The organism is Cellvibrio sp. ARAG 10.3 (assembly GCF_051846955.1).
Classification (GTDB): domain Bacteria; phylum Pseudomonadota; class Gammaproteobacteria; order Pseudomonadales; family Cellvibrionaceae; genus Cellvibrio.
The window spans coordinates 230,686-333,530 of the sequence record NZ_JBPYCU010000005.1 but is presented as its reverse complement, the minus strand read 5'-3'; the positions used below and the strand labels follow the sequence as shown (position 1 = coordinate 333,530).

General features: G+C 52.1%; 91 protein-coding genes and 2 tRNA genes (1 of these 93 running past the window's edge). 52 read left to right on the top strand and 41 right to left on the bottom strand.

Annotated features, from left to right (window positions below; translation table 11 throughout):
• Window positions 1-141: 141 nt before the first annotated feature.
• The 12 genes from treF to ACSV5M_RS09320 all read right to left on the bottom strand — a co-directional run bounded on the left by treF (window position 142) and on the right by ACSV5M_RS09320 (window position 13,981).
• Entirely contained in the window at window positions 142-1,746 is a 1,605-nt protein-coding gene (gene treF / locus ACSV5M_RS09375; RefSeq protein WP_439175746.1) for an alpha,alpha-trehalase TreF, read from the bottom strand.
• Between the two features lie 72 nt (window positions 1,747-1,818).
• Complete coding sequence (locus ACSV5M_RS09370; protein WP_439175745.1) at window positions 1,819-4,134, bottom strand: TonB-dependent receptor; 2,316 nt, start codon at window positions 4,132-4,134, stop codon at window positions 1,819-1,821.
• Between the two features lie 317 nt (window positions 4,135-4,451).
• Window positions 4,452-5,036 carry an aminoacyl-tRNA hydrolase gene (gene pth / locus ACSV5M_RS09365; RefSeq protein ID WP_439175744.1) on the bottom strand — a complete coding sequence of 195 codons (585 nt, stop codon included), beginning with the start codon at window positions 5,034-5,036 and terminating at the stop codon, window positions 4,452-4,454.
• Window positions 5,037-5,056: 20 nt separating this feature from the next.
• Window positions 5,057-5,680: a 50S ribosomal protein L25/general stress protein Ctc gene (locus ACSV5M_RS09360; RefSeq protein WP_439175742.1), complete on the bottom strand. Its 624-nt coding sequence runs from the start codon at window positions 5,678-5,680 to the stop codon at window positions 5,057-5,059.
• Between the two features lie 106 nt (window positions 5,681-5,786).
• Complete coding sequence (locus ACSV5M_RS09355; RefSeq protein WP_439175761.1) at window positions 5,787-6,716, bottom strand: ribose-phosphate pyrophosphokinase; 930 nt, start codon at window positions 6,714-6,716, stop codon at window positions 5,787-5,789.
• A gap of 217 nt (window positions 6,717-6,933) precedes the next feature.
• Window positions 6,934-7,008 (bottom strand) — tRNA-Gln (locus ACSV5M_RS09350).
• Between the two features lie 20 nt (window positions 7,009-7,028).
• Window positions 7,029-7,886 carry a 4-(cytidine 5'-diphospho)-2-C-methyl-D-erythritol kinase gene (gene ispE, locus ACSV5M_RS09345; RefSeq protein ID WP_439175740.1) on the bottom strand — a complete coding sequence of 286 codons (858 nt, stop codon included), beginning with the start codon at window positions 7,884-7,886 and terminating at the stop codon, window positions 7,029-7,031.
• Window positions 7,887-7,899: 13 nt separating this feature from the next.
• The gene (lolB, locus tag ACSV5M_RS09340; RefSeq protein WP_439175739.1) at window positions 7,900-8,532 is read right to left on the bottom strand and encodes a lipoprotein insertase outer membrane protein LolB; all 633 of its coding nucleotides are present in this window, start codon (window positions 8,530-8,532) and stop codon (window positions 7,900-7,902) included.
• A complete protein-coding gene (locus ACSV5M_RS09335; protein ID WP_439175738.1) occupies window positions 8,529-10,268 on the bottom strand; it encodes a tetratricopeptide repeat protein in 1,740 nt (579 codons plus the stop codon). The genes lolB and ACSV5M_RS09335 overlap by 4 nt, the downstream gene beginning before the upstream one ends.
• A 117-nt stretch (window positions 10,269-10,385) precedes the next feature.
• Window positions 10,386-12,830 carry a choice-of-anchor B family protein gene (locus ACSV5M_RS09330; RefSeq protein ID WP_439175737.1) on the bottom strand — a complete coding sequence of 815 codons (2,445 nt, stop codon included), beginning with the start codon at window positions 12,828-12,830 and terminating at the stop codon, window positions 10,386-10,388.
• 134 nt (window positions 12,831-12,964) lie between these two features.
• Window positions 12,965-13,561 carry an AAA family ATPase gene (locus ACSV5M_RS09325; RefSeq protein ID WP_439175735.1) on the bottom strand — a complete coding sequence of 199 codons (597 nt, stop codon included), beginning with the start codon at window positions 13,559-13,561 and terminating at the stop codon, window positions 12,965-12,967.
• A 15-nt stretch (window positions 13,562-13,576) separates the two neighbouring features.
• A complete protein-coding gene (locus tag ACSV5M_RS09320) occupies window positions 13,577-13,981 on the bottom strand; it encodes a TA system antitoxin ParD family protein (RefSeq protein WP_439175733.1) in 405 nt (134 codons plus the stop codon).
• Window positions 13,982-14,157: 176 nt separating this feature from the next.
• On the opposite strand from ACSV5M_RS09320, the gene hemA reads away from it, so the two are divergent.
• The 4 genes from hemA to ACSV5M_RS09300 are packed head-to-tail and all read left to right on the top strand — an operon-like array spanning window position 14,158 to window position 18,123.
• Window positions 14,158-15,435, top strand: a complete 1,278-nt coding sequence (gene hemA / locus ACSV5M_RS09315; protein WP_439175732.1) for a glutamyl-tRNA reductase — start codon at window positions 14,158-14,160, stop codon at window positions 15,433-15,435.
• Window positions 15,432-16,514, top strand: a complete 1,083-nt coding sequence (gene prfA / locus ACSV5M_RS09310; protein ID WP_439175730.1) for a peptide chain release factor 1 — start codon at window positions 15,432-15,434, stop codon at window positions 16,512-16,514. Before hemA ends, prfA begins: the two co-directional genes overlap by 4 nt.
• 6 nt (window positions 16,515-16,520) lie before the next feature.
• The gene (gene prmC, locus ACSV5M_RS09305) at window positions 16,521-17,378 is read left to right on the top strand and encodes a peptide chain release factor N(5)-glutamine methyltransferase (protein WP_439175729.1); all 858 of its coding nucleotides are present in this window, start codon (window positions 16,521-16,523) and stop codon (window positions 17,376-17,378) included.
• Between the two features lie 7 nt (window positions 17,379-17,385).
• Window positions 17,386-18,123 carry a HesA/MoeB/ThiF family protein gene (locus ACSV5M_RS09300; RefSeq protein ID WP_439175760.1) on the top strand — a complete coding sequence of 246 codons (738 nt, stop codon included), beginning with the start codon at window positions 17,386-17,388 and terminating at the stop codon, window positions 18,121-18,123.
• 127 nt (window positions 18,124-18,250) lie between these two features.
• On the opposite strand, the gene ACSV5M_RS09295 is transcribed toward ACSV5M_RS09300, so the two are convergent.
• Complete coding sequence (locus tag ACSV5M_RS09295) at window positions 18,251-19,246, bottom strand: adenosine kinase (protein WP_439175727.1); 996 nt, start codon at window positions 19,244-19,246, stop codon at window positions 18,251-18,253.
• A 138-nt stretch (window positions 19,247-19,384) separates the two neighbouring features.
• Here ACSV5M_RS09295 and mrcB point away from each other — a divergent pair, with 138 nt between their 5' ends.
• Both mrcB and ACSV5M_RS09285 read left to right on the top strand, forming a co-directional pair.
• A complete protein-coding gene (mrcB, locus tag ACSV5M_RS09290; RefSeq protein WP_439175725.1) occupies window positions 19,385-21,727 on the top strand; it encodes a penicillin-binding protein 1B in 2,343 nt (780 codons plus the stop codon).
• Between the two features lie 120 nt (window positions 21,728-21,847).
• Complete coding sequence (locus tag ACSV5M_RS09285; RefSeq protein WP_439175723.1) at window positions 21,848-22,348, top strand: tetratricopeptide repeat protein; 501 nt, start codon at window positions 21,848-21,850, stop codon at window positions 22,346-22,348.
• 89 nt (window positions 22,349-22,437) lie between these two features.
• On the opposite strand, the gene ACSV5M_RS09280 is transcribed toward ACSV5M_RS09285, so the two are convergent.
• Together ACSV5M_RS09280 and ACSV5M_RS09275 are read right to left on the bottom strand one after the other, a co-directional pair.
• Entirely contained in the window at window positions 22,438-23,556 is a 1,119-nt protein-coding gene (locus tag ACSV5M_RS09280) for a LacI family DNA-binding transcriptional regulator (RefSeq protein WP_439175721.1), read from the bottom strand.
• A 9-nt stretch (window positions 23,557-23,565) separates the two neighbouring features.
• The gene (locus tag ACSV5M_RS09275; RefSeq protein WP_439175719.1) at window positions 23,566-24,192 is read right to left on the bottom strand and encodes a LysE family translocator; all 627 of its coding nucleotides are present in this window, start codon (window positions 24,190-24,192) and stop codon (window positions 23,566-23,568) included.
• A gap of 134 nt (window positions 24,193-24,326) precedes the next feature.
• Between ACSV5M_RS09275 and ACSV5M_RS09270 the strand changes: the two genes are divergently transcribed.
• The 4 genes from ACSV5M_RS09270 (at window position 24,327) to ACSV5M_RS09255 (ending at window position 26,284) form a co-directional block, all read left to right on the top strand.
• Complete coding sequence (locus tag ACSV5M_RS09270; protein ID WP_439175717.1) at window positions 24,327-24,656, top strand: hypothetical protein; 330 nt, start codon at window positions 24,327-24,329, stop codon at window positions 24,654-24,656.
• A gap of 405 nt (window positions 24,657-25,061) precedes the next feature.
• Window positions 25,062-25,138, top strand: a tRNA-Pro gene (locus ACSV5M_RS09265).
• A 182-nt stretch (window positions 25,139-25,320) separates the two neighbouring features.
• Window positions 25,321-25,869, top strand: a complete 549-nt coding sequence (locus ACSV5M_RS09260; RefSeq protein WP_439175715.1) for a DUF2726 domain-containing protein — start codon at window positions 25,321-25,323, stop codon at window positions 25,867-25,869.
• 31 nt (window positions 25,870-25,900) lie between these two features.
• Complete coding sequence (locus ACSV5M_RS09255) at window positions 25,901-26,284, top strand: hypothetical protein (protein WP_439175714.1); 384 nt, start codon at window positions 25,901-25,903, stop codon at window positions 26,282-26,284.
• 178 nt (window positions 26,285-26,462) lie between these two features.
• On the opposite strand, the gene ACSV5M_RS09250 is transcribed toward ACSV5M_RS09255, so the two are convergent.
• The 3 genes from ACSV5M_RS09250 to ACSV5M_RS09240 form a co-directional block, all read right to left on the bottom strand.
• On the bottom strand, window positions 26,463-28,442 hold the full coding sequence (locus tag ACSV5M_RS09250; RefSeq protein ID WP_439175713.1) for an ATP-binding protein: 1,980 nt from the start codon (window positions 28,440-28,442) through the stop codon (window positions 26,463-26,465).
• A 229-nt stretch (window positions 28,443-28,671) separates the two neighbouring features.
• Window positions 28,672-28,815, bottom strand: coding sequence for a hypothetical protein (locus tag ACSV5M_RS09245; RefSeq protein ID WP_439175712.1), 144 nt, complete (start codon window positions 28,813-28,815; stop codon window positions 28,672-28,674).
• Between the two features lie 397 nt (window positions 28,816-29,212).
• Window positions 29,213-29,827, bottom strand: a complete 615-nt coding sequence (locus ACSV5M_RS09240) for a PEP-CTERM sorting domain-containing protein (protein ID WP_439175710.1) — start codon at window positions 29,825-29,827, stop codon at window positions 29,213-29,215.
• A 381-nt stretch (window positions 29,828-30,208) separates the two neighbouring features.
• Between ACSV5M_RS09240 and ACSV5M_RS09235 the strand changes: the two genes are divergently transcribed.
• Entirely contained in the window at window positions 30,209-30,370 is a 162-nt protein-coding gene (locus ACSV5M_RS09235; protein ID WP_439175709.1) for a hypothetical protein, read from the top strand.
• Between the two features lie 108 nt (window positions 30,371-30,478).
• On the opposite strand, the gene ACSV5M_RS09230 is transcribed toward ACSV5M_RS09235, so the two are convergent.
• Genes ACSV5M_RS09230 through ACSV5M_RS09220 form a run of 3 tightly spaced genes read right to left on the bottom strand, consistent with a single transcriptional unit; the run spans window position 30,479 to window position 31,926 of the window.
• Window positions 30,479-30,973 (bottom strand): hypothetical protein, encoded by a 495-nt coding sequence (locus ACSV5M_RS09230; protein ID WP_439175707.1) that lies wholly within the window; start codon window positions 30,971-30,973, stop codon window positions 30,479-30,481.
• A gap of 33 nt (window positions 30,974-31,006) precedes the next feature.
• Window positions 31,007-31,630: a matrixin family metalloprotease gene (locus ACSV5M_RS09225; protein ID WP_439175706.1), complete on the bottom strand. Its 624-nt coding sequence runs from the start codon at window positions 31,628-31,630 to the stop codon at window positions 31,007-31,009.
• 35 nt (window positions 31,631-31,665) lie between these two features.
• Window positions 31,666-31,926: a hypothetical protein gene (locus ACSV5M_RS09220; protein WP_439175705.1), complete on the bottom strand. Its 261-nt coding sequence runs from the start codon at window positions 31,924-31,926 to the stop codon at window positions 31,666-31,668.
• A 250-nt stretch (window positions 31,927-32,176) separates the two neighbouring features.
• Between ACSV5M_RS09220 and ACSV5M_RS09215 the strand changes: the two genes are divergently transcribed.
• From ACSV5M_RS09215 to ACSV5M_RS09200, 4 genes are all read left to right on the top strand, one after another.
• Window positions 32,177-32,443 carry a PepSY domain-containing protein gene (locus ACSV5M_RS09215; RefSeq protein ID WP_439175703.1) on the top strand — a complete coding sequence of 89 codons (267 nt, stop codon included), beginning with the start codon at window positions 32,177-32,179 and terminating at the stop codon, window positions 32,441-32,443.
• Window positions 32,443-32,973, top strand: a complete 531-nt coding sequence (locus ACSV5M_RS09210) for a cytochrome b/b6 domain-containing protein (protein WP_439175702.1) — start codon at window positions 32,443-32,445, stop codon at window positions 32,971-32,973. The genes ACSV5M_RS09215 and ACSV5M_RS09210 overlap by 1 nt, the downstream gene beginning before the upstream one ends.
• 163 nt (window positions 32,974-33,136) lie before the next feature.
• Window positions 33,137-33,604 (top strand): nuclear transport factor 2 family protein, encoded by a 468-nt coding sequence (locus tag ACSV5M_RS09205; protein WP_439175701.1) that lies wholly within the window; start codon window positions 33,137-33,139, stop codon window positions 33,602-33,604.
• A gap of 1 nt (window position 33,605) precedes the next feature.
• Window positions 33,606-34,604, top strand: coding sequence for a Gfo/Idh/MocA family protein (locus ACSV5M_RS09200; RefSeq protein WP_439175699.1), 999 nt, complete (start codon window positions 33,606-33,608; stop codon window positions 34,602-34,604).
• A gap of 120 nt (window positions 34,605-34,724) precedes the next feature.
• Here ACSV5M_RS09200 and pelA read toward each other — a convergent pair whose 3' ends face one another.
• Window positions 34,725-35,915 carry a pectate lyase gene (pelA, locus tag ACSV5M_RS09195; RefSeq protein WP_439175698.1) on the bottom strand — a complete coding sequence of 397 codons (1,191 nt, stop codon included), beginning with the start codon at window positions 35,913-35,915 and terminating at the stop codon, window positions 34,725-34,727.
• 252 nt (window positions 35,916-36,167) lie between these two features.
• Here pelA and ACSV5M_RS09190 point away from each other — a divergent pair, with 252 nt between their 5' ends.
• A complete protein-coding gene (locus tag ACSV5M_RS09190) occupies window positions 36,168-37,595 on the top strand; it encodes a hypothetical protein (RefSeq protein ID WP_439175697.1) in 1,428 nt (475 codons plus the stop codon).
• 108 nt (window positions 37,596-37,703) lie between these two features.
• On the opposite strand, the gene ACSV5M_RS09185 is transcribed toward ACSV5M_RS09190, so the two are convergent.
• Window positions 37,704-39,140: a rhomboid family intramembrane serine protease gene (locus ACSV5M_RS09185; protein ID WP_439175695.1), complete on the bottom strand. Its 1,437-nt coding sequence runs from the start codon at window positions 39,138-39,140 to the stop codon at window positions 37,704-37,706.
• A 301-nt stretch (window positions 39,141-39,441) separates the two neighbouring features.
• Between ACSV5M_RS09185 and ACSV5M_RS09180 the strand changes: the two genes are divergently transcribed.
• The 17 genes from ACSV5M_RS09180 to ACSV5M_RS09100 all read left to right on the top strand — a co-directional run bounded on the left by ACSV5M_RS09180 (window position 39,442) and on the right by ACSV5M_RS09100 (window position 58,483).
• Window positions 39,442-40,296 carry a lysostaphin resistance A-like protein gene (locus ACSV5M_RS09180; protein ID WP_439175693.1) on the top strand — a complete coding sequence of 285 codons (855 nt, stop codon included), beginning with the start codon at window positions 39,442-39,444 and terminating at the stop codon, window positions 40,294-40,296.
• Window positions 40,297-40,490: 194 nt separating this feature from the next.
• Window positions 40,491-43,106, top strand: coding sequence for a phosphoenolpyruvate carboxylase (ppc, locus tag ACSV5M_RS09175; RefSeq protein WP_439175692.1), 2,616 nt, complete (start codon window positions 40,491-40,493; stop codon window positions 43,104-43,106).
• Between the two features lie 207 nt (window positions 43,107-43,313).
• Window positions 43,314-44,555 (top strand): methyl-accepting chemotaxis protein, encoded by a 1,242-nt coding sequence (locus ACSV5M_RS09170; RefSeq protein ID WP_439175691.1) that lies wholly within the window; start codon window positions 43,314-43,316, stop codon window positions 44,553-44,555.
• 9 nt (window positions 44,556-44,564) lie between these two features.
• Window positions 44,565-44,927 (top strand): response regulator, encoded by a 363-nt coding sequence (locus ACSV5M_RS09165; protein WP_439175689.1) that lies wholly within the window; start codon window positions 44,565-44,567, stop codon window positions 44,925-44,927.
• Window positions 44,928-44,929: 2 nt separating this feature from the next.
• Window positions 44,930-45,235: an STAS domain-containing protein gene (locus ACSV5M_RS09160; protein WP_439175688.1), complete on the top strand. Its 306-nt coding sequence runs from the start codon at window positions 44,930-44,932 to the stop codon at window positions 45,233-45,235.
• Window positions 45,236-45,271: 36 nt separating this feature from the next.
• Entirely contained in the window at window positions 45,272-47,458 is a 2,187-nt protein-coding gene (locus ACSV5M_RS09155; protein WP_439175687.1) for a chemotaxis protein CheA, read from the top strand.
• A gap of 79 nt (window positions 47,459-47,537) precedes the next feature.
• The gene (locus tag ACSV5M_RS09150) at window positions 47,538-48,005 is read left to right on the top strand and encodes a chemotaxis protein CheW (protein ID WP_439175686.1); all 468 of its coding nucleotides are present in this window, start codon (window positions 47,538-47,540) and stop codon (window positions 48,003-48,005) included.
• Window positions 48,006-48,027: 22 nt separating this feature from the next.
• Window positions 48,028-49,698 (top strand): methyl-accepting chemotaxis protein, encoded by a 1,671-nt coding sequence (locus tag ACSV5M_RS09145; protein ID WP_439175685.1) that lies wholly within the window; start codon window positions 48,028-48,030, stop codon window positions 49,696-49,698.
• Between the two features lie 21 nt (window positions 49,699-49,719).
• Window positions 49,720-50,523, top strand: coding sequence for a CheR family methyltransferase (locus ACSV5M_RS09140; RefSeq protein ID WP_439175684.1), 804 nt, complete (start codon window positions 49,720-49,722; stop codon window positions 50,521-50,523).
• 74 nt (window positions 50,524-50,597) lie between these two features.
• Complete coding sequence (locus ACSV5M_RS09135) at window positions 50,598-51,080, top strand: chemotaxis protein CheD (protein WP_439175683.1); 483 nt, start codon at window positions 50,598-50,600, stop codon at window positions 51,078-51,080.
• Window positions 51,081-51,125: 45 nt separating this feature from the next.
• Window positions 51,126-52,157, top strand: a complete 1,032-nt coding sequence (locus tag ACSV5M_RS09130) for a protein-glutamate methylesterase/protein-glutamine glutaminase (protein ID WP_439175681.1) — start codon at window positions 51,126-51,128, stop codon at window positions 52,155-52,157.
• Window positions 52,157-53,380, top strand: a complete 1,224-nt coding sequence (locus ACSV5M_RS09125) for an EAL domain-containing response regulator (protein ID WP_439175679.1) — start codon at window positions 52,157-52,159, stop codon at window positions 53,378-53,380. The genes ACSV5M_RS09130 and ACSV5M_RS09125 overlap by 1 nt, the downstream gene beginning before the upstream one ends.
• A 90-nt stretch (window positions 53,381-53,470) precedes the next feature.
• On the top strand, window positions 53,471-56,083 hold the full coding sequence (locus tag ACSV5M_RS09120; RefSeq protein ID WP_439175759.1) for an intermembrane phospholipid transport protein YdbH family protein: 2,613 nt from the start codon (window positions 53,471-53,473) through the stop codon (window positions 56,081-56,083).
• A gap of 27 nt (window positions 56,084-56,110) precedes the next feature.
• A complete protein-coding gene (locus tag ACSV5M_RS09115) occupies window positions 56,111-56,299 on the top strand; it encodes a YnbE family lipoprotein (protein WP_439175677.1) in 189 nt (62 codons plus the stop codon).
• Window positions 56,300-56,327: 28 nt separating this feature from the next.
• Entirely contained in the window at window positions 56,328-56,681 is a 354-nt protein-coding gene (locus ACSV5M_RS09110) for a YdbL family protein (RefSeq protein WP_439175676.1), read from the top strand.
• An 83-nt stretch (window positions 56,682-56,764) separates the two neighbouring features.
• A complete protein-coding gene (locus ACSV5M_RS09105) occupies window positions 56,765-57,262 on the top strand; it encodes an acyl-CoA thioesterase (protein ID WP_439175675.1) in 498 nt (165 codons plus the stop codon).
• Window positions 57,263-57,424: 162 nt separating this feature from the next.
• The gene (locus tag ACSV5M_RS09100) at window positions 57,425-58,483 is read left to right on the top strand and encodes a GDSL-type esterase/lipase family protein (RefSeq protein ID WP_439175674.1); all 1,059 of its coding nucleotides are present in this window, start codon (window positions 57,425-57,427) and stop codon (window positions 58,481-58,483) included.
• Window positions 58,484-58,601: 118 nt separating this feature from the next.
• On the opposite strand, the gene ACSV5M_RS09095 is transcribed toward ACSV5M_RS09100, so the two are convergent.
• The 4 genes from ACSV5M_RS09095 to ACSV5M_RS09080 all read right to left on the bottom strand — a co-directional run bounded on the left by ACSV5M_RS09095 (window position 58,602) and on the right by ACSV5M_RS09080 (window position 62,959).
• Complete coding sequence (locus ACSV5M_RS09095) at window positions 58,602-60,080, bottom strand: sodium:solute symporter family protein (RefSeq protein ID WP_439175673.1); 1,479 nt, start codon at window positions 60,078-60,080, stop codon at window positions 58,602-58,604.
• A gap of 74 nt (window positions 60,081-60,154) precedes the next feature.
• Window positions 60,155-60,547 carry a RidA family protein gene (locus ACSV5M_RS09090; protein WP_439175672.1) on the bottom strand — a complete coding sequence of 131 codons (393 nt, stop codon included), beginning with the start codon at window positions 60,545-60,547 and terminating at the stop codon, window positions 60,155-60,157.
• Complete coding sequence (locus ACSV5M_RS09085; RefSeq protein ID WP_439175671.1) at window positions 60,544-62,022, bottom strand: N-acyl-D-amino-acid deacylase family protein; 1,479 nt, start codon at window positions 62,020-62,022, stop codon at window positions 60,544-60,546. Before ACSV5M_RS09085 ends, ACSV5M_RS09090 begins: the two co-directional genes overlap by 4 nt.
• Window positions 62,023-62,092: 70 nt before the next feature.
• Entirely contained in the window at window positions 62,093-62,959 is an 867-nt protein-coding gene (locus ACSV5M_RS09080; protein ID WP_087468076.1) for a MurR/RpiR family transcriptional regulator, read from the bottom strand.
• Window positions 62,960-63,149: 190 nt separating this feature from the next.
• On the opposite strand from ACSV5M_RS09080, the gene ACSV5M_RS09075 reads away from it, so the two are divergent.
• The 4 genes from ACSV5M_RS09075 (at window position 63,150) to ACSV5M_RS09060 (ending at window position 68,617) form a co-directional block, all read left to right on the top strand.
• Window positions 63,150-64,424 carry an amino acid deaminase gene (locus ACSV5M_RS09075; RefSeq protein ID WP_439175669.1) on the top strand — a complete coding sequence of 425 codons (1,275 nt, stop codon included), beginning with the start codon at window positions 63,150-63,152 and terminating at the stop codon, window positions 64,422-64,424.
• 90 nt (window positions 64,425-64,514) lie between these two features.
• Window positions 64,515-66,938, top strand: coding sequence for a beta-N-acetylhexosaminidase (locus ACSV5M_RS09070; protein ID WP_439175668.1), 2,424 nt, complete (start codon window positions 64,515-64,517; stop codon window positions 66,936-66,938).
• Window positions 66,939-67,081: 143 nt separating this feature from the next.
• Entirely contained in the window at window positions 67,082-67,474 is a 393-nt protein-coding gene (gloA2, locus tag ACSV5M_RS09065; RefSeq protein ID WP_439175666.1) for an SMU1112c/YaeR family gloxylase I-like metalloprotein, read from the top strand.
• A 216-nt stretch (window positions 67,475-67,690) separates the two neighbouring features.
• Entirely contained in the window at window positions 67,691-68,617 is a 927-nt protein-coding gene (locus ACSV5M_RS09060) for a hypothetical protein (protein ID WP_439175664.1), read from the top strand.
• A gap of 45 nt (window positions 68,618-68,662) precedes the next feature.
• Here the strand turns inward: ACSV5M_RS09060 and ACSV5M_RS09055 are convergent, their stop codons facing one another.
• From ACSV5M_RS09055 to ACSV5M_RS09045, 3 genes are all read right to left on the bottom strand, one after another.
• Window positions 68,663-69,511 carry an ABC transporter ATP-binding protein gene (locus ACSV5M_RS09055; RefSeq protein WP_439175663.1) on the bottom strand — a complete coding sequence of 283 codons (849 nt, stop codon included), beginning with the start codon at window positions 69,509-69,511 and terminating at the stop codon, window positions 68,663-68,665.
• Between the two features lie 12 nt (window positions 69,512-69,523).
• Window positions 69,524-70,510, bottom strand: coding sequence for an ABC transporter permease (locus ACSV5M_RS09050; protein WP_439175661.1), 987 nt, complete (start codon window positions 70,508-70,510; stop codon window positions 69,524-69,526).
• A 96-nt stretch (window positions 70,511-70,606) separates the two neighbouring features.
• Entirely contained in the window at window positions 70,607-72,031 is a 1,425-nt protein-coding gene (locus ACSV5M_RS09045; protein WP_439175660.1) for a CmpA/NrtA family ABC transporter substrate-binding protein, read from the bottom strand.
• Between the two features lie 445 nt (window positions 72,032-72,476).
• Here ACSV5M_RS09045 and ACSV5M_RS09040 point away from each other — a divergent pair, with 445 nt between their 5' ends.
• The 8 genes from ACSV5M_RS09040 (at window position 72,477) to ACSV5M_RS09005 (ending at window position 82,891) form a co-directional block, all read left to right on the top strand.
• Complete coding sequence (locus tag ACSV5M_RS09040) at window positions 72,477-73,619, top strand: hypothetical protein (RefSeq protein ID WP_439175659.1); 1,143 nt, start codon at window positions 72,477-72,479, stop codon at window positions 73,617-73,619.
• 80 nt (window positions 73,620-73,699) lie between these two features.
• The gene (locus ACSV5M_RS09035) at window positions 73,700-74,299 is read left to right on the top strand and encodes an RNA polymerase sigma factor (RefSeq protein ID WP_439175658.1); all 600 of its coding nucleotides are present in this window, start codon (window positions 73,700-73,702) and stop codon (window positions 74,297-74,299) included.
• Window positions 74,292-75,302, top strand: coding sequence for a FecR family protein (locus ACSV5M_RS09030; RefSeq protein ID WP_439175656.1), 1,011 nt, complete (start codon window positions 74,292-74,294; stop codon window positions 75,300-75,302). Before ACSV5M_RS09035 ends, ACSV5M_RS09030 begins: the two co-directional genes overlap by 8 nt.
• A 105-nt stretch (window positions 75,303-75,407) precedes the next feature.
• Entirely contained in the window at window positions 75,408-78,674 is a 3,267-nt protein-coding gene (locus ACSV5M_RS09025) for a TonB-dependent receptor (protein ID WP_439175655.1), read from the top strand.
• A gap of 179 nt (window positions 78,675-78,853) precedes the next feature.
• The gene (locus ACSV5M_RS09020; protein WP_439175654.1) at window positions 78,854-80,407 is read left to right on the top strand and encodes a tryptophan halogenase family protein; all 1,554 of its coding nucleotides are present in this window, start codon (window positions 78,854-78,856) and stop codon (window positions 80,405-80,407) included.
• 18 nt (window positions 80,408-80,425) lie between these two features.
• Complete coding sequence (locus ACSV5M_RS09015; protein WP_439175653.1) at window positions 80,426-81,136, top strand: SapC family protein; 711 nt, start codon at window positions 80,426-80,428, stop codon at window positions 81,134-81,136.
• Window positions 81,111-81,836, top strand: coding sequence for a DUF6445 family protein (locus ACSV5M_RS09010; protein ID WP_439175652.1), 726 nt, complete (start codon window positions 81,111-81,113; stop codon window positions 81,834-81,836). The genes ACSV5M_RS09015 and ACSV5M_RS09010 overlap by 26 nt, the downstream gene beginning before the upstream one ends.
• Window positions 81,837-81,961: 125 nt before the next feature.
• On the top strand, window positions 81,962-82,891 hold the full coding sequence (locus ACSV5M_RS09005; protein ID WP_439175651.1) for a DUF808 domain-containing protein: 930 nt from the start codon (window positions 81,962-81,964) through the stop codon (window positions 82,889-82,891).
• Between the two features lie 200 nt (window positions 82,892-83,091).
• Here the strand turns inward: ACSV5M_RS09005 and purK are convergent, their stop codons facing one another.
• The 7 genes from purK to ACSV5M_RS08970 form a co-directional block, all read right to left on the bottom strand.
• Window positions 83,092-84,162: a 5-(carboxyamino)imidazole ribonucleotide synthase gene (gene purK / locus ACSV5M_RS09000; RefSeq protein WP_439175650.1), complete on the bottom strand. Its 1,071-nt coding sequence runs from the start codon at window positions 84,160-84,162 to the stop codon at window positions 83,092-83,094.
• The gene (purE, locus tag ACSV5M_RS08995) at window positions 84,162-84,653 is read right to left on the bottom strand and encodes a 5-(carboxyamino)imidazole ribonucleotide mutase (RefSeq protein WP_439175648.1); all 492 of its coding nucleotides are present in this window, start codon (window positions 84,651-84,653) and stop codon (window positions 84,162-84,164) included. The genes purK and purE overlap by 1 nt, the downstream gene beginning before the upstream one ends.
• Before the next feature lie 156 nt (window positions 84,654-84,809).
• Window positions 84,810-85,097, bottom strand: a complete 288-nt coding sequence (locus ACSV5M_RS08990) for a hypothetical protein (RefSeq protein ID WP_439175647.1) — start codon at window positions 85,095-85,097, stop codon at window positions 84,810-84,812.
• 245 nt (window positions 85,098-85,342) lie between these two features.
• Window positions 85,343-85,642 (bottom strand): hypothetical protein, encoded by a 300-nt coding sequence (locus ACSV5M_RS08985; RefSeq protein ID WP_439175646.1) that lies wholly within the window; start codon window positions 85,640-85,642, stop codon window positions 85,343-85,345.
• A 162-nt stretch (window positions 85,643-85,804) separates the two neighbouring features.
• Window positions 85,805-86,722 (bottom strand): recombination-associated protein RdgC, encoded by a 918-nt coding sequence (gene rdgC / locus ACSV5M_RS08980; RefSeq protein ID WP_439175644.1) that lies wholly within the window; start codon window positions 86,720-86,722, stop codon window positions 85,805-85,807.
• Window positions 86,723-86,829: 107 nt separating this feature from the next.
• Window positions 86,830-87,450, bottom strand: a complete 621-nt coding sequence (locus tag ACSV5M_RS08975) for an FKBP-type peptidyl-prolyl cis-trans isomerase (RefSeq protein WP_439175642.1) — start codon at window positions 87,448-87,450, stop codon at window positions 86,830-86,832.
• Window positions 87,451-87,521: 71 nt separating this feature from the next.
• The gene (locus ACSV5M_RS08970) at window positions 87,522-88,616 is read right to left on the bottom strand and encodes an AI-2E family transporter (RefSeq protein WP_439175641.1); all 1,095 of its coding nucleotides are present in this window, start codon (window positions 88,614-88,616) and stop codon (window positions 87,522-87,524) included.
• Window positions 88,617-88,756: 140 nt separating this feature from the next.
• On the opposite strand from ACSV5M_RS08970, the gene ACSV5M_RS08965 reads away from it, so the two are divergent.
• The gene (locus ACSV5M_RS08965) at window positions 88,757-89,644 is read left to right on the top strand and encodes a hypothetical protein (RefSeq protein ID WP_439175640.1); all 888 of its coding nucleotides are present in this window, start codon (window positions 88,757-88,759) and stop codon (window positions 89,642-89,644) included.
• On the opposite strand, the gene ACSV5M_RS08960 is transcribed toward ACSV5M_RS08965, so the two are convergent.
• From ACSV5M_RS08960 to ACSV5M_RS08950, 3 genes are read right to left on the bottom strand one after another with little or no spacing between them, the layout of a single operon-like run.
• Window positions 89,617-89,817, bottom strand: a complete 201-nt coding sequence (locus ACSV5M_RS08960) for a FeoB-associated Cys-rich membrane protein (RefSeq protein WP_439175639.1) — start codon at window positions 89,815-89,817, stop codon at window positions 89,617-89,619. The two genes, ACSV5M_RS08965 and ACSV5M_RS08960, sit on opposite strands and share 28 nt — an antisense overlap.
• 21 nt (window positions 89,818-89,838) lie before the next feature.
• Window positions 89,839-91,683 carry a ferrous iron transporter B gene (gene feoB, locus ACSV5M_RS08955; protein WP_439175638.1) on the bottom strand — a complete coding sequence of 615 codons (1,845 nt, stop codon included), beginning with the start codon at window positions 91,681-91,683 and terminating at the stop codon, window positions 89,839-89,841.
• Window positions 91,683-91,997 carry a FeoA family protein gene (locus tag ACSV5M_RS08950; protein WP_439175636.1) on the bottom strand — a complete coding sequence of 105 codons (315 nt, stop codon included), beginning with the start codon at window positions 91,995-91,997 and terminating at the stop codon, window positions 91,683-91,685. Before ACSV5M_RS08950 ends, feoB begins: the two co-directional genes overlap by 1 nt.
• 313 nt (window positions 91,998-92,310) lie before the next feature.
• On the opposite strand from ACSV5M_RS08950, the gene ACSV5M_RS08945 reads away from it, so the two are divergent.
• The 6 genes from ACSV5M_RS08945 (at window position 92,311) to ACSV5M_RS08920 (ending at window position 102,075) form a co-directional block, all read left to right on the top strand.
• The gene (locus tag ACSV5M_RS08945; protein ID WP_439175635.1) at window positions 92,311-93,135 is read left to right on the top strand and encodes a DUF3014 domain-containing protein; all 825 of its coding nucleotides are present in this window, start codon (window positions 92,311-92,313) and stop codon (window positions 93,133-93,135) included.
• 298 nt (window positions 93,136-93,433) lie between these two features.
• Entirely contained in the window at window positions 93,434-96,208 is a 2,775-nt protein-coding gene (locus ACSV5M_RS08940; protein ID WP_439175634.1) for a TonB-dependent receptor, read from the top strand.
• A 108-nt stretch (window positions 96,209-96,316) separates the two neighbouring features.
• Entirely contained in the window at window positions 96,317-97,864 is a 1,548-nt protein-coding gene (locus tag ACSV5M_RS08935) for a tryptophan halogenase family protein (protein ID WP_439175633.1), read from the top strand.
• A 456-nt stretch (window positions 97,865-98,320) separates the two neighbouring features.
• The gene (nagK, locus tag ACSV5M_RS08930; protein WP_439175632.1) at window positions 98,321-99,235 is read left to right on the top strand and encodes an N-acetylglucosamine kinase; all 915 of its coding nucleotides are present in this window, start codon (window positions 98,321-98,323) and stop codon (window positions 99,233-99,235) included.
• Window positions 99,236-99,560: 325 nt separating this feature from the next.
• Window positions 99,561-100,862, top strand: a complete 1,302-nt coding sequence (nagP, locus tag ACSV5M_RS08925) for an N-acetylglucosamine MFS transporter NagP (RefSeq protein ID WP_439175630.1) — start codon at window positions 99,561-99,563, stop codon at window positions 100,860-100,862.
• 130 nt (window positions 100,863-100,992) lie between these two features.
• On the top strand, window positions 100,993-102,075 hold the full coding sequence (locus tag ACSV5M_RS08920; RefSeq protein ID WP_439175628.1) for an acyltransferase family protein: 1,083 nt from the start codon (window positions 100,993-100,995) through the stop codon (window positions 102,073-102,075).
• 156 nt (window positions 102,076-102,231) lie between these two features.
• Here ACSV5M_RS08920 and nagA read toward each other — a convergent pair whose 3' ends face one another.
• Window positions 102,232-102,845: the 3' portion of an N-acetylglucosamine-6-phosphate deacetylase gene (nagA, locus tag ACSV5M_RS08915; RefSeq protein WP_439175626.1), read on the bottom strand. It continues 529 nt past the right edge of the window; the window shows 614 of its 1,143 coding nt (coding positions 530-1,143); its start codon lies off the right edge, out of view; the stop codon is at window positions 102,232-102,234.

Below are 102,845 nucleotides of genomic sequence, written 5' to 3'. Positions count from 1 at the left end.
ATACGCATTCACCCGGCTCGGGTGTTGAAGTTGGTAGCTAATCAACTTCTTCAGAGAGATACAAGGTCGGATTAGGCGCGTAGCGCCGTAATCCGACGTTTTCTCTGGCACAGCTGTCGGATTACGCTACGCTAATCCGACCTACGGGGTTTTATGAGGGGTTGTCATGGTTTCGTTTAATAGCTTTAACAATACGCCGTTGGTCCAGCCGAAGCCATCCTGCACAGGGTATTCACCGCCGCCGCCTTCCAGGCCGGGCTCGTAGACGTTGTATTTCTCCACCATCTTGCCGGTGCGTTGGTAGACGTCGGTGTTCAGGGTGATCCAGCGCTGGGTAATGGTGTCGGCCAATGGGTGCTGTTGGTACTGACGCAGGCCCTGAATGGTGATCCATTGCAAGGGTGCCCAGCCGTTGGGTGCATCCCATTGCTGGCCGGTATCTTTCAAGGTGGTGGTAACGCCGCCCGCTTGCAGGAAATCCTGCTCAATATGTTGTGCTACCCGACGGGCTTGTTCCGGCTCCACCATGTTGAAGAACAGCGGAAACATGGCTGCCAGTGAACGAACAAGTGTTTGCTGTTGGGCAACCGCATCGTAGTCGTAGAAAAAGCCGTCCTGCGCATTCCAGGTGTAACGCAACAGCGCATCTTTGCGTTGTTGTGCCAGAGCACGGAATCTTTGCGCTTGTGTTTTATCACCGGTTTCTGCAAAGGTCTCGGCCAATACCTGTTCCAGGTGGTACAGCAACGCATTCAGGTCGACCGGCACAATATCGGTGGTGTGAATGGAATCCATGGTGGTGCCGTCTTTGAACCAGCGGCTGCTGAAGTCCCAGCCGGATTCCGCCGCCGCGCGGATATGGCGATAGGTTTCAGGGTTGTCAGAGTGGACCAACTCCACATCTTCTTTATACGACTCCGGGCGCGGTGTGGCAGCGCTGTCCCAATAGCGATTCACGATGCTGCCATCAGCCAAGATAACAACTCGCCGCACCCGCGGGTTGGATGCCGACAAGGTCTCTTTGCCGCTCATCCAGAATTGATATTCCTTTAATAAATACGGACGGTAGCGCGTCAGTGTGCCTTTGCCATTTTTCTCGGCCAGCAGTTTAACCATCAATGCATAAAATGGTGGTTGTGAGCGGGTTTGATAATAGGTGCGGTTACCGTTGGGAATAAAGCCCATGGTGTCGATCAGGTGCGAAAAATTATCCACCATATCCTCAATCAAATCCCAGCGGTTGGACTCGCGTAAGCCCAGCATGGTGAAGTAACTGTCCCAATAATAAATTTCCCGAAAACGTCCGCCGGGCACCACATACTGATGCGGTAATGGAATTAATGAGCCATCAGAGCGCGTATCCGGCTCGCGCGTCAGCACGGGCCAGAGTGATTCAATATGTGCGGCCACAGGTTGGCTTTTATCGCTTTGAAAATCCGAAGCGACTGAAGGTGGAAGATAAAAATTTTCTTCAACAAATATCCGCAGGTTAAAGTCGGGCCGCTCTCGTTGTGCACGATATTTTTGCAGGATATTTTCAGCCGCTATCTTGGGGGTACTGTCCACAAACGTCTTGGAGTCGCTGAAGATGCCCGATAACTGGACCTTCTCAAACAACTCGCCGAAACGTTCATCGGGGCTTAGCTGACTGGTGGAATCTTGCCATTGTGTGGCGGGATCAGTGGCACATGAAAAACACATCAGCGGAAAGCTGAGGATAAAAAAGACTTTGGCAGTAGCGTTCATAAGACCGATTCTTTTATAAGTAGGTTGGTCGCGGTGGGCAACCGCTGAACGCATTGCCCACCTTGGATAAGATTAAAAGTGATAACCCAGGGTCAGTTTCACACTGCGTGGCAGAATATAACGACCGTTGGCTGAGGCACCGACAGCGCGTGGGTCACTTTCGGTCAGCGCTAATTCATCGGTGAGATTGTCGACCGACAGTTGCACGCTCAGATCGCTGATATTCACCAACATGCCCACATCGAATTTGTCATAACCGTCGAGCTCATTGGTGTTGGCATTATCGCCGTACCGATCACTCACCAGGGTCCAGGTACCGTAAATCGAGGCGCTGACGCCATTGGCAAATTCCAGCAAGTAGCTGGGCGTGAGTCGCAACTGATGCGTCGGCTGGCGTTGCACCTGATTACCATCGTCGGGCCCGGCGCTGGTAATTTCTGGTTCCTGAATGGTGGCGTTGAGGTCCAGCGTTAAATTGCCTAACAATAAATTGCCGTCGATCTCTATACCAATCGCTTCGGTCTCCAAACGTTCACAGGTTGCCCCGCCTACATCGCAGAAAGGTTGTCCCTTGGTTTCATTGGCAAAGCCGGTGGCGTAAAGCGAATAAAAATCTCGTGCCAATTTATAACCCAATTCATACTGGGTAACGTCGATGATTAAATCGGAACCCAGATTGAAGTCCCCACGAAAATCGCGGTAAGCATCAAAGTCGGGATATTTATGACCATCGTTGATGCGCACAAAGACGCCCATGTCATCGGTAAAATTCCAGTTGGCCGCCGCGGTGTAGGAAACCTTGTCCTCATCGGTTTCGACAAAAAAATCATCGCGGCCATCGCGCAGTCCGTCGTCTACGGAGTAATTGGTTTCGCGGTTGACGATACGCACGCCGGCATCCAGGGTCAGAGCACCGATGTAAGTTTCGCCAGCGATATAAAACGCATTTTCGCGCGCATCACCCAATGCCCGCACATCGTATTTAAATCCACAGGTAGGCTCACCCGCGTCCTGACAATCATCTGTAATACTGTCAGCGGTAAGTTGCTCGCCGTTATGACCCAGTACATACCATTTCTGGTTACCGATGGACCACCACTCATCCACTTCCCAGGACGAGGAGTAATAACCGAGGGTCACTTTAAAATCCTGCCAACGTTTGCTTAAACTCAAATCGTTGTTGAAGGTTTTAATATCCTTGTGCACCACCCAGGGACCAAACATCTGCACCAGATCGTTAGCCGCAACGTCGGTACCAGAAACTGTTTCACCCGCGACACCACCATTCAAACTGCCGAGCGTAACCGCCGCACCCTGCGGAACAAAACCGTGGGTGTTAGCCGCGCCTTTGGTCAAACTAAAACGATCGATAAAGGTCCAGTCGTTGCCTAGATCCAGCTCAATGGCACCGCCGGTGACACTGCCGTCCCAGCCGCGCCCTTTACCCATATCAAATTCTTCCCAGCTAATGGCAGAGCCTCCCATGCCGTCGGGGCCGCTGACAGGAACCAGCGCATGGCGGTTGCGTGGGCCCACCTGGGTGTACTCCGCATCCAGCCCGGTATCTATACCATTCACATCCAGTGCTACGGGCAAATACCAGGTGCCGTGATCATCGGTCAGACGATGAAAAATATTGGCTTTACCGTTATCGAGTATCTTGGTGATATTGACGGTGAATTGATGGCCCTCTTCGGCATTAAAACCGGCATCGCGTACACCGGGCGATGAGCTGACATAGCCACCGATCATGTAATAAAGATCGTCATCCAGCTTGCCACTGGCTACACCGTCTATCCGTTGCAGATCGTAATCCGATGTAGAGTATTTAATGGAGCCGGTTGTATCCTCGCCGCCTTCTTTAAGAATAAAGTTGGTGGTTAAACCCACCTGACCGTTGGCGTACACAGGGTTTGGGCCGCCGCGCAAACCTTCCATGCGCGCAATGGTTTCATCAATACGAAAAAGCGTTGAATTTTCCATAAACGATAAGGTGGGTGCGGGATAAACCGGCAAGCCATTGATTGCCACCGTTACAAAATCTGCATCTCCACCACTGGGAAAGCCGCGCACAAAAATATTGGCTCCGGAGATACCGCCGGAGCTCTCCACCCAAACGCCCGGTATGGTTTTAAGTAAGTCTGCCGTGCTGGCAGGGGCGACCTGATTAATTTCTTCTTCACTCACTGTCGAAATGGCGAAGCTTGCATCAAACTTGCGTAACGACGCGCCACCCGGCGTACCGGTCACAATCATCTCTTCAATGGCGGGTAACGGCGGTTCCTGTGCGTATGCAGACGGCATTAGCGCAGTTACCAGTGGTGTTAATAAAAAAATAAAACAGGTAGCGGGATTAACGTGATTAGCAATGTGTGTATTTTTATTCATGATGGTTCTCCATCCCGTTGGGGATTTGGTGGTTTCCGTCTTTAAAATTGACGATGAACATGCATGACAAAAACAGGCAGGAATTTATTGCTCTAAAAGCCTAGTAAATGGAATTTTTAAAAGCAATTTAAACGTGGGAAATAAGACAATTTTTAACAGTATTGGATGATGCAGGTGCCAGCCTGCAAAACAAATGATAGTTTTTATCGGCGCCGCTGCTCACGCAAGCGTGAGATTTACGTGTGGCTATTAAGAAAAGAATTAAGAAAATATTTTTTGAGAAGATATGAAGAAGAATGCGAAAGATAGCGGCAAATTTATTTTGTCGTATGCAGATTTTGCATCGCTACTCCCCAATTGCCTTTTGCTGCATCAGGCAAAGCGCGAATGGCGCGATCAATTGCATCATCAATCAATGTTTGTTCACTTGCCGGCGCTTTCTTTAAAACAAAGCCCACCACTTGTGCGGCAGAGCCGGGATGCCCGATGCCGAGACGCAAGCGATTAAAGTTTTGATTGTTGCCCAAGGCGCTGATGGTATCGCGCAAACCATTGTGGCCGCCGTGTCCGCCGCCGTGCTTAAAGCGCGCAACGCCGGGAGCAAGATCCAGTTCATCGTGAGCAACGAGGATGGCTTCGGGAGGGATTTTGTAGAACTGCGCGAGAGCGTTAATGGCTTGTCCGCTGCGGTTCATAAATGTGGTGGGAATCAACAGACGCAGATCGCGGCCGCGAAAATGAATACGCGCGGTCAGCCCGTAGAATTTATTCTCTGGAACCAGGCTGGCGCCCTCGCGGCGCGCCAGCTCGGCAACGAAATCGGCACCGGCATTGTGACGAGTCCTGTCATATTCAGCGCCCGGATTGCCCAGGCCCACGATTAACTGCAGGGGAGTGTCCATCACAATACCGTCTGATCCGATTAAGCAGTAGCACCGCCTTCGGCTTCTTCGTCGCTGCCGCCTTTCGGCTTCAGCATAGTCACAACAGCCAGATCGTGGTCAGCACCGTGGCTCAATGCAACAGAGGTAACGCCTTTGGGCAGCTTGAGGTCAGAGATGTGCAGGATCTGGCCCACTTCCATCTCTGCCAGGTCAACTTCGATGAACTCCGGCAGGTTGGCTGGCAGACAGCTGACTTCCAGTTGCACCAGATTGTGTACCACTTTACCGCCTTGCAGTTTCACACCTTTGGAGCTGGCTTCGTTGATGAAGTGCAAAGGTACGCTGGTGTGCAGCTTGGTGGACTTGGACACGCGCAGGAAGTCGGCGTGCAGAACCTGGGCTTTGGACGGGTGACGCTGCAGATCTTTCAGGATCACATCTTCGGCTTTACCGGCAATGTTCAGGCTGATGATGTGCGAGTAAAACGCTTCGTTTTCCAGGTGCTTGACCAGATCTTTATGGTTGATGCTGATATTGACCGGATTTTTGCTTCCGCCATACACGATGCCGGGAACAAGGCCTTCCAGACGACGCAGGCGGCGGCTCGCACCTTTCCCCAAATCGTCACGGGCTTGGGCATCTAATACAAAGTCTTCAGACATTTTTCAGTACTCATGTTTGACTGCAAGGGTCCGCGACCAGAACCGTTTGCAGAGTTAAAAAAACCAATGCTGTGGCATTGGTGGTGATCCGAGCGCGCTGTTCAGATTAGCGGAACATCGCACTCAGGGATTCTTCATTGCTCAGGCGGCGCATAGCCTCGGCGAGCATCTTCGACAGGGTGAGCTGACGAATGCGTGGGCAATCCTTGGCTTCCTGACGCAAGGGGATGGAGTCGGTCACAACCAACTCATCCAATACAGAATTATTCAGGTTTTGTATCGCATTGCCGGACAGGACCGGGTGCGTACAGTAAGCAATAACGCGCTTGGCGCCGTGTTCTTTCAACGCCTTGGCAGCATTGCATAGGGTGCCGGCGGTATCTACCATGTCGTCGACCAGCAGACAGGTGCGGTCATTCACATCGCCGATGATGTTCATCACTTCTGCCACGCCTGCCTGGGGGCGACGTTTGTCGATAATGGCCAGGTCAATACCCAGTTGCTTGGCAACAGCGCGGGCGCGAACCACACCGCCGATATCCGGGGACACGACAATCAGATCCTGGAAATTTTGTCGTTCGATATCTTCCAGCAGCACCGGCGAACCATAGACATTGTCAACCGGTACATCGAAAAAGCCCTGGATCTGTTCCGCGTGAAGGTCGACGGTCAGAACCCGGTCAACGCCGACGCCGACCATCATGTCTGCCACAACCTTGGCGGTAATTGGTACCCGCGCAGAACGTACGCGTCGGTCCTGCCGCGCATAACCGAAGTAAGGCACTACGGCGGTGATACGGCCAGCAGAGGCACGCCGCAGTGCATCTACCATCACGATCAATTCAATCAGGTTATCGTTGGTGGGGGCGCAGGTGGGTTGCACCACAAAGACATCGCGACCGCGCACGTTGGTCAGTAATTCAACCGCTACTTCACCATCAGAGAATTGCGAGACTGATACTTCACCCAATTGCATGCCGAGTTGATCGACAATTTTTTGTGCAAGTTCCGGGTTGGCGTTGCCGGTAAAGACCATCAAGTCAGTCACGTCATGTACCTTTAAATAAAGCCGATAGATATAAAACTGATAAATTGTCGATTTACTGCCGATGCTGCTACGTCTAAAACTGCAGGTTTTTACCCTATGCCATTTACAGGCCCTCCGCAGGAGGGGGCGCTAATTTCAGACCGTATTGATCCGCATTGGGGAAGGTGCGGTCACTGTCGGGTGAGATCACAATGACGCGAGAAAATGGCAGGGGCGGAAGGACTCGAACCTACGAATGGCGGGATCAAAACCCGCTGCCTTACCACTTGGCGACGCCCCTGGAGAAGTAATTCTTGCGCCTTAGCGCGTGACGGGAAGCAGGTTATAAAGTGGCGAACGATTGATGCCTTGTGCGATAAATCCCGGCAGATTTTTTGGCGCTTGGGCCAGCACATGTTGTGCGTCTTCTGCGGAATCAAACGCGGCAAATACGCACGCTCCTGTTCCAGTCATTCGAGCATTTCTAGTGTGTTGGCTTAGCCAATTCAGCGCTTCATCCACGGGGGGATAAAGCCTTCGCACCAGCGCCTGGCAGTCGTTTCGACCACCCTGCTCAAGAAAGGCCGCTACTGTAATGTTCGGCGTGTCTCTTGTCAAATCTTTGTGGGAAAAAATTTCAGCGGTAGAAACATGGCAATCCGGATGCAAAACCACGAACCATTTTTGAGGTAATTCAATCGGTTGCAAGCGCTCGCCGACACCTTCTGCCCACGCGGTTTGGGCGCCGATAAAGACCGGAACATCCGCGCCCAGTTTTAATCCCAGTGCGTGCAATTCCAGCATCGTTAAATCGCATTCCCATAGATAATTCAGAGCAACCAGTGTGGTCGCCGCGTTGCTGCTGCCGCCACCAATTCCACCGCCCATGGGCAAGCGTTTTTCCAGTTGGATATCCACCCCCACGTCGGTGCTGCAATAGGATTGCAAGAGGCGCGCAGCGCGCACAATCAGGTTGTCGTAAAAGGGGACTTCGGGCATGGCCGGCGTGAGGGTGATTTCCTGATCGTCTCGCCGTTCAAAGGTAAGGGTGTCGCCATAGTTGAGCAACTGAAACAGCGTTTGCAAATTATGATAGCCATCGGCCCGGCGGCCGGTGATGTGTAGAAACAGGTTGAGCTTGGCGGGAGAAAGCAGGGTAATGGAATCAGGTGTAGTCATGGGTGAACCCTTATCAATCCAGTTGCCATTGGCGGATGATCAACGTGAGGCGCACATCACCGTAGCTGGCCGTGATACGACCGGGTAGTTGGAGATGCGAGATGCCGCTGGGGACTGACTGGTAGTCCTGATATTGAATGAGCCAGCCCGCTTGCTCCAACTGTGCCAGCAGGCCGGATTCATCCTGTTCCATACGAACCACGGGTTGATGCGGTGCCGGCACACCGCGCACCCAATAGGCGAGCTGCATGACGGGCAAGGTCCAGCCGGTGGTCTGGTAAATCAGTGCTTCGGCGGAGTCGGCCATCAAGGGCGCCTCACCGGGTTGCTGCAGGGTGACGCGACCGGGCTTGCCGCTTATCAGTAAGCGGCCTTGACCGAAGGGTCCGCTGAGGTCCAGGGAATAATGACGCTTGTCGTATCGCCAGCGCAGGTTGGCACTGCCGTTGTCACCGGGAATGCGCACGCCCAGCTTGCCGGTGATTTGCCAGTGGGATATTTTCTGCACCCGTGCTTCATGGCTTGACCAGTCATCAATGGGCTGGGGGAGACGATGGGCGCAGCCGCCCAGCAATGTCAACAAGGCCAACAACACAATCGCCAGGGAATAAGCAGGAGCGAATTTGTGTTGAGAGGAAAGCGTCATTCCCGGGGTGCCTTGAGCCGTTGCATGGTGGAGGTTATGACTTCGCTGCCCGGGCTAAGTTTTAGTGCATCCTCCCAGATTTGACGTGCTTCATCTTTTTCACCAATCACCCATAGCACTTCACCCAGATGCGCGGCAATTTCTGCGTCCTGATAAGCGGCATAGGCGCGCCGCAGATAAATCAATGCTTCAGGATAATTGCCGGTGCGATAGTGTAACCAGCCGACGCTGTCGATGATGGCCGGATCATCGGGGTTAAGGGTGTAGGCCTTAACCAGCAGTTCGCGGGCTTCCTCAAAACGTGTGGTTTTATCCGTCAGGATATAGCCCAGGGCATTGAGTGCGGCCGCGTTATCCGGTTCTCTAGCCAGGACGGTGCGCAGGTCTTCCTCTGCGGCGGCGAGGTGGTTGCGCTGGTCGTGAAGCATGGCGCGGGTAAACAGCAGGTTGCTCTGTTCTTCAGCCGGAGTGGTTTTCAGGGCGCGATTGAGCACAGCTTCACCGGCATCCAGATAGTTGTGTTTGATCAGGGTTTGCGCGTGGATCAGGTTGAGGCCGCCCGCCTGATCAGGAAAACGGTGCAGTATGCGCTTCATATGTTCTGTGGCGCTCAGCAGGTCACCGCTGCTGATCATGATGTTCAACAGATTGATAGTAGCTGGCAGAAAATCATTGCCGGGTTCCACTTGCAGGTAATGAATCAGCGCTGTTTCGGTATCCTTGCGGTCCTCAGCCAAACGGCCCAGGTAATAATGGGCGGTAGACACATGCTGGTCGCGGTCCAGCAGCTTTTCAAACGCTATGACGGCGGTTTCAGTGTCCTTGCGCTCCAGGGCGATGATGCCGAGTGACAAGAGCAGGTCGCCATCGTTGGGTGACTGCTCTGCCAGAATTTCGAACTGCTCCTGTGCCAGCCCCAGATCGTGGTGGGTGAGGATACGGGCATACTGCAGGCGCAGGCGGATATTGTCCGGATACTGTTCCAGCAGGGCGGTCATCCGGGCAATGGCTTCTTCATCGCGTTGCAGTTGATGCAGCAGGTTGGCTTCCAGGATGGCGGCGGGAATGCTGTTGGGTTTTTGCGTTAAGGCCGCCTGGGCGTAGCCTAATGCTTCGTCGAGTTTTTCCTGTTGCTGCAACAAAATGCCTGCCCCCACCAGGAGCTGTTCATCTTTGGGGTGGGTAACCAATTGGTCCAGGTACTTCTGCAATAAGACGGCTCGCTCGTCATCTGTCAGATTGGTGGCATTGGCTGCGATATTTTGGAACAGGGTTTCTTCGCCTTTATCCAGCAGGTGGCGCGACATCTCGAAGGCTTCCAGGTGACGCCCGTTTTGCATCAGTGTCATGGACGCATTGGCGAGCGCTTCGCTGCTGTCCGGCGCCGCCTCGGCCCAGATCACTGCCGACTCCATAGCAATTTCATCTTCCCGTAAAAAGCGCGCAATCATGGTTGCCCGTTCAGCAACCTGCGGGTCGCGGGTTTCCTTGGCCTGTTGAGCGTAGTTGCTCAGGGCAATATCAAATTGTTGACGGCTGCCCGCAATTTCGGCGACCAGCAAGGAATACAGCGTTTCGCGGGGGAAGTGACGTTCGGGTGGCTGGGGGGCAGGCGCAGGCTCCTCAACCACAATGGGTGCTGGTTTGGGAGCTTGGTCGGTGGCTTGCAAGGCGCAACCGCAGACGAGCCAGCAGCTTATCAGGCTGGCTGGTAAAAACAGGGAACCTACTTTCATGCTTCAGACAAATCCGGAATCAGGAGCTGGCGACGCGGCCAGCCATCATAAACATAGTGGCACTTTATCTCTATAGACGCTTGGGAATAAGCGGGTAAAAAACTGTGCATAGGGTTATTAGCGGCGTTGGGTTGGATGGAATGCATATGCCCTTACCAGTTTGCGCCACAACAAGCCTGCAAGTAGCATTACTAAGGCCAGACCCAGTGCGCCGCCACCTCCGCCACCGCTGGCATTGCGGGTAGGTTCATCGGTGCTTCCTCCTTCCAGGAGAATGCTGACTTGGGGAGTGGTTCCTAAATGATCGCCTGCCAAGCTCAAAGTGGCGTTCTGAATGCCGCTGGTTGTGGCGCGCCGGGTCAGGGTCACCGCTTTGTTGCCACTCTCCTGGTCCGCCCAGCTCAGGGTGCCGGGTTCAAGGGTGATGGCTTGGCTGGCAGCGTCATTTAATACCAGATCCACAGACACACTACCCGCCTTACCGCCGGCGCGCTTGAGGACGAGTACGCCTTGAGGGGCATCCCCGGTCAGCGTAATGCTGGAGCGGGTAAAGCTTATATTGCCGGCACTGGCGGTTCCATTGATGGTGACGGTTGCCATGCTGGGGCTGCCAAGCGTGGCACCGCCCTGGGGGTCAAACAGACGTACAAAAAACTGCTCGGCCAATTCGTTATCCAGTGCATCACCGGGGATAGAAACAGAAAACTGTTTGCTGTCCGCCTCCCCTTCTGCCCACTCCAGCCTTCCCGAAGTCGCCCCAAAGTCGGCAGCGTCTGCGGAGCCTGTGCGAGTTTCGTAACCCACGCTGATGGCGCCGGTGGTGCCTTGGGTACGTGTGACGCTCACATTGAGGGTGCTGCCTTCATCCACAGCGTATTCCTGCGTGCTGAAGGACAAGGTGCCTTGCGTAACGGTAAGGGTATTGTCGCGCACCACATACAATCCGCTGTTGATGTCGCTGACCAGCAACAGGCCGCTGGGCAGGAAGGGGTAGGTGCCCCAGGCGCCATTAAACGAGGGCAAATTACTTACCGGGTAGGTATCAAAAAAACCCGCGTCCACCGGGTTGGCCGGGTTACTGATGTCCAGCACCGTCAGGCCACGCTCGTAGTTGGACATGTAATAGCGGTTGCCGCGCACGAAACCATTGTGGTCGATGGCGCGGGTCGGGCCGGTATAGGTGCTCAACAATACTGGCCGAGTAAGGTCGGAGATATCAAAAAAACGCAGGGTCGTGTTGATGCCATAGGTCTGCTCGTCCAGCTCGTCATGCACGGACATGACCAGCTTGTCTTCGCTCCACCAGCCAGAGTGCACATAGCTGGCTTGAGGATAACTGGTGCGCGATAACTCTACCGGGGTGCTACGGTTGGTCTTGTCCCACAAGCGCACATCGTTTTCATTGAAGTCGAAGAGGACATCACAATAGTCGCTGGCGTTGACGCACTGGGAATCCTTGCGCTCATCGAAGACGGTCATGGAAGCAACGTCGTGGCTGTAATTAGCCCGCGCGTTACTGGCGTTGCGGTAAACCGGCTCCGGATCGATGGGGTTGGTCAACTCAAAAGTATTAAAGGCGCCGCCGTTATTGTTGCTGCCGGCCAGGTGGAGGAAAGGTTGCAGGCCGGGGAGTGGGACGCCGGTGCTGTAGTCCACGTTGCTCAGGTAGATGTTGTGGGCACTGATATCCGTCATATCGGTGTTGGCCAGGGTCGCACGCACCGGTAATTCGTTGAGGTCAATAATCTGCAAACCGACCGAGGCATTATCGGCAGTGACATAGGCATAGGATTTCCAGGTGCCCTCACTGGCAGAAAATTGCTGCAGTACCTTGATGTCGCGCCAGGTGGTGTCCTGGCCGGGGATGCGGGAGATGACTTGAGGATCATCGGGGTTAGAGACATCCACCACAGCCGTGCCGTTGCGCAATCCCATCAAGGCATATTCGCGTCCATCATTTAAATCATAGTGGCCCCAGATATCGTTCCCCTGGGTATTGCCGCCCAGTTCACTCAGGGGAATATGGGCAACGAGGTCGATATTGCTGCACGCAAACTGGCCGGCCCGGCCGTTGGTGCAGGCCACATTCAATTGCTTGCGGCGCATTTCCTCAACCGCGTCCATCTTGTCGGACAGTTGCATACTGGTGGCATCATCCATGCCTTTACGGTCCACGATGATGGTAAAACCTTTCTCCGCCAGTTCATCCACATACTCCGGCGGCACCCCTACCAAACGGGTGGGGTGTTGGCTGACATCACGCTTGTAGTGTTTGGTGGAATAGCCACCTTTAACGGGCACCACATCGCTGATCAGGTAGAAGAGCGTATTAACGTCCTCTATGTCGTAGTTGCCCGCCGCCACCAGGATGTTGTCACCCTTACTTGCTTGCTGCGCCGCGTAACCGATGGTTTTACAGGGGGAGGAAGGTGTATCGCAACGACCCTTGTCTTCACCGTCCGCAGCCACATAACGCGGCTTGTCATGCTCAGCGTGGGCGCAAGCCCATTGGGGCAGGGCTGTCAGGCAGAGGGATAGGACCAGGTAGAAAGTGGTTTTCATGATCTTGTATACGTCCCGAGTTGGCAGATGAACAACCGAAAATGCCGTCTAGCATACGCGTTTGGCGCCTGAGGCGTTGTGATCCAGTGTGGAGCTTGTGCTTTTACAACCGTGTTCTTTTACAACGTGTGCACTTACAAATAATCCCGCAACAATTCCCGCGCCCACGCCGGCAGGCTATCCGCATAAACCACCGGTGTACCCGCTTTTAAGGCCGCAATCCGCCGCAACGGCATATCCCAGCGGCTGTTATCCAGCAAATACACCTCATCCGCCAGGGGTAGGGCCGTCTTGATATGGTTCAGCGTTCGGGGAATCCGGCTTTCGATCTTCTCTTCCGGCACATTATGGCCGCCCTCGCTGACCCGTTGGGCCACACGCGCCTTGTTCAGATCGCTGTTATCAAGATGGATAAAGACCAATATGACTTCATACCCCAAAGCCTTGGCCTGGGCGATAAAGTCGATCTTCGAGGGATGGGAAAACACGGTTTCAAAACAAAAGCTCACGCCTTTGTTTAGCAGGTCGTAGCGCAGGTGTTCGGCCAGTTGGGCGGCAGCGTAGCTGGCCTCTTCGGTACTGTCCGGAGCCATATCGCGGGCGATATTATCGGCATTCACCAAGGCCATGCCGCGCGGTTGCAGGGCGGTGCGATAAAAGGTGCTTTTGCCGGCACCATTGCCGCCAGCTAATAGCCAGAGTTGTTTGCGAGGGGGAAGCGTGGTTGGCACGAAAGGGGAAATCCTTTACCCGATTTGCGGAATAAATTGACCATTGCGAAATTGGCCCACCACCACGCGTCCGTCGGGATGAATTTGTTCAAGTAAGCCCGGCACAGCCTGGCTGGCCTGGTAGCGCAGTTTGGCAGCACTGATGTGTTGGCTGAGTAAGCCACTGTCGCGCGCGACATCCAGCCCCGCAAAGACATCATCTGCAGCCAGAGGCACTGACTGGATGGGCTCCACGCGCAGTTGAGCTAAACCTTCACGCAGGGCAATCACCGTTTCGGCATCCAGTTCGCGCTCTACCGCGCGGCCTAATTCGGCCCAATATTCAATTTGGCGGGGAGTGGTGCGTTTAAAGAGGTGGGCCATTGCCGCAGCGGCTTCCACCAGTTTGTGATCGAGCCTTAAGGGAGATGAAACAGCCATGGGAGCCTCCACAGGGAATCCGAGTTAGCTGATATTGAGTAGCAGGACGAATCAAATGTAGCACTACGCTACACCCTTGTCGAGCAGGCTTTTGCGGTGAAACCAATCTCCCCCTTGTCAGCGGACCCCGCTGGCCGGACAATGACGCCCTTTCATTTGTGACCGCCCGGTTCTGCATGACCCTATTGGCCTTCGGTATCAACCACAATTCTGCGCCTCTCGCGATTCGCGAGCGGGTAGCTTTTGCGCCGGAGCAGGTGGCGGATGCTCTGCACAAGGCCCGTGCCCAAGCGGGGCTGACGGAAGTGACGATTCTCTCCACCTGTAATCGCACCGAGATCTACGCCAGCAGCCAGGGAGAGCCCCAGGCGCTGTTTGACTGGCTGGTGGAGCACACTGCCATCAGTGCGGCGGACCTGGAGCAGTGTTTTTATTGCCATCGTGATGAAGACGCCGTGCGTCATATGATGAAGGTGGCGGGCGGGCTGGATTCTCTGGTGTTGGGCGAACCGCAAATCCTCGGACAAATGAAGTCGGCCTTTGCGGTGGCGCGCGATGCAGGCACCATCGGCGGCGAATTGCACGGCACGTTCCAGCAGGTGTTCAGCATTGCCAAACGGGTGCGCACGGAAACTGCCATCGGTGAAAATCCGGTGTCTGTGGCCTATGCGGCGGTGAGCCTGGCACAGCAGATTTTCTCCAATTTAAAGCAGGACACAGCGCTGCTGATCGGCGCCGGGGAAACCATCGAACTGGTGGCGCGCCATCTGGCGGAGCAGGGCATCAAGAAGATGATCGTGGCTAACCGCACGCTGGATCGCGCCCAGCGACTCGCGCGGGAGTTTCTCGGCGAGGCGATACTTTTGTCGGATATTCCTGAGTATCTTCACCGCGCTGATATTGTGATTTCTTCCACCGCCAGCCAGCTGCCGCTATTGGGTAAAGGCGCGGTGGAATCCGCACTGAAAAAGCGCAAACACAAACCCATGTTTATGCTCGATATTGCGGTGCCGCGCGATATCGAAGAGCAAGTCGGCGAGTTGGACGATGTGTACCTTTACACCGTGGACGACTTGCACGCGGTAATTGATGAAAATAAAAAATCCCGCGTGGCGGCGGCAGACAAAGCCGAAGATATTATCGATGAAGGCGTTGAACAATATCGCCGGCACGCGCGGGCACTGAATGCTGTCGCCACCATCAAAGCCTATCGGCGCAAAGCAGAAAGCCTGCGCGATAACGAATTACTGAAAGCGCAGCGCCTGCTGGAAAGCGGCGCCGATGCAGAGCAAGTGCTGCAACAATTTGCGCGCAACCTGACCAATAAATTAATCCATACGCCGACAGCTGTCCTGAAAGATGCCACCGCCGGTGGGCGCACTGAGATGATCCAGATAGCGCAGGAATTATTTGATTTATCTACTGACGATATCGAAAAAAGCGAGTCTGAATGAAAGCATCGATCCTGGAAAAACTGCAACGCCTGAGCGAACGCTACGAAGAGGTCAGCGCGCTGTTGTCTGAAGCAGATATCATCAATAACCAGAATAAATTTCGCGAGTTATCGAAAGAATACGCTGAGCTGGAGCCTATCGTTCAGGGTTATCAGCGTTATCAACAATTGCTCGACAACATGGCTGAAGCCAAACAATGGCTGACGGGTAATGACCCTGATATGAAAGCCATGGCAGAAGAAGAGTTAGCAGCCTGTGAAGAACAATTGGAGCCGATGACACTGGAGCTGCAACGCCTGTTGTTGCCTAAAGACCCCAACGACGAAAAGAACTGTTACCTCGAAATCCGCGCCGGTACCGGTGGCGACGAGGCGGCAATTTTTTCCGGCGATTTGTTCCGCATGTATTCCCGGTATGCCGAGCGTCAGGGTTGGCGTGTTGAAGTGTTGAGCGAGAGCGAAGGCGAACATGGCGGCTACAAGGAAATTATTACCTTGGTAACCGGTCAGGGTGTGTATTCGAAGATGAAATTCGAATCCGGTGCACACCGCGTGCAGCGCGTGCCGGAGACGGAATCCCAGGGGCGCATTCATACATCAGCGTGTACCGTGGCGGTGATGCCGGAAGCGGACGAGCTGGAAGAGGTGAATATCAATAAAGCTGATCTGCGCGTTGATACCTACCGTTCCTCCGGTGCGGGTGGTCAGCACGTTAACAAAACCGATTCTGCTATTCGTATTACCCACATTCCTACCGGCATTGTGGTGGAGTGTCAGGACGAGCGCTCGCAACACAAAAACCGCGCGCGTGCCATGTCGTTATTGGCCACCAAATTAAAAACCATGCAGGAAGAAGCCGCGCATAAATCCATGTCCGATGAGCGTCGCAACCTGGTGGGTACTGGTGATCGTTCCGAGCGTATCCGCACCTACAATTATCCCCAGGGGCGCGTAACAGATCACCGTATTAACCTCACGCTTTATTCATTGGATGCGGTGATGGAGGGTGACCTGGACAGCGTGATCCAGCCGCTGGTAAATGAATATCAGGCGGACCAGCTGGCTGCCCTGGCGGAGTAACCTCGCATGAGTGAAGCCTTCACCGTCGCCAGTTGTATACGCATGGCGAACCAGCTGGCCAAGGTAAGTGATTCACCCCGCCTGGATGTGGAAATATTACTGGCACATGTCCTGCAAAAGGATCGCACCTTTTTATTTACCTGGCCGGAAACCGAACTAACGGTGGACCAGGAAGATACCTTTGTTGCGCTGTTTGATCGGCGTTTACGCGGTGAACCGGTCGCACATATTATCGGCCAGCGCGAATTCTGGTCGCTGCCCTTGTTTGTCAATAACACCACCTTGATTCCGCGCCCCGATACTGAATTGGTAGTGGAAACTGTGCTGAATTTATTTGCGTCGGATATGCACAACCAACCGCGCCATGTGTTGGACTTGGGTACGGGTACCGGCGCGATTGTGTTGGCCCTGGCGCACGAAAAAAAATATTGGCACTGCGTCGGCGTGGATAATCAACCGGAAGCGGTGTTGCTGGCGCAAAAAAATTGCCAGCATCTACAACTACAAAATGTGGCGATCAAACAAAGCGATTGGTTTTCGGCAGTAGAAGAAACTGACTTTGATGTTATTGTCAGCAATCCACCATATATCGCCGCCGATGATCCGCACCTGCAACAGGGTGATGTGCGCTTTGAGCCCTTGAGTGCGCTGGTTGCCGATAATCAGGGGCTGCGCGATATTGAAAACATCGTGCAGGAATCGCGCAATTATTTACGGTCTAATGGTTGGTTGTTGATCGAACATGGCTATCAGCAAGGTCAGGCAGTGCGCCAACTGTTTGAACAATCCGGTTATGTTGCGATAACCACGCTGCGCGACCTGGGTGACAATGAGCGCGTTACCATGGGTAAGAAAACGGGCTAAACCGATGATGAACGATCAGCAATTACTGCGCTACTCACGCCAGATCATGCTCGAGGATATTGATATCGAGGGGCAGGAAAAACTATTGGCGGCGCGGGTGTTGATCGTTGGCTTGGGCGGCTTGGGTTCACCTGTCGCTATGTACCTTGCTGCGGCTGGCGTTGGTCATCTGGTACTGGCGGATTTTGATGAAGTAGACCTGTCCAATTTGCAACGGCAAATCGTGCATACCCAGGCGCGTATCGGCGTGAATAAAGCGGTTTCTGCAGCACAAACTCTGCGCGAATTAAATCCGGATATACACATCACCTGCATTGAAAAACCACTCGACCTTGAGACGCTGGACAACCAGGTTAAGCAAGTCGATGTGGTAGTAGATTGCACCGATAACTTTGCCACGCGCTTTGCAATAAACGCTGCGTGTGTCAAAGTGAAAGTCCCACTGGTGTCCGGTGCGGCGATTCGTTTGGAAGGTCAGGTCGCGGTCTTCGATGCGCGCGATGAAGCCAGCCCCTGCTATCGCTGTTTATACGAAGAAAATGAAGAAGATCTAACCTGCGCTGCTAACGGCGTACTGGCGCCCCTGGTGGGGGTGATCGGCTCGCTGCAAGCGTTGGAAACCATCAAGCTTATTGTTGGTATCGGCACAACGCTCAAGGGCAGCCTCCAACTGTTCGACGCCCGCCACGCACAATGGCGCACTATCAAATTACCCAAAGATCCGCAGTGCCCCGTCTGCTCCTGACCGCTACCAATCCCCTCGTAGGTCGGATTAGCGCAGCGTAATCCGACAAACAAATACAAAAGTGATACAGTTTTTGTCGGATTACGAGCCGAGCGGTGCTCGTCTCTAATTCGACCTACACGTCCAGTTATTTAAAAAACGCGTCTTTCAACTCACGATGCTGCGCCGCTTTCAAGCGCGGTCCAAATTGGGCAACGACTTTGGCGGAAGCAAAGTTGGCGAAGTCGCCTGCAGTTTTGTAATCGTAACCGTGCGTCAGTGCATATAAAAAAGCCCCCGCAAACATATCGCCGGCACCATTGGTGTCGATGGCTTTGGTGGGATAGGCTTTGGTTTGCAGCAGTGTATTACCGTCAAACACCAATGCGCCTTCGGCACCACAAGTGATCGCAAAGGTTTTGCAATATTGCTTTAACACTTCCACCGCCCGCTCCAGGGAATGGGTTTGGGTAAAGCCCAGGGCTTCGTCGCGATTGCAAAATAATAGATCCACGCCGTCGCCGATCATCTCCATCAATCCATCGCGGAAAAATTGCACCATGGCCGGGTCAGACAGACTGAGCGATGTGCGCGTGTTGTGAGCCTCTGCCAATTTGCGCAGTTCAATCGCGGCGGCGCGTCCGGTGATGGAAGACACCAGATAGCCTTCAATATAGACATACTCTGCCGCTGCAATGGCATCGCGCTGCAATTCGTTAACCGACACAGTTTCGCTGATGCCGAGGAAGGTATTCATACTGCGTTCAGCGTCGGGGGTTATCATCACCAGGCATTTGCCGGTGATGCCTTCGGTAGCGGGCAAATGGCTCGGATAAGCTACGCCGGCGTCTTTAATATCCTGCAAATAAAATCGGCCATTGTCGTCGTCGGCAACTTTGCAAGAATAAAAGTTGTCGCAGCCAAAGTAGTTGGCGGCGATGATGGTGTTGGCGCCGGAGCCGCCACTGGCCTTTTGAGCGATCTGGTGCTCGGATAAGTAGTTGATCAGTTGAGTCTGGCGCGGTTCATCTACCAATGTCATAACGCCTTTGGCTACCGCCATGGCGGTCAGATCGCTATCACTGACGGTAATTTCGGTATCGACCAGTGCGGCGCCTATGCCGTAGATGTGGTAGTGAGTCATGCGTGCCTCGTTTGATATTGCGAAGAAATGGTTGCGCATTATGCAAAAGGCAGGTGACAGATGCAAAACCGGTGATTGTGTACGGTATTCGGCGTAAACTAGCGCCCTGTTTTTTAACCTGTAATCTAAGATCTGCTGATGACCAAACGCCGTTCCATTTCCCGCACTAAAAAATCACCGCCACCCAGCAAACCTCCACGCCATGGTTGGGCGCTGTTTCGTCTCTGGTTGTTTTACAGTGTTATTGCCATTCTGGTGTTGCTTGCTATCTGGACCTTATATCTCGATGTGGTGGTGCGCGCGAAGTTCGATGGTAAAAAGTGGGCGTTGCCGGCCCGGGTATATTCCCGTCCACTGGAATTGTATGAAGGTCTGGCGCTGACGCCGCCATTGTTTGAGCAGGAATTGCAGGCCTTGGGTTACCGTGCGGTCGGTAATCTGAGTGCACCGGGCCAATACGTGAAACGGCCAGTCAGCAGTGGGCAGGTCAGTTACCAGGTGCACAGTCGCGGCTTTGATTTCTGGGACAAACGCGAAGAGGCGCGGCGCTTCAGTATCACGGTTGCGAATGGTCATGTCATGCACTTGCGCGATCTGGCCGGTGCCGATATGCCGCTGATGCGGCTGGAGCCGGAAGAAATCGGTGGCATTTACCCCGCCGAAGCAGAAGACCGGTTGCTCGTGCGCTTGTCCGATTTGCCGCCGCTGCTGGGTGAAACCTTGCTGGCGGTGGAAGACCAGCACTTCCTCGATCACCACGGGGTGTCGCCTTTGGCCATCTTGCGCGCGGCCATGGTTAATGTCCGTGAAGGCGAAGTGGTGCAGGGTGGCAGTACTCTGACCCAGCAGCTGGTGAAGAATTTTTACCTGACCCGCGAGCGTCACCTGCGGCGCAAGGTGCAGGAAGCCATCATGGCGGTGTTACTGGAGATCCACTACACCAAGTCTGAAATCCTCGAAACCTATATCAACGAGGTCTTCCTCGGTCAAAGCGGCCCGCGTGCGATCCACGGGTTTGCGCTGGCATCGCAGCATTATTACCGTCAGCCGCTGGCGGAGCTGGATACTGAGCAACTGGCATTACTGGTTGGCCTGGTAAAAGGTGCCTCCTATTACAACCCCTGGCGTAATCCCGAGCGCGCTAAAAAGCGGCGTAACCTGGTGTTGACGGTTATGCATCAGCAGGGGCTGATTGACGATAAGGAATTAAAGCGTGCACAAGCAGCGCCGCTGGGTGTGGTGGAGCAGGGCGATACCAGCATGGTGACTTACCCGGCGTTTGTGGCCCTGGTGAAGCGTCAATTGCAGGAAGATTATCAGGAAGAAGACCTGCGCAGCGAAGGCTTGCGCATCTTCACCAGCCTGTCGCCGATGGTGCAGCGCCAGGCTGAGGCGGCGCTAAATCAACGGCTGCGCCAACTGGAACAGCGTCACAATGTGAAAGACCTGCAAGGCAGCATGGTGGTGACCTCGGTGGGCGGCGGTGAAGTGCTGGCGTTGATCGGCGATAAAAACCCGCGCTTTGAAGGCTTCAACCGGGCGCTGGATGCGCGGCGGCCTATCGGCTCGTTGATGAAACCATTTGTCTACCTCACCGCCCTCGAGCAGCCGAATTCCTACCACCTCGGCACCCGTATCAGCGATGATCCGGTGACTATCAAAGGTGATAATGGCAAGTTGTGGGAGCCCAAAAATGTCGATTCGGTCAGTCATGGCGACGTGCCCATGTACTTGGCCTTGACTCACTCCTATAACCAGGCCACCGCTCGTCTGGGCATGCAGCTAGGCCTCGAGAATGTGTATGACACCGTGAAGGCGGCGGGCTTTGAAGGGCGCATCCCCGGTGTGCCGTCCATGTTGCTCGGCTCTGTGGATATGTCGGCATTTGAAGTGGCAGGCATCTACCACACGCTGGCCGCGGAAGGTGTCTACACACCCTTGCGCTCGATCCGCGAAGTGCTGACGGCCGATGGTCAGCCGTTGCGGCGCTATCCGCTGGAACTGGAACAGCGGTTCTCGCTCGAATGCACTTTCCAACTGCAATACGCTATGCAGATGGTGTTGCGCGAAGGTACCGGGCGCAGTGTATACAACCAGTTCCCCGAATCCCTGCCATTGGCAGGCAAGACCGGCACCACCAACGATCAGCGCGATAGCTGGTTTGCGGGCTTCAGCGGCGAGCATCTGGCCGTGGTCTGGCTGGGGCGCGACGATAACAGTGCAACACCACTCACCGGTTCGGGTGGGGCCTTGCAGGTCTGGGCGGATCTGATGCGTCAGCTACCCACTCAAGGCGTGAATCTGCAACCACCGGAAGGCGTCAGCTTTGACTGGATCGACGCGGCAACCGGTATGCTCAGTGCCGAGCATTGCGAGGGTGCCGTCTGGCTGCCTCTGCGCGACAGCCAGCGCCCCGAGCAACAAAGCGATTGCCGCCTGAAAGAAGGCGGCCGCAACTGGTGGCAGCGCCTGTGGAATTAACGCCCGGAATTAATAAGAACCCCGTAGGTCGGATTAGCGCAGCGTAATCCGACAACGCACCCCGACCCGGGAAACTGAACTGCCTGACTGATAATGGCCCGAATCTGCAAGGAGCCCTCCATGAACAAACCGCTCTCCATAAACAAGTCTTTTTCACTTGTGCTGATTGCAGGCCTGCTGAGCCTGATGATCGGCTGTGCCAGCACCACCTACGACTTACCACCGGTCACGGACAGCGATACCTCCACCGGGCCTCAACCCGCACAAACCTACCCGGCCGGGGAACCAGCGCCGTCCATCGACAGTGAAGAAACAGATTTACAGGCGCCAGAGCCTGTCCTGCCATCAACCAACCCCGCCGTCACCAGCCTCACTAACCAGGCGCGCGCGCAATACAACACCCGTGACTACCAGACCGCTATCGCCACTGCCGAGCGCGGCTTGCGGATTGACCGTCGTTCGCCCGAGCTTTACCTGATCATCGCGCAAAGCTATGTGCAGTTGGCGATGCCCCAACGGGCCGAGCAGTTTGTGCAACAGGGGTTGCGTTATAGCCCGTCTGGCTCGGCGGTTGCCGAGGCGTTATTGCGGGTAAAAGAGGCGGTGTCTTCGGGGTTCTGATGGCCGCACAGATCGCAGCGCGATCGACGACATTCACCGTCAGAAGCAGATGAACAAAAAGAGGAAATAGCGCGGCAGGATTAGCTGAATCAGGTACTTGCGCGTTCGAGGATATTGAAGCCAACATCGATAATGCGTGATGAGTTGCCATCGGACGGGGTGGATTCGTCCATCTTGGCGATCAGGGCTTCTGCCGCAAGCCGCCCGATCTCCGCACCTTTGATGCCTACGGTGGTAATTGCCGGGTAGGTATAGGCTGAAAAATCCAGGTTGCCAAAGCCGACAACCGCAAGGTCTTCGGGGATGCGGATGTGGCGGTGCAAGGCTTCAGCAATAACGCCGTGGGCCAGGGTATCCGAACTGCAATAGACCGCATCAAACACCTCGCCGCTATCCAGCAGGGCGGCCAGGTTTTCCCGCCCCTGGCGGAAACGGGCCGGCGTGGGAACGGTGCGGCTGGCCAGGTGTTCAATTCCGGCGTCGCGCAGGGCGGCAGCAAAGCCAGCAAAACGGCGCACCGCCCGTTGATCGTTGGCAGACACCGAGGCAAAGCGGCGGTAGCCTTTGGCAAGTAAGTATTCACCTACTGCCTTGCCCACTTCTGTATGGGAGAACCCGACCAGTGTATCGATGGGATTAGGGGCGAGGTCCCAGGTTTCTACCACGGGAATGCGGGTATTGAGCAGGCGTTGATGCGTGCCTTCCGCATGGAAAGTACCGGTCAGGATAATGCCGTCCGGCCGATTGCCGAGGATGGCTTTAAGCAGCTCTTCTTCCTGATGCTTGTCGTACGCCGACAGCCCCAACAGTGTTTGATAACCCGCCTGCGCCAGGGTATCGGTAATGGCTTGCACGGTATCGGCAAAGATGGAGTTGGCAATGGTCGGCACAATCAGGGCCACCAGCCGGCTGCTGCGGGTGGCCAGGCTGCCGGCCAGCATATTGGGGACATAACCGGTGCGGGTAATCGCATCGCGCACCTTCTGTTGAATCTCTTCTGACACCAGCTCCGGTTGGTTCAGCGTGCGCGATACACTGATAGGCGAAACCCCGGCCACCTTGGCGACATCGATCAGGGTGGGCGCTTTCTTGTGAGCTTTTTGAGGATTGCGTGACTGTTTGGGCTTTTTATCTTTCATGGTGTCTTTTGCAGGATGATTGCGTGCATCATAGCCCAAAGTGCCGGCTTTGTCCGTTCGGATGCCCACAGGGGGAAGTCAGTTTTGGCTATCGGTCAGCGTCAATAACACCCCGGTCATTATCAATGCGCCGCCGGATAATCGATTGAACCAGTGATGGTGGTGCGGCGTCTTCAGCCAGCGAAGGATGTAACGGCCACCGGCGGCGTAGATCAGCATCCACACCAGATCCATCGCTAGAAAAATAACGGTCAGCAACAAAAACTGCGCTAGCAAAGGCCGATCTGGCGTAATGAACTGTGGAAAGAGCGCGCCGAAATAAATCACCCCTTTAGGATTACTTACAGCAATCCCTACAGACTGGAAAAACAATACCCAGGCCGAGGTAGTAAACCGTGTATGCGGGTCAAGCGAAGCCGGTACCGGCTTAACCATCAACTGCCAGCCGAGATACACCAGATAAGCCGCCCCGATCCACTTGACCAGATCAAACAACCATTCCGCCCGGTTCAGCACCAGGCCCAGCCCCACCACCGACAGCAACATCAACAGCAAATTGCCCAGGCTCGCGCCCGCCATGCCATATAAGGACTTGCGCACACCATACTGTCCGCCGTTCGCAAGACACGACAACATCACCGGCCCGGGGCTGGCAGAGACAAACAGCGTTACAGTGAGAAACAGCAGAAGTTGATCAAGTGGCATGATAGACGTGGTGATAACAGGGCGCGCTAGTGTAGCCCAGGGTCGTAGCGCGAGGGTATTTTTCTGGCCCGTGGAAAGTCTTCTATACTCAATTCAAACCCCTCGCACAGCATCCCACACCCACAGGTATTGGTATGAGCCACAGCAGTATTGCCGAAGCAGTCAAAGTTCTGGAGGAATTATTGGTCGGGCTGGACGAAGCCTACTGGGAATCCGCCACCATCGAACACAAAGATTTCTTCTACGACATTATCAGCGCCACCCACAGTGAGCTTTCGGAATTAGCCAAGCTCAGCGTGCAAGACCACCACCTCGATTACGAACCCATCACCACCGAATTCCGCACCGCGCGCATCAAGCTTGGCAAGTTGCGCAAACTACTCGACGACTACGTGCTCCGCTCGCGCACGGCATCCCGCCTGGAGTCCTTGATCGGCGACACCGTCTTCCTGTCTTCGCGCTAAAACACCAGTCGCTGGCTTGTTTGAGATTGCGCCATCATGAGCGAATTTGCGCTGCATCACCGCAAAAACGTGCCAAACGGCACAGAAGTGATCAACATATAGCCGAAGCTCATCACCCCATCTGGCTTATTGCCAATCAATTTAACTGCAGGCTTCCAAAAACTGGCGGAATGCGCTTACCGGACAATACTTAGAGTAACTGGTGATCGCATCCAACGATGCGCAGTTGGCACCGGTTGGAATGATTTAAGCCAGTTGGAACTCCCTTTATTTGTACTCTAGTATGGTCTTCTCCGGCGCTACTGATAGCGCCGGTTTTTTTATGCCCGAAATATTTATGCCCCAAGGCATTTACAGCGCAGCCGCGATCATTATAATTTCGCGCTGGCCCCGCAAGGCCAATGTCGGAGCGTAGCGCAGTCCGGTAGCGCACCTCGTTCGGGACGAGGGGGTCGGAGGTTCGAATCCTCTCGCTCCGACCAGAATCCCGCAAAAGCCCCTGATTGTCCGTTGGATGGTCAGGGGCTTTTTGCTTTTCGGGTCTTTTAAAAGGCGCTATCTTTTTGATCTTTGGGTGGCGCTTAACTATAGTTATTGGGTTTTGCGAGGCTATGTAACGCATGATGTTACCAAGCAAGGTTGCCTGAACGTCGAAGAAGGAAGCATGATGGACTTGATATACGTAATATTTTTCGTCGCCATATTGAGTTTGTTTGCAGGCGCTATCAAAAGTGGCGGAAAAAGGCGGTTTAAATATAATCCTCACGAAGAATGGCCTTTCGAAAAACAAAAGCTAATGAGCCATCCAGAACAAGTTATGTATTTTCGACTTCGCGAAGCCCTGCCAGATTATTGTATTTTCTCCCAAGTCCAGCTTTCCCAATTAGTCCGCGTCAAAAAAGGCCATGACTTTAAGCAATGGTTTAATCGCATTAACAGAATGAGTGCGGATTTTGTCGTAACAGACAAAAGCATGAGCACGATAGCTGTTATAGAAGTAGATGATAAAACCCACCAAAGAGCGGATCGAATCGAACAAGATAAGAAAAAAGACAAAGCTTTGAAATCAGCAGGAATAGAAGTAATTCGCTGGCCAGCAAAGCCACTTCCAACAGTAGAAGCCATACGAAGTAGATTCTGGAAGCCCACAGAAGAAACTTTCAAGCCGGCAGTAGCTGATCAGCCGGACTTAGATATATTAAAGGAAGCCTGATTTAAGGCTTAAAAAAATGGAGGAAAGGGCAATGGGAAAGAAAACAATAATAGCAGGGATTCTGTTCTTGACGGCAACCTGCAATAGCCAAGCGGAAGAATCGGAAAAAGCCAAAACCAATCCAGACGCAATACCACCTGTAATTACGCCAGAAGATACAGATTTAGATCTGACAGCAGAACAACAAATCATGTTGCTCAACCGCAAAAAAGCGGACTGGTTGTTAAAAGATATGAAAGTAGGTGGAAAACCAATACCAAGCTCTTACGATAAAAAAATAGAACAATTGCAACGCGAAAAATTCGATGCAAGCCCCCGCCAAACAATTCCCTTAAAAGACTGCATCAAGCCGAATAACGTTATTGATAATGATGTGCAGGAGTGCATGAATGGTCGAATTAGAAAAACGTGGTGAACATACGCCGAATAGAAATTACCGTAAAAACGACGGGAAAAACTAAAACTAGCATAATTTTACCCGACGAGATAGATATAGATCGCGATGAGCTAGAATATTAGCAAAACGAACTTGCTTAGTAAGAATAAGAGCGGGAGGTGGTATTCCCTCCCCATCATAACAGACCAAAAAAGTGTTAAAAATCTTGAGTAAAAAGTTCTTCAGAGTAGGCCTCCCTCTGGAATTTCTGGGAACCATCGACATCATTTAGATACTCAACAAGCTCTTTCAACACTATCACATGAAATTTTGAAGTGTGGGAATCCAAAACATGAGTAAGGCCGTGGTAGTCTCGTTGATGGAGATTATCAAGATCCAAAAAGGAAGTTATCGTATATTTTTTCTTCCATTCAGATCCCATCTCCCATGCAACCGCGAGATGGATGTCTTTTTCGGTTTTAGTCTCAGACTCAAATTCTTGAATTAATGCATCAAGGTTATACTTATACTCCAATATTTTGGGGGGGCTTACGATTTCACCAATATGGTGTAGTTCCGCAACACCAAGAGGGTTTTCGCTTTTGTCAAATACATGATTAGTTATAGGCTCTCTAACCACATACTTGAATACAGCGTCATATTGCATTACCTGGCTTGTTGCTAGTAACTTGAGCCCTCTTATAACCCCTCCAGCCAATAACTGATTAAACAAAACTATAACGTCCTGCTCAGATTGCGGTTCGGAAGTAATCGAAATTTCATTTACAGGAGCAAAAAATGATTTATTCTTAATTACCAATGGAAAATCTTTTTCATGTAGAACTTGATTGTTCACCCATTCGAAAAGCTCAAGCTCTTTGGTGATTACCGGTTTTGCTCCACTGTCAGATTTTAAAAGTGATTTCCATCGTTTAAATCGATTAACGATAGATACAGATATCTGCTCTGCAACTTCTTTTAGTTCTGGCTGAAATCCCTTCCTTCCTAAATCAGGATCAGCATTGCTGAAATGAACAATTATATGGCACTGGTTTTGATAACCGATATTAGATGTCAAAGGAATGGCAACGAGCTCACCCTGAGTCATCTTGTTGTTAGCCATCTGTAATCCGCCCTTAAGAACCCTAAATCCCTTGCGCAATTTAGCTAGAGTATCGTTGAACTGATCCCAGACAGCAGTTGAGTATGTAAAATAGCCATAAGCCTCGACATTGTACTGATTTATCAAATGTGAAAATTCAGAATCGTTAGGTCGAAGAGCTAAAAGTTCTTCTGTAGAGAAAAATTCGTATATACCGTTTGCTTTTAAAAACCTTTTTGGGATATTAGAGGCATCATTGCCTGCTGCAATTAGTCGCTGCTGTGATTGTAATACTTCTTTTAAATTAACACTTCCGTTTATCTTCGAGTGAGGAAATATGTATTTCGCATCTTGATCAGTTAGGATTTCAAATTCACCACTCTTTTTTATCACCTTAAGGTCGAACTTAATCTGTTTAGCTGGGCCGCCAAGATAATCTATAGAACCTAATGGCGTTTTTAAGAGCAACAAATATAGCCACTGTTCAGGTTTAGTTGCTGTATACCAAGACAGATCTTTTGGTCGCGTATGCTCTCCACCAAAACGTAGCTTAAAAGTAGAGCCTCTATCGATCTGTGAAAATTCCGGAGAGGCGCAAGGAGCTGCAACAACAGTAGGGCGTGTTACGATACCCTTGTAGTCTTCTACCCAACTTCTGCCACTTTTAAGCTCTCCTGAAAATACATGACCATTACCTTTAGTGGCAAATTGGAGGTAGTCAAACCCATATCCAATGTAAGTGGCGCCAACTCCTTTGTTACCTCTTGTTTTCCCATCGTCCTTGAAGGAGATATTTGGGGCAAGAAAAGTTTCAAGCTCCTTTTGATTAAACCCTATACCGTTATCCGTTATTGAAAAAGAATTGTCGGCTAGGTCTACAGTTAGCCAAAGTTTTCTTGTGTAATCTTCCATGTTCTCAATAGAGGCTCGTTTATCTACTGCGTCCATCGCATTTTGTATTAATTCACAAAAAGAATCATACATTCCTACATATGACTTAAGAATATTTTTTATTTCTCTTTTTTGCGCTGCTGCAAAAATTTCTGCATCAGTTGACTGGCTTATTGTAAGTGGATCCCAAGAGTGAATGCTCATTTTTTTCTCATTTTAAGAAATGGTATTAAAAGAGGAAGTAAAAACATTGATACGAAAAACTATCTAAATAATATTAGATAAAATCTTTCTAAAAACAGATGAATTGAATCACTACTCAAAGTACATAAATGCTATAGCCATAAACGTGTTATCCGAACGCTCTTATTTTAGCTAACAAACTTTTAATTATTATTTTTGCCATACGCTTCAGCTAATTTCAGAGCGCTTTTTATAACAAGGCCTGTTTGTATAATAACTCTCCACATTTCTTACTGTCTCCAGAGCGGGATGCAGAAGAAGCCTCTTTTTGTAGATAATCAATTTCGCCTTTAAGTTTTTCAATTAAAAACTCAGTTAATTCATTAGCAGTCATTACCAACTCCTTTTTTAGATTACGCGATGTATGCAATAGTAGTTAACTGATAGCCTCAGAGACTATTTTGATTAAGGCCATGCAGTATAGCTTCTAATTATTGAAAACATTAGGATTAAAGGCTGAATCAGTCAATAACGGAACATTACTCCGGTAGGGTGTATTCTGAAAAGAATGTTCAGCTCACGTATCAGAGATGTCCCAACGAGGCCCCGAGTAAAGTGGGGCACCGGGGGATAACGTAAGGCTGATTTTTGTAAGGTGCTGATTCTATAGAATATTTTATGATTTGTGGGTAAAGAAGGCATGCAAAATATCCAGAATCCTCTAACCCAAAAAGCAAAAGCCCCTGATATTCACCAAAACATCAGGGGCTGGAGAGGCCTAGAAATGAATTCTAAGATGTTTGGCGGCGGCGAAGAACCGCCAGACTTACTAAAGAAATGAAGAGCAATCCTAACGTACCAGGAGCCGGAACAGGAGTGGCCCTCACAAGCAGCGAATGATTTTTTGCGGTCCAACTCCATGCCCTGTCCAGATCTATGTTAACAAATGAATCAACATGCACGGCACGCAACATAATGCCTCGCGCATATTCTGACTGATCTTCACTTAATATAAATGCATGCATATATGACACAACTGAATCTACTGCATACTCTGCCCCCATAATTCTTATTAATTGATCAATCAAACGGAGTTGTTCAGCACACCGAAAGCCAAGGCAAAGGCTCGGATTAATACCATTGTTCTGCAACAAGCCTTCAAACTCCCCTACCGTGGCAAATCTAAAACCCTCTAGAGCACCGCCAGAAGCGAGCAGATCTTCCATCTCGTTGTAACTGTGGCGCCCCGATTGGTCTAAGTCCAACCACTCCAGACCAGATACATCATCAAGAATAATGCCGTTATCACCTTCAGTTTTCCAATCGTATTGAATAAGGGCTGCGGAAGCGTTGAGGGATAGCGCAGTAAGCACCAAGAAGCAGAATGCGGATAGTAATTTGTACATTTCGATATTCCTTTGAGTCGTCCATTAATTCGCGCCTAAGCCTACGCCTTGGCTGCTGGCGCGGAAGTATATATGTCACATTGTTACCAAAAAAGGTTTAGCCCCGAAAAAGTGTCGAAAAAATGTCGAAATCAATGCGATTCATAGCGGCTTAATAGCGTGTGGTGAGGGCAAGAAGCCCCATATTTCGGGCTTTTGCGGGGTATAGTGGTTTACTGAGATAGGCCAGAAAGGGGTTCGAATCTCTCACGCCGACCAGAATCCCGCAAAAGCCCCTGATTGTCTGGTCAGGGGCTTTTGGTATTTTTCCATTGAAAACTTATGAGTTTTGCTCAACAGTATGCGTTTCTAACCGTATTTTACGTCGATTGAGAAGGCATCATGAAAAAGCCAAAGAAACCAAAAACGCTGGCTGATATTCAGCTGGATCAGTTTTTACGTGAATTGGACACAGAAAAAGGACGCAAGCGGATTGGTGAAGATGCTTATAAAGAGGCCAAGGCGGCCGAGAGAAGAAAAACTATTCAACCCGCACCTAATTAAATTGAAACATGATATGAATTTTTCGTACCAGTATTTCAATTTGTGCTAATTACCGGATCAGAAGGGGTTAAATAAAATTATATTTTTGCGATTCCATTGGTTACCCTCCTACTTTACAGCATCCTGCCACTCATCCTCTCTAATGGCCTCGCAACCAATCCCCTCATACTGAAGCGATTTGTAATCAATTTTTACGTCGTTACAACGCTCGACAAAACGTTGAGCATCTGATCCATCCAGCATGGAGTCATATTTGATGCTCCAGTATTTGCCTGAGGCAGTTAAAACCAATGCGTCAAATAAATAGGAATCTACCGGTATACGAACAGATCCGTATCTGAAAGGCGTTTGAGTACCGATAGCACTTTTAACGCAGGCGCGGGAATCTGCGATGGTCATGTGGCTATTGACTGGGTCGTTCACATCAAGATGGTTATGTATGCCGCAATTTAATGATCCTTCGCCCGCCAGACGATTTACTTCCCCTGCCATGCCGCGATAACCAAAAGCATCCCATGGCGAGGTGTCAGGCTCTTTTACTGCGGTTGTCGAGCAGGCTGTGAGTAGTGCAATAGAAATTGCTATGTGCGGTATTGCATTCATATATATTCCTATAACCAGAGATGGCATGGATACCTATTTGTACAGATATATAATCCGCTGGCGATCACTAGCAGTAAGCTTTCGCCGATCCCTCTTTCCTGGCTTTGGTGGGTAATCCATAATTCCTAAATCTGAACGATGTTTTAGTCCCAGTTTATGTCCAAATTCATGTGCATCGGTTAGCTTCCAAGTGCTCCGAGGGGGTGTGGAGCCGAGCAGCAAGGCATTGCCCCATTTGTAATGGGTTGGCGCTGGTGCCCAGCCGCCTATGTACAGTCCCGCCTCACATGAGCATAGCTTCAAACCTTGGACTATTTCTACCAGCGTGGCGCCATGAATTCTGATATCAAATTTTGAAGCATTGGGAGCGAAGTTAATTGTTATGCCAGCCTTTGCGTAGACCTCTTTAATATTTTTTAGTCCAATCTCTGCTCGGTAGATATTGCCAGTGAGAATGTAGGCTAGGTTTATCGTCAATTTGCCGTTCGAAAAAACGACCTTATTCTTAAAGGCAGGGTTGGCTGTATCTGGTTTTGTGGTGCCTGCGGGCTTGCCAACCAGATTTTCAAGTTGGGCTACGGTTAGGCCGCAATTGGAAATTGTTTCAGTTTTGCAGGTTTTCAGATCCTGTCGATGAGCGCGGGACATAGAGTTCATATCATCATCCATTGAGTGACTTTTATAGATTTACCTTACCGCACAATAAATCTAAAAGTTAAATCTGCTTCACATAGTCCGATTCCTGCCGCTCTTCTGATATGCAATGTGTTCCAGTAACCTGACGCACGGAGGCCACCGATGATATCTTTTGTGGTGTTGCGCACAAATAAAAAGAGTTTGGTGGTATGTTCAGCCTGTAGTTCTGGATTTTTTGTGTTGTTGTAATCTACCAGTCCTTTCAATAGTGCAGCGGCGTCTTCGGGGGATGGAGTTGTGGTAAGTTCAATGTCCATTTGGGTTGCTCTTGAGGAATTTCGGGGGTTGTTAGTCGGGACTATACCCACATGCACATACCCTGTCAGCTCCTGATGTTAACGACGTGACTCATTATCAGTAAAAACACCAACAGGCCAGAGTGTGCAGGAGTCACCAAAATGCGCACCATTTAATTTTCTTAACCCTCCCCACCTTGTATATTTCGCACGATTAATTTTTAATCACCCCTCGGACACTAATAACTTATTACTTTTAATGGAGGTTTGTATGCGTAAGTTGCTGTTAACGGCTTTGGTTGCCCTGAGTCCTATGGCGTTTGCTGGTCCTGAGTGTACGACTGCCGATAAGGCGGAGTGGCAGGATAAGGATCAGTTCCAGGAGAATCTCAAGGCTCAAGGTTATGAGATCAAGAAGTTCAAGGTTACCTCAGGTAACTGTTACGAGATTTACGGCTGGAACAAGGACAAGCAAAAGGTTGAGATTTATTACAACCCGGTAACCGGTGCCGTGGTTAAAGAGGAAATCGAAGACTGATGAACGCAGCAACCGAAAAACTCTGGGACCCGGTGGTCCGTTTATTTCACTGGTCATTGGTCTTTATCTTTTTTGCCAATTATTTCTTTAATGAAGAGGGTGATGATTGGCATCAGTGGCTGGGGTATGCGGCGGTCGTCTGGTTGGTGGTGCGGTTTGTCTGGGGCTTTTTCGGGCGCGGCGCGGCGCGTTGGGCGGATTTTTTTCCGACGCCCGCGCGTCTTTCAACCCATATTCGCGCGCTGGTGCGCGGCGAAGCTTACCATCGCATGGGGCATTCGCCCTTGGGTGGGTTGGTGATGATCCTGATGATGTTGTGCGTCCTTGCGTTGGGTATCACCGGTTATATGATGCAGGAAATTGATTATTTCTGGGGTGAGGATTGGGTTGAGGATTTGCACGGGTGGATCGCCAATAGCTTGCTTGCCCTGGTGATCATCCATGTGTGTGCATCCTTATTTGAAAGTTATCGCCTGAAAGAAAATTTGCCCTTGTCCATGGTGACTGGTAATCGCCGTAAGCTGGATTAATCGCAGGCTATAACTGATGCTTTCGGTTATAGCCGCTCTGCTTGTTCTTACAACTCTTCACTTCGTGCTTTTCCCTTTTCGGCTTATAATCACGCCACATTAAAAATAACCGCATACTGGTTTATCAAAAGACACGGGTGCGGACCTTGTGGAGAGTGAGAATATGTTGTTACGTCTGTGTTTATTGCTGTGCGTTTTTTTTCCTATCAATCTGTTGGCTGCCGAGTGTTTGCAGCCGTCTCGCTTGAAAGCCCTGGATGCGCAATACGAAGAGGCCTTGCGTGTGGGGGATGTCAAATTCCTGCATACTTTACTGGCTGATGATTTTGTGTGGGTGCATAACCTGGAGGCGGATATTGAAAACAAATCCGGGTTGCTCAAACGATTGAAAGCCGACCAGGAAATCGCCAAGGCGCGCAACAGCCATGATATTACCCTGCATGCTTTGGGCAACACGGTGGTATTGAGTGGCCTGAGTTCCGTTGATAAATACAATACCGATGGTAAAACTTTTCGCACGTCGCGCTATCGTTTTATGCGCACCTATGTTGCCGTTAAGGATCAGTGCAAATTGTTGTCGGTGCAGACGATGAAAGTCTGGAGCAGCGAGAGCGCGAGCGAGGTTGAATAAGATGCGCTACATCATTGTGGGTACCGGTAACATCAGCAATACCTATGTGGCCGCGCTGCAAAAATTATCAGGGAGTGAATTGGTCGGTGCCGTCTCCCGCGCCGGGCGACCTTTGCGCATGGCACCGGCGTTGCCCGTGTGGAGCGACTTGGCGGAGGTGGATCGGGAATTTGATGCAGTGATTCTTGCTACACCCAATGGATTGCATCACGAAGGTGCTGTGCAGGCGGCGGCGTTGGGCAAGCATGTGTTGACGGAAAAACCATTGGATATTTCGCGCGCAGCCATGGATAACATGATCGCGGCCTGTGCGTCGGCGAAGGTGGTATTGGCCGTGTGTTACCAGCGGCGCACCAGCCCGGATAATCAATCGATAAAAAAATTGTTGCAGCAGCAGGCTTTCGGGAAAATTTTTGCCGCTGATTTGTCGGCAAAGTTTTATCGCGATCAAGCGTATTACGATAGCGGTGTTTATCGCGGTACCTGGGCCATCGATGGCGGCGGTCCGTTTATGCAACAGGCGTGTCATAACATTGATATCTACACCTGGTTTTTTGGTTTGCCGAAAAAGGTTACCAGTTTGCTCGGGCGTTTTGCGCATGAGATGGAGGCGGAAGATCACGGCGCGGCCCTCTTGCAATACGCTAACGGTATGATCGGTACCCTTGTCGCATCTACAGCAGCACGCCCCGGTTTTGCAGCGCACCTGGAAGTCCATACTGAAAAAGGCAGTTTTACCTTAACGGATGATCGCATTACGTTTTGGGATATCGCCGGCATCAGTAATCCCGCCGACACACAATTCAATTACACGCACGACGGTGCAACCAGTGCGGCGGTGACGGATACCACCGCGCACGAAACCATCATCCGGGATTTTGAAGCTGCGGTGCGCACGGGCAGTGAGCCTTTGGCCAGCGCCGAATCCGCACGCTTAACCACCGAACTAATCTTGCAAATCTACGCCAACGACATCGCCCAAACCGTCCACGCTCCGTAGGTCGGATTAGCCAAAGGCGTAATCCGACAATGCAATCGCAAGAATGGAAAATCTGTGCATTTATAAAACGTGGTGTCGGATTACGCCTTGCGGCTAATCCGACCTACGGGTTCGGGTTGTTTATTGGCGGGGATATTTTTTGGCCCACTTCGCGTATTTTTTTAATACTTTATTGGGCGCGGTGCTGAACCAGGCGTAGCCGTCGAGGCGTTCTTGCGAGACCTGGCCGATGTCGTAGTACACCGAACCATCGCGATCACCGAACACCGGGCGATTGGTTTTCAGATCGACAAAGCGTGACCACATGGGTTCGGCATCGGCATCTGCCGTCAGCGCGCTATCGCCGCGCTTCCAGGTGTAGCCGAGGATTTTATTGGCTTCATACCAGGCTGCGGCGGCGTGAATAGCGTTTATCAATTCGGGCGAGGGATTGGGCCGCGTCATTAAAAACTCAAGAATAAATACACTCTCCGTGGTGGCGAGCGAGGGCATTTCGTAAGCGCGAGCCTGAGCCGGCGCCAGGGTGACTGCATCGTGTTGCGCGCCCCAGATACTCAGTTGATCGCCTTGGTGCACTTGTGTTTTCAACACACAGTCAATCGCCTTGTCGAGCGCCGCTGTGGTTTGTGCTTTCACATCGGAGGACACAAACGCAAAGGCGCCATCGCCCTTGCTGACATTGTCCAGCAACACCATGATGTCGCGCATCAAGGCATCGTTGTAAGTAATGTGATCGTGATAGCTGCCCACCAACGGATAATTTTGCGGCCAGCCACCGTTAGGGTATTGCGCATCCAGTATCAGGTTAATGCCTTTATAAAATGCATCGGCATAAATTGCTTTACCGGTCGCGGTGTAAGCCTTGGCCAATAAATCCAGTTGCGTACTGGTGGCCGCATTATCAAAGGTGGGGATGTAATGTTCCTCCACGCCGAAGGCTTCGCCAGGCTGGCGCGGTTGCTGGCTCATATCGGTGCGCTTGGACCATCCGCCCGAGGGCGTCTGGAAAGACACCAGGATGTTCGCAATGCGCTGGCCTTCGGCCGTCTTGAACCACTCAACCGACTGCTTCGGATCAAAACCAAATTCTTTGGTGTAAGCCGGTTTTTTGGGTTCTTTCAGTCCCAGGGTTGCCAGTTCGGCCCGGATAAAATCCGTATCGATTTTTTTCCAGTGCTCGGAGCGCGCGCGGTAGGCGGCCATATCGCGCTGGGTGCTGGCGGTGTCCGACGTGGATTGGGTGGGTGATGTGCAGGCATAAAGACCGGCAAGGCTGAGCAGCCCGGCCAGTAACAACGGGAGTTTTTTCATGGATGTGTACCTTTGGTTTTTTTTACCGCCTCGGTGGCGCAAGGCCCAGCCGATGGTTGATATTATGGCGGCTTGTTTTATAGGCGCGCGACCAGGTCGAACGCCAGTTCTCTCGTCGCCTCGAGTGGCGACCCATGCAGTGTAGCAGCCAATGGTCCGCCATGCAGACGTGGCTGGTGTCGCACCAATCATTGGGGCAGAATGCGCTATCTCCCGAACGATAACACTCACAGGCCCTAGCAAGGAGCCCCCATGGCAAAGCTGTCCTGCAATTATTTTCCCGACCTGCCGGCCAATTGGCTGTGCAATCACTGCCACGCGCAATACAGCGAGCGTTGCATACCCGCTGGTCATAGCGCTCATTGGGGGCGGCGCGGGCCGCGTTGCATCCTGTGTAATACCGAGTTGCGTTATCTGGGCAGCGCGACCGGCGCCAAGCCTTTCTGGCAAATGTTGCCGCACTTCTTTCACTACCCCTTGCATATCAATAGCCTGATCGTGATTGTCGGCCTGGCCTTGGGTAGCTTATTGCTGGGCGGGGGATTGTTTACGTTATTCCTTGTGCTGTTTGGGTTGGCGGTGATGATCAAATACAGCTTTGCCATCATCGAACAGCGCGGCAGCGGCGCCACTACACCGCCGGGACTGGGTGAAGTCCTGAGCAGCGACCAGGATCACCTGTTTCTAAAACAGATCGCCGTGCTGTTTCTGATGGGTGTGATCGTCGGGTTGGCCTACCAGGTCGGCGAATTGGTAGGCGTGTTGGTGGGCGGTTTTATTACGCTGGCCATGCCGGCCAGCACCATGTTGCTGGCAGTGGAAAAATCGGTGGGCCGCGCATTAAATCCGCTTGCGCAATTGTCTTTGATGACGGCGGTGGGCTGGCCCTATGTGTTGTTATGGTTTTGTGTGCAGATTATTTCTGCCGGGCCCTATTACGGTTTCGAATTACTCGGTGGCACGCTGCCCGATATTTTATTGATGCCGCTACTGGTGGCAATCAGCGTGTACTTCACCTTTGTGCTCTACACCATGCTGGGTTACGTGTTGTTTGAATACCAGCATGAACTGGGTTTTGAATCCGCGGTGGATGAAGATCCGCTGACCCCTGAAGAGTTTGAAAAAGCCAAGGCGTTGGGCGAAGTGGCCGTGTTGATCAAAGAGGGCGATTACATTCGCGCGCGCACCAGCCTGCGCAAAGCCCTGGATGCGGTGCGCGATGATATGGAGCTGCACCAGAGCTACCACAAATTATTGATGTTGCTGGATGACGACAGCGCGTTAACCAACCACGCGCAGTTTTTTATTGAGCTGTCGCAGCGGAAAAATATGCTGGGCAAGGCGGTGCCGGTGGTGCTGGATGTGCAAACCCGCGTGCCGGGTTTTCAACTGGACAATACCAAGCTCGCGCTGGACCTGGCGCGCTTGCTGCAACAGCAAGGCAAACACCGCGCGGTGGTGCGCCTGTTTCATAACCTGCATAAAACCAAAGGTGACGACCCGCATCTGCCGGCGGCGTATTTGGTGGTGGCGAAGATCTTTCACGAATACTTAAATGATGATGCCAAGGCGAAAGCCTTGGTGGAGTTTGTGTTAAAGAAATATCCCCACGCGGCGCAGAAGGCACAGTTGTTACAGATTCTTGAATCGATTGATAAGACGGCGAAAACACTTCCGTAGGTCGGATTAGCGCCAGCGTAATCCGACAAACCCGTTCAATCAAAGGCAATCATCATAAACCGTACATCGGATGCCGACCTGCATATGGACAGTCGGATTACGCTGGCGCTAATCCGACCTACGGGACAGACCGGCGAAGGTTTTGGCTTTTTCCAATTGCTGGTTTTGTTGGTAATACTGGGCCATCTGCGCGCAAAGTTTTCCCATCGCCGGGTTGTTTACACCTTGCTGCTGCGCGCGCAGCAAAAAGGTTTCTGCGGGTTTGATGGCGTTGGCCTGCCAATATTTATAAGCCAATGCCAGGGAAATATTGCCGGTTAGTGCCGGTGTGTGCGGATGGAGCTGACGGTATTGTTGCAGTATGTCCTCAATGCCGGGCTTCCAGGTGACATAGGGCGTTTCCCTGGCAACAAATTGTTTCAACACGGCAAAGACCGTTTCATGGAATTCCTTGCTTTGCGGCTGGCTTTTTGCCAGGTCGTAACGCAGCCGCCAGGGGCGCGGGTCCAGGGGTTGTTGTTCGCAGGCTTGTCTGGCGAGCATCTTTGCCTTGGGAAAGTCCAGCGCGGTCATGGCTTGCTGAATGCGTTTTAGTTTTTGTTCATTCACATCATCCTGGATTTTTTCTTCCTGCACCTCAGAAAATTCCTGCTGCGTTTTCCGGGCCAGTAACATCATGCCCGCGCCAGCCAGCAGGCCGCCGATGTGCGCCCAGTAAGCGATATTGGTTTCGGTAAAGAAATGGCCATACAGCTCTTTGGCCAACCACAGCGGCAGGATAAATAAAGCCGGCGCGCGGAACTCGCCAAAGTAAACAAACACCGTATAAAAAAAGCGAATCTTGCGCAGGCGGTAAAGCGCAAGGTACATGCCCATCAAACCGGAAATTGCGCCGGATGCGCCGACCACCGGCACATAGGAATCGTGATTAAACGCGAGATGTAACACATTGGCGGCCAAGCCGGAAGCGAGGTACATGCCCAAATACACATGGGGCCGCAACACTCTTTCCAGCGTAAAGCCGAACAAAAATAAAAACACCATGTTGCCGAACAAATGATCCCAACCGCCATGCAAAAACTGGCTGGAGATAAAGGTAAAGGGCTTGGCCTCGGCCGGTGTCATGCCGCCTTCAATACTGCTGAGCCGGTTGCGCTGTTCTTCAAAGGCTCGCCGGTGTTCCGGCCAGTCGGCGTGCGCTTCCGGAATGGTGATACGAAAATTTTGCCAACCGTCTTGCAGGTAACGGTCAAAACCGCGATCAACAAAAATGCCCCGCATCACATAAGCATCGCGTTCTGCCTTGCTCAGATTCGTGAGTTCATCCTGCAATTCAGGGTGAGCGGTTCGGCTGTAATCGAGAAAGTGTTCGCGCTCCAGTTCCAGCAATTGATGCTGTTGATAGATACGCGCAGCGTCCTGGGCAATAGCCGAGTCGTTGCCTTGATAGAGCAAAAAAATCAGCAGGTTTGCCAGGATAAGACCGATAGTAATGACGGGCGGCCGGGACCATTCCGGCTTGTTCTCGATGGGAATAATCAACATAACGTGCGCGATCCACTGCGATAGGGTTCAGGGAGCCAACTATCGCCAGCGGGTCGGCATTTTTCAAGCGAAATTTCCTACCCTCTCCGGGCATTGGCCCGGCAGTATGAAAAAATTGACTGTCCATCAAATAAACACCTGACGCCAACCCGCACCAGTACTCACTGTGATGCAGTTACCAAAAGTTCATGCACAAGTTTATTCACAGCTTCTGTGGATAATCGTTGTTGACGACTTGATCAACAGCGACCTTTACTTGATCATTCCGCCGACTTTCTGCACACCGACAAGGATTCCCGGCATGTCTGTTTGGTTCACCTATCTCACCTGTGTTGCCATGGCGTTTGCGTTTATCGCCGTGTGGCTACCCTGGCGGTTTTATCGCCAGCCGCTGTGGTTCTGGTTGTTGCTGACGGCTGTCATTCTGGCGTTGCCCGCGCATCTATTAACACCACTGGCATTACTGTGGATAAGCATAGCGTTGGTGGCTTGTTATCTTGTCCAGCGTAGGGCGCACACGCCGGTGTGGATGCTGTTGCTCCTGGCCGTCTATTTATTTGCGTTGGGCCTGGGTGTGCTGCCGGGGTTCGCGCGCATCACCTTGATCGAACCGGCGCTGATCGGCGACGGCGTCACGCCTTACGGTTTGCGGGTAAGCCTGGCAAAACCGATAGCGGGTTTGCTGGTGCTGGCCTGGCTCGCGCCCCGGTGCCGGTCGTGGCGCGAAGTGGGCCGGTTAGCGCTGTGCTGGCCACGCTGGTTGTTGCCTGCACTGGCGGTGTTGTTGTTTGCCGGCCTGCTGGGTGTTGCGGTGGATGTGAAATGGCTCTGGTGGACGCCGCTGTTTATTCTGCTGAACACCTTGTTCACGGTGATACCGGAGGAAGCGTTTTTCCGCACCTTTTTCCAGCACCCGCTAGAGCAGCGATGGGGTAACGCCGGGTGGATTTTATGGGTTGTGGGTGCGCTGTTTGCCTTGGCCCATGTGGTGCCGATCCACGCGGACCTGTGGCGACCCTTTGCGGTTATTTTAGCGGCGGGCGTCGCTTATGCCTGGGCATATCGACAAAGCGGCCGCATTGAGACGGCGGTGCTGGCGCATATGGCGGTGAACAGTTTGCATTTTGTGTTGTTGGTGTATCCGATGACGTTTTAGTGGTTGTGCGTATGGCGAGCTGGGTGTCGGATTACGCTGGGCTAATCCGACCTACGGGAGCGCTGGGCCCTTGGCCGGGTTTTATTCGATCCTACCGGGTCACATTTTTACCTTCATGACGTAGAATAGCCGCCTCATTGCGTCGCTAAAAAGCGGTCGGCTGTTGTTTCACATAGATTCCTTGGGGGGACCCGATGTCAAAGCTGCCAGAAACCCTGCGCGAGAATGTGCGCCTGTTGGGCGAATTACTGGGCGAAACCATTCATGACCACGAGGGGCCGGAAGTCTTTGCCAAGGTGGAGAGTATCCGCCAGCTGGGTAAGGCGATTAACAGTGCACAAAACGGTGATTCCGCACCGCTGGTAACCATGCTGGGCGAGCTGGACGATAAAGATATCCTGCCGATTGTGCGCGGTTTTAACCAGTTCCTGAACCTGGCCAACATTGCGGACCTGGAGTATTTTTCCAGCGCCGAATCCGAGCGCGAAGACAGCCTCAAGGCGATGCTGCTCGAGTTTGCCGATAGCCATGGCAAGGAGCGTCTCTCCGAGGTTATTCGCGACCTGCGCATTGAACTCGTACTCACCGCTCACCCTACCGAAGTCACCCGCCGTACCCTGATTCGTAAATATGACCAGATCGTCAACACCCTGGCCGACCGCCAGCGTGGCAACCTGCTGACCTTTGAACAGGATAAGTTGCGTGGCCGCCTGCACCGCCTGGTGGAGGAAATCTGGAGCACGGACGAAATCCGTACCGAGCGTCCCACCGCTATCGACGAAGCCAAATGGGGCTTTGCGGTGATCGAAAACAGCCTGTGGCAGGCTGTGCCGGACTTCGTCCGTCACCTGGACCGCCTCTGCTGTCGCCATCTGGGCCAATGCCTGCCCACGGACCTACAGCCCTTCCGGTTTTATTCCTGGATGGGTGGCGACCGCGACGGCAATCCCAATGTCACCCATAAAGTCACCCGCCAGGTCCTGTTGTTGGGCCGTTCCATGGCCGCCGAACTGTACGCGCGCGATACCCAGAGCCTGGGCGGTGACCTGAGCATGTACGAGGCCAATGACGAGTTGCGTGCACTGTATCCCGACAGCGTGACACCTTACCGCGACCTGATGGCCGACCTGCGCAAGCGCATCCTCGCCACCGGCGACTGGGCGCAGGCCCGCTTCCAGGGGCGCCTGGTAGAAGCGCCGGAAGACCTGATTGTCAGCCGCAACGACCTGCTCGAGCCACTGATGCTGTGCTATCGCTCATTGAATGAGGTGGGCCTGCCACACATTGCCAACGGTCCGGTGATGGACACCATCCGCCGCATCCATGCCTTTGGTATCAACCTGGTACCGCTGGATATCCGTCAGGACGGCGAGCGTCACGTAAAAGCGATTGATGAACTGACGCAGTACCTGGACCTGGGCAGTTACCGCGAATGGTCGGAAGAGCAACGTCAGGCATTCTTGTTGGAGCAGCTGACCAGCAAGCGCCCGTTATTGCCAGCCAAATGGCCGATGAGCGACGAGACTGCCGAGGTACTCGCCACCTGCCGTGTCGTGGCCAATGAGCCGGAAGAAATTCTGTCCCATTACGTTATCTCCATGGCCCAGCAGCCATCGGATGTCCTGGTCGTGGCGCTGCTGTTAAAAGAGTGCGGTATGCAATGGGCCATGCCGATTGTGCCGCTGTTTGAAACCCTCGATGACCTGGACCGTGCGCCGGTGGTGATGGAAAAACTCTGGCAGTTGCCCTGGTACCGCGAGTACTGCGGCAATAAGCAAACCGTCATGATCGGTTATTCCGACTCCGCCAAAGACGCGGGCAAATTGTCCGCTACCTGGGCGCAATACAAGGCCCAGGAAAAACTGGTGGCCCTGGCCGAGAAATACGAAACCAAGCTGGTGTTGTTCCACGGTCGTGGCGGCACCATCGGCCGTGGCGGCGGCCCGGTTGAAAAAGCCATGGCGTCCCAGCCACCGGGTTCGGTCAAAGGCAAGATCCGCGTGACCGAGCAGGGCGAGATGATCCGCTATAAATTTGGCTTGCCTCGCCAGGCATTCAATAACTTGTCTATTTATGTGGCGGCAACCCTGCGCTCCACCTTGTCGCCCCACGCGGCCCCGGCTCAGGAATGGCGCGACATGATCGAACGCATGGCGTTCAAGAGCCTGGAAGCCTACCGCAGTGTGGTGCGGGGTCATCCGCACTTTGTGCCTTATTTCCGCAGCCTGACACCGGAGCAGGAGCTGGGCTTGCTGGCCTTGGGCAGCCGCCCGGCCAAGCGTAAAGCGACCGGCGGTGTGGAAAGCCTGCGTGCGATTCCCTGGGTCTTCGCCTGGACGCAAGTGCGGTTAAACCTGCCGGCCTGGTTGGGCACACGCCAGGCGCTGGAGTACGCGTTGAACGAACATCCCGCGATCCTTGCGGATATGGTCAGCAACTGGCCGTTCTTCTCCAGCTTCCTCGATCTGTTGGAGATGGTGATCGGTAAAGCCGACGGTCCGATTTGCGCCTATTACGAACAGCAACTGGTGCCGGCGGAATATCACGGCCTGGGCCAACAGTTGCGCGCGGATCTGGCAGCGCTGGAAGTGCTGATGAATCGCATCAAGCAACAAAAAGATCTGCTCAGCGATGAACCACTCTTGCGCCAATCACTCAGTGTGCGCAAGCCCTACGTTGATCCGCTCAACTACTTGCAGGCCGAGTTACTGAAACGCCATCGCAGCAGCGATGCCATCAGCCCCGACCTGGAACGTGCCTTGAAAGTCACCATGGCGGGTATTGCGGCAGGTATGCGCAATACGGGCTAAAGGTTGGTATCCCGGTTGCCTTGTGCAACCGGGATTTTCTTTTCCGATTGATGTATCCACTTCCGATTCCGCTCCACCAGTATTTCACCGCCAGTTCTTTGACACTTATTTAAACCGCGTCTATAAGTTAAGAACCCCGACCGACGATGGGGCCGAAGTGCTGCACGCAGCACAGTAAATACGTGTGTTGGACTGAGTAGCTTGGGTATGGATTCGGATTTCTCCCGTCACAAAAATGCTTTTGGGTCTACTGACTCGAACAACCTCTTACTGATGACTGCCGGTGTGCCTGTGTTATTGGCGCTGTTGGTTATCGTTATCGCGTTTACTGCCATTGAATCTCAGGGGTGGCGTTGGCTGGTAAGCTTGGTGGCCCTGGCTTCAGGTGCCTTGGGTGTTGTGCTGGCGCGCACGCAACTGCAGGCACGGCAACAGGCAGAACAGCTGTTGGCCGTACAACAAGCCGAGCGTGAACAGATCACGCGGCTGACCTTGGTGAACAACAACTATCAGCAGTTATTAAAGGAATTGTTACCGCTGTGGCGTCGTCAGACTGACCTTGCGAAGCATCAACTGGAAGAAAGCGTGAATGAACTGGTCAATCGTTTTTCCGGTATTCACGAACGTTTACAAAATGCCGTAGGTGCATCCCGTGCTACCGCCGGTGATATGCAAGGCCAGGGTGGACTGGGCGGTGTTATTCAATTTGCCGACAGCGAACTGGGGCAAATGCTGCAAACCCTGAGCAAGGCTATTCAACATCGCGATGAGTTACTGCGCGAAATTACCGAACTGTCAAAGATCACCGACGAATTACGCAGCATGGGCTCCGAGGTTGCCGGCATTGCATCGCAAACGAATTTGCTTGCGCTGAATGCGGCCATTGAAGCAGCCCGTGCCGGCGAATACGGGCGGGGTTTTGCGGTGGTTGCCGACGAAGTTCGCACGCTGTCGAGCCGCTCCGGTGAGACCGGTTCGCGTATTGGTAAGCGCATCGAACAAGCCAACGCAACATTGCAAAAAACCCTCGAACGCACCGCAGAATTTGCCAAGCAGGACGATGCGCGTTTAGCGCAATCTGAAAGTGCGGTGCAGGAAGTGTTACATCAATTCCGCCATTCCGGTGAACGCATTATGGATTCGGCCCGCGCACTGGAAGAAGAAAGTGCTGCGGTGCAACACAATGTGGAAGAGGTCATGGTCAACCTGCAATTCCAGGATCGCGTCAACCAGATTTTGAGCCATGTTACAGCGGATATGGAAAAATTTGTCGCCATGCTTGGTGAACAGCAAGCCAGTCTGGCACGCGGTGAAAATATCAACGCCATTGATGTAAAAGCCTGGCTGGATGCCGTGCGTAAATCCTACACCACCCTCGAACAGGTTGCCGTCCATCAGGGGCGGGACAACATCAAGAAGCCCGAAGAATCACAAATCACTTTTTTCTAGGAGTTATACATGTCGAAAACGATCCTGGTCGTCGATGACTCTGCCAGCATCCGCCAAGTCGTCAGCATGACGTTGAAGAGCGCCGGCTACAGTGTGATTGAAGCCGTTGATGGCAAAGACGCTCTCACTAAACTGGACGGGCAAAAAGTTAATCTGGTTATCTCTGACGTTAATATGCCGAATATGGATGGCATCAGTTTTGTGAAAGAAATGAAACAGAAAGCCAACTATAAATTTACACCGGTGATTATGTTGACAACCGAAGGCTCAGACGAAAAGAAAAAAGAAGGTCAGGCCGCCGGTGCTAAAGCCTGGGTCGTGAAGCCCTTCAAGCCTGAGCAAATGTTACAAGCTGTGTCGATGTTGATCTGACCATGAATATCAGCCGCAAAAAAAATAAAGACCATACGCTGATCAAACTGGCCGGAGAGATGACAATCTACAACGCCGCGCAACTTAAGCAGGAACTCTTTGCCGATCACGCCAGTTTGCCCGCCAAGGTTGTGCTGGATTTACAAGCCGTTACCGAAATAGATACCGCCGGTTTACAGATCTTGTTGTTGCTGCAAAAGACCCTGGCGGAACGTTCAGTTGTTGTTTATATCGCGCGGATGAACGAGGACGTCGGGCAAATTTTCCAGGTGCTCGACCTGAAGGGTTATTTTTCCTTTGATGTATAACCTGTCGGCCTGTCGGCTGACCAACGGAACCCGACCATGAATCTCGATGGAGCTTTACAAACTTTTTTTGCGGAAGCAGAGGAGCTGCTGCACTCCATGGAGTCCGGCCTGTTGAGCATGGAGGAGGGAAGTGCGGATGCCGAAACACTGAACGCGGTGTTCCGCGCGGCCCATACCATTAAAGGCTCGGCCGGTTTGTTTGGCCTGGATAACATCGTCAGCTTTACCCATATCGTCGAAAATGTGCTGGACCGCGCGCGCGACGGCAAAGTAGACATCAACAGTGATCTCCTGAGTGTGTTGTTACCCTGCCGTGATCACATTGCGACCCTGGTGGATGATGTGATGAACCAGCGCGACAGCGACGCGGCCTGCTTTGCCAAAGGCCAGGCGTTATTGACGGCGCTTGAACCCTGGCTGGATGATGCCGTGAAATACAGTCCGACGGTAACCGTATCAACCCAATCAGCTTCTGAATCCGTAACAACCCACGATAAAAGCGCCTGGCATATTTCAGTGCGCCTCGGTCCGGACTTATTGCGCAATGGTATGGATCCTTTGTCTATCCTGCGCTACCTGCGCACGCTGGGCGAGATAACCCACATCACCACCTTGACGGATCATTTGCCGTCGATTGATCACTTTGATCCGGAAGCCCTGTACCTCGGTTTTGAAATCACCTTAAACAGCGACGCAAGCCAGGAGACTATTGAAAGCGCGTTTATGTTTGTGCGTGAAGATTCCAACATCCAGATTATTCCGCCGCGCAGCCATACAGATGCTTACATCAACCTGATCAAAAGCTTACCGGAGAACACCCATCGCCTCGGTGAAATCCTGGTAAAGAGCCATGCGATTACCTATCAGGAACTGGAGCAGGCGTTATCCACCCAAAAGCAGCAGGCGAAGGAACTGGAACCGGTCGCCTTGCTGGGGGATATCCTGGTGCGTGACCAGGCGGTATCTCCGGCGTTGGTTAATGCGGCATTGGATAAGCAGAAAAAAAACGCGGAAAAAGCCGGTAGCCAAGAGAATAAATTTATTCGGGTAGACGCTGAACGCCTGGATCATCTGATCAACCTGATCGGTGAGCTCGTGATCAATCGGCAGCGCGTGGATCTGCTTGCCGGAAAGCTGGGCAGCAACAGTTTGATTGAAGCCGTTAATGCCATGGGCAATTTTACCGAACAGATTCGCGATGCGGCTTTAACATTGCGCATGGTACCCATCGGCGATACGTTTCAACGATTCAAGCGTGTGGTGCGTGATACCGCTAAAGAATTGGGCAAGGATATTCAGCTCGATATCAGCGGCGCCGAGACGGAATTGGATCGTTCTATGGTTGAAAAACTCACCGATCCCCTGACGCATATTGTGCGCAATGCCATGGATCACGGTATCGAACCGATTGCGCTGCGGCGCGAACGCCACAAACCGGATACCGGTGTGATTTCACTCTCGGCCTATCATGATGCCGGCAATATTGTTATTCGCATTGCCGATGACGGCGGTGGTCTGGATCTGGAAAAGATTCGTCGCAAAGCGATTGCAAATGGCGTGATTGAAGAAGCAGACACGCTCACCATCCACGAACTTTATCAATTGATTTTCCATCCCGGTTTATCGACGGCAGAGCAGGTCACTAACCTGTCCGGTCGCGGCGTCGGGATGGATGTGGTCAAGCGCAACATTGAAGCCTTGCAAGGTGGTATTGAGATTGACAGCGAGTTGGGTGTAGGTACGCGCTTCACCATTCGCTTGCCATTAACCCTGGCGATCATTGATGGCTTCCATGTCGATGCCGGCGGCATTGATTTTATTGTGCCGCAAAATACGATTCTTGAATGCGTGGATCTGCCATCACTTCCTCAGGTGGAAGGCCAACACTGTGTCAATCTGCGCGGTGAACAGGTGCCTTATATTCGCTTGTCGGAATTATTTCATCTGGCGAAGAAAAATAACCAGCGCGAAAAGCTGGTGGTCGTGCAATTTGGTGAAAGCCGCGCGGGTATTGTAGTGGATGACCTCCACGGTGAAATTCAAACGGTGGTAAAACCCATGGGACCAATATTCCACGCGTTGAAAGGTATCGGTGGTTCCAGTTTACTAGGCACCGGAGCGGTTGCACTGATCCTTGATGTGCCGCAGCTGATCGGTTTTGCTGTGAATGTTGAACACCGGCGTAACAGCGCGTTTTCGCTGGGGCCCGCCGGCAGCCATTAATGCGGGCAGCGGCAACAGATATTCAAGGGTTTTAATGATGAATGACTTACAGAGACAGAAAAAAAGCAGCGCAAGTGCTGTGACCAAACAATTTCTCACGTTTCGCATCGGCCACGAGCATTACGGCCTGGAATTGTCGCAGACGCGCGAAATTATCGAATACGGCGGGATTACGGAAATCCCTCTGATGCCGAACTTTCTGCGCGGTGTGATTAACCTGCGTGGAGAGGTGGTGCCGGTGATTGATCTTGCCGTGCGCCTTGGCAGAAAACCGATCAGCGTACAGCGGCGAACCTGCATCATTGTAGTGGAGCTGAAAAGCCAGGAGCAAAACCATGTGTTGGGTTTGCTGGCAGATGCGGTAAGCGAAGTGATCGAATTGGATGAAACCAGCATTGAAGATGCGCCCTCATTCGGTGCCAATATTCGTGCGGAATTTATTCTGGGCATTGCCAAACAAGGCGAGCAATTTATTGTGTTGTTGAATGCAGATAACACACTTTCTATCAGAGAGTTGGCGCACCTGGTCGAAGCGCAATTACAGTAGCGGTTAATCGAGGGAGAACATCATGTTACGCAACCTTTCTTTAAAACTGAAGATTATCGTACTCAGTGCGTTGATCGTCGCGGGATTGTTGGGGCTGGGTTTAGCCGCTATCAGCCAGATGCAAGCCTACAACGCCATTGTGGATGACAGCCTGATCAAGATTCAGCGGCGCTCTGATGCGCTGGCCGATGTGGAAAAAGCCAGTGTCAGCTTCCGTCTGCAGGTGCAGGAATGGAAAAATATTTTATTGCGCGGCAACGATAAAGCCCTGTATGACCGTTATTATCAAAGCTTCATTGAGCAGGAAAAAGCCGTGCAGGAGTATTTGCAAAGCGGTATCCGCCGGCAGAAGGAAGAAAATCATGACTACGCTGCCTTCGAGGTGTTGCTCAACGATCATCGGGAGATGGGGGCCAACTACCGCGAAGCGCTAAAACGTTTTGACCATGCCGACCCTGAAGCCGGAAAAAAAATCGATAACCTGGTGGCGGGGATGGATCGTTCTGCCAGCCAGCATATGTTGGAACTGGCAGAAACCATGTCCACCAATTTTGCAGCATTTATCAAGGAAACTGATAGCCATGTTGACGCTCTCTACAACGAGGCGTTTCGCGAGATGATCATTATTATTGTCGTGGCCTCGTTGGTTATTCTCAGTATCATGATTCTGATCTTCCATGACCTGTTCCGTATGCTTGGCGGCGAACCTGCCTATACTGCTGACGTGGTCAGCGAAGTGGCGCAGGGCAACCTGGCGGTAGATATCCAGTTAAAGCACAACGACAAAAAATCATTGCTGGCGACTATCGCGCAGATGCGTCAACAACTTTCACAAATTATTGCAGAAGTACGCAGTTCAGCGGATGCACTGTCGTCTGCATCGGAAGAAGTCAACGCAACTGCCCAGTCTTTGGCAAAAGGTGCGTCGGTACAAGCGGCCAGTGTGGAGGAAACCTCTGCCTCTATGGAAGAAATGTCGGCATCTATTGCGCAGAATAATGAAAATGCCAGTGTTACCGATGGTATTGCCCAAAAGGCGGCCAAGGATGCAGTCAGTGGCGGCGAAGCGGTGGCTGCCACGGTCGACGCCATGCAGAAAATTGCCGAACGTATCAGCGTGATTGACGATATCGCTTACCAAACCAATTTACTCGCGCTGAACGCAGCCATCGAAGCGGGGCGTGCCGGTGAACACGGACGCGGCTTTGCCGTTGTGGCATCGGAGGTGCGCAAACTCGCAGAGCGCAGTCAGGTAGCTGCCCAGGAAATCGGCGCGCTGGCGACCGAGAGTGTCAAACGTGCTGATCTGGCCGGCAATTTGTTGCAGGAAATGGTTCCGTCGATTCGCAAGACGGCAGATCTGGTGCAGGAAATTGCCGCTGCATCGTCAGAGCAAACCTCCGGCGTGAATCAGATCAACGGCGCGATTGGCCAGGTCAGCCAAACCATGCAGCAAAATGCGGCTGCATCGGAAGAGTTGAGTTCCACCGCCGAAGAAATGAGCGCGCAAGCATTGCGCTTACAGGAATCGATGACCTATTTCCGCCTTGCCAATGACAATAAGGGCGGCAATTATCAATCGCTGGCGCCGCGTCGAGAATATGCCGGCGAGGCCGTTCGGCCTTCCGCTACACACAAAAAGTCATCCCTAAGTAATGATGACCTTGATAAAAACTTTGTTCGCTTTGATTGATATAGTGACTGTGCGCGGCCTATGAACCAAATACCCAACGACAAGGAGTTTTTTTTATTTCAGCAGTTGATCTTCCAACGTTTGGGTATTCATCTGCCGGTGCAAAAAAAGGCTTTGCTGAGTAACCGCTTATGGAAGCGGTTGCAAGCTTGTCAGATGGAACGCTTCGAAGAGTATTATCGTTTCATCATTAGCCCCCAAGGCCGCGAAGAATTAAACAAGGCACTGGAGCTGATAACAACCAACGAAACCTATTTTTTTCGCGAACCAAAACATTTTGATTATTTGCGAGATGAGCTGTTACCTCACTGTCGTCGAGGTGAAACCTTTCGCGTCTGGAGTGCCGCGGCCTCTACCGGTGAGGAACCTTATAGTATCGCGATGGTGTTGCGCGACCGGTGTCCAACCGAGTGGGAATTATTGTGCTCCGACGTCAACGCAACTGTGATCGGCCATGCGCGCACCGGCATATACCCGGAGATGCGTACACGCAGTATTCCCGAAGGCTACCTGCGGCGCTTTTGCCGCAAGGGCATTGGTCCGGAAGCGGGCAACATACGGGTGGTAGCAGAATTGCGCGAGCGGGTTGATTTTTTTACGCTGAACCTTCATCAGGAATATGCTGATATTGGTCAGTTCGATTTAATTTTTTTACGCAATGTGTTGATCTATTTTGAAAACGAGACCAAACAGAAAGTGCTCGAACGTATTGCAGGCAAGTTGAAACCCGACGGTGTATTGTTCGTCGGCCACTCGGAAAGCTTGCACGGTATTACTGAACGCTTTGTGCCGGTCCGTCCGGCGATCTACCGTCGGGCAAAATAGCATTGCAAACAAATAAATGATGGGCTGGTGTCGGGCGTTACATGTGCAATCGACATTACCCAAGGGTATGACCTATGCCTGCGGATAAACTGTTAAGCATTCACCCGGGCGACTGGTATTTCGGCCACGGCTACAACCGTTTGCATACGGTATTGGGTTCCTGTGTTGCGCTCACTGCCTGGCATCCGACCCTAAAACTGGGCGGCATGTGTCATTTTCTGTTGCCACAACCGCCGGTTCGCAGCCGAACGACTGCCCCGGATTGCCGTTATGCGGAGCATGCATTATTTGCAATGAAGCGATCCATGTTGCGTTACGGGGAGATGCGCCATTTTGTTATCGGTTTATTTGGTGGCGGCGATATGTTTACGCTGTCCGGTCCATCGGCGATTGGTGAAAGCAATATTGAATACGCCCGCCAATGGCTTGCGCGGGAACGGTTGGCAGTGCAGAAGATCGATGTGGGCGGCACGGTATCGCGTTCGCTGACCTTGTTTATGCAAACCGGGGAGATTCAGCTGAAACTCTACAACAGCCGCCCGGCAAACAGAGCCTGAATCGTGCATAGAAGCCTTCTCAAAAATATGGCCTGGTGAAGTGTTATGGCAATAGCAGTATTGGTTGTCGATGATTCTGCGGTAGTGCGGCAAGTGTTAACGGCGGTCCTGAATGAAGCGCCGGACATCAACGTCTATGCCACAGCGTCTGATCCTATCTTTGCGCAGATGCAAATGCAGAAGCGTTGGCCGGATGTGATTGTGCTGGATATCGAAATGCCGCGCATGGACGGTTTGACATTTTTGCGTAAATTGATGGCTGAGAAACCGACGCCGGTTATTATTTGTTCGTCGTTGGCAGAAAAAGGTGCGGAGCTTTCATTGCAAGCACTATCCGCCGGTGCTATCGATGTGGTCACCAAACCACAGTTGGGCGTGAAAGATTTTTTATTGGAAACCAAACAGCTGTTATGGCAACTGGTTCGTGGTGCTGCCAGTGCGCGCATTGCACGCCGGCGCAACGAGTCGGTGCCGGCGTCAGCACCGGCCACTGTTGATCTGGTAAAAATGACGGCAACTACCGACAGGCTCAGTGTGATCGGCACATCCACTGGTGGCACCCAGGCGCTTGAGCAAATACTCTCCGCGATTCCGCGCACCTGTCCCGGGATTGCGGTGGTACAACACATGCCGGAAAAATTTACCGCGGCTTTTGCGCGCCGTCTCGATGGTTTGTGCGATGTCGAGGTGAAAGAAGCGGAGAGCGGTGATCGTTTGATTGCCGGTCGCGTGTTGATTGCGCCGGGTGGCTTTCATATGGAAGTGCAGCGTTCCGGGGCACAATACATCACCAAAGTGTTTCGCGGGCCGGCGGTGAATCGCCATTGTCCGTCTGTGGATGTGCTGTTTCGTTCTGCGGCCCGCGCGGCGGGACGTAATGCCACGGGAGTATTATTGACCGGCATGGGCGACGATGGCGCCCGCGGCCTGTTGGAGTTACGCAATGCCGGTGCGCGTACCGTCGCGCAGGATGAAGCAACCTGCGTGGTATTCGGTATGCCCAAAGAGGCCATTAACATAGGCGCTGCCAAAGATATTTTACCGCTGTCGAAAATTCCTGGCGTGCTGGAGACCTGATGATGATAGAGCGCATACAAGATATTCGTTTGCTGGTAGTTGATGACAGCAATGTGCAACGGCAACATGCACAGGGTCTCGCGCAACAACTGGGTGTGGCGGCGATTTTCGGTGCGGTCGATGGTGCCGATGCATTGCGCGTATTGCAGCAGCAACAGGTGGACGTGGTGATCATTGACCTGGAGATGCCGGTAATGGACGGCGTTGAATTGCTGCGCTCTATTGCGCAACAACAGCTAGCCAAAAGTGTGATCATCCTCAGCTCAAAAGATCCCGTGCTAATCTCCAGTGTTGGCACCATGGCGGAAGCCGATGGTTTATATGTGCTGGGCACCTTTCATAAACCGATGCAGGTCGAATTGTTGAAATGCAGCCTGTTGCGTTTCTTGCAAGATAGTCGTATTCAGCCAACTGCGGTGCAGGACACGGCGCTACCCGAAGTAACGGCTGTTGAATTAAGCCAGGCGCTGGAGCGCAATGAGTTAAGTCTGGCTTATCAACCCAAATTAACGGTGCAAGGTTTATTATTGCGTGGCGTTGAGGCGTTAGCCCGTTGGCACCATCCCGAAAAAGGTTTTATTTCGCCCGGTTATTTTATTCCCCTGGCCGAACGGCACGGCATCATCGATGTATTAACGCGTCACCTGTTACTGAAAGCATTAAAGCAAAAACAGGTATGGCAACAGCACGGCCTGGGTTTTCATCTCGCATTTAATTTGTCGCCGCTGTCGTTAGCCGATCCCCACATGGCCGATTGGATGACGCAACTGGTGACCGACCATAGCATTCATCCGTCTGACCTGACCCTCGAAGTGACCGAAAATGCGTTACTGGGTGAACTGGCCTGCGCAATTCAAACCCTGGCGCGTTTGCGTCTGAAAGGTTTCAATATTGCCATCGACGATTACGGCACCGGCTTCGCCAACGCGCAACAACTATCGCGTGTGCCGGCAACGGAATTAAAACTGGATCGCTCTCTGGTGGATCGTGTTGCGTCCCGCCCCCAGCAGCGAACCATCCTGGCCAGCACGGTTGACCTGGCGCGAAACCTCAAACTGTCTACCGTGGCGGAAGGGGTGGAAACCCTGGAAGACTTTCTGGTACTGAGTGAATTGGGTGTCGACCAGGTGCAGGGTTTTTATTTTTCGCGGCCTCTGCCGGCGGATGAGCTGGTCACCTGGTTACAACAGGGATTAAATCAATGCCGCAAGGCATTGCAATAGCGATTGAACTGCCTGACTATTTGCAGATCCTATTTTCATATCCGCTGACCCAGTTGTGGTGTGAAAAAGCCCTGAGAAGACAGATCTGTGATGAAATCACTGGTGCAAAAAATCCTCGCCGTACTGACCTTCGGTGCGCTATTGCTGGCGCTTGTCGGGTTGGTGGCTTTCTGGCAAATCAATCGGCTGATTACAGACATGGGTGTGCAGTCGCTCGATTATCGCATTGAAAAAATCCGTTTATCCTCGGCCCATTTTTCCGATCTTACTTTTCATTACACTCCCGACGTGACGGCGGACACTAATGCCGTCAGTACCAGCCATCAGGTGAATGCGGCAGATGTTCGTATTACGTGGGATTGGTTAGGTGTATTCAGCCCACAATTATTATCTATTGATGTTGCCCAATTGCATTGGCACATCATACAGAAAGGCGAAATATCTTCCGCCACTTCAAATTTTGCGCTACCCGAGGATTGGTCGATACCGGATTTTTTGCCTGACACGCTCCATGTCCATCGTGTCCAATTAATCCTGCCGTGTCCGTCGGGTGAATGTTTTCTGACAGGTAAACTTAATACTCAACAGACGGAAGAAAAACTCAGTTTGCACGGACAATTTTCGCCGGGAGCAGAGCTGCGTTCGCAGTACATTGATGTCAGCGTCGATTACCGGTTGAACAAGCAACTGCCTGCATTAACCCTGCACGTTACTGCCGAAGATTATCTTCACGCTGAGCTGGCCACACAATTACAAGACGCTGACAACTTGCTCTGGTCCGGCGAAGTCAATGCCCAGGCCCATTATCCGGAGACCTGGTTATTGGAGGCACTGGCCGATTGGCATATCAGCCTCGACAACCAATGGGCTCAAACCCTGAATCAACCGATGACTATGCGGGCGCGATGGCAGTTGGCTGTTGAGCCTTTACTGCAATACGACATATTACCCTGGCATAAACTGTTGCATGGTGCGGTTGAAATGGATGTGGATATGGCGTCACCCATTGCGGTGGAAAATATCGGCACCTTTTCCGGCAAGGCAGCGCTGCGGATTAATGCTAATGAGGGCGCACTACAGGCCTATGAACTATCTGCCGATGTGTCAGTGGCCGAGCCGGTGTTACCTGCGGCGTGGCAATCCCTGGGGATTGATATGGAACGGGTGGATATCCGCTTGGCGTCCCGGGCTGATGCGGTCAGCTTCAGCGAATTGCCGGTGCAGCTTGTTATTCGCACGCAAGGTAAATTACAAACGAACGCCGATGTGCGTGCGTCAATCAATGCGGTCGATAAAACCTTGCATCTACCCGATGTCCAACTGGATGCACAGCTTGCGCAATTCCATGCGCTGCCAGATGTGCACATCAGTGATCTGAACTTATCCTGGCGTGGTGCGGCAGGGTGGCAAGGCAATCAATTTACCCTGCGCGCCCAAGCACCTTCACGTGTGCAAGGTGACCTGCACGCAACCGCCTGGTCGCTTGATGCTCGCTCGACAAAATTGGTCCTGGATAACCTGGCCGTGTCCGGCGTTTGGGATGGCGATGCAGTAGATTGGGACAACTTGCATATCGATGCCGCTGCGCAATTGAACATCGCACAACTGCAACACCCACAGTTACATACCAAGCCCTGGCAGTGGAGGGGAAGCCTGCAGGGCAGCTTGGCCGATCTGACGGCGCGTGGAGAGGTTACGGTTAGCAACTCAGTGGTTGTCTCCCATGTGGTGAAACTCAAGGCTGACGAATTGCAAGCTGATTGGCAATTACGCGATAGTTTTTTGTTGGCAGGAAATCCATTTGCAGATGTTTCCCGGGGGTGGCCGCCCTTATTATCACTGACCCAAGGTAAGGTAAAAGGAGAAGGCAAGGTTACTTTTGACCTCAATAAACAGTCATTAAAAAAAGGCGTAGCGACATTGATGTTGAACGATATTTCCGGCATCTATGACACGATTCTGTTTCAAGGTTTAACCACTAACTTATCCTTATCTGCCGGACCGAAGGTATTCACTTTGGCAACAGAGGCATTGCAGGTTAAACAAATAAATAAAGGTTTTGTCTTTGGCCCACTCAGAGCCGCCGGCATCTACGAAGCCGGGTGGGAAAATCCCACCGAAGGAAAACTGATGGTGCAGGATGTTTATGCCGATGTTATCGGTGGCAGCGTGACCACGCCGGCGCAAGTTTTCGATCTGTCCAAAGACAAACAATCCCTGGTATTAACACTGGACAATATTGACCTGGGTTTGTTGTTGCAGCAGCATCCTTCCTCTGAACTCTCCGGCAGTGGCCGAATCTCAGGCACAGTACCGATCGAGATTACCGCCAAGGGCGTGAGCGTACCGAACGGCGTGGTGGCCGCCCGTCCGCCGGGCGGGCAATTGCAACTGCATTCCGAGCGAGCGGAAGCGCTGGCCAAATCCCAGCCCAGCATGAAGTTGATCACCGATGCCCTTGAAGATTTCCATTACACTGTGCTGGCCAGTGAAGTCAGTTACGATGAAGACGGCAAGCTTCTATTAGCCCTGCGTCTGGAAGGCAGGAACCCGGCCCTGGAAAATGGCCGGCCGGTTCATTTCAATATCAACCTGGAAGAAGATTTGCCGGCGATGATCGCCAGCATTCAGTTGAGTAACCAGATCAGCGATATAGTAAAAAAGCGTTTGCAGGAACACCTACGAAAACGATCCGCCCGTTAACCATTATGATCAACAAAGGACGATATTATGTTCATTACCCGCAGTGGTTTTTTGGCATTGCTTCTGGCAATGGCGGCGTGTACGCCAACGGTGCAAGTCGCGGTGCCGAATGAGCCAATCAATATCAATCTCAACGTCAAGATTGAGCACGAAATTTATATCAAGGTCGACAAACAATTGGATGAGCTATTTAGCGATTCCAGCGGTTTGTTTTAATCCTACTGACATGCGCAAGGAGTTTACGATGAAATTTATATCCTTAACAAAACTGGGTCTATGTAGCTTATTGTTAGCCATGTCGTTACCGTTGATGGCCATGAATCTGCAGCAGGCAATGAGCAATCTCGGCACAGCAAAAGAGCAGGGGCTGGTGGGCGAACAACCGGACGGTTATCTGGGCGTAGTAAAAGCAACCGGCGATGCGGCGGAAATCGTCAAGCTGATCAACAACGCACGGCGGGAACAATATCAACGCCTGGCCAAAGACAACAATCTGTCCCTAGGTGATGTTGAAGCCATGGCCGGGCAAAAAGCCATCGAAAAAACCCAGGCGGGCCATTACATCCAGGTAAATGGAAAATGGGCAGAAAAGCCGTAATCTTTGCCGATAGGTAACACGGTCAGCAGCATGGTGTGTTAATTGCTAATACTCCGGCACTCACGGCAAAAAAGGTTTGTGTTATGGAATCCAATGAACATCGCCTCAGCATGAGTGTGCTGATGACCCCGAATATGGCTAATTTTTCCGGCAAGGTGCACGGCGGCGAATTATTATCCTGGCTCGATAAGGTTGCTTACGCCTGCGCCAGCCGTTATGCCGGACGCTACGTGGTGACCTTGTCGGTGGACCGGGTAATTTTTCGGCAGGCCATTAATGTCGGCGAGCTGGTCACTTTTCTTGCATCGGTCAATTACACCGGTAATACCTCGATGGAAGTGGGCATCAAGGTGATTACCGAAGATATTCGCTCAAAAGTAGTGCGTCATACCAACAGTTGTTACTTCACCATGGTTGCCGTGGACGATGACGGCAAGCCCGTTGCAGTAGAGCCGTTGATTCCCGGTACAGAGGAAGAAAAGCGTCGCTTTGAAGAAGCCAAACGACGGCGGGAATTGGTGCGTAGGCAGGAAGCTGAGCACGATGCGATTAAAAGTGAAGTGAGCAAGTTGAGCTTGTAGTGGATCAGCTCGGTATTCAAATAGGCTATGGGCAAGATATTTTTTGTTAAATAACTTGTCCTTAGCTTTTTCATCAGTTTACATTCCCCTCGCCTGACGGCACCTCGCGGCCAGCAAGCCGCAAGGTCGCATCGAAAAAAATAAATTATTATCGAGGTTTCTATGTTTAAAAGCGCGTTGTTAATTCTGATTCTTTATGCCGTGACGGGTTGCGCACATCACTCGTCAAATTCCTCTGTCTCTGCCGATGGTTTTTCTGGCGAGAATGTTCGAATGATTGGGCGTTTCGAGCAAAATAAACACGGCGAAGCAGCCTTTACCTGGCCGGGCTCGGCACTGGAATTCCGTTTTGAGGGCACCGAGGCCGGCATCACTATTGCCAGCAATGGCAAGACCCGTTTTGAAGTGGATGTGGATGGTGTCGTGTCTGATTTATGGGTAAAGGAAGGCGAGGCGTTTTACACGCTCGCATCCGGTTTGAAGCCCGGTGTCCACCTTCTGCGTTTGACGCGTTTGACGGAGTCTTTTTCGGTAGTGACTCGTTTTACCTCTGACCCACACACCGACGGAAAGCTATTGTTACCTCCGGCGGCCCCGTCACGCCGTTTGCTCGCGGTGGGTGACTCCATTACCGCCGGTTACGGTGTAGAAGGTGAAAGCCAGGCCTGCCCTTATGCGCCGGAAACCAGCAATCAACAATTAACCTATGCAGCGTTGGCGGCAGATGCGCTGAATGCAGATTTGCATACTATTGCCTGGTCGGGGATTGGTGCCTGGCGTTCATACGGTGAAGAAAAGCCGGTCAATCCGACCATTCTTGAGCGTTATAAGCGCACCCTGGCCGACGATCCTGACAGCCGGTGGGATGTGGCGCGTTACCAGCCGGATGCGATTACCATCGCCATAGGCACCAACGATTACTGGCAGGGCTCGGTTACCGATGAATATCAACTGCGCATGATCAGCCTGATTGATCATATTCAACGCGACTATCCCGGCAAACCGATTTATTTAATTGTCAGCCCGATGCTGACCGGCGCCGCGCGCGATGATCAAAAAGCGCGGTTAACCGCATTGGAAGAGACCAATGTCCATGTACTGGATCTGGGCAAGATTGAACAGGTGGATGGTTATGGTTGTGATTATCATCCCAACACCACGACGCAACAGCGCTCTGCGCAAGCCTTGATTAATCGCCTGCGCGCCGACCTTGGCTGGTAATGTTGTAGGTCGGATTAGCGCAGCGTAATCCGACGCGATCTTACAACGAAGAACAAATACGATTCCTCGCTGAAAAAAAATGTCGGATTACGCTGCGCTAATCCGACCTACGATGTATTCAGGATTCGGTGGCGGGGGTGCTGGCAGGTTGTCTGTCGGTTTTATCGCGTTGCGCGGCAAGTAAAGCCAGAGCTTCATCCGCTGAAACCGAATTGCGTGGTGTCATCAGGCTGATGATGATGCCTGCCAAAAGTGCAACACTGACCGAAGGCAGAATCGGATTGCCTAACGCCGTCATGGCCGCGGGGGTTAACATTACCGCAAACGAGGTTGCTGACGCACCCACCAGCGATGCAATGGCACCTTGCCAGGTATAACGCGGCCAGAATTTTCCCAGCACACCACAGGCGAACATGCCGGACATCACGGTAGAAATCATATTGGTGATGTAGGTGATGATATCGTCCGACGCCAGCGCAAAACTTAACGCGAGCCCGGTGACAAACACCACGCCAATGCGTGAATAACCAATCATCTTTTCTTTGGCTGGCGAACGTCCGGTCACGATAATAAAAATATCACGCAATAAAATCGCCACCCCGGCAATCGCATCCGAGCTGGCGCTGGACATGGTGGCGGACAAGCCGGCAATCAACACAATGATGCCGATATACAGCGGCAGTACCTCCAGCGCGAGAAATGGAAACGCAAAGTTGCGATTATCCAGTTCCGGATTGAGTGCAAAGGCGGCCATGCCGATCAGTGCCGGGATAAACGAAAAAAACAAATACAAACCGCCGGACATGACAAACGATTTTCGTACCGAACTGACACTGGCGCCGGAATAAATCCGCTGGCGAAATGATGGTGTTGCGAGTACACCGACGGCTACCACCATCATCAGCGACAGCGCGTGCAACGCGCCGATTTTATCGATGGCCAGAAAGCTGATATTGGCATCAGGCTGCGCGGTCATCATGGCATCCCAGCTGCCGACCTTGTCGATAGCGAACAAGGCCATCAGGATAAAACCGAAAAATAAAATAATGGCCTGGATGGTGTCGGTCCAGACTACGGCGCTGTAGCCGCCGATCACCACATAGATACTGAAACCCACGGCGATAATAATCTTGGCGGTGGTTGCATCGATATCAGCGATCCAGGCCAGGTACATGCCGCCGCCGAGAATATGCGCACCCAACCAACCGATACACGCGAGAAAAATCAGCACGCCGACAATATTTTTTACCGCCAGATTCGCACCGACGTAATACGACAATTCTTCACTCATGGTCATAAAGTGCAAATTGCGCGTGGGGGCAAACCACCAGGCGGTCAGCAAGATGCCGATGGCACCACCAATGCCGTAGAGGGCGCCGGCCCAACCATTGGCATAACCAAAACCCACTGCACCCATGGAGGAACCGGTGCCGACCATGGTGGCTACTGTGGTACCCATGGTCAGCAACAGCGGCAAACTGCGTCCTGCCAGCAAGAAATCATCGCCGTCTTTTTGCTTGCGCGACACAGCCCAACCCAGCCAGATTAAAAACAATACGTATACCGTGAATGCAATCAAAAAGGCCTGGCTGTTCATGGGATTTCCCGTGCTTTTTATGTAGGAATTTTTATCGTGTGGCGGCAGGAAAACCGCCGCCGAAAACGTGAATATTATTTGGCAGGATCTTTGTAGCAGACCACACCGACTTCGACCTTGCAGTCCACGACCAGGTCGCACACTGAGCAGATACGTGCCGGTGGATGTTCTCCGAAGACTTCACGGAAGACTTTGTTGAACGATTGAAAATAACGTGCATCGGTCAGGATGACGGTGACATGAACTACGTCGGCCAAACCGTAGCCGGCACCTTCCATAATCTTCAAGCAATTGTTAATTGCCAGGCGGGATTGCTCAACGATACCGCCTTCAACCACTTCACCATCGGTCATGGGTGTCTGACCGGATACATACAACCAACCACCGGCGGCTACCGCGCTGGAAAAAGGCAAATGCTGACCACCGGTGCCAACGCCGCCTGCGGCACCGAAACGAGTAATGCTCATAAGGTTTCCTCACATAAAACTAACGATGATGTTGACGGGGATTGCACGGCGCGCGCGAGAAATTTGCCGGTGCGCTGCGCACTGAGTTGGCCATTGCTATACGACAAGTGGCCATTCACCCAGACTTTTTCGATGCCGGCAGCGCTTTGTTGTGGCCGCTCAAAGGTCGCCGTATCTTTGATGCGGTCGATGTTGAACAGCACCAGGTCGGCAAAATAATTCTGTGCGATCAGGCCGCGTTGATGCAATTTGAATTCTTCGGCGGACAAGCCAGTCATCTTGCGCACGGCCACGGGCAAATCAAACAAACCCAGATCGCGCGCGTAATGGCCGATCACCCGCGGGAAGGTGCCCCACAAACGCGGATGCGGATGCGGATCATTAGGTAAACCATCGGAGCCGATCATGGTGCGGGGAAAACGCAGGATATTGCGTACGTCTTTTTCATCCATGCCGTGATACACCGCGCCGGCGGGAATCAGTTTTTTAGCGGCGTCGAGCAGCGGCAATTTCCAGTCCGCCGCAATCTCCGCCAGCAGGCGTCCGCCCATCTCCGGGTGCGGTTCGGACCAGGTAATAAACACGTCGTAATCGTCAGTGACCTGACCCAGGTCCAGGGTGCTGGAACTGGCAGAGTAGGGGTAGCAATCGCAGGCAATCTTTTGCGATTGAGCATGGTGTTCAAGGTGTTTGATGATCTCGCCACTGCGTCCCCAGTTACCGGCACCGGCACACTTCAGGTGCGACACAATCAGTGGAATCTTGCCGTGTTTGGCCGTCGCAAAGGCTTCGTTCATCGCCTCGATAATGCCATCGAATTCGGTGCGCAGATGGGTGGTATAGATGCCGTCAAAGCGGGCCAGCTCTTCCACCAGCGCCATGACCTCTTCGGTGGGAGCGCTGATGGCGCTGTTGTAGGCCAGACCGGAGCTCAAGCCCAAAGCGCCCTGTGCCATGGCCTCGCGCAGCTGCTTTTTCATGGCGTCGATCTCCAGCCGTGTGGCCGGGCGCATCAGGTCGTCCATATGATTACTGCGCAGTGCCGTATGGCCCACCAGCGCACCGACATTGACGGCGGGCTGGGCCGCTTCAACGGCGCTGACATAATCCTGAAAAGTCGGGTAGCTAAAGTCGCTTTGTTTGCCCAGCAGGTTCATGGGATTGGGCGGTTCACCGGTCAGGGTGACCGGGCTGGCGCTGATGCCGCAGTTACCCACAATAACGGTAGTGACGCCCTGGGTAATCTTGGCGCGCATCTCCGGGGCTTTAATGACATGGGTATCGTCGTGGGTGTGGACATCGATAAAGCCGGGGGCGAGGAATAAACCCTCAGCATCGATTTCGGTATGGGCGTGGATATTGCTGCCAGCCGGGTGGAGCGAGATCCTTTCGTCACGTATGGCGACATCGGCAGCAAAGGCGGGAGCCCCGCTGCCATCAATAATGGTGGCGCCACGAATCAGGGTTTCGTACATCGTCATCACTCATCGGGGTAAGTCGATAAGCCTGCCGGGAAACCGCTGAAATGGCTGATTTCAGAAGTCCCTAGTCCCCCAGGGGCAAACGATCCTTACCGTGTTTGTGTATATCCAGGTTGTGCTTCAAACGCCGCAGTTTTTCGCGGCTCTTACGTTTGTTTTTAATGGCCAGCTCCGTCGCCAGTACATCGATCGCCGCCATCATGACGTAGCGCGATGCGCTGGGTTTGAAGATGTAATCTGTCTCTATCGGCTCTATGGGTATCACCAGATCCACCGACTTACCCAGCGGCGAATCGGCCGGGGTAATCGCAATGGTCTGGGCGCTGTACGCGCGGGCAATCTCTGCTGCCTCGTTAACATCCGGGCTATAACCGCCCAATGACAAACAAATCACGACATCGTTGTTATCAATCGCCGCTGCCGCCATGCGCATCAGCATGGGATCGGAATACGCCGTCGCGGCGAATCCCAGGCGAAACAGGCGATGCTGGCATTCCTGGGCCATGATGGTGGACCCGCCACCCACGCCAAAGATCAGGATCTGGCGCGCCTTGCTGAGCATCTCCACCGCTGTGTACACCGTCTCGACGGTGATAAGCTGCGCGTTAAAGTCCAGCGCGCTCTTGATGGTTTCATAGATGCCATGGATACCGGTTGGCTCGACCTTGACCTCGGAGATAAACCGCTGGCCCACCGCCATGGATTGAGCCAGGCGCAACTTGAGATCGCGGACATTTTTGCAGCCCAGAGCGCGGGCAAACCGGGTGATCGTGGCTTCGCTCACCTCGGATTTCTGCGCAAGCTCGCTGATGCTGGCGTGCGCAGCAAAATTCAGGTCATCCAGAATCAGTGTAGCTATTTTCCGTTCAGCGTCACTTAACTGGTCGTAGAGCTTGGCGATCTGCGACACCATGTCTATCTCATAACTCACGGTCGGCTCCTCTGGCATCAGTATCGTCAACCATCGGGTACCGCCGAGCTATTCGGTCATGATACACGAATGTTTGAAAATACCAATAATTGTCTTTAAATTGTGATAGTTTCTATCATTTTGTCCGCGTGAGAGCGGGCGGCTATAAGAGCCGTATGTTGCCATATTTATGCTTGATCAGGGCCTATTCATGAGTGTGTATAACAATTCTTCTCTGGACATCGCCGAGGCACTTGCCGACGCGCCACTGGTGGTTAAAGGGGGCGGCAAGCCGGAGTTCTACCGCAAGCCGGGTTGGAATTTGCTGCGCGAGGATGTGAGCTTGCCGGCCGCCGTCCTCTATCGTTCACGGCTGGAAAACAACCTGCAGTGGATGCAGCGCTTTGCCGACAAACGCAAGGTCAGCCTGGCGCCCCACGGTAAGACCACTATGGCGCCCGCATTGTTTGCGCACCAGATGGCGGCGGGCTCCTGGGCGATGACCCTGGCCACCGCCACTCAGGTGTCGGTGGCGCATCGCTTTGGTGTGCGCCGGGTGATCATGGCCAACCAGTTGGTTGGACAGCGCAACATGGCGATCATCAGCGAGTTGCTCGCCAAAGGCCTGCTGGATTTCTACTGCCTGGTGGACTCGCTCGACAATGTGCGGGAGCTGGCCAGCTTCTTCAGTGCGCGCAACCAGAGCCTGCAAGTGCTCATTGAGATAGGTGTACCGGGTGGGCGCTGTGGTACCCGCACGCCGGAGGATGTTCAGGTTCTGGTGGAAGAAATTGCCCGCCATCCAGTGATCAAACTGGCGGGTATTGAAACCTACGAAGGGGTCATCAAGGGCGATAACCTGGCGGAGCGTATCCGGGCTCATGTGACGATGGTCAAGGATGTGTGCCTGGACCTGCTGAACAAGGACGTTTTTGATGCGCAGAAAATTGTGCTGACCGGTGCCGGTTCCGCCTGGTATGACATCGTAGCGGAGGTATTTGGCGAAGACCTGAACCAGCGCATTATCCCGGTGATCCGCCCCGGCTGTTACATCGTTCACGACCAGGGCTTGTGCATGCACAACCAGGACAATTTGATGGCCCGCTGCGGGCTGGATGCCGAGGTGGATGGCGATCTGCAATCGGCCATGGAAATCTGGGCTTATGTGCAATCCATCCCCGAGCCGGGCCAGGCGGTGATTGGCCTCGGCAAGCGCGATGTGGCTTTTGATGCGGGCTTGCCCATTGCCAATTTGCATTACCGTCCGGGCAGCGACGTGCCGACACCAGCCTCTGGCGAATGGCGCGTTGTCTCCATGATGGATCAACACGCAGCCATGACCTTTCCGGCGGGAGATGATGTGCGTGTGGGTGACATCATCGCCTTTGGTACGTCCCATCCCTGCCTGACTTTTGATAAATGGCAACAGATGTGTGTGATCGACGATAACTATAACGTGGTGGATCTGGTGCGCACCTTTTTCTAAAAAATGCCGTTTTAATTTTTCGTTTGAATTTTCATAGTCAGCAGGTGCGATCCTGCTGATGCCTTACCTGACCCAACAGTGAATGCTTTTATGAAAACGTGTGTTTTTTTCCTGCTGACTTTTTTTTCGCTTTTTACGTTCGCGGCTCCCGCCACTGAACTGGATCTAATGCCTTACCCCAAACAACTTACCTTGCAATCCGGCTACCTGAAACTGGATAAATCCTTCCATGTAGTCATTGATGGCGCGGACTCGCCGTTGCTGCGTAAAGAGCTGGAACGTTTTGTGACGCGTCTGCAAAAGCAAACCGGCCTGACCGTCGTATCGCCAGCGATTCGCAAGGCCGATGCAAAAAAAATAACCGCGCCCGTGTTGCGTGTTGTGGTGGCGAATATACCGGAGACCGAAAACGGCTATGCCCTGGAACGCGATGAAACCTATCGTCTTGAGGTTAATTCAGCGCAGGTTAACCTCACCGCCAATACCCGCACCGGTGCCGTGCGCGGTTTGGAAACCTTGCTGCAACTGATTGGCGTGCAGAAAAAAACGGTGCGGGTCCCGCACATGGTGATTGAGGATGCGCCGCGTTTTGTTTGGCGCGGCGTGCTGCTGGATTCTTCGCGTCATTTTTTATCGATAGACACCCTCAAGCGTCAACTGGATGCGCTGGCGGCGGCCAAGTACAACATCTTCCACTGGCATTTGACGGATGACCAGGGTTGGCGAATGGAGTCCAATGCCTTCCCCAAACTGCACGAATTGGCGTCGGACGGCGAATATTATTCGCAGCAGGATATTCGCGAGATTGTGGCTTACGCGCAACAGCGCGGTATTCACGTCTTGCCGGAGATCGACATTCCCGGCCACGCCAGTGCCATCGCGCTCGCCTATCCGGCATTGATGTCCGCACCCGGTCCCTATGAAAAAGAAATTCGCTGGGGCGTACACAAGCCCACCCTCGATCCGACCAATGAAAAGGTCTACGAATTTGTCGATAAGTTAATGGCGGAAATCAGCACGCTGTTTCCGTTTGAATATGTGCATATCGGTGGCGATGAAGTTGACCCTGAGCATTGGAATAACAATGCGGACATCCAGGCGTTTATGAAAAAAAATGCCCTGGCAGATCACCGTGCGCTGCAAGCCTGGTTTAACCGCCGCGTAGTAAAAATTCTGGAAAAACATCAACGCAAGATGATCGGCTGGGATGAAATCCAGCATCCTGATTTGCCGAAGAATATTGCCATTCAATCCTGGCAGGGGCCGGACGCGGTGAGCGATGCAATCAGCCATGGTTTTCAGGCGATCTTGTCCACCGGCTATTACCTTGATCAGCCGCAACCGGCGGCGTATCACTATCGCAATGACCCGGTACCGGTGATGGAGTCGATCAATGATCAGGTGCGTGCCGGCGAAACCTGGCAGACCTGGTCATTTGAAATCCCGCGCAAACGCGGCAGTGCCATCAAAGGCACGTTTACGTTGATTGAGAATGAAGATGACCAGCGGGGATTTATCGATTTTGCAGGTAAGTCACGCCGCGCGCTTCATGCTATGAAAAATATTCACGGTGAGACGCACTTTCACCTGGATACCTGGATGGGTGTATTTGCACCGCGCATTACATTAAATAATGGACAATTGCAGGGCGATGTGATCGTCGGCAACACACCCTATACGATCAGCGGCAAACAGATTGCCGGCTCCACAATGCCGGGAACTCAAATGCCATCGGCCATTCATCAACCAGCGCTGACCGATGCGGCCCGTGAACTGGTGTTAGGTGGCGAAGCAGCGCTCTGGGCTGAACTGGTTGATGACACTGTGATTGATTTGCGTTTGTGGCCGCGTGCTTTTGCTGTCGGTGAACGGCTCTGGTCTCCGCTGGCGTTGCAAGATGATGGCTCCATGTATCGCCGGATGCAGCGTGTCAGCGATCTCGCCGTGGTTTCGATTAACCTGCAACACCACCAACAAGCGCGCGACGGCATGAGTAAATTTGTCAGTAAGCCGCAGGACATCAAGCCGCTGGAAATATTTTCCCAGGCAATTGAGCAAGCACAGTATTACCATCGCCATCATGAAAAACATGTCTATGGCACATACTCCAAAGCTGATCCGTTAAATTTTTTTGTAGATACCCTGCCGGCGGAAAGTCTGGCGGTACGTGAGCTGGATCAGTTGGTAGACAATTTCCTCGAAAATCCCCGCGATAAAAAAGTGCGGCAACAACTGCTGGCTTTACTGAAAACCTGGGAAAAAAATCACCAACCTTTGATGCAGGTTATCGAACGAAACCCGCGCCTGGCCGATATAAAACCCCTGGCGCAACGAGTTGATCAGGTAACGCAATTGGGCTTGAAGCTAGTGGAACAACTTGTCCGCGAAAAGCCGTTGCCTGTCGGGCAGGTTGAGCCGGCACGAAAGCTCCTGCGTGATGCACAACAAATGCATCAGGAAATCGTCGTCAGTGCAGCTTATCCCATCGAGAAGTTGTTGAACGCGGCCTACTAACCCTTTATCAGGCTCTGCCCGGCATTCACGCAGTGAAACCGTGAATGCCTTCACGCCCCGCTATCTGAAAGTAATATTCCGCTGGCACCCCGGCGGAATATTGCTATGCTTTCTGTCATCTCTTCTCTGCACGCAAGAAACCTATGACACTCCAGGGCATCCACCACGTCGCCATTATCTGCTCCGATTACACCCGTTCCCGACATTTTTATGTAGATATTCTCGGGCTACGGGTTTTGGCGGAGAATTACCGCGCCGAACGCGATTCCTGGAAGCTGGACCTGGCGTTGCCGGACGGTTCACAGCTGGAGTTATTCTCCTTTCCAAACCCACCGCCACGACCGAGCCGACCAGAAGCCCAGGGGCTTCGGCATTTGGCTTTTCGAGTGACAGATATCCATCAGCAGGTAGAACGCCTGGTGGCGCAGGGTGTCGAGGTTGAGCCGATTCGGGTGGATGAATTTACCGGAATGCGCTACACCTTTTTTCAAGATCCAGATGGTCTGCCATTGGAACTATACGAGATCAGTCTATAGTTCTCCGTCAGTTGCCGAAGTCACTCATCTTTATCAATAAACGTTACACATTAAAATCACTAATCCTGAAGTCGGCACAAAAGGTAGTAGGGTGTAGGGTGCGAGACCATCACCGACAGGATGTCGGTGCTGAGCCTACAGGGACGTATTCACGGCGTGTCTCGCACCCTACACCCTACTACCTGTCCAAACGATTGAGAATTACTTGGGGAAATAATGAACGCAGTTAATATTTCATCGCATCGTTTTGCTAATCAGGTTTGCTTGGTAGCCATGTTTATTTTTCTACTGGCTTCACCAGCGCGTTCGCAAGACGTTGTGATTGCATTTGAAGATGTACTCGGCCCATCCGCCACACTGGATGGCATGGCGCGCACGCAGATGATTATCAGCGGTTTACGTCGTGCGGAGGTTGAGCAGGCATTGTTTCTGGTGCGTACCAAAAAAATCAATCCGCGCACCAAAAACAAAGAGCGATTGGCGCAGTACGACAAAGCCGGGCATATGTTGGCGAGTCATGGCCACGATCATAATCTGTTTAAAAAAGTTAACCTGTACGCTTACGAAATTGATCTATTAAAATCCAATGCGCTCTTGCAGGGCTTTAAAAACTATCATGGCTATTTTCATTTCGGTTATTACGCCGCCGGTGGTGACCTGAACGTGCGGCGCAAGCTGCGCGATTTTGCGCAGGAGAATGGGCTGCAACCGGTTTACGTGAATGTAAAAGTCGATGATGCCTACCTTAATCAACGCTATATCGAGCAAGTGAATGCTAATCGGCGGGTGGATATGGCGGCGTTGGAAAAAGTGTATGTGGATATGGTGTGGCAGGGTTTGGTGAATTATTACCAATATGCTATTCCAACGGTGGAGCAACCCAAGATTACTTTACTGCTGCAAGAAAATGATCTGGCTGCGTATTTTATTGCACCGCTGGTGGAAAAAATTCGTGAGCACGGCTGGAGAGTCAGCTCACCGACCACCGCATTTGGTTATCCCAAAGCAGGCCGCGCACCTATTGGCCTGCAAAACAGCGATGGCTATATGGCCGCACTTATGGGCATCGACCTGATGGCCAGGGATCTCCCCCTCTACCACCACAGCCCCACAGCCATCACTTATTTTCAACAAACCCCGTAGGTCGGATTAGCGGCAACGCCGCGTAATCCGACGCACATGAGCCAGCTAGGCAACATGATCACGTTTTGCTTCGGTGGTTTTTTCAGCGCGCTTGGGTGAAATAGGTTCGATCTTGCGTTGTTTTTCATACAGGAAACGCAGCACCGCGCTGCGATAGTGGTTGTATTCAGCATTGTCGGCCAGTGCCAGGCGATCACGTGGGCGCGGTAACTTTACCTCGAGAATTTCGCCGACCGTTGCTGCCGGGCCGTTAGTCATCATCACAATGCGATCAGACAGGAGCACGGCTTCGTCAACATCGTGGGTAATCATAATGACGGTATTGCCTAACTGGTTTTGAATCTCCATCAGTGAGTCTTGCAGGTGCGCGCGGGTTAATGCGTCCAGCGCGCCGAAGGGTTCATCCATTAATAAAATCTGCGGTTCCATCGCCAGCGCGCGGGCAATGCCAACACGCTGTTTCATACCCCCGGATATTTCGTCCGGGCGTTTATGCATCGCGTGGGTCATCTGCACCAGTTCCAGATTGTGTTCAATCCAATCGCGCATTTCCGCGCGGGATTTCTTGCCTTTGAAGACGCGCTTCACGCCCAGCTCCACATTCTGGTACGCGGTCAGCCACGGCAGCAGCGAATGGTTTTGAAACACCACAGCGCGTTCCGGGCCCGGCTCGTTCACTTCCTTGCCATTCAATACCACACCGCCGGTCGTGGCCTGATACAAACCGGCAACAATATTTAACACGGTGGACTTGCCGCAGCCTGAGTGGCCGATCAGCGACACAAATTCGCCCTTGGCAATCTTCAGGTTGACGTTTTGCAGCGCACAAAAAGGCCCCTTGGGTGTGGGAAACTCGATGCCTACTTTAGATAATTCCAGCTGTACCTGACTCATCACTCTATCCTCCTAACGGATAACGGCAGACTTGTCCCAGTTAATCCAGCTTTGTAACGCCAGCAAACTGCGATCCAGAATAAAACCGATAAAACCAATAATTAACACAGCCACACAAATACGCCCGAGTGAATCGGATGAACCATTCTGAAATTCATCCCACACAAATTTTCCCAGCCCGGGATTTTGGGCGAGCATCTCGGCAGCAATCAGTACCATCCAGGCGATGCCCAGGGATAAACGCAAGCCGGTAAACATCATCGGAATTGCCGAGGGCAACACGATGGTGCGCACGTGGGTAAACCAACTCAATCGCAGCACGCGGCTCACGTTGATCAAATCCTTGCTGACGCCGGCTACGCCTACTGCCGTGTTAATCATGGTTGGCCAGAGCGAACAGAGTGTTACCGTGAACATGGAGATCACAAAGGATTTGGAAAACATCGGGCTGTCAGTGACATAGGTTGCGCTCACCACCAGGGTCACTAATGGCAACCAGGCGAGTGGTGACACAGGTTTGAATAACTGGATCAGTGGATTAAACGCACGATACAGGGACTGACTCAAACCGATCACAATCCCCACCGGAATAGCGATCAAAGTCGCCAGCAAAAAGCCACATAAAACGGTAATCAGGCTGGTGAGAATTTTGTCAAAAAAAGTCGGTCGACCATTAAACTCCCGCACGCGAATCTCCGCTGTAGGATCTTCAGCTAAGATCTCGGCGTTACGTTGCTCCTGGCGCTCATAGAATTTCCGCTCCCGCTCATTCTCTGCGCGATATTCATCCACCAGGCCGGACCATTGTTGCGCGACTTCTTTCGGCCCCGGAAAAGTACCGAGTGAGGTATGGATATGTTGGGAGCCGATATGCCAGAACAATAAAAACAACAGCAGGCCGATGACCGGAATCAGTACGCCAAGTACGGCATCGCGTAGTTGCTGCGGTGATAACTTAACGGGGCTGATTTTTTTTAAATTAAGGATCGCGGTATTCATGGCATCTTCTCCTGTTGTACTGAACGGCACAACATTGGTGTCACGTATCAATAGCTGGCTGATGAGCCGGCGCTTTCAATGGCGCCGGCAAACGATTTACAGTTTTTCCTTACCTTTCAAGCCAATGGCGAACTTGCTCAGGTAGTCATTGGGCTTGGTGCCATCAAACACGATGCCATCAATAAAGGTGTGTGCATCCGTGGTGCGATAACCGGTTTCGCTGGCAAAGTCAGGAAAATCGGTGGCTTTTAATTTGCCTTCAGCAATCAACTCTTTTGCGGCTTGTTGGTACACCTCCGGCAGGAAAACTTTTTTCGCGGTTTCCATATACCAGGCATCGGGCTTTTCTTCGGGAATCTGGCCCCAGCGGCGCATTTGTGTCAGGAACCATACCGCATCGGAATAGTAGGGATAGGTGGCGTGATAACGAAAGAACACATTAAAGTCCGGTTCCTTACGCACATCGCCGCGCTCGTATTCGAAGACGCCGGTCATGCTGTTGGCAATGACTTTATAATCGGCACCGACATAATGTGATTGTGAAATCATCTTCGCCGCTTCGGCACGATTGGCATTGTCTTTATCGTCAAGCCATTTGCCCGCACGGATCAGTGCTTTCACGACGCGAATATGGGTATTGGGATTTTCATCGGCCCAGGTTTTGGTTACTCCAAACACTTTTTCCACAATGTTATTGCGCAGGTCGCGGTTGGTAACCACCGGAACACCGATATTGCGAAACACGGCTTGCTGGTTCCAGGGTTCACCCACGCAATAACCGTTGATCGTGCCGGCCTCAAGTGTTGCAGGCATTTGCGGTGGCGGCGTAACAGAGATCAGCACATCTGCATTCAACTGGCCGGTGATATCACCTTTATGCGGTGCATAAAATCCCGGCTTGATACCGGCAGCAGCGAGCCAGTAACGCAATTCATAATTGTGGGTTGAGACCGGAAAAACCATGCCCATGTTGAAGGACTTTCCCTTGTCGTGAAAACTTTTGATTACCGGCTTAAGTGCATCGGCAGTAATCGGATGAACCGGTTTGCCATCTTTTATTGTTACGTGAGGTTTCATTGCTTTCCAGACGTCATTGGATACCGTGCAGGCATTCCCGTGCAAATCCATGGCGAATGCCGTCACCACGTGTGCTTCAGTTCCAAAACCAATCGTTGCGCCCAAAGGTTGCCCGGCGAGCATGTGGGCACCGTCGAGTTCACCGGTAATCACACGATCCAATAACACTTTCCAGTTGGCTTGCGCTTCCAGTTGTACGCTCAAACCTTCATCATCGAAATAACCTAATTCATAGGCAACGGCGAGCGGCACCATATCGGTCAATTTAATAAAACCGAATTTTAAATCTTCTTTTTCAGAAGGCCCGAGCTTGGCGTGTGCGTGAGTGGCTGCCAGTGCAATGCAGCAAGTTATTGCAAAGGTAAATTGACGTAACACCTTGATAAAAAACGAGGCGTTCCCTGACGGATTATGTAAACCCTTATATGTGAATGTGTTAACCATAAAGCGCTCCAATCTGATGTGCAAAAAGTAAAAAATCATCACAAGGTGTTTGGCGAATTCCTTCGAGTGACGTTGACGACTATCGGGGTGCAATGCGGACCGGTTGCTACAGGTGATTATTCAAACTCTGTGCCAATCACGATGTGCACAAAGAAATTCAGACGTAAAGTGAGTGAAAAAGGTGTTTTGCATAATTTTGCACTTATATGGATCGCGTCTGTCTGCAATGGGCTATTTTGGAGCTATGCTGTTAGGAGTTGATGTGCGCTATGGAATAGCAAATTCATCTGCTGCCGCCCTTTTTTGGTACAGCCTGCGGCAGCGGGGATTTAAATAAGCGCAGTTGACTCCAAATAGTGGAGAGCGCACTCGGCGGGTGTGGTGGTGTTATCCGGTCGTGCTGGCAATGTACATAATGCATAAAAAGTATTGCGAGTGAGAAAGTATGCGAAAAGAATTGCTGAATCAGTGGGTTAGCATTGCGGCGTTGTGCCTGGGCGTCCTCCTGGCTGGCTGCGCCACTGTTTTACCGGGTAATGGTGAGAAACCGGATGCACAATTACTCGACCTGGCTCTGAGTGGTGAGCCCCTGTTGGGTTATCACTACACGGAAGCTGAGCTGCCTGAGCGGCAGTTATTTGAACTTACGCCAGCCATGCGCGACTTTGCCGAGCGACACACAGCCGGCGTCAAAGGCGACTTTGCCCGTGCCCGTGCCTTGCACAATGCGCTGCTGACGCCGAGCGTCGCCGGCGGCCATGGGATCACCTACTCCGCCTTTTATACCCTGACGGGTGCAGATGCCTTTGAAGAGCGTCAGGCCAACTGCCTCAGCTTTACCTTGTTATATGTCACCATGGCGCGCCACGTTGGTCTGGATGCCTACGTCAATGAAGTGGACTTGCCGCCCACCTGGGATTTGCGTAACCAGGATGCGTTTTTGTTTTTGCGGCACGTCAACTCCAAGGTGAGGTTGCGTCGCGACGAAGTCGTTATTGATCTGGAGATGAACCGTTACAGCAGCACCTATAAGCAGCGCTTGATCTCGGAAAAGCTCACCGCTGCGCAGTTTTATAACAATCGCGGCATGGAGTTATCCGCCGAGGGCAAATTCAAAGAAGCGTTCCTGCATCTACGCAAAGCCTTGCTGTTGGATCACGAGCAAAGTTACATCTGGAGCAACCTGGCCACCATCTATCGACGCAATGGCTATTTAAAGGAAGCCGAAGCGCTGTACCTCCAGGGTTTGCACATTGATAGCGGCGATTTGACCATCATCAGTAATCTCAGTGGTCTGTATCGGCAGATGGAACAGCCGGAAAAGGCGGACACTTTTTTTCAACTAGCAGAGCGCCACCGTAACAGCAACCCTTATTTCTTGTACTACGAAGCCAATAAGTCACTGGAGTCGGGTGACCCTGTGCAAGCCCGCGAGCTGTTGAAAAAAGCTATCAGCAAAGAAAAAGCCGAAGTGCGCTTCTATGACCTTGGGGTAAAGATCTACGAAGCTCTGGGAGATCAGAAACAGGCTGACGCCATGCGCAAGCGCGCCACCCAGCGGCGTGAAGCAATCATCTCACCCTCCTGACTTTTTTCGCGCTCCTATGGCGGAAAAGCTCGGTTCAATCGTCTGGTAGTGGATGGAAATGCTTTTACCGGCCCAAAATTATGTCTAATAACGATAACGTCAACAGCGTGTTTATTGCCCTGAGAACCACCCTGGCGCGGGCGGTTTCGCATATTGTGCCGCCCCGTGAGGTCGAGGACATCGTGCAGGAAACCTATGTGCGGGTCTGTCAGGTCGGCGAGCGGGATGATATCCATCACCCACGCTCGTTTATGTTACGCACGGCGCGCAATCTGGCCCTGGATCATCGCAAACGCTCCGAAAGCCGGCTGGCGGACAGCATGGAAGACTTGCAGGAGGATTTGCAGGAATTGGCCACTGGTGCCGATGAAACCTATGACCGTGTCGCGGCTAACCAGGAATTCGGTCACTTCTGCGAGGCCGTCCGCCAGTTGCCGCAGCAGTGTCGCAAGGCCTTCGTGTTGCGCAAGGTGTACGGCTATTCTCAAAAGGAGATTGCGGCGAGCCTGGGGATCAGTGAGAACACGGTGGAAAAACATATCGCCATGGGTATCAAACGCTGTACCGGATTTATGATGGCGCTGACGTCCGGTCAGCCGCAAAAAAGTAAGGGTCTAACGGCCGAGGCGCTTTCTGCTGAAGAGGCACCCTTGGCACAAGCAGGTGTGAGTCATGAGTAAGGTGGTGGAATTTTCCAATAAAGAGCAGATTCACGAGCAAGCCAGCCTCTGGATTGCGCGACTGGACCGTGGCTTGAGTGAGGAAGAGCAGCAAAGCCTCGCGGATTGGGTACGGCAAAGCCGTGAGCATCGGCGGGTATTGTTTGAGATGGCCGCGCTCTGGGATCGCATGGACAGCCTCGCCCGGCTGGCCGATTTATTTGATGCCCCCCAGCGTGCCAAACCGCGCGTGCGAATGTATTTGACCATGGCGGCATCGGTCATGTTGACCGCGCTGGCCTTTGCCTGGAGCTGGACTTACCTCGCCGGGCATCCTGCGTTGATGGATAAGCGTTATGAAACGGCTATCGGCGAACATTCCACCATCAACCTGCCCGACGGCTCGCTGCTGGTGCTGAACACCAACACACGGGTGATGGTGACCTACGAGCCCGACTACCGTTTATTTATTCTGGAGCGCGGCGAGATCAATATCGATGTGGCGCACGATAACGCACGTCCTTTGAGCGTGATGGCCGGTGACCGGGTTGTGCAGGCGGTTGGCACGGCGTTTAACGTCAAGATATTCAATGAGCGCGAAGTCGAATTGCTGGTGACCGATGGCAAAGTACGGGTAGCCAAACGGCCAGCGGCATCAATGGACATTGATGCGCCGACACGCCTGGCGGAAACGGCCATGGCTGTGACCAAAGGAGAAAAGGTCGTGTTGGGTTCGGCGCAGGAAACGATTGCGCAGGTGGCTGAAACGGATATCGCGGCACAGTTAAGTTGGCGGCAAGGCAACTTAATCTTTCGCGGTGAAAGCCTGGAGCAGGCGCTGACGGAAATTACCCGTTATACCTCGGTTGAGTTTGAGGTCATGGATGAACAGATCAGGCACGCGCGTATCGCCGGCTTATTCAAGGCGGGCGACGTAGACGGTTTATTAGCGACCTTAACCCGCAACTTTAATATTGAAAGTGAACGTCTGGATGACAATAAGATCCTGTTGCGCGCCCGCTGAAAAATTCCCCGTGCCTTGCTTGTTGTGCTGTGAGTAAAACCTTACACTCCGCCCATGCGCGTCGCATCCTGCGACATCGATTCATGACAATAATTATTCAAAAAAATGTCTTCGACTTTATGGCGGAAAAAAATCGCTCATTCGTCTATTCAGCAGGCGAGCAACACGCTCGCTTCTGAAGGACACGAAGCGGCGATTTCTACCTCGTTGCGCTGTGCTCTGTTCATGATGCTGAGTTCCGCAACCTGGGCTGAAGACGCGCACCTTGGCACAATAATCCCTTTCGATATCCCTCAGCAACGAGCGGATCTATCGCTCATCGAGTTTGCCAAACAAGCCAACATTACGTTGATCTTTCCGTTTGATGCAGCAATGGAAGTCACCGCAAATCCGTTGGTGGGTCGTTATTCCATCGAAGAAGCCGTCAAGTTGTTGTTGGCGAATACGCGATTGAAGGTGAGCGTCGGTGAGGATGGTCAGCTCATGATCACGAGCAATCAGACTCAAGGGGAAATCGATTCCATGCACACTAAAAATAAATTATCGAGTGCTATTCTCGGCATACTGTCATCCATGGCCGCCTCGCCATCACTCGCGCAGGATGATGCCAGTTCTGTGGAAGAAGTGTTGGTCACCGGTATTCGCGGCAGCTTACAACGATCCATGGATATGAAACGCGATGCACCCGGTGTGGTAGATGCCATTTCGGCGGAAGACATCGGTAAATTTCCGGACACGAACCTGGCCGAATCCTTACAGCGTATTACCGGTGTCTCCATCGACCGTTCCGGTGGGGAAGGGCAGTTGATCACGGTGCGCGGTTTCGGCCCGGAATTTAATACCGTATTGGTAAATGGCCGTCAGATTGCCTCAGAAAATGATTCGCGCGCATTCAGTTTTGATACGCTCGCGTCGGAGTTGGTGAGCGGTTTGAATGTACATAAAACGTCTACGGCGACCATGCAGTCCGGCGGTATCGGCGCCACCGTGAATGTTCAAACCGCACGACCTTTTGATATGAACGGTTTTAAAGTCGCCGGTAGCGTGAAAGCCCTGGTCGACGAAAACAGCGAATCCACCTCGCCGCAATTTTCCGGTTTGATCAGTAATACATTTAATGAAGATACCTTGGGGGTGTTGCTGGCGTTGTCATACCAGGAGCGCGAAACTCGCCTGAATCAGGCGCAGATGGATGGCTGGCTGGAAAATGTCGGTATTCCCACGACAGAATTAAACGGCGGTGCTGGCGTGCCGGAAGGCTCCACCATTTTCTCGCCGCGCAACTATGATCACAAAGTCACTTTTGAAGAACGTACGCGCACCAATGGTTCACTGGTGTTGCAATTCGCTCCCTCAGATACCTTAACCCTCACCACCGATTTACTTTATTCCGACTTCGATGTGGAAACCAACGCGCTGTCATACGGCCACTGGTTTACCGCACCGAACATTACCGATGCGGTAACGGATGAAAATGGTACGGTGATTGATTTGCGCCAGGAAGTAGGTTTGGCGACGGATATGCACGCCAAGAAATTTGATCGCCTGACCGAAACGTTCCTGTTTGGTTTTAATGCCGATTGGGACGTAACAGAAAACCTGAACTTAAATTTCGACGCAAGTTTTTCCAACGCCGAACGCGAAGCCAATAACGGTGGTGGCGATCAACTGTCGCTGATCGGTTACGCCAACCGTGTCCGCTTCCAGGTTGACGATGCGATTTTGCCCGTGGCCAGTGAATTTGAAACGGCCAACCCGAATATTTATTCGGGGCAACAGGAACTGGACGGTACCGCATATCTTGATCCATCCAATCCAAATTACGAGCCACCAGCCGGTGTGCAGGATTTTCTCAGTAAAGAGAACAGTCGCGCGCATGTGATGCTGCGCCGGGGATGGGCAGTGGAAGACGATGTGACCCAGCTAAAACTGGACGGCACCTGGGATGAAGGCAGCACCAGCGGTTTGGTGAAAGCAAAATTCGGGGCAATGTTTTCCACTGAAACCAAAACACTGGAGCGTTGGGATAATGAAGGCGTGGGTATCCATTGTACCTATTGCGGTTATCCTGATTTGCCGGAAATTCCGGCGGACATGCAATACGTGTTTGATGCCGGCAGCGATTTTTTAAGTGATGTCAGCGGCAGTGGCAGAATGCCAACGCAATGGCTGGCCCACGACGGCGAAGAAAATTTTGCGTTCCTGGAACAGTATTATCAAAGCGTCAACGGTGAATCCATCAGTTTTGATGCGGTGCGTCGCGATAACTCTTTTGAAGTGGAAGAGGAAACTATCTCGGTGTACCTGGAAGTGGACTTTGCTGGTGAGCTGGACGGTATGCCAATCGCGGCAACAACCGGTGTGCGCGTGGAAAGTACCGATACCCAGGTGGATGGAACCCAGGCTCCGATCATCGGTTTAACCATCCTCGACGAAACGGAAATGCTGGCGCAGTACGGTCCCGCCGAATCGATCAACGCCAAGACCAGTTACGACGCTATCCTGCCCAACATGAGCGTCAAACTGAATATCACCGACGACATGATTGTGCGCGCCGCCGCCTCAAAAACCATGACGCGCCCAACGTTGAACAGCATGGCCCCGGTCACCGTCATCACCACCACGCGCCAGGGCGGCGATTTAACCTCAACCAGCGGTAACGCCGCGCTTGAACCTTTCGAATCGGATAATCTGGATCTGTCCTGGGAATGGTATTACGGCGATGCGAGTTATGTGTCTGTGGGTTACTTTAAAAAAGATGTAGCGAATTTTATCGTCAACTCGCTGGAAGACATTACCTTCACCCTGCCCAACGGCGACACCTTGTTAGACCCTTCTACGGGTGACGATACCGGCGCCGCGGACGCTAACGACACCGCCGCCGTCTTTACCAACACGCTACCCAACAACGGCGAAACGGCAACGGTCGACGGTGTGGAGTTCGGTGTTCAACACACCTTTGGCGATACCGGTTTCGGCATCATGTTTAACGCCACATTGGTGGACAGCGATGCCGAACTCGACCCGGCCAATGTTGAGCAAGTCTTTGCACTAACCGGTCTTAGCGATTCGTACAACGTCGTCGGCTTTTATGAGCAGGGACCATTCCAGATTCGCCTGGCCTACAACCGCCGCGATGATTTTGTACAATCACTGACACAACTCAACGGCGATGGCCCGACCATTGTGGAAGATTATGAACAGTGGGATATCAGCGCAAGTTACGACGTTACCGATGATATTTCGATCTTCGCTGAAGGGTTAAACCTCACCGAAGAATATGTTCATAAACGCGGACGCTACGCCAATCAACTGTTATTGGTTGAGGATAGTGGTAGACGTTGGACAGTGGGCGTGCGCGCAAGCTTTTAAAACGCTTTTAACAATGCCAGTTGAGGCACAGCAGGGATAGCGGTGAGTATGCGAGACCATCGCCGGCATGGATACCGGTGATGAGCCTACAGGGATGTATTCACGGCGAGTCTCGCATACTCACCGCTATTCCTGACCCCATGGCGCAACCAATATCGTTTAGAAAACATGAAAGAATAATGAACAAAAAAACAAAATCCATTGTGGTTGTTGGTGGTGGAACGGCGGGGTGGATCACCGCTGGCCGTATTGCTGCGATGCACAAAGCTAATCAGCCAGATGGTGTCCAGGTTACTCTGGTGGAGTCACCCAATATTCCTATCATCGGCGTGGGTGAAGGCACTTGGCCGACGATGCGTAATACATTAATTAAATTAGGTATTTCTGAAACGGATTTTATTCGCGAGTGTGACGCGTCTTTCAAGCAAGGCGCAAAGTTTGCGCGCTGGGTTGATGGGACAGATACCGATTTTTATTACCACCCCTTAATGCTCCCGCAAGGCTTCGGAAAAGTTAACCTCGCGCCTTACTGGCAACAGCATCGCCACAACGGATTAGAGGGGCAATCATTTTCTGCCGCGGTCTGTTTTCAGGAAGCAATCTGTGAGCAGGGTTTGGCACCCAAGATGATCACCACGCCGGAATTCAGTGCGATGGCGAACTACGCCTACCATCTGAATGCCGGAAAATTTTCATCATTCTTGCAAAAGCATTGTTGTGAAAAATTGGGTGTTAAACATATTCTTGCCGATGTGACTGCTGTTCATTCAGCAGAAAATGGTGATATCGCTGCCATTGAAACACAACAGGCTGGGCGTATTGAAGGCGATCTTTTTATTGATTGCACCGGTTTTTCTTCGTTGCTCTTGGGCAAACATTTCGAGGTGCCTTGGGTAGATTGCAGCGATGTGCTGTTTATTGATCGCGCCCTGGCGGTACAGGTACCTTACACGGACGAAGATGCGCCCATTGCATCGCATACCATCTCCACCGCGCAGGAGGCAGGGTGGATTTGGGATATTGGTTTGCAACATCGTCGCGGTATTGGCCATGTGTATGCCAGCAACTACACGACAGAAGCGCAAGCGTTGCAGCGCCTGGCGGATTATGTCGGGCTGCTGTTTGATGAGTCGGCGGTGCGGCGTATTCCGATCAAGTCAGGCCATCGGCAATTATTCTGGAAAAATAATTGCGTTGCGGTGGGTTTGTCGGCGGGATTCCTGGAGCCGCTGGAAGCGTCGGCGCTGGTGCTGGTGGAATTATCGGCAACCATGATCGCAGAGCAATTGCCGGCGTGTCGCGCTATTATGGATATCACTGCCAGGCGGTTTAATGATACCTTTCGTTATCGTTGGCAACGGATTATTGATTTCCTGAAATTGCATTACATCCTCAGCAAGCGCACGGATAATGCCTTCTGGATTGATAACCGCGATCCGCAGACGATTCCGGAAACCTTGCAGGAGCTCATGCAGTTGTGGCGCTATCAGTCACCCTGGGATCACGACTTCACCAGTAACAACGAAGTCTTTCCGGCGGCGAGTTATCAGTACGTGCTCTACGGTATGGGTTTTGAAACCGATACGGCGTTTCAGCAACACCATTGGGATGAAGCGCAAGCACGCGAGCAATTACACAAAAACCGTAAGCATGTCGAGCAGGCCTTGCGCCAGTTGCCCGGCAATCGCGAGTTATTAAAGCGGATTCATCAATACGGTTTGCAAACTCTTTAACTGAATTGGAATGACCAGATGGCCAAGTTTGTTTCATTACACAATAATCTTCATCGTCATATTCGCGTAGATCAAAGCCGGATTGAAGCGCAGGGAGCCAAAGAGCGCATGGTGCCGGTGGTGATGAGCGAATTCCTCAAATTGGCGGTGCAATACCCGATTGCGTTTACCAAGTACAGTGACACGGGGCGCTTCGTGTGTGTAGCTTTGTTGGGATTTGAAGAACACGAAAATCTTTTTTGGGATGGCGATCGCTGGCAAGGTATTTACACACCGCTGAATATTGTGCGCCAGCCATTTTTTGTTGGACAGGAAGATGACAAAACCGTGATCTGTATCGATGCGGACAGTGAATGCCTGACGCGTGAACAAGGCGAAGCCATCTTTAATGAGCAGGGCGAGGAAACGGCATTTTTGCGCAAGGTAAAAGCCATGCTGGCGCAACTGATTGAGGGCGAACAACACACGCAACTATTTATTGAAGCCCTGTTGCAACACAAACTGTTAATGCCGATGTCTTTTAACATTACCTTTATTAATCAACAGGAGCAGCGCGTGCAAGGCCTGTACACCATTGATGAAGAAAAACTTGCCGCGCTGGATGACGCTGCCGTGCTGCAGCTGCATCAGCAGGGATATCTGAAGCCCATCTATACCCTGATCACTTCCCTGGGACATCTCTATTCATTGGTTGAAAAGAAAAATGCGCGGCTTGCTTCAGCCTCCTGAGGTGGCCGGCGTGGGCTACGATGTTCATGCCCTCGGCCACGAGGCTCAACCCCTGGTGGTGGTCGATAATGTCATCGATGACCCGGAAACCTTGATTGCCCTTGCCGAGGCCGATCCACCGTTTGTAGCGCAACCGACAGATTATTACCCCGGTATTCGCAAACCCGTCAGTAACAGGTATCCGGATCAGTTACTGCAAAAAATCGAACCGATATTGCGCGAAGTATTCGGTTTACCGGATCAACTTGAACCACAGGTGCGCCTGTCTGCTTTTTCCCTCACGACCACACCATCGCAGCAACTGCGCCCCATCCAATGTGTACCGCATATCGATAATCATGTCGCGCATCAATTTGCGGTGGTGCATTATCTGTGTCATGAAAAGTTCGGTGGCACCTCCTTCTATCGTCATCGCAGCACGGGCTACGAAACGGTTACCAGCGACAGGCTGGAGCATTACTTTAAGGTATTGAAACAGGAAGTCATGGCTGATGACACCGTCGGCCGCGATTACATCAATGGCAATACCCGTTTATTCGAGCGCATTGCCCGCATCCAGGTGCGTTTTAATCGCGCGTTGATTTATCGCAGCTGCTCCCTGCATTCCGGTGATATATCCGCCGCCGCCGGGTTGTCACCAAACCCGCGTCAAGGGCGGCTTACGCTCAACAGTTTTATTGAAAGCCAATCATCTGTTTGATGGAGGTTGCCCTTCCATCATCTGGATAGTCCTTATCCAAGCTGCTAGCATCCCCCAACTAAACCTGTTCGTGCCGCCATGACATCTGGCGGCTTTCACTATGTTGTTTCACAAGGAAATTCAGTATGGCTGGTGGTAGTTTATTAACGCTGTTGGATGATATTGCAACAGTACTCGATGACATTGCGGTGATGACCAAAGTCGCCACCAAAAAAACCGCCGGCGTGCTGGGCGATGACCTTGCGCTTAACGCGCAACAGGTGACCGGCGTCAGAGCTGAGCGGGAGTTACCAGTGGTATGGGCCGTTGCCAAAGGCTCAATGCGCAACAAAATTATTCTGGTGCCGGCAGCCTTGCTGATCAGTGCGCTTATGCCCTGGGCAATCACGCCGCTGCTGATGTTGGGCGGCGCCTTTTTATGTTTTGAAGGCTGCGAAAAACTCGCGCATAAATTTTTACATCGCGCAGAAGAAGAACACCATCGCGCCGAACTCACTCAGGCGTTGGTTAATCCCGATATCGATATACTTGCGCTGGAAAAAGAAAAAGTGAAAAGCGCTATTCGCACAGATTTCGTGTTATCCGCTGAAATTATCGTCATCACCCTGGGCGCCGCCGCTGCGATGGATTTTGTGGGTCGCCTGGGCGTGCTGGTGGTGATCTCCATCATCATGACCGTTGGCGTTTACGGCCTGGTGGCAGCCATTGTGAAACTTGATGACGCAGGTTTGTACCTGCAAAAAAAGTCCGGCGAGAATTTTACGGCACGATTTCAACGCGGCTTCGGTGCTGGCATTTTACGCACCGCGCCCTGGTTGATGAAAACACTATCGGTCGTCGGTACCGCAGCCATGTTTATGGTGGGTGGCGGCATCCTGGTTCACGGCTTACCGTTTTTACATTACTGGCTTGAAGCGATTCCTGTTGCGCATGAGGGTTTCACCGGTGCGCTGGTGGCAACGGTATTTAATGCTGTGGCGGGTATTTTAGTGGGCGCGGTGATACTGGTTGTGGTAAGTTTTTTCCAACGATTATTCAAGCGAACCGCTCATTGAGCATCAGCTTTAAAATGCAAACTAACAATCCTGGTGCTTGGATAATGTGAGTTTGGCGTTAGGGCAGGTATTTCGAAACCCTCAAGTCAGGGACGACTTGAGGGAGCTACAGGGATGTATCAATGCGTTTTCGAAATACCCGCCCTAATGACAAACGGGCTACGGAGCACGATTTTTCGCTCGCAAAAGAATAAAAAAAACTACCTAATCGATTGCACCAACCAATCAATAACTTCGTTGTAATTACTCGGCAGATGTGGACGAAGCGCCTCGAGCGACCAACGAATAGCCGCATTATCCGTATGAGTGATATTGATATGCCCCACCTTCCGTCCAGGCAACACCTCTTTGCCATACCACACCAGCTCAGTCCCCGGCACCGCCAGCCATTGATTATTCCGCTCAGTACCCACCAGATTCACCATCACACTCAGGCCTTTAATGGTCGGCTGGCCCAGCGGCAAATCGGTGATGGCGCGCAGGTGTAATTCAAATTGATTGGTGCTGGCGCCAGCCTGGGTCCAGTGGCCGCTGTTGTGCACGCGTGGCGCCAGTTCGTTGATCATCAGGCGGTCCCCGACGCGGAAACATTCCATGGCCATCACGCCCACGTAATTCAGATGCTGCAACAGTGTCTCCAGCATCTTTTCGGCTTGAGCTTGCAAGTGGGCCAGGCGTGGCAGCGGCGCTACGGAGCCGAGCAGGATGCCGTTGACGTGCAGGTTCAGGGTGAGCGGGAAAAATACGCATTGGCCCGCCGCGTTGCGCGCGCCGACCAGAGAAACTTCTTCGTCGAAGGCAATGGCCTGCTCTGCAATGGCTTGTTCGTGCCAATTGTCAGGAATCTCATCCTGGCGGGACTGATGCAACCAGTGCTGGCCCTTGCCGTCATAGCCGCCGGTGCGGCGCTTCAGCAGAACCCGTTCGCCAAACTTATGATGCAGATCAGCCGCCTGGGTTGATTCATCCACATGGGCCCAGGGCGCGGTGGCCAGACCCAGTTCGTCGATCAGCGTTTTTTGGGTTTTGCGATCCGCCAGGCGGCCGAAGACCGTGCTATTGATGAAGCGAGGATGTTGCGCCAGGGCGTGGGTGGCTACCGATTCGGGCCACTGTTCGCGCTCGGCGGTAACGATATCCCGGGCATCCAGTGCTGGTGCTTCACTGGCATCAATCGCTACCGGGCGGACATCCAGATTGAGCGGGCGACCCGCCGTTTGCAGCATGGCGCCCAGCTGGCCGGCGCCCAAGACCCATACTCGTCGACTCATTACTCAATACTCGGATCAGGATTATCCAGAACAGCCTGGGTCTGTTCAGTACGGAATTGCTCGATACGGGCGGCGAGTGCCGGATCGTTCAGCGCGAGGATTTGGCACGCCAGCAGGCCGGCGTTGAAGGCGCCAGCCGTGCCGATGGCGAGGGTGCCAACGGCGATACCCTTGGGCATCTGCACGATAGAAAGCAGGCTATCCATCCCGTTCAGGGCTTTGCTTTGCACCGGAACGCCCAGTACGGGCAGGCGGGTATGCGCGGCAACCATGCCGGGTAAGTGCGCCGCACCGCCAGCGCCAGCGATAATCACGCCATAGCCGCTATCGGCGGCTTGTTCGGCAAAACGGGTAAGTTTCTGGGGGGTGCGGTGGGCAGAGACGACTTCGGTGTGATAATCCACACCCAATTGCTGCAGTATCTCCACAGCGGCCTGCATGGTGGCCCAGTCACTGCGTGAACCCATAATAACGGCGACTTTGTTGCTCATAATGCGCGGTCCCGATTGGAAAAAAGCGCGCATATTAGCACAACATGGGGATTATCCACAGATAGAAGGAGGCGGGGGAGGTACGGCTCGCCGCTCATCCTTGAGCTGTTTCCACTCCTTTGTTTGTCATTCCTTGGTGGTCAGGCGATCCGATGATCAATAATCTTCCGTGCTGCCATCGACATCATTTTTTTCTTCGATGCCTTTCTCATATTCTGCTTCGGTCAGCATGTCATCACCGTTGGTGTCCCACACGGTAAATTTCTTTTCGCTTAAACCGTGATACAGCGCTTCGCTTTCGCTGATAGAGCCGTCTTTGTTGACATCCAGCACATTAAAGCTGGGTGCTTGCGGCCCTTGCACCGCCCCCGCAGGGTCGTTTGCTAAAACCAGGGTAGATGAGGCCAGTAGAGCACCGGCAAAAAAGACAGGTAGTTTTTTCATGGTTACATCCTCGATCAATGCAATCTATTAATAAATTAACGTAGCGAATGCTATTAAGCATGGGATGTGCCAAATGTTTGTTGAGGAAAGTAAGTGGTTGTCAGCGCTACGCTTTTTGGATCTACAGGTGTATCTGTTATGGCGTAGCGTGCTGTTCGACGAGGTGCTTTTTACAGAAGCATTGTAAAACTTATAGGAAAACTTAGTTGCAAAAATTTACGAAAAGGGTAACGGCGGAAACTATGTCAGTTTTTGCACAAAAAGGTCTTCTCCAGTAGCTCCTGCAATTTTTTGCAAGCTCGCTGCTCAATCAACGCATCTGTTTGTCGTGCAGTTTTAAGAATGTATTTGCCGATGACCTTATCATTTGCGCTGCCCTCCAAAAGGGCGTGGACCAGTTTATTGCTGGTTTCCAAAGAGCGACTTAATTTTTCTACTAACACTCTTGCTTGTTGCAGATCCATTATTCCATTGATGTCCTTGGTAGTGTCAGCTGCGCAAGCACTGGCGTCGATCAGATCGGGTGGCGTTACATCATCTTTCATACTGAAAACTATGGCGCGAGGTCTGTCGCGATGTGTGGAAAAGCAGGGTGGTTTGTTCGTGGGCGCGAGTATGGGGCAGGTTTGTTGCAGCTTGATGAATCAATTGTGTTGAGAGGAAAAAGCGGTGGTATGGATCGCGCGAATATAGGCGATCCATCTCCATTACGCATCCTGATAGGAATCGTCTTCTCCGCCAAACGCTTTTAGTAGCGCAGCGATAAAGGTCTTTAATTCCAAGGTCATGATGGCAAAGTCGGCGTCGAACTGCTCTGCCTTGCTTTCCGGGTTGCGGTCGTTGGCCTGTTCCTGAATTTTGTCTTCGAACTTCAGGCGCTTGATGGCCAACTGATCATCAATGACGCAATGAATGGCTTCCTTCCAGGTGATCGCCACTTTGTTCACAAACATGCCGCTCTCCAGGTGGCTGCGTATTTCGTCAGCATATAAATCCTGATTCTTGCAGCGAATAACCCGGCCGTCTTTGCCCGCTTGTAATTCGCATTCTTCGCGCAGTTCAAACTCCGGTGGCAGTTGCGCGTCACGCAGCCAGTGGGTCATTACCTGGGTGGGAACATTTTTGGCGGTGACAGGAATTGCACGCAAGCTGCCCAGCGCTTCGCGCAGTGCGCTTAACAAGTCTTCGGCGCGTTTGGCGGACGAGGCATTAACGACAATCAAACCCTCTTGCGTAGCGATGTAGGCAAAATCCAGCGAGGATTTGGTGAAGGCTTTGGGCAACAGGGAAAAAATAATTTCATCTTTTAATGTCTGCCGTTCCTTGCGTCCGACACTGCGCGATTCCGCTTCGCTGATGGCGATGGCTTTTTCTTCCAGTTGCTCATTGACTACGGCAGTGGGCAGGATTTTTTCCTGTTTCTTTGCGCAGATCATGATGTAGCCGGCGGCGGCGTGCACATATTCACTGCCGTGTCGCCCCAGTGGAGGTACCCAACCGTAACGCATCATGTCGAGGTTACCGCAGGGGTTAAAACTAAACTCACCCAATCGTTCATTGAGTTCTTCGGGAGTGAGTGTCCATTGTTCGGTGAGACGATAAAGACGGAGGTTTTTAAACCACATAATCAATCCGGGAAATAACGCTGAAACCTGAAATTAAGAAAACATTCCGCGCGCATCGCCCTTCGCTAAAAGCGGCGATGCTGAGCGCAGAATCTGTTGGAATGGTATTAACCAAGAATGTCCAGGAGCTCCACATCAAAGATCAGTGCAGAGTAAGGCGCGATGCTGGCGCCGGCACCACGTTCGCCGTAGGCCAATTGATAGGGAATGTACAAACGCCACTTTGATCCGACAGGCATTAATTGCAGGGCTTCGGTCCAGCCGGCAATCACACCGTTCACCGCGAAGTCGATAGGCTGGCCGCGATTGTAGGAAGAATCAAATACCGTGCCGTCAATCAAGGTGCCGTGGTAATGGGTTTTTACACGAGAGCTGGCGGTAGGTTTTGCGCCGTCGCCCTGGGTGACGATTTCATATTGCAGACCGGACGCGGTCACGGTAACGCCGGCTTTTTTTGCGTTCTCAGCGAGAAATGCTTCGCCTTCCGCGGCCTTGGCTTTGGCTTGCTCAGCCTGTTTGGCTTGCATGCGTTGACTGATTTCCTTGAATGCCGCTTCGAGGTCAGCGTGGGCCACTGCGCTGGCCTTGCCTTGCAATGCATCGACAACGCCCGCTGCAACGGCTGCCGCGTCGACACCTTCAAACGGGTTAGCTGCCAATTGGTCGCCCATCTGGCGGCCAACGCCGTAACTCACCCGTTGTTCAACGGTGGTGTATTCTTCTGACATACGTCATTTCTCATGTAAGGGAGTAAAAAGGGCGGGCAGTCTATCATGATTGCTGCCGCCCTTGCCGCCGGTCAGGGTTGAGTGAGATCGGCCTCTTTGGCGGACTCGTCCTGGGTGTTGACTTCGCGGATAAAGATCCCCCAGAACGCCATAAATAACGCCGCTACCAGCGGGCCGACCACAAAGCCGTTGATGCCGAACAGGGCCAGTCCGCCCAGAGTGGAAAGTAACACAATGTAATCCGGCATCTTGGTGTCGCGTCCGACCAGGATGGGGCGCAGGACGTTATCAACCAGGCCGATGACGCCGGCGCCGAAACCGACCAAGATCAAGGCATCCACGGTTTCGCCAGTGGCAAAGAGATAGAGTGCGACCGGCAGCCAGATGAGTGCCGGACCGACGGCGGGGATCAATGAGGCAAGGGCCATAAAGATGGCCCAAAGCAGAGCTCCGGGAATGCCGAGTATCCAGAAGATCAAACCGCCCAGGGCGCCCTGCACGATAGCGACCACCAAGTTGCCCTTGATGGTTGCGCGGGTCACCTCGGCAAACATGGAAAATAACAAGCGTTCCCGCGCGTCTCCTAAAGGTAAGGCACGCACCAGTAATTCAATTAATTTATTGCCGTCGCGCAACATAAAGAAGGTGAGATAAAGCATCAGGCAGAGGTTCAATATAAAGCTGAAGGCATTTTGTCCGATGTTCAGGGTCTGTCGCGCCAGGATTTTGCCGCTGCTCATGGCCGCGTCGGTGGCTGTTTCCTTGAGCTTGTTCAGGTCAATGCCGACACGCTCCAGTGATTGCTCGACAGTGGGAAATGCATCGCGAAAGCGCTCGATGTATTGCGCCGGTTTAATCTCGCCACCTTCAATTTTTTGATAAATGGCCGCGCCTTCATTTACCGCCGAACTGATGACAAAAATCATTGGCAAGACCACGATGACGATACATAGCAATAACGTCAGTAACGAGGTCAGATTGCGGCGGTTGTTGAAGCGTTGCAGCAGTTTTTGTTGCACCGGGTAGAAAATCACTGCGATGGCACAGGCCCAAAAAATAGGGCCGAAGAAGGGGCGCAGCAACCACAGGAAACCGACCGACACCAACAGCAGAAACAATATAAAAGTGCGCAGCTCCAGTTTTTCTTGTTTGATTTTTTCCTGCATGGTTGTCCCTCGGGTAAATAGATTGGCCTATACGGTAGGGGAGTGATCTGGGCATTTCAAGGAGATTTTTGAGCAAACGGAACGCGGTAGGCTAGAGTTGTTAGATAGCTGACAAATTATGTGCTTAGGGGCACCGGGATGTGGCTATCGTGATTAACCTGCAACGAATCATCTTGGGTATCGCTTTGCTCAGTAGCTTTTCGGTTGCGGCTGAGCAAAAAGTTATATCGATCAATATTCAGGCTGTGGCCATGGAGCAGCCCAGTGATTACTTTGTCACGCTGTTAAGGATGGCTCTGGAAGCCAGCAAGGCGCCAGATGAGCAGATTGAGCTGCGGTTTGCGCCTTATGAATTGTCCCAGGCGCGCTGGATTTATCTGTTGCATCATGAAGCCAGTGACACTGTGATCTGGACCATGACCACCAAAGAGCGCGAGGCGCTGCTGCGCCCGATCCGTATTCCACTGTTTAAAGGGTTGTTCGGCAAGCGGGTGTTTATTATCCGCAAACAGGACCAACCACGCTTTGATAAGGTTATGACTCGCGCGCAGTTAGGTGACTTGTTGGCCGGCCAAGGTGCGCATTGGCCGGATACACGCATCCTGCAATTGAATGATTTGCCGGTGACGACGGCGTCCTCCACCGATTCGCTGTTCAAGATGCTGATGGCCGGGCGCTTCGATTACTTCCCCCGCGGTATTTCCGAGGCCTGGTTTGAGCTGGCACAGCGACCGGATAATGAAGATATGGTGGTGGAACAGAATTTGATGATCGTCTACCCAACGGCGATTTATTATTTTGTGCCCAGATCCAGAGAGGCGCTGGCCGTTCGTATTGAGCGAGGCCTTGAGCGCTTAATCGACTCGGGGGAATTTGATAAGTTTTTTTACTCCCACGCGCGCACCAAGGCCGGGCTGGAGCAACTGAAACAATTTCCGCGGCGTATCATTACCTTGGAAAACCCCGACTTGCCTGAGGCCACACCCTTGGACAACCCGCGTTATTGGTTAACCTTGCCGGAATCCTGACGGCGCGTGCTGTCGGTAGGCGCTGGCGGCGTCTGGCACGCGGTTGTGCTGGCGCATCCGCTGCACCCGCTGTCGCAGCCGGCGGATTTTTTCCTACCCATCGGCAGCCAGCGGCGTACCAGGAACACCAGTGCGCCGATCACGCAGAGTCCAACAATTATTTCCTGCCACATACGCTACCTCCGTCAGTGACTTCAATGCCAGAGCATGGCGATGTTGTATGTCGCCCAGGCAGCAAAATAAGCCAGCGCGAACAAATACACCGTGAAAAAAGTGGTTGCAGCACGCGAGTTGGTTTCACGACGTACGACCGCGATGGTGGCGATACATTGCGGCGCATAGACAAACCAGGCCAGATAGGCAAGCGCGACCGGTAAGCCCCAACTGTTGCCGATGGCGTAGCCCAGCGCTGCGTCCACAGAATCTCCGCCCACGGCATAGACGGTTGCCAGGGCGCTCACCGCTACTTCGCGCGCTGCCATGGCGGGAATCAGTGCAATACACATCTCCCAGGTGAATCCCAGCGGGGCAAACAGCGGTTGCATCCAGATACCCAGGCGACCGGCAAAGCTGTATTCAATGGCCGCTTGCGTGGCACCTTCCGGTGCGGCTGGATAACTGGCCAGGAACCACAGGAGGATCGATAGGGCGAGGATGATGGTGCCCACACGGCGCAGGAAGATCCAGGTGCGTTCGCGCAGCCCGATGAGCACGTGGTAGGCCATGGGCCAGCGGTAGCTGGGCAGCTCAAGCAGCAAGGGATATTCCTCGCGGGTCTGGCGGCGGCGCATGAGCCAGGCCACCAGCGATGCACTGACGATACCGGCCAGATACAAAGCAAAGAGCGTGAGGCCCTGCAGATTGAAAATTCCCCATACGGTTTGCGCCGGGATAAACGCGGCAATGATGAGCGCATAGACCGGCAAACGGGCGGAGCAGGTCATCAGTGGCGCCACCATGATGGCGATCATCCGCTCCAGCGGGTCCTGGATGGTCCGGGTAGCCATGATGCCCGGTACGGCACAGGCAAAACTGGAGAGCAGCGGAATAAATGAGCGGCCCGATAACCCGATACCGCGCATAGGGCGGTCCAGTAAAAACGCCGCACGGGTCAGGTAACCGGAATCTTCAAGAATCAGGATAAAGAAGAACAGGATTACGATCTGCGGTAGGAAGATGATGACCCCACCCATCCCGGCGATCAGCCCATTCACAACGAAATCCTGTAGAACACCCTCAGGTAAGGTAGCTGCAGCGCCGTCAGCAAGAAAGGTGGTGCCCGCATCAATCAGGTCCATCACCGGACCCGCCCAGGCAAAAACTGCCTGGAAGATGACCAACAGGATGCCGAACAGGATGATCAATCCCAATACCGGGTGCATCACCACGGCATCGAGCCGGTCCTGCCAACTCGGGCCGGCGTCTGGCTGTACCACAAATTGTGACATCAACGACTCAATATGGTGGTAGGACGCTTCGACTGACTGGTGTTCGCCAGGTGTGCGCACTACATCGGCCTGGGCCTGCTCGACAGCAAAATCGGCCAGTGCCTTGCGCAGGGCATCGGCACCGTGATGGTGAACGGCGATGGTTTCTACAATGGGAATGCCCAAGGCGTGGGACAGACCCGCCACATCTATAGTGATACCGCGTTTTCGTGCTGCATCCACCTGGTTCAATGCCAGGATCAGCGGGCGGTTCAGCTCTTTCAACTCCAGCACCAGGCGCAGTCCCAGGCGCAGATTGGTGGCGTCTACCACGGCAATCAGGGCATCTGGCAGCGACTCGCCCTTCATGTTCCCCAAGATCACATCGCGTGCGACCTGCTCATCCGGGGAGGTGACGATGAGGCTGTAGGTACCGGGCAAGTCGAGCAACTCAGCAGGACGCTCCAGCCCGATCAATTGTCCGACACGCCGTTCGACCGTGACACCTGGATAATTGGCCACTTTGGCCCGGGCGCCGGTCAGGCGATTGAAAAGGGAGGTTTTCCCGCAGTTGGGATTGCCCACGAGGGCGAAACGAAGACTTGTCGACATTAACGGGATTCCGCGCTATTGATCAATTCCACGCTGACTTTAGCGGCTTCAGCGCGGCGAAGGGCAAATTTGGTGCCGTTGACTTGAACGGCTAAGGGATCGCTTCCCAACAGGCCAAATCCGATGACCTTGAGCTTTGCTCCCGGCAAAAAGCCCAATTCCTTGAGGCGTAGCGATACGCCATCGTCTTGCTGGCCAAATAGTGGCTGAGCCAAGAGTTCCACCACGCGCACTTCAGCACCCTTGGTACATTGATCGAGACGTAAAACGGACGACTCGGTGAGCGATGCGGCAGGGCTGAGGGCAGTGTTCATAGGAGTGGGAATCTTTATGCAAATGAGAGTAATTACTAAAAAGAATACTCGATTTGACCGGGGGTAGCAATTTGATGCCTCGGCTTGCGGCAGAGATATCTGTAAAGTTTGGTATGCAGGGCAGCAAATGACTTTGGCAACCACTGAACCCGCAAGATAGCGCAGAGTCCTAGCCGAAGGCGTTATCTTGCGATAACGGCAATTGGAATAGTGAAGATAAGCACAAGTTTTTTTGCCTCGCGCTAGACGCGGACCGAATTCTTCCATAATCTCGGCAAAGGGCATCTCATTTAATCGCGCAAGGATTTTCCGTATGGCTAATGAGCAAAACAAATCAATCACCACCACGGTTGTCATGGTGCTGATTGCTGTGGTTGTGGTTGCGGCAATCATGTTCTTTTATTGGCGCCCTGCGAAAGAAGAAGAGAAAAATGTCTCGCTGCCGCCACCTTCTGTTCAGCCTGAACCGGAACAAACCCCTGAGCCAGAACCACTCCGGCCTGTCTATGAAGCACCAAAACCGGAACCGCAAGAAGAACCGCTTCCTGAGCTGAGTAACAGCGATCAATACGTGCTGGATGCCTTTAGCAAACTGGCGGCTGGTGCACCAGCCCTGATTGTACCGGAGGAAGTCATCCGTAAATTTGTCCGGGCGGTCAATGCGGTTGAAGAGGGCAAGGTTGTCCATGAATATCGACCGCTGGTATCGCCGGCTCCACCCTTCCAGGTAGAGCGCGATGGCACAGTGGAAGAACAACAGGTGCAGCAGTACACCTTATCGCGAGAAAATTACCAGCGTTACGACAAATATGTAGCGACCTTTGCGGCCATCGACGCAGAGGCCTTGGCCTCGTTGTACAAACGTTTTTATCCGCTATTAGAGGAAGCTTATCGCGAGATGGGTCTTAAGAAGGGCAACTTCCATACAGTTATGCTGGGCGCCATCGACAATTTGTTGGCTGCCCCCGTAGTCGATGGAGACGTTTTGCTGGTGCGCCCCAAAGTGTTTTATCAATATGCTGATCCCGCGCTCGAAAAACTGCCGGCATCCCACAAGCTTTTGCTGAGAATGGGGCCGGAAAACACCCGCCGAATTCAGGAAAGCCTGAGAAGCTTACGGGCTGAACTGGCTGAGTAAATAGACCCTTGCAAGGTACCGCGCTGCTGGTACCTTGCTGATACAGCGCTGTCATCTCTATAAAAACTTTTCATATATTTTCTTTTCTTTATCTCATCTTTAACAAAATTTACCCTTATCTCTCTGATTTTAAAGACAAATGTCGTCTTTAGTAGCCAAAAAGCTTCCTTTAAGGTTCTATTGACAACGTTGTCCCTCGGGTTTAATGTCGAGCGACAACGTTGTCCATTGGTTGTTCTCAATTAATGGCGGGTTGTCAAGACTAATGGCATTATCAAAAAAATCAGAGGGGATAATCATGGCTATCAAACTAAGAGATGCGATAAAAGCGGTAAATAGGTCCGCTGCGGTTTACGGTACTGCGGCTACTTTGGCGTTGACCGGTGTTGCTGTCAGCGCGCAAGAGGTGGTTGATGAAGTAATTGTGACGGGCATTCGCGGGGCGCTGAAGGAAGCTATTGATACCAAGCGCACATCCAATTCCGTCGTGGATGCTATTTCTGCCGATGATATTGGTAAATTTCCTGATAAAAACGTCGCTGACTCGTTGGCTCGTATTACTGGTGTATCGGTTACCCGTGGCTTTGGTGAAGGTGAAAAGATTTCTGTTCGCGGTACATCTCCCGAACAAAACCGAACCTTGTTAAATGGATCATCTGTGGCGTCTGCGGACTGGTTTGTGCTGGATAATCCCTCTCGTGCATTTAACTATACGTTGCTGCCCTCCAACGTGGTTTCTTCTCTGGAAGTTTACAAATCACCTTCCGCTGACATTCAGGAAGGTTCTCTGGGCGGTACCGTTTACCTGCGCACCCGCAGACCGCTGGAGCTCGATGCGCACACAGGTGCTCTGCAAGTACAGGGGCAATACAGTGACAAATCCGAAGAGTGGGATCCTTTATTATCAGGTATGTATTCCTGGAAAAATGATGAAGGTACCTTTGGTGTTTTGGTATCACTAACCAAACAAGACCGTACCTTACAGCGTGACGGCTTAGAAACTCTGGGTCACCATCGTCAGACCGTAGATGGTGCAGATTACTGGGCACCCTCCTGGATCGGTTCGGCATTTTTCCAACAAGAGCGGGAACGTGAAACAGGATTGATGAGTGTTCAGTGGGCTCCAACTGACGAACTTGAGCTGACATTCACTGCGCTCGATAGCCAGATGGACGCCAATAATATTAACTCTAACCTATATGTTCGTACTGGTGGTCGCAACGGTCTTGACGGCGAGTTGATCGATCCGGTTATCGTGGGTAATGAAATCGTTGGCGGTAGTCTGGTTGCTGATGGTGCCGCTGCGCCGGTATCTGAACTCTATACCATTGATCGCGTATCCTCTACCGAGACACAAGCCTTTGACCTGGAAGCGGTGTACACAACAGATAAGTTTATTCTGAGCGGTAAAATCGGGACGACTGAAGCCACTGGTGGTACTTCCAACGAGTTGCAATATGGGTTTAACCAAACTTTTGATCGCATTGACTGGAGTGCGCAGGGTGGCACCTTACAAACTTCCATGTTAAAAGATTTTGGCGATGGCATGGGGTTGCGTAACGAAACCAATGCCGATGTACTTAATCGTGAGTTTGGCTGGATGGGCGGCGGTGGCCGTGAAATGAAAGATGAAGAAGATTACGCACAAATTGATCTTGAGTTGCCGTTTGAGCAGAACGTCTTCACATCGGTAAAAACAGGTGTTTATTACAGCGACCACGATAAATCACAAACGCAATTCCTGAGCCCCTATCAAGTGGTGAAAGATTCTGATCACGTTGGCGGTGCAGAAAATGGCGTATGGGGTGTATGGAATCCCGGTGTCACTCAGCCGATTGGTGCCAATTGGGGGCGGACATACGATGAGATCAGCACCGGTGAATTAACACCGTCGAATTATCTTGACGGAGTAGCTGGCCCAAATACCGTCACCTCCTATCCCATTCCTGATCGTGAATTGGCTCGTAGCATATTACTGGAAGGAACGGCAGCAGGTTACCCTGTCATTCTTCCGGTAATCAATAACATCTACAACGTCAATGAAGAAATTCTTGCCGCTTATGTTAAAGCAGAGTACGACGTTGACGGCGTGCGTGGTGATATCGGTCTGCGTGTTGTAAAAACGGATGTGGCATCCACTGGTTATTCATGGACCGGTGATGCACTTGGTGCTGCGTGTGAGATGGCCGACTGTACCATTTGGGCTGATGCAGCAGATGTTCCCGGAAGCAACGCTGAACTCAACACGCAAAATCATGATTACACCGAGTTCCTGCCTAACATAAATGCCATTTTTGATGTAACTGACTCGACTATTTTGCGTCTCAGTGCTGCGCGTGTGATGGCTCGTCCTGACTACATCACTATCGCTAACCAGGAAGGCGCAAATATTCCCACGCAATCAGGTTCGCGCGGTAACCCATACCTTGATCCGGTAACTGCTGACCAGTTTGATATTTCTTACGAATGGTATTTTGCTGACGAAGCCTTGTTGGCTGCTACCTTCTTCTACAAAGACATCAAAGGGTCAGTGTTGTTTGATACCGTGACTGAGTCGCGCTACGACCCACAAAACGATGTATTTGTTGACGTGGTATTCCGTCAGCCAACCAATGGCAAGGGTGATGAAGTTTCCGGTATTGAACTGGGCTACCAACAATCCTTCGGTGATTTTGGCGTGGTGGCAAACTATACTTATACTGATGCTGAAAGTGCCCAGGAACGCGACCCTGTTGCAAATCCTGGTTCTGGTCTGGTGGTTGGCAATTCGCAGAATATGTACAACCTAACCGGCTACTACGAAAACGATCTGTTAAGTGCGCGCGTCAGTTATAACTATCGTTCCGAATGGTTTAATGGTGTAAACGAGTTCGGTTCGGAAGCCTTCAATGATGAGTATGGCCAATGGGATGCCAGCGTGACCTTCCGTGTAACAGACTTTATGGATATTGTTGTGGAAGGTGTGAACCTGACCGATGAAGAAATTTACCAATATCACATTGATAAAGCGAGTGCTTCAGCGGTTTACACGAACGGCCGTCGTTTTGTTGCTGGAGTTAACTTCACGTTCTGATGGGTAAGCGCGCCGAAGAAGGAAAGTGGTGAAAGCCACTTTCCTTTTTTTGTTTCAGGCGGCTATATTTTTTCACGTCAGTGGTGGGCTTGTGCGGAGGAGATCGTTATGGTGGTGAACGATGTTTTAGTTGTGGGTGGTGGAACCGCTGGTTGGATAGTCGCGTCCATGCTCGCCAAACACCTTAAAGCAGGTTCGCCGGACGGCATTAAGGTTCGTCTGATTGAATCCCCTGAGATCAATATTATTGGTGTCGGTGAAGGGACGTTTCCGACAATGCGCGATACCTTGAAATCGCTTGGTGTTGCGGAAGGCGATTTCATGCGTGAGTGCAATGCGACCTTCAAGCAGGCCATAAAATTTGTGGATTGGGAGCGTGCACCTTCAGGACGCCATCATTCTTATTACTATCATTTATTCACACCACCCAAGCGTGTCTCTGGTATTGATTTAACCTCATGCTGGCTCGCAGCGAATAAAGCGCATGGTACATCCTATGCAAGCCTGGTTTCGCTTCAGGGGTATGTGTGTGATGCGGGGCTGGGCCCCAAGAAAATAACAACCGCATCCTATGATGGTCTATTGAATTACGCTTATCATTTGGATGCCGTTAAATTTACCGAATTCCTGCGTAATTTTTCGACTCGGCATTTGGGCGTGGAAAATTTACGTGGCACGGTGCGGCAAGTCATCTTGCGCGATGATGGGGCGATTGATGCGTTACTTACCGATGAATATGGTGAGCTTCGCGCAGATTTATACATCGACTGTACTGGCTTTGGGGCGCGTTTGCTCGGCGACGCGCTTAAAGTGAAATTTATTGACTGTCGCGATACATTATTTGTTGATCATGCCCTTATTGCTCAAGTCCCTTATGAGCAAGAAAATAGCAACATTCCTTGTCACACCATCAGTACCGCGCATGAAGCAGGGTGGACCTGGGATATTGGCCTTAGCCATCGTCGTGGTGTTGGTTATGTGTATTCCAGTCAACACACGACGCACGAACGCGCTGAGCAAGTTCTGAGGCATTATTTGGGTGATGTAACAGGGCAGCAGGCGGTTCGTCGAATCCCGATGAGGGTGGGCTACCGGGAAAAATTCTGGGAAAAAAATTGTGTAGCGATTGGATTGTCTTCCGGCTTTCTGGAACCCCTGGAGTCGACCGCTCTGGTGATGGTTGAAGCTGCGGCGCAGATGTTAGTAGATCTGTTTCCTCGAAGCGAAGCGGCGATGCCTTTGGTTGCCAAAAAGTTTAACGAGGCATTTCGCTATCGATGGGAAAGAATTATTGATTTTGTAAAGTTGCATTACTGTATATCGCACAGGGATGATAACTTGTTCTGGTCAGATAATCGGGTTCAGGCGAGCATTCCCGATTCATTGCAGGAAAAGCTGGCATTATGGAAAATGCAAACACCTACCAATCACGATTTCCCCAGTGTGTATGAGACGTTTAATCTGGGAAGCTACCAATATGTCTTATATGGTATGCATTATGATACTCGGTTCGCCCACCAAGGCGAGGTTCATCAGTTGTTGGCTCAGCAGGAATTTCTCAATATGGCCAATAAAATTCAACAGCTGAAAAACACGCTTCCCAATCACAGGTCCCTGATTGAAAAGGTTTATGCTCATGGATTCCCGCCGGTATAGCGGTGGGAATGGTGCTATATAACAATAAAATCGCAAACCGATTTCATCTATATCAATTGGTGGCGGACATCTCGTGAATGAGATGAGGCGGCGGACAAAATTATTGACAACGTTGTCTTTGCGGCGTAATGTATCTTTGAGCGTGTATCTCCAGTTGTGAATGCTCTGCTTATGTTCGTTGTTGTTGGTGTCTTTCAGAGGTTCGCAGATCCGTCATGCGGGTTCTGAAGCAGTCCAACGATGTAGTTGATATCTATCATGGCTCTTTTGTGGTTGGCGCGTGTCATACCGCCAACCCTTTTTACCAGCCTGTGAAGATAGATAAAAAGGATGGCGGAATAACTCTAAATACAGGATTTGATTGACGTTGGTGGGTTGAGGTAGTGCGAAACCCTGCGATCAGCAAATTAAAGCGAGAGTACCGCACAGGCATTGCTAATAAATATGAGGTTGTTTATGGGGATACACCCAATCAATGACAGTGCGTTAGAAGAACCCTTATACCTGGGCATAGACGGTGGCGGTACCAAGTGCCGTGCGCGCATCGTCTCTGCCAAAGATGAAGTCCTGGGTACCGGTGTTGGTGGCCCGGCGAATCCACTCCATGGTGTTCAGCAAACCCTGAATTCAATCCAGACCGCTACCGAGCTGGCGTTGGCGGATGCCGGCTTGCCGGTCACGGCGATCAGCCGTTTGACGGCAGGGCTTGGCTTGGCGGGCGTTAACCTGCCCAGCTTGTACGATGTTATCAATAATTGGCAGCACCCTTTTAAAACCATGTATCTCACCACCGACCTGCATATCGCTTGCCTGGGTGCGCACAATCGTGATGAAGGTGCAGTGATGGTGGCTGGCACCGGTTCCTGTGGTTATTCCTATGTAAAAGGTAAGGCCACCATTCTGGGGGCGCACGGCTTCCCGTTCGGGGATATCGGCAGCGGGGCCTGGATGGGGCTTGAAGCGATCAAGGCGGTGTTGCTTGCCTCTGACCATCTTGGCCCGCAAACCATCCTCAGCGATCTGATCGGCGACCACTTGCAAGCCAGGGGCGTCATGATCGTGGACAAGATGGCGGCGGCAAAATCCAGTGACTATGCCAAGTTAGCCATCTTTGTTCTGGATGCGGCGGACCAGGGTGATGCGGTTGCATTGGGCATTGTCAAACAAGGCGCAGACTACATGAGCGCTGTGGCGGAAAAGTTGTGGGAAACCGAGCCGCCGCGCATGTCGTTTCTTGGTGGTCTGGCACCGCGTTTGATTCCGTGGATGAAGCCCTCGGTGGCGGAAAGCCTGTCACCACCCCTTAGCCAACCAGAATTTGGTGCTATCTATTACGCCAAGCGAATGAGCCGTTTGACGGCTACCGCCTAGGTATAGGCGGACCAGAAATTTGAGCGGGCTGGATGTGCAAGCTGAAAGGTTGTCCCGCTCAAACTGAGCCGCGTTGATGTGATTGGCGGCTTATAAAAAATCCATAGCCCACGGGCATATGGACAAGAGTTACCTCGGTCAATACCACGCGTTCGCGCGTTATAAAAAACAGGTTCCTCTGGATGGGTTATTTATGTGGTGAACCCATCCAGAGCGTTCCTCTTCGCCACAGTTCAATAATAAAAGCGTTTGCACCGCATGCGGCGTCAACGCGTTAATCATTTCACTCCCGGTTGTGTGGGAGCAATTCACGAGAAGCAGGTTTATGGAAATGACAGTTGATACCGCACCGGCACAAAAAAGCAGCGTCATCCCAATGGCCATTGTTGCCGGATTGTTTTTTATTTTAGGTTTCGCCACCTGGTTAAATGGCTCCTTGATGCCCTACCTGGAGTTGGTGTTAACGCTCACACCGGTGCAGGCTTCTTTCATCCTGTTTACGTTCTATATTGCCGTGGTGGTTTTTTCGATTCCATCGGCCTGGGTTATTCGCCGTGTCGGTTATAAAAATGGTATGGCCTTGGGTATGCTCGGCATGGCAGCGGCTGCGTTTATGTTTATTCCCGCTGCAAAAACCCACATGTTCGGTTTGTTTTTGGTTGCCCAATTTATGATGGGTGCGAGCCAGACGTTGCTGCAAACGGCAGTTAACCCATACGTCGTAAAAATCGGCCCGGAAGAATCAGCGGCTGCGCGTATCAGTATTATGGGGATTTTGAATAAATCGGCGGGTGTCGTGGCCCCCATGGTATTTGCCGCGATGATTTTAGGCGGGATGAAAGATTATTCTACCCAAGCCCCGACACCGGAAGAAATTGAAATCCTCGCCAGTAATCTGGTATTTCCCTATATCTGCATGGGATTGTTTATTGCATTTCTGGCTTTGTGCGTAAAGTTCTCACCGCTGCCGGAATTGAATCTGGAAAAAGAAGATGCGCAAGTGGCGGACAAAGGCTCAGTGTTTCGCTTTCCCCATTTGGTATTAGGTGTTATCGCACTTTTCCTTTATGTGGGTGTTGAGGTAATTGCCGGCGATACCATTGGATCTTTTGGTCGCAGCATTGGCTACAGCGGTTTCGCCACCCTGACTTCATTCACCATGGCGTTTATGGTGCTGGGTTACGTGTTGGGTGTCCTGTTAATCCCGCGTGTTATCTCGCAACAAAAAGCGTTGATGGTGTCGGCTATTCTCGGCGTGATATTAAGTTTGTCGATTGTTTTCGGTGACAGTGCATCCTCCAGTTTTGCCAATATTCTGTTTGTCCCTTTCGGCTTGCCTGCATTGCCCAACACCATTTTCTTCCTGGCGCTGCTGGGGTTGGCGAATGCCATTGTCTGGCCGGCAATCTGGCCGATGGCTTTAAGCGGTCTGGGCAGTTACACCAGTACTGGCTCTGCGTTGTTGATCATGGCTATTTCAGGCGGTGCGGTCTTACCCTTTGTGTTGGCCGGTGTGGCTTCCATCGGTGATATCGGTCGTCAAACCGCATACATTGTGATGACGCCGGCCTATCTGTTTATTCTTTTCTATGCGGTGAAAGGGCATAAATTAAGAAGCTGGAAGTAATCTTTCTATAGCCCCGAGATTTACCAACATGGCTGTTAATGCATTGCATTTTCAGCCATTTTTTTTTGCGGCTTATTGGAGAGCTGACGCAGGATTCTAATGAGTCGTTTGGCCGTCAAAAGGTGTAATCATGACAACTAAACAACGTTTCCAGGCGCTGGATGTGATGCGGGGCCTGACTTTGGCTTTAATGATACTGGTCAACACGCCCGGCTCATGGAGTTATGTGTATTCGCCGTTGCTGCACGCAGATTGGCACGGTGCTACACCCACAGATTATATTTTTCCCTTCTTTTTATTTATGGTCGGCGCGGCCATGGTGTTCTCTCAAAGAGCATTAAACGCCTTATCATTTTCGGACCAGGCGACAAAAATTTTTCGTCGCACACTGGTTATTTTTTTGATTGGCTTGCTGCTGAATTACTTTCCCTTTACCCAGGGCCCCAGCAATCTGCGCTTTCTCGGTGTATTACAACGGATTGCCCTGGCATATTGTTTTGCCGCGTGGATAGTGTTGTACGCCAACACGCTCTGGCGTTGGGTTATTGCGGCGGGCTTGTTGTTGGGATATTGGGCGCTGCTACAGCTCAGTGCTGATCCTTACAGCCTGGAACATTCGGTGGTGCGTCAATTCGATCTGTATGTATTAGGCGAGCAGCATCTATGGCGTGGTAAAGGTATCGCTTTTGATCCGGAAGGCTTGTTGAGTACATTGCCCGCCATCGTCAATGTATTGATTGGCTATGAAGTCACGCGGCATTTGATTAACGCGAGCGACAAGGTCAAAGCGCAGTGGCAATTGTTTGCGGCCGGAGTCGTGATGACGGTGTTGGGCCTGGTGTGGCATCCGGTATTTCCCATCAACAAAAGCTTGTGGACCAGTTCATTTGTGCTCTTGACCAGCGGCGTGGGTGTACTGGTGTTGCTGTTGCTGGTGAGATTGGAAACATTCGCCTGGATGCAAGGTATCTATAAAGCCTTCACTATGCTGGGACAAAATCCGCTGTTTATTTATGCCTTATCAATCCTGTGGGCTAAAACGCTTCTGGTGGTGCCGGTCGGTGAGGTCTCTGCGTATCAATGGCTATACGATCAATTATGCAGGGTGGCTGATCCTTATAACGCTTCTTTGATGTTCGCTTTGATTCCGGTGGCGGTATTGTGGGTCGTTGCCTGGTACTTGCATCGCAAGAAAATAATCATCTCGATATAATGGAATAAAAAAACCCATCAACCACAAAGGTTGATGGGTAAGCGCTTTGTTTTTCGAGGAAGAAAAACGATTTATGGAGAACAACAACAAACATCAACGGACAAAAAACGTTACAACAAAACTGCGATAAAACGACAACACAACCATGAACAACAATCAGTGACGCAATGGCTTACCATCAATCCAGCTGTTAATCAGATTCAGGTTTTCATCCACCAGAATCATGCTGGCTTTATAGCCGGGCTTCAGTAAACCCAATTCTTTTTCCAGGCCAACCATCGCCGCAGGATACAGGCTCGCCATACGCACGGCTTCGCCTAATTCCATTCCTAACATAGACACGCTGTTGCGCACCGCGCTGAGCATATCCAGGTCAGAACCCGCGAGTGTTCCGGTGGCGGTAGCGCAACGACCATTCTCGCTACGGATAACTTCACCGTTTAATACAAATTCTTTATTGACCGCGCCCACAGTGGGCATGGCATCGGTAACCAAAACCATCTTGCCGCGCGCTTTGGCTGCCAGGGCAACTTTTAACGCAGCGGGATGAACGTGATAGCCATCCACAATAATGCCGCAATAGCTGTCAGCATGTTCCAGCGCAGCACCGATCATGCCCGGCTCGCGACTGGTGAGTGGGGTCATGGCATTGAACAAGTGAGTGAAGCTGCTCAAGCCCGCTGCCAAAGCGGTTTTGGTCTGCTCGTAATCTGCCGCGCTATGACCCGCCGCCACCGTGACACCTGCATTGACAAGCCGGTGAATCATCT

What these genes read in the sequence shown, in the direction of transcription:
- treF (WP_439175746.1), bottom strand. Translation starts at nt 1,746, where the DNA reads ATGAACGCTACTGCCAAAGTCTTTTTTATCCTCAGCTTTCCGCTGATG.
- ACSV5M_RS09370 (WP_439175745.1), bottom strand. Translation starts at nt 4,134, where the DNA reads ATGAATAAAAATACACACATTGCTAATCACGTTAATCCCGCTACCTGT.
- pth (WP_439175744.1), bottom strand. Translation starts at nt 5,036, where the DNA reads ATGGACACTCCCCTGCAGTTAATCGTGGGCCTGGGCAATCCGGGCGCT.
- ACSV5M_RS09360 (WP_439175742.1), bottom strand. Translation starts at nt 5,680, where the DNA reads ATGTCTGAAGACTTTGTATTAGATGCCCAAGCCCGTGACGATTTGGGG.
- ACSV5M_RS09355 (WP_439175761.1), bottom strand. Translation starts at nt 6,716, where the DNA reads ATGGTCTTTACCGGCAACGCCAACCCGGAACTTGCACAAAAAATTGTC.
- ispE (WP_439175740.1), bottom strand. Translation starts at nt 7,886, where the DNA reads ATGACTACACCTGATTCCATTACCCTGCTTTCTCCCGCCAAGCTCAAC.
- lolB (WP_439175739.1), bottom strand. Translation starts at nt 8,532, where the DNA reads ATGACGCTTTCCTCTCAACACAAATTCGCTCCTGCTTATTCCCTGGCG.
- ACSV5M_RS09335 (WP_439175738.1), bottom strand. Translation starts at nt 10,268, where the DNA reads ATGAAAGTAGGTTCCCTGTTTTTACCAGCCAGCCTGATAAGCTGCTGG.
- ACSV5M_RS09330 (WP_439175737.1), bottom strand. Translation starts at nt 12,830, where the DNA reads ATGAAAACCACTTTCTACCTGGTCCTATCCCTCTGCCTGACAGCCCTG.
- ACSV5M_RS09320 (WP_439175733.1), bottom strand. Translation starts at nt 13,981, where the DNA reads ATGGCTGTTTCATCTCCCTTAAGGCTCGATCACAAACTGGTGGAAGCC.
- hemA (WP_439175732.1), top strand. Translation starts at nt 14,158, where the DNA reads ATGACCCTATTGGCCTTCGGTATCAACCACAATTCTGCGCCTCTCGCG.
- prfA (WP_439175730.1), top strand. Translation starts at nt 15,432, where the DNA reads ATGAAAGCATCGATCCTGGAAAAACTGCAACGCCTGAGCGAACGCTAC.
- prmC (WP_439175729.1), top strand. Translation starts at nt 16,521, where the DNA reads ATGAGTGAAGCCTTCACCGTCGCCAGTTGTATACGCATGGCGAACCAG.
- ACSV5M_RS09300 (WP_439175760.1), top strand. Translation starts at nt 17,386, where the DNA reads ATGAACGATCAGCAATTACTGCGCTACTCACGCCAGATCATGCTCGAG.
- ACSV5M_RS09295 (WP_439175727.1), bottom strand. Translation starts at nt 19,246, where the DNA reads ATGACTCACTACCACATCTACGGCATAGGCGCCGCACTGGTCGATACC.
- mrcB (WP_439175725.1), top strand. Translation starts at nt 19,385, where the DNA reads ATGACCAAACGCCGTTCCATTTCCCGCACTAAAAAATCACCGCCACCC.
- ACSV5M_RS09285 (WP_439175723.1), top strand. Translation starts at nt 21,848, where the DNA reads ATGAACAAACCGCTCTCCATAAACAAGTCTTTTTCACTTGTGCTGATT.
- ACSV5M_RS09275 (WP_439175719.1), bottom strand. Translation starts at nt 24,192, where the DNA reads ATGCCACTTGATCAACTTCTGCTGTTTCTCACTGTAACGCTGTTTGTC.
- ACSV5M_RS09270 (WP_439175717.1), top strand. Translation starts at nt 24,327, where the DNA reads ATGAGCCACAGCAGTATTGCCGAAGCAGTCAAAGTTCTGGAGGAATTA.
- ACSV5M_RS09260 (WP_439175715.1), top strand. Translation starts at nt 25,321, where the DNA reads ATGATGGACTTGATATACGTAATATTTTTCGTCGCCATATTGAGTTTG.
- ACSV5M_RS09255 (WP_439175714.1), top strand. Translation starts at nt 25,901, where the DNA reads ATGGGAAAGAAAACAATAATAGCAGGGATTCTGTTCTTGACGGCAACC.
- ACSV5M_RS09250 (WP_439175713.1), bottom strand. Translation starts at nt 28,442, where the DNA reads ATGAGCATTCACTCTTGGGATCCACTTACAATAAGCCAGTCAACTGAT.
- ACSV5M_RS09245 (WP_439175712.1), bottom strand. Translation starts at nt 28,815, where the DNA reads ATGACTGCTAATGAATTAACTGAGTTTTTAATTGAAAAACTTAAAGGC.
- ACSV5M_RS09240 (WP_439175710.1), bottom strand. Translation starts at nt 29,827, where the DNA reads ATGTACAAATTACTATCCGCATTCTGCTTCTTGGTGCTTACTGCGCTA.
- ACSV5M_RS09235 (WP_439175709.1), top strand. Translation starts at nt 30,209, where the DNA reads ATGAAAAAGCCAAAGAAACCAAAAACGCTGGCTGATATTCAGCTGGAT.
- ACSV5M_RS09230 (WP_439175707.1), bottom strand. Translation starts at nt 30,973, where the DNA reads ATGAATGCAATACCGCACATAGCAATTTCTATTGCACTACTCACAGCC.
- ACSV5M_RS09225 (WP_439175706.1), bottom strand. Translation starts at nt 31,630, where the DNA reads ATGAACTCTATGTCCCGCGCTCATCGACAGGATCTGAAAACCTGCAAA.
- ACSV5M_RS09220 (WP_439175705.1), bottom strand. Translation starts at nt 31,926, where the DNA reads ATGGACATTGAACTTACCACAACTCCATCCCCCGAAGACGCCGCTGCA.
- ACSV5M_RS09215 (WP_439175703.1), top strand. Translation starts at nt 32,177, where the DNA reads ATGCGTAAGTTGCTGTTAACGGCTTTGGTTGCCCTGAGTCCTATGGCG.
- ACSV5M_RS09210 (WP_439175702.1), top strand. Translation starts at nt 32,443, where the DNA reads ATGAACGCAGCAACCGAAAAACTCTGGGACCCGGTGGTCCGTTTATTT.
- ACSV5M_RS09205 (WP_439175701.1), top strand. Translation starts at nt 33,137, where the DNA reads ATGTTGTTACGTCTGTGTTTATTGCTGTGCGTTTTTTTTCCTATCAAT.
- ACSV5M_RS09200 (WP_439175699.1), top strand. Translation starts at nt 33,606, where the DNA reads ATGCGCTACATCATTGTGGGTACCGGTAACATCAGCAATACCTATGTG.
- pelA (WP_439175698.1), bottom strand. Translation starts at nt 35,915, where the DNA reads ATGAAAAAACTCCCGTTGTTACTGGCCGGGCTGCTCAGCCTTGCCGGT.
- ACSV5M_RS09190 (WP_439175697.1), top strand. Translation starts at nt 36,168, where the DNA reads ATGGCAAAGCTGTCCTGCAATTATTTTCCCGACCTGCCGGCCAATTGG.
- ACSV5M_RS09185 (WP_439175695.1), bottom strand. Translation starts at nt 39,140, where the DNA reads ATGTTGATTATTCCCATCGAGAACAAGCCGGAATGGTCCCGGCCGCCC.
- ACSV5M_RS09180 (WP_439175693.1), top strand. Translation starts at nt 39,442, where the DNA reads ATGTCTGTTTGGTTCACCTATCTCACCTGTGTTGCCATGGCGTTTGCG.
- ppc (WP_439175692.1), top strand. Translation starts at nt 40,491, where the DNA reads ATGTCAAAGCTGCCAGAAACCCTGCGCGAGAATGTGCGCCTGTTGGGC.
- ACSV5M_RS09170 (WP_439175691.1), top strand. Translation starts at nt 43,314, where the DNA reads ATGGATTCGGATTTCTCCCGTCACAAAAATGCTTTTGGGTCTACTGAC.
- ACSV5M_RS09165 (WP_439175689.1), top strand. Translation starts at nt 44,565, where the DNA reads ATGTCGAAAACGATCCTGGTCGTCGATGACTCTGCCAGCATCCGCCAA.
- ACSV5M_RS09160 (WP_439175688.1), top strand. Translation starts at nt 44,930, where the DNA reads ATGAATATCAGCCGCAAAAAAAATAAAGACCATACGCTGATCAAACTG.
- ACSV5M_RS09155 (WP_439175687.1), top strand. Translation starts at nt 45,272, where the DNA reads ATGAATCTCGATGGAGCTTTACAAACTTTTTTTGCGGAAGCAGAGGAG.
- ACSV5M_RS09145 (WP_439175685.1), top strand. Translation starts at nt 48,028, where the DNA reads ATGTTACGCAACCTTTCTTTAAAACTGAAGATTATCGTACTCAGTGCG.
- ACSV5M_RS09140 (WP_439175684.1), top strand. Translation starts at nt 49,720, where the DNA reads ATGAACCAAATACCCAACGACAAGGAGTTTTTTTTATTTCAGCAGTTG.
- ACSV5M_RS09135 (WP_439175683.1), top strand. Translation starts at nt 50,598, where the DNA reads ATGCCTGCGGATAAACTGTTAAGCATTCACCCGGGCGACTGGTATTTC.
- ACSV5M_RS09130 (WP_439175681.1), top strand. Translation starts at nt 51,126, where the DNA reads ATGGCAATAGCAGTATTGGTTGTCGATGATTCTGCGGTAGTGCGGCAA.
- ACSV5M_RS09125 (WP_439175679.1), top strand. Translation starts at nt 52,157, where the DNA reads ATGATGATAGAGCGCATACAAGATATTCGTTTGCTGGTAGTTGATGAC.
- ACSV5M_RS09120 (WP_439175759.1), top strand. Translation starts at nt 53,471, where the DNA reads ATGAAATCACTGGTGCAAAAAATCCTCGCCGTACTGACCTTCGGTGCG.
- ACSV5M_RS09115 (WP_439175677.1), top strand. Translation starts at nt 56,111, where the DNA reads ATGTTCATTACCCGCAGTGGTTTTTTGGCATTGCTTCTGGCAATGGCG.
- ACSV5M_RS09110 (WP_439175676.1), top strand. Translation starts at nt 56,328, where the DNA reads ATGAAATTTATATCCTTAACAAAACTGGGTCTATGTAGCTTATTGTTA.
- ACSV5M_RS09105 (WP_439175675.1), top strand. Translation starts at nt 56,765, where the DNA reads ATGGAATCCAATGAACATCGCCTCAGCATGAGTGTGCTGATGACCCCG.
- ACSV5M_RS09100 (WP_439175674.1), top strand. Translation starts at nt 57,425, where the DNA reads ATGTTTAAAAGCGCGTTGTTAATTCTGATTCTTTATGCCGTGACGGGT.
- ACSV5M_RS09095 (WP_439175673.1), bottom strand. Translation starts at nt 60,080, where the DNA reads ATGAACAGCCAGGCCTTTTTGATTGCATTCACGGTATACGTATTGTTT.
- ACSV5M_RS09090 (WP_439175672.1), bottom strand. Translation starts at nt 60,547, where the DNA reads ATGAGCATTACTCGTTTCGGTGCCGCAGGCGGCGTTGGCACCGGTGGT.
- ACSV5M_RS09085 (WP_439175671.1), bottom strand. Translation starts at nt 62,022, where the DNA reads ATGTACGAAACCCTGATTCGTGGCGCCACCATTATTGATGGCAGCGGG.
- ACSV5M_RS09075 (WP_439175669.1), top strand. Translation starts at nt 63,150, where the DNA reads ATGAGTGTGTATAACAATTCTTCTCTGGACATCGCCGAGGCACTTGCC.
- ACSV5M_RS09070 (WP_439175668.1), top strand. Translation starts at nt 64,515, where the DNA reads ATGAAAACGTGTGTTTTTTTCCTGCTGACTTTTTTTTCGCTTTTTACG.
- gloA2 (WP_439175666.1), top strand. Translation starts at nt 67,082, where the DNA reads ATGACACTCCAGGGCATCCACCACGTCGCCATTATCTGCTCCGATTAC.
- ACSV5M_RS09060 (WP_439175664.1), top strand. Translation starts at nt 67,691, where the DNA reads ATGAACGCAGTTAATATTTCATCGCATCGTTTTGCTAATCAGGTTTGC.
- ACSV5M_RS09055 (WP_439175663.1), bottom strand. Translation starts at nt 69,511, where the DNA reads ATGAGTCAGGTACAGCTGGAATTATCTAAAGTAGGCATCGAGTTTCCC.
- ACSV5M_RS09050 (WP_439175661.1), bottom strand. Translation starts at nt 70,510, where the DNA reads ATGAATACCGCGATCCTTAATTTAAAAAAAATCAGCCCCGTTAAGTTA.
- ACSV5M_RS09045 (WP_439175660.1), bottom strand. Translation starts at nt 72,031, where the DNA reads ATGGTTAACACATTCACATATAAGGGTTTACATAATCCGTCAGGGAAC.
- ACSV5M_RS09040 (WP_439175659.1), top strand. Translation starts at nt 72,477, where the DNA reads ATGCGAAAAGAATTGCTGAATCAGTGGGTTAGCATTGCGGCGTTGTGC.
- ACSV5M_RS09035 (WP_439175658.1), top strand. Translation starts at nt 73,700, where the DNA reads ATGTCTAATAACGATAACGTCAACAGCGTGTTTATTGCCCTGAGAACC.
- ACSV5M_RS09030 (WP_439175656.1), top strand. Translation starts at nt 74,292, where the DNA reads ATGAGTAAGGTGGTGGAATTTTCCAATAAAGAGCAGATTCACGAGCAA.
- ACSV5M_RS09025 (WP_439175655.1), top strand. Translation starts at nt 75,408, where the DNA reads ATGTCTTCGACTTTATGGCGGAAAAAAATCGCTCATTCGTCTATTCAG.
- ACSV5M_RS09020 (WP_439175654.1), top strand. Translation starts at nt 78,854, where the DNA reads ATGAACAAAAAAACAAAATCCATTGTGGTTGTTGGTGGTGGAACGGCG.
- ACSV5M_RS09015 (WP_439175653.1), top strand. Translation starts at nt 80,426, where the DNA reads ATGGCCAAGTTTGTTTCATTACACAATAATCTTCATCGTCATATTCGC.
- ACSV5M_RS09010 (WP_439175652.1), top strand. Translation starts at nt 81,111, where the DNA reads ATGCGCGGCTTGCTTCAGCCTCCTGAGGTGGCCGGCGTGGGCTACGAT.
- ACSV5M_RS09005 (WP_439175651.1), top strand. Translation starts at nt 81,962, where the DNA reads ATGGCTGGTGGTAGTTTATTAACGCTGTTGGATGATATTGCAACAGTA.
- purK (WP_439175650.1), bottom strand. Translation starts at nt 84,162, where the DNA reads ATGAGTCGACGAGTATGGGTCTTGGGCGCCGGCCAGCTGGGCGCCATG.
- purE (WP_439175648.1), bottom strand. Translation starts at nt 84,653, where the DNA reads ATGAGCAACAAAGTCGCCGTTATTATGGGTTCACGCAGTGACTGGGCC.
- ACSV5M_RS08990 (WP_439175647.1), bottom strand. Translation starts at nt 85,097, where the DNA reads ATGAAAAAACTACCTGTCTTTTTTGCCGGTGCTCTACTGGCCTCATCT.
- ACSV5M_RS08985 (WP_439175646.1), bottom strand. Translation starts at nt 85,642, where the DNA reads ATGAAAGATGATGTAACGCCACCCGATCTGATCGACGCCAGTGCTTGC.
- rdgC (WP_439175644.1), bottom strand. Translation starts at nt 86,722, where the DNA reads ATGTGGTTTAAAAACCTCCGTCTTTATCGTCTCACCGAACAATGGACA.
- ACSV5M_RS08975 (WP_439175642.1), bottom strand. Translation starts at nt 87,450, where the DNA reads ATGTCAGAAGAATACACCACCGTTGAACAACGGGTGAGTTACGGCGTT.
- ACSV5M_RS08970 (WP_439175641.1), bottom strand. Translation starts at nt 88,616, where the DNA reads ATGCAGGAAAAAATCAAACAAGAAAAACTGGAGCTGCGCACTTTTATA.
- ACSV5M_RS08960 (WP_439175639.1), bottom strand. Translation starts at nt 89,817, where the DNA reads ATGTGGCAGGAAATAATTGTTGGACTCTGCGTGATCGGCGCACTGGTG.
- feoB (WP_439175638.1), bottom strand. Translation starts at nt 91,683, where the DNA reads ATGTCGACAAGTCTTCGTTTCGCCCTCGTGGGCAATCCCAACTGCGGG.
- ACSV5M_RS08950 (WP_439175636.1), bottom strand. Translation starts at nt 91,997, where the DNA reads ATGAACACTGCCCTCAGCCCTGCCGCATCGCTCACCGAGTCGTCCGTT.
- ACSV5M_RS08945 (WP_439175635.1), top strand. Translation starts at nt 92,311, where the DNA reads ATGGCTAATGAGCAAAACAAATCAATCACCACCACGGTTGTCATGGTG.
- ACSV5M_RS08940 (WP_439175634.1), top strand. Translation starts at nt 93,434, where the DNA reads ATGGCTATCAAACTAAGAGATGCGATAAAAGCGGTAAATAGGTCCGCT.
- ACSV5M_RS08935 (WP_439175633.1), top strand. Translation starts at nt 96,317, where the DNA reads ATGGTGGTGAACGATGTTTTAGTTGTGGGTGGTGGAACCGCTGGTTGG.
- nagK (WP_439175632.1), top strand. Translation starts at nt 98,321, where the DNA reads ATGGGGATACACCCAATCAATGACAGTGCGTTAGAAGAACCCTTATAC.
- nagP (WP_439175630.1), top strand. Translation starts at nt 99,561, where the DNA reads ATGGAAATGACAGTTGATACCGCACCGGCACAAAAAAGCAGCGTCATC.
- ACSV5M_RS08920 (WP_439175628.1), top strand. Translation starts at nt 100,993, where the DNA reads ATGACAACTAAACAACGTTTCCAGGCGCTGGATGTGATGCGGGGCCTG.